Origin of the sequence: Escherichia sp. KTE52, assembly GCF_000408325.1 — a bacterium.
Lineage (GTDB): Bacteria > Pseudomonadota > Gammaproteobacteria > Enterobacterales > Enterobacteriaceae > Escherichia > Escherichia marmotae.
The window spans coordinates 400,820-516,162 of record NZ_KE138677.1 but is presented as its reverse complement, the minus strand read 5'-3'; the positions used below and the strand labels follow the sequence as shown (position 1 = coordinate 516,162).

Genomic DNA, 115,343 nt, shown 5'->3' with positions numbered 1-115,343 from the left:
ATTAGCGCTTTGCTATCAACATTGTAGTGGTTAAAACCGGGTGAAAACTCAAGCACCAGACGATACTCACCTAAGCCATAGATAAATTCGTCTTCATCCCCTGATGCCCAGCCCTTGTAACGCATCCCCATCAGTTGCCCAACGGTAGCGGATTTACCTTCCCAGCGAGTCAGGCTGTTACTGGTTGACTCGTCAGGTGTGAGCAGCACCGTGCGCCGCGCCAACTGGCGAAAAGGCGGCATAATTTCGTAATCGGCAAAAAGTTGTGCAAATTCACAACGCATTTCTGTTGGCATTTCTAACGGGTGCGCAATGCCAATCAGGCAATCTGGAGGTAGATCAATAACATCGTCCTGGGCATTACAGAATTCCCCCTCTACGGCCACGCGAAATGCATTAAGTAAACGACGCGGTTCATTTGCCGGATAAACGCCCCATATTAATCGCTGGGTAACCAGGCGGGTAAAGGGATGATTAACAAACAGAGTATGAAAATCTGCCAGCGACCAGCGTCGGGTGGTGCGCAGGGCAGTTTCAAGACGCGGGAGCAGGTTTTTGCTCACCTGAGTGGCATCTTTTTTTAGCCCTTTTAGTCGGGCCAGTGCCTCGGGCGCTTTCAGTTGATCGTCATCGGCTCGCAAACGGGGAACGCTTTTCTGGCGAACGTTTTGCTGATCATAGATAACCGGGTTGAGGTTTTCATCGAAGCGAACGGTAAACTGCCGTGGACCAAAATCAAAAATCAACGCCTGTGGATCATCAAGGCCCAGTGTTGGGACTAATCTGTCCGCTAACTCTTCCTGGCTTAGCCCGCGATTTTCTGCGACCACCTGAAGAAATTCCGCCGCGTTATCACGTAAGGGGCGGGATTTCGCCCGTTGCGATATATGATGCAGTTGTATCAGCGCCATATCATTATTCATCAGGGTAAGTATATTCAGACCACTGACAGCACGGGCAGATTTGCCCTCTTGTGGCCAGGCGAGGATCTGTGTCGTCAGAGCCCGTGCCGTGCTTTCGTCGCCAAAGAGACTTAACGCCAGAAATGCCCAGTTGTCTTTTGCGGGGGCACCAGCTTGTTGCCATGCGGTGAAGAGATCCCAGGCAAAAGCGGCCAGCGTTTGCGGCTGGCAGAACGCTTTCAGTTGTTCCAGCCCGCTATAAAAACGTCCACCCCGGGTAAAGCGCAGCATTTCGCCGATAATTTCCAGAGCGTCATTAGTAACAGGCTGATTATTCGTGATAAGTCGCGGCCTGGACCACATTGCCGGATGCCAGAAATCCGGGGCTTTCGGAATGCGCGGAGGGTAAATTTCCAGTGGGTTCTGTATAAGCAATTGCTCCAGGGCAGGCCACACATCAACACGCTGCCAGCGGTTTGCCACGGTTTGCAGCAACTCGCCATGTCCCTGTTCGTACAGTAAACGCAGGGCAAGTAATGCGGCTTCGCTATTATCGCTGGGTTTAGTGAAGACGAGAGGAATAAGTGCGGTAGCCGTATGTTCTGGCCATTGTAAAATCCACTGGCGTGCCAGATTACGCTGAGTGGTAAAACGGTGCCAGACGCGAGCAACGGGTAGCGCCAGTTCGGTAGCGCCGAAATTTAAAATTAACGGAAATGTTTCTTTTGGACGATGTGAAAAAGCCAACAACAGGCCGGGTAATGCATCCAAACCGAGGATGCTGAGAAAATAGTTTTCACCCGCGAACAGATGCTTTTTCTCATTGATACGCAGCCAGAAAGTCACTGCCATCTCACGCGGAAGCAGTGCCAATAAATACAGATTCCAGACACTCTTTTCCTGATGATAAGGCGAATGATTGTCCTTTTCCCAGATGTCAATTAACGTTTCAACGTCGCCGCTGCGAAGCGCCTGTTCTGCTGATTTTGCTTCCGGAGAATGCCAGCCATTGTAGATTTCCTCGACTCTGCCCTGGTAGTAATGCCACTGAAGCACTAATGATTCGCGCGCCGCATCCAGTTTGCCGGGCAGTATATAATTCAGGAACAGCCATACATCATCCCCAAAACCCAGCTCCTGTAGTACAACCCGACTACTTTTTCGTTCCATGCGTTCCGCAAGTGATTCCGTGCTGAAATAACGGGCAGACTCTGTGGTGGCAAGCCTCTCTTGCTCGCCCGGTTGCCAGTAGACTTGTGACGTTAATTCGAGCGGAACCAAATCAAGACGTGGTTGCGGCGATTTTTTCTTACTACGCCACGGAGGTGAAACCAAAATTTCAGGCAGAGCACTGCTATCAGGGCTATCAATGGCAGATTTCGGCGGCACGGATAAAAAACTATTCAGCACGGTTTGTGCTTTTGTACTTAGCCTGGGCTTCACTTCATCTGCCAGTTGTGGCTGCGATGTAATCAATGTTTGCAACAGATTACGCCAGTATTGATCACGTGCTTTTTGCTGTGCGGGCAGTTTTTTGTCTTCAATAATCGGATAACCGGGGCGAGCAGGTGGTGCTTCCAGCGCGATAAGTTCTGCCAGTGCAGTGAGCGTTGCATGGGGGAAATTTTTACTGTATTTGGCAACACGCTGCAGGCTGGGTTTATTTTTATCAGCCACCAGTAGCAAGATGCGGATGACCAGCGGGTGGTTTATTTGTACCAGCAGGCTGCCACAGTCTTCTTTATGAGCATACATCGCCAGGCGGGGAACGGCTGCAATTCCCTGTTCGCGTAAAAGGGCCGCGCAGGCAGCGTAACCGAAGTGGTTTTCATGCGACATATAATTGGCTTCACGATCGCTAAATACGTCCAGGCTCCAGTATCGTTCGAGTTTTTTTACCGCCGTATTATCAGTAGCAACGACCTTTAACCACTCCTTTGAGTAAAAACTCGTTGATGGGCTTTCAAGGCTGGCAAGCTCATTCGCTATATCTGGTTTTTCCGGAAGCAGCAGCGCAATAAAAGGGCGGCGAACTATGGGGATCTCTGGCAGTGCGGCAATGAGTTTGTCGGCACAACGCTGCCAGCAATTTTCCTCTGCCAGTGAAAGATGTTTACGCAGACGAAAATCGAAATTGCTATAAGTCTCTGAGCGATAGCCATAGCCCGTATTCTCGTTCGGTGTCATTAAACACACTGTTGATGGATCAGCATGATAACTCTGTACAATGAACTGACGCGCTATCACCACATCCGTCGCATATTCCAGCCCATATTTTTGCACGATTTCATCAAGTAACTGCTGGCTATCATTTTTCTCGATACAGATCAGAGCCGCCATTGTAAAGGCTGGGATTGACGGTTTATGCTCACCAATCAAATTGATCGCCTGCTGGATGGCGGACTGCCACTCCAGTGAACATTTATCGTAATGCCAGGTGATATTTTGCTTCTTGCCTGCTTGTTGTAGTAATTCATCTCCTAATGTCTGAATGAGACTTTCAGTGACAGCGGGCACCGGTTCGCCCGGCCAGCGGCGATGGCTTAGCGGCGTTTTGCCTTTTTTAAATTTCAGTTCCAGTTGCGCGTCGTCCGCCAGCCACAGTAATTCCTTGTTCATGTTCTTTCCTTATTCAAACAGTGCTTCGATGTCGTTAATCAACTCGCTGGCGGTGATGGCATCGAGCACGGAGAACAGTGCTTCCTGTGCAGAATTTCTTCCCCAGCCATAACTCTCTGCTTTTCCATCCCATAACCATAATTTGCTTAAGAGTTGCTCAGCGCTGAGTTCGACTGGCGACATGCCTACAGCAAAACCTTCATCGATTTCCATGATTAACGACCAGCGGCCCAGAGGTTTGATCATCCAGCCGATCCAGCCTGCATCCTGCGGTTCGCCACGCAACCAGCCTTTATTTGCCAGCCCCATCACCCGACCGCTCGGGCATTTTCTGCCTGTCCAGCGGGTCAGTTCGCTGGCATTGCGTTCGGCTTCTGTCAGGGTGTAACTGTTACGATCAAGCTGGCGGAATGGCGGTAACAGTTCGTAGTCGGCAAAAAGCTGACCAAAAGCGGCGACATCCGTCGGTGATATTTCCAGAACGTGAGGGATACCAATCGCTATATCACCTTCTGGGAGAGTGAAGAGATCATCGTCAGCGGTGCTGTAGCTGTTATCTTCCGCCACGCGGAAACAGGCCTGCAACTGGTTGTCGGTGTTATACGCGCCCCAAATCAGGCGACGGGTTAGGTGGCGAACCAGCGGATGCTCAACCAGGAAGAGTTGAAAGTTTTCCGCTGCCCAGCGGCGGCGCAGGCACATGGCTGATTCCAGCCTTGCTACCTGTTGAGCGGCGACGGTACGGGCATCTTTTTTCAGCAGTTTAAAGCGGTTAACGGCATCGGCAGCCAGCGTTTTATCATCGCTTTTGTTCGGTTTGGGCAGGTCTTTCAGGCGACTGCCGGACGCATCGCGCACAAACGGTTTTAGGGTTTCATCAAAGCTGACGGTGAACTGGCGCGAGCCGAAATCCAGCAGCAGGGAGCCGTTATCATCCAGCCCCAAATCCGGGGCTAACCGGTCTTCAAGTTCTGCTACCGTCAGTTCGCGGCTTTCGGCAATGCTGGCAATTTTTTCTTTTGCCCGCTCCTGCAATGCTTTGAATTTCAGCTTCTGGGCGATACCGTTAAGTTGCATCAGGGCAATGTCACTGCCGATAGCGGCGAGAATATCCAGCCCGACGGTGGCGCGTTTATGCTGGGATTCGCCAGGCCAGACGCGAATAAGCGGCGTTAGTTTGCGGGCGGTGTCATCGTTACCGAGAACACCTAACGCACTGAATGCCCAACTCTCTTTCGACGGTGCGCCAGCAGTCTGCCAGGCGATAAACAGATCCCAGGCAAATTCAGCCAGTGAGTCTGGGGTACAGGCATCTTTCACCTGTAATAATCCCGGATACAGTGCTTCTTCCTGAGGGAAGCGAAGCATTTCACCGAGGTGGAGGAGGGCGTTATCTGGTAATATCTTGCTACTATTTTTTAGTACCGGGCGTGTCCATAACGAAGGTTGATAAAATAGCGGTAAAGAGGGAATTTTCGCCGGGTATTTAGCCAAAGGACTGTTGTCGTCATTTTTATTTCGAACCACCCACGGCGGCGAGACTAACACCGTTGGCAGAATTTCTGAGTTTGCGAAATCTTCATCGCGACTATTCAGCAATTGTTGGCATTGATGTACTAATTTCGCAGCTTGTGACGATAGCCATTGGCCTAATTTTTCGACCAATAAAGGATTTGCATTAAGTAGTGAAACCAGCAAAGTATGTTTACGTTGATCGTCATTTTTTATTAATGCTTCGGCTAATGCCGCTATTGTGGCAGAAGGAAAACTTTCGGCACTTTTTATCAGTCGGTCATAACAACGTTTATTATAATCTGCGGCGTCTATGAGTCCCGTAACAGCCAGCGGATGATTGATACATTTCAGTACGTCACCGCAATTATCTTCTCCAGCATAGGGAAGCAGGCGAGTAAGAGCCTTGATGCCTTGTTCTCGCAGTACAGTGGCAGACCAACTTCTTCCAAATACATTAGTATCCTGATATGGCTCTAATATTTCCAGTATTTGTGGATCTGTCGCTACAAGTTTTAACATTTCCAGTTGTGGAATGTTCATCACTTGATGCAACTGGCGTGCGATATCATGGGCCACTTCGGGTATTTCAGGTATTAAAATGGCAATTAACGGCTGGCGATAGAGTGATATATGCGGCAACGCAACGAGTAATTTGGCAATGCAATTTTGCCAGATTTCCTCTTCAGTCAGCGATAAATGTTTACGCAGACGTAAACTAAAGTTGTCTCTATTCCTTCTATAGTTATTCTGGCTGTAATCTGAATTATTAATAAAGAAGGTCAAATGTTCCTTTTTATAATCAAAATCGAAATCAATTTGCCACCAGTAGATGACAGTTTCAGTTGCGTATTCAATACCGAAGGTGCTTACAATTTCATCCAACAACTCGGATGAGGTTTCATCATTCCAGCTTTGACAAAAACAAATTTCCAGTAAGGTAAGTACAGCCATAGTACGTGCAGACATCTCAGGCTTTCGTGCATTAATTAAGCTGATTGCCTGACTGATGGCATTACTCCATTCATCGGAGCATGAGCTGTAATCGAAAGTCAGATTCTTATAATAGTTGTAGGTTCGATTTGCCAGCCGAGAAATTAAATTTTGTTTCTCAGGTTGGGTTGGTTTTTTTACCGGATCTCCCGGCCAAAGGCGGTGGCTGAGAGCATAGCGAGCAATATTTGGGGGAAGAATAATGGGATCGTTGTCTGCTAACCAGGGAAAATTGTTCGCCGCTACCTGATGATCATTTATGGTGTCTTCCTGTTTTTTCGCTGCGACAGATTCTTTTTTCACTGACACCGCTGTTAATTTAGCATTTGTCTCCGCTTGTTCCACATATCCCTTTTTTGTTTTCTCCGCGATCAGTTTCAGCTCTGCCTTTTCCGCCGCCGCAGCGTCCGCAAAGTTTTTGACCTGGCTTTGCCCGTTGGTGCCGACCTTACCCCAACTGATATGCAACTCGTTGCCTTGTTGCTCAACCGCCCAGAATTTATGTGATTTTTCGTCCTGATAAATATAGGTTTTCATTGCAAAGTCCTTTTAATCAAACAGTGATTCAATATCGTTAATCAGTTCGCTGGCGGTGATGGCATCAAGCGCGGAGAACGTGAGCGAGGGCTGTGTACTGTAGCGTTCCCCTGGTGAAGTCATTTTTACGCTTTCAACAGGTAGCAGGTCGCCATATCCCGTTTCGCCGTAAATCAATGAAAAAGGTTCTGTTTCAAGTTCGAGATCGCCATAAGGAGTAGATTTGCGCATCGCATAAACGCTGCCGCTTTCTTCCAGACGTTGCCAGCCTCGGCGCTCCAGTCCGACAATGCGACCGGCCTGGCAAAGACGTCCTTGCCAGCGCGTCAGTTCGTGGGCGCTACGTTCATTATCAGCAAGACGATAACTACCACGATCGAGCTGTTGGAAGGGGGGAAGTAGTTCGTAATCAGCGTAAATTTGCCTGAATGCAGCGGCGGATTCAGCGGGAATTTCCAGCACATGCGGAATACCGATGTTTCCTGCTGGCAGCGTGAATAGCTCATCTTGTGCATCGCTGTAGGTGCTGTCTTCTGCCACGCGGAAACAGGCTATAAGGGTGTTTTCATCGTTATATACTCCCCATAATAGCCGTCGGGTTAAGTGACACATCAGCGGATGTTCCACCAGAAAGAGACGGAACTGCTCTGCCGTCCAGCGTCTGCGCTGGCACATGGCTTGTTCCAGACGGGTAATTTGCTGGTTGGCGATAGCACGAACATCTTTTTTCAACTGTTTGAAGAGGATAACTGCGTCAGTTGACAGTGTTTTATCATCACTCTGGTTGGGTTTAGGTAAATCTTTCAGAACTTTGCCGTTTTCGTCGCGCACGACGGGTTTTAAGGTTTCATCAAAACCAACGGTGAATTGGCGTGAGCCGAAATCCAGTGTCAGCGAGCCGTTGATATCAAGCCCTAAATCCGGTGCCAGGCGGTCTTCCAGTTCGGCCATTGTCAGTCCGCGATTTTCAGCGACCATGTTGATTTTGTCGCTGGCATGTTCTTGTAATGCAACGAATTTAACCTTTTGCGCAATACCATTAAGCAACATCAGCGCAATATCGCTACCGATATTGGCTAGCACATCCAAACCATAAACAGCTCTTTTATGCTGGGATTCACCAGGCCAGGCGCGGATGAGCGGGGTTAGTTTACGCGCGGTGTCGTCATTGCCTAAAATCCCCAGCGAGGTAAATGCCCAATTTTCTTTTGCGGGTGCGCCAGCTTCCGTCCATGCGGTATACAGATCCCAACCAAAGTCAGCCAGTGATTCGCGGGTGAAGGTTTCTTTGATGATCGCCAGCCCAGCGTAGGGGGTAATGTCGCGAGGAAAGCTCAACATTGTGCCGAGGTGGCGCATAGCGTCATCTGGCAGAGGCAGGTTGTTACTTTTAAGCCGTGGTCTGCGCCATAAGCTGAACTGATAAAAGCCGGGCAGTGGGGCGATTTTAGCGGGATATTCTTCCAGCGGGTCGCTATCAAATAATGTTGCCAGCGCAGCTAAAACATCAGGTTGATTATACCCTTGGGCGATTTCCTCAATCGTTTCTCGCTGGTTTAATTTCACCAGCAGGCGGAGTGCCTGGCGGGCACAATCACGATCTTTTCCTTGTTTGCCCAGTGCCACAGGAAGTAGCCCGGCGGTTGCATGGCGTGGGAAGTTAACCAGCCATTTTCGGGCATCTTCAGCAGACATTTTTTTCTGTAATCGCTGCGCCATCGGTAATGCTAATTCGCTGACGCCCAGGAAAAGGGTGAATATCCACAACTGTTGTGGCTTACGTTGCAGACATTTCATAAACGCAGGAATGGCCGCGTCACCAAAAATCGCCAGAATTTCTCTCTCGCCGGAGAATTGCTCTTCATTAATTATTTGATTGAGAAAATAAATAGCATGCTGAGTGGGTAGGAAGCAGAGCGCGTACAACTGCCAGTGTCTGCTTCCTTTGTTATGGTATTGCGCAAACTCTGCTTTCAGCGCGGGGAAATCGAAACGTAACAGGGCATCAACTGCGCTTTGTGGCATTATTTTTTTTTCGTATTGTTCTTCTCCGGTTCTGCGCCATTCCTTAAACCCCAGTCGCCAAAGGATTTGCTGTTCTGGCGTTAAAGGGATGAAAGACGTTTCCCAGCTTTCCTTTTCAATTAGTGGCAGATCGGTAAATAATGTTTGCTGTGATGCCTGAAATTTCGCGATTTCACTGAATCTGGATATGTCAGTATGACTGATTAACTCTGTAATTCCTGGTGTGATATCAGTGACGGCAGGAACTGGAAGCACCGGTAAATCAAATACGGGTATTGCATTCTTTTTCTTATTTATTACCCACGGTGGAGCGGTAAACAGCTCCGGCAACATATCCGCAGTGGCATATTCACATTCATCAGTCACAGGTTGCGGACGACATTCAGATAATATGCCTGCCGCTTTAGCATTAACCCAGGGAATAACGTCACATACCAACTCTGGCGTGGCGGTAATCAGTTTGACAAGTGCGTTACGCCACTGTGCATCTTCATGTATTGCCAGTAAAGTTGCATAAGCGGCAATAGCCGCAGCGGGATGTTTTTGGCAGGCTTTGCTTAAGTATTCCAGGTGCTTTTTCTTGCCAATTACACCAAGGATCAGAATTTGAATCGCATCCGGGTGATTCGTTTTCCATAACCATTTGACAAGATTTTCAGTCTCGCTGATGCGCTCGAAGAGATAAGTGGGATTGTCAGAATGGTCTTCCGTTAACTCAAGAAGTATCCGGCTTACACCGCATATCCCATGATTTGCCAGCAACATTGCCAGGTAAGCGCGAAAATCACGATACAACGGTGGGAAGTCGTATTTTTCCGCTGTGCTCAGAGCTGCATTATCGGTTACCACCAGTCTTAACCAGGTCATTGCCGGAACGTTTTGATCTACATAACGTAGCGCCATGGCATTGGCAATATCCGGGCGTTCAGGGATCAGTAACGCCGCAAAAGGTTGCCGTGCCGGGGAGAGCGAGGGAATGGCGGTAAGTACTTTATCTACACAGCGTTGCCACTCATCTTCTGAAGCGAGTGAAAGATAATGGCATAGACGCTGATGCCAGTCTGGTCGAGATTCAATTTCGAGATCAGGAGCAATATCTGTTGTCACATTTACTTCATACTCTCTTGATAATTCATTAGATATTGCAATTAGTTGCAAAGACAGGATGGCGATCTCAACAGTAGTTTCCAGACCACGGTGAACGACTAAGTCATCAACAAGTTCATCTGCAAAATAAGAGTGCCAGAAGCGCCAGAGCAATGCGGCATCGGATTGCAAGCTCCCTGAGTTTTGGTTTTGCTGGATTCGCATTTGTAACTCAGCAAATGCCTGCTGCCAGTTTTCAGGATAAGAAGTGTACCGTTTATAGGGAAGATACATATTGGTGTTATCTGCGATGCGCTTCCATATTTCACCATCTTTATACAGGTAACCGATTTCTCTCGGCCTGCGGCGATGAGGAAAAGCAAATCGATTAATATCGTCAGTTACCGGAATCGTCGCATCATCAGCAAGCCAGGGGCATTTATTCTTATTTACAGGAGGAGTTTCAACTTCAGGAGTGACTCTGGCTTTGGTGGCTGGCGGGAGATTCACATTTGCCGAAGCGTCTTCCACATAGCCTTTTTTCGTTTTCTCCGCAATCAGCTTCAGCTCCGCTTTTTCCGCTGCTGCAGCGTCCGCAAAGTTTTTTACCTGGCTTTGTCCGTTGGTGCCAACTTTGCCCCAACTGATATGCAGCTCGTTGCCATGCGGCTCCACCATCCAGAATTTATGTGATTTTTCGTCCTGATAGATAAACTGTCTCATTCTGCATTCCTGTGCTTTTATCCAGTTGAATACAGATGCTAACAGTATTTATGCAGGTTAGAGAGAGACGAAATCGCAAGAAAACAACTTTAGGAATTTATAAAGAAAAGGCGCTGTCGATGCAGCGCCTTGAAGGGGAATTATTTCACCTGATGACCCGGTTTAGCACCGGCATCCGGGCTTAACAGGAAGATATCTTTCCCGCCAGGACCGGCAGCCATCACCATGCCTTCGGAGATACCGAAGCGCATCTTACGCGGCGCCAGGTTAGCCACCATAATGGTGTGACGACCAATCAACGCTTGTGGGTCTGGATAAGCAGAACGAATGCCGGAGAAGACATTGCGTTTTTCACCGCCGAGATCCAGCGTCAGGCGCAGCAGCTTGTCAGAACCTTCAACAAACTCTGCGTTTTCGATCAGCGCCACGCGCAGGTCAACTTTGGCGAAGTCATCAAAGGTGATGGTTTCCTGAATCGGATCGTCTGCCAGCGGGCCAGTAACTGGCGCGGCGGTGGCTTTCACTTCTTCTTTGGATGCTTCCACCAGTGCTTCAACCTGCTTCATGTCGATGCGGTTATACAGTGCTTTGAACGGATTCACTTTATGCGCCAGCAGCGGTTGCTGGATACCATCCCAGGTCAGTTCCGTATTCAGGAATGCTTCCGCACGCTCGGTCAGTTTTGGCAGAACCGGCTTCAGATACGTCATCAGCACACGGAACAGGTTAATACCCATCGAGCAAATCGCCTGCAGGTCAGCATCGCGGCCTTCCTGTTTCGCCACCACCCACGGAGCCTGCTCGTCAACATAGCGGTTAGCCAGGTCAGCCAGCGCCATGATTTCGCGCACAGCTTTACCAAATTCGCGGCTTTCCCACGCTTCGCCAATCACTTCAGCGGCATCGGTAAAGGTTTTGTACAGCTCAGGGTCAGCCAGCTCGCTTGCCAGCACACCGTCAAAACGCTTGTTAATGAAGCCCGCGTTACGGGAGGCCAGGTTAACCACTTTGTTAACGATATCGGCATTCACACGCTGAACAAAATCTTCCAGGTTCAGGTCGATATCATCGATGCGTGAAGAGAGCTTCGCGGTGTAGTAGTAGCGCAGGCTGTCAGCGTCAAAGTGATTCAGCCAGGTGCTGGCTTTAATGAACGTGCCGCGAGATTTGGACATCTTCGCGCCGTTCACCGTCACATAGCCGTGAACAAACAGGTTGGTCGGCTTGCGGAAGTTGCTGCCTTCCAGCATGGCTGGCCAGAACAGGCTGTGGAAGTAAACGATATCTTTACCGATGAAGTGGTACAGCTCGGCGGTGGAATCTTTCTTCCAGTATTCATCGAAGCTGGTGGTATCGCCGCGCTTGTCGCACAGATTCTTGAAGGAACCCATGTAGCCAATCGGCGCATCCAGCCAGACATAGAAGTATTTACCCGGCGCGTTCGGAATTTCAAAACCGAAGTAAGGCGCGTCGCGGGAGATATCCCACTGTTGCAGACCGGATTCAAACCACTCCTGCATTTTGTTTGCCACCTGTTCCTGCAACGCGCCGCTGCGGGTCCATGCCTGCAACATTTCGCTGAAAGAGGGCAGATCAAAGAAGAAGTGTTCGGAATCACGCATTACCGGCGTAGCGCCAGAAACCACCGATTTCGGTTCAATCAGTTCAGTCGGGCTGTAAGTCGCACCGCATACTTCACAGTTATCGCCGTATTGATCTGGCGCTTTACATTTCGGGCAGGTGCCTTTCACAAAACGATCCGGCAGGAACATGCCTTTTTCCGGGTCGTACAACTGAGAGATAGTGCGGTTTTTAATAAAACCGTTCTCTTTCAGGCGAGTGTAAATAAGCTCCGACAACTGGCGGTTCTCTTCGCTGTGCGTTGAGTGATAGTTGTCATAGCTGATATTAAAGCCTGCGAAATCAGTCTGATGCTCCTGACTCATTTCGCCAATCATCTGCTCCGGGGAGATACCGAGTTGCTGAGCTTTCAGCATGATCGGCGTACCGTGCGCATCGTCGGCACAGATGAAGTTGACTTCGTGGCCGCGCATTCGCTGGTAACGGACCCAGACATCAGCCTGGATGTGCTCCAGCATATGGCCGAGGTGGATTGAGCCGTTAGCGTACGGCAGTGCGCACGTCACCAGAATTTTCTTCGCGACTTGAGTCATAGTAGGCATTACTTCTTAGTAGTGAAAAGGGGTTAGATAGTACCAAATGGGAAAATGTTAAGTAAGTACTTATCTATTTTCTTCAGGTAAACTATTTAGCTGATGGTTTATCTATATAAATAAGGAGTCGGGATGAACGAACAATCCCAGGCCAAATCACCAGAAGCCTTGCGCGCAATGGTCGCCGGGACACTGGCTAATTTTCAGCACCCAACCCTGAAGCATAACCTCACCACGCTGAAAGCATTGCATCATGTCGCCTGGATGGACGACACGCTGCATGTGGAACTGGTTATGCCGTTCGTCTGGCATAGCGCGTTCGAAGAGTTAAAAGAGCAATGTAGCGCCGAATTGCTGCGTATCACCGGGGCAAAAGCTATCGACTGGAAACTGTCGCATAGCATTGCCACGCTGAAACGCGTTAAAAATCAGCCGGGAATTAACGGCGTGAAGAACATTATCGCGGTCAGTTCCGGCAAAGGCGGCGTGGGTAAATCCTCCACGGCAGTAAACCTGGCGCTGGCGCTGGCGGCGGAAGGAGCGAAAGTCGGCATTCTGGATGCCGACATTTATGGCCCGTCGATCCCAACCATGCTGGGGGCAGAAAATCAGCGTCCGACCTCGCCGGACGGCACTCACATGGCGCCGATTATGTCTCATGGTCTGGCAACCAACTCGATTGGTTATCTGGTCACTGACGACAACGCGATGGTGTGGCGCGGCCCGATGGCCAGCAAGGCGCTGATGCAAATGTTGCAAGAAACCTTATGGCCCGATCTGGACTATCTGGTGCTTGATATGCCGCCAGGCACCGGTGATATTCAATTGACACTGGCGCAGAATATTCCAGTGACCGGTGCTGTAGTGGTCACTACGCCGCAAGACATCGCATTGATTGATGCGAAAAAAGGCATTGTAATGTTCGAGAAAGTCGAAGTGCCGGTACTGGGCATTGTCGAGAACATGAGCGTGCATATCTGCAGTAATTGTGGTCATCACGAGCCGATTTTTGGCACCGGTGGTGCAGAGAAACTGGCTGAGAAATATCACACGCAGTTGCTGGGTCAGATGCCGTTGCACATTAGCCTGCGTGAAGACCTCGACAAAGGCACACCGACCGTTATCAGCCGTCCAGAGAGCGAATTTACCGCTATCTATCGTCAACTGGCTGACCGCGTTGCTGCCCAGCTCTACTGGCAGGGAGAAGTTATTCCTGGCGAGATCTCCTTCCGCGCAGTCTAACGCGTATTAACCTTTCTGGGTACACTTCATACACCGCAGCAATGTTACATTGATGCGGTGTATTTATTTTTGCAGCTATAATGAACAGCTTTTTTAATGCTGCGAATATTCTGCGGATCTTCGTCCGAAACTGAACAAAGTAGATTGATCGTGCAGGCAATGCCCATTTACCATCCTTCGTGGCTGTGTAGTGGATGTACAGCTATAGTTTGTTATGCACTCAATCTATCCAGGCATAACCTTTACTACAGGGATAACGTTCAATGAATAAGTATTGGCTGTCAGGAATTATTTTTCTCGCCTATGGATTGGCGTCTCCCGCGTTTTCATCAGATACCGCCACATTAACTATCAATGGCAGGATCAGCCCCCCGACATGCAGTATGGATATTGTTAATAGCCAGCCCCAACAGCATTGCGGTCAGGTATTGCAAAGCGTTGATTCCCGCCATCGGATTTCTTCACCGGTAAAAGGCGTCACGACAGAGCTGGTTGCTGCGGGTAATGGGAACAAACGGCAAATCGTTTTAAATCGCTACGATTAAATCTGGCAATATCGGGGTTAAAGAGTTTAGAAAGCTGAAATCATTCATGTGAATGATTTCAGCTTTTTTATTGATATTAAAAATGACAGCTACAGTAATTCGTATTAATTAATAGATTTGATAAATATTTAATATCATTAGCTATTTGTTGCGTTTATATTGCAATAGTTAATTTGCTTTAAATCAATAAAACAATGTGTTTACATTGCGGTAACTTTTGAAGCGTGAGAAATTTGTTCCCAGGAGATACAGACTCTTAACAACCAAAAATAAATTCTATTAAGGAACATGTTATGAAACGTTCAATTATTGCTGCCGCTGTCTTTTCTTCTTTTTTCATGAGTGCTGAGGTATTTGCTGCTGATGTTGATACCGGGACTTTAACCATTAAAGGGAATATTGCAGAGTCCCCATGTAAATTCGAAGCAGGTGGTGATTCAGTAAGTATTAATATGCCGACTGTACCAACTACTGTCTTTGATGGTAAATCTAAATATTCTACCTATGATGATGCGGTCGGTGTAACCAGTAGCATGTTAAAAATTAGCTGTCCGAAAGAGGTTGCTGGTGTAAAACTTTCGTTGATTACCAACGATAAAATAACCGGCAACGATAAAGCTATAGCCAGTAGTAACGATACCGTGGGCTACTATCTCTATTTAGGTGATAACAGCGATGTCCTGGATGTTTCTGCACCTTTTAATATTGAAAATTATAAAACAGCGGATGGTCAATATGCGATCCCGTTTAAAGCGAAATATCTGAAACTGACAGAAAACTCAGTGCAATCAGGTGATGTAGTATCTTCTTTAGTTATGCGTGTAGCCCAGGATTAATAATTAAATAAATTTGCAAGTTTCTCCAGGTAATAGACATGGCCGCTATCCCCATGGCGGCCTTTTAATTTAAAGAGGAATTAAGATGAAAGGATTATTACCCTTGCTCATCTCTTCGATGGTTTTTCCTGCACATGCCGGAGTTGTTATCTACGGGACACGTATTATTTACCCGGCAGAAAAAAAAGAAGTGATGGTACAGTTGATGAATCAGGGTGATCGCTCTTCGCTGCTTCAGGCGTGGATTGATGATGGTGATACTTCACTCCCACCAGAAAAAATCCAGGTTCCTTTTATGTTAACGCCACCAGTGGCAAAAATAGGGGCAAATTCCGGGCAGCAAGTAAAAATTAAAATCATGCCGAATAAACTGCCCACTAATAAAGAGAGTATTTTTTATCTGAATATTCTGGATATTCCACCAAATAGTCCAGAACAAGAAGGCAAGAATGTACTGAAGTTTGCGATGCAAAACAGAATTAAATTGTTTTATCGACCGGCGGGTATCCCACCGGTAAACAAAGCAATATTTAAAAAATTGCTGGTGAATCGCAGTGGTAATCATTTGGTGATAAAAAATGACTCAGCGAATTGGGTAACGATTTCTGATGTAAAAGCCAATAATGTCAAAGTTAATTATGAAACTATCATGATTGCACCATTAGAAAGTCAGAGTGTTAACGTAAAAAATAATAATGCAAATAGCTGGCATCTGACCATTATTGATGATCATGGCAACTATATTAGTGACAAAATTTAATTGCAGGAGCTGCCTATGTTGAGAATGACCCCACTTGCATCAGCAATCGTTGCGTTATTGCTCGGCATTGAAGCTTATGCGGCTGAAGAAACCTTTGATACCCATTTTATGATGGGGGGAATGAAAGACCAACAGGTTGCTCATATTCGTCTGGATGATAATCAACCTTTGCCTGGCCAATATGAAATCGATATTTATGTTAATAAACAATGGCGCGGTAAATATGAAATTAGCGTTAAAGATAATCCGCAAGAAACGTGTTTATCGAGGGATATTATCAAACGGTTAGGTATTAATACCGATAACTTTGCCAGCGACAAGCAATGTTTAACATTAGAGCAACTTGTTCAGGGGGGGAGTTATGCCTGGGATATCGGCGTTTTTCGTCTCGATTTCAGTGTTCCGCAAGCCTGGGTGGAAGAGCTGGAAAGTGGCTATGTTCCACCGGAAAACTGGGAACGGGGAATTAATGCGGTTTACACCTCTTATTATGTGAGTCAGTATTACAGCGACTATAAAGCGTCGGGAAATAGCAAAAGTACCTATGTACGTTTTAACAGCGGGTTAAATTTTCTGGGGTGGCAACTGCATTCTGATGCCAGTTTTAGCAAAACAGATAACAATACAGGGGAGTGGAAAAGCAATACACTGTATCTGGAACGTGGATTTTCTCAAATTCTCGGCACGCTGCGTATTGGTGATATGTACACGTCAGCCGATATATTTGATTCCGTTCGCTTCAGCGGAGTTCGGTTATTTCGTGATATGCAGATGTTGCCAAACTCGAAACAAAATTTTACCCCGCGGGTACAGGGGATTGCCCAGAGTAACGCGCTGGTAACTATTGAACAGAACGGTTTTGTCGTTTATCAGAAAGAGGTTCCACCAGGCCCGTTTTCGATTAGTGATTTGCAGTTAGCGGGCGGAGGTGCGGATCTTGATGTGAGTGTTAAGGAAGCCGATGGTTCAGTTACTACATATCTGGTGCCTTATGCGGCAGTACCTAATATGCTGCAACCCGGCGTGTCGAAATATGATTTTGCAGCGGGCCGTAGTCATATTGAAGGTGCGAGCAAGCAAAGTGATTTTGTCCAGGCAGGTTATCAGTATGGTTTTAATAACTTATTGACGCTGTATGGCGGCACGATGATTGCTAATAATTACTACGCGTTTACCCTGGGAACAGGTTGGAACACGCGCATTGGCGCAATTTCAGTCGACGCAACTAAATCGCACAGTAAGCAAGACAATGGTGATGTGTTTGACGGGCAAAGTTATCAAATTGCTTATAACAAATTTTTGAGCCAAACATCGACACGTTTTGGTCTGGCGGCCTGGCGTTATTCGTCGCGTGATTACCGGACGTTTAACGATTATGTGTGGGCAAATAATAAAGATAATTATCGTCGTGATAAAAACGATGTCTATGACATTGCCGATTATTACCAGAATGATTTTGGTCGCAAAAATAGCTTTTCCGCCAATATGAGTCAGTCAATGCCAGAAGGCTGGGGATCTGTGTCATTAAGTACTTTATGGCGGGATTACTGGGGGCGTAGCGGCAGCAGTAAAGATTATCAGTTGAGTTATTCCAATAATTTGCAACGGATAAGCTATACCCTCGCGGCAAGTCAGGCATATGACGAGAATCATCATGAAGAGAAACGCTTTAATATTTTTATATCGATACCCTTTGACTGGGGAGATGACGTTACGACGCCTCGTCGGCAAATATATATGTCTAACTCAACGACGTTTGATGATCAGGGTTTTGCCTCAAATAATACGGGATTATCAGGAACAGTAGGGAGTCGAGATCAGTTCAATTATGGTGTCAACCTGAGTCATCAACATCAGGGAAATGAAACGACAGCAGGGGCGAATTTAACCTGGAACGCGCCTGTGGCGACAGTGAATGGCAGTTATAGTCAGTCGAGTAATTATCGGCAGGCTGGAGCCAGTGTTTCAGGGGGCATTGTCGCCTGGTCGGGTGGCGTTAATCTGGCGAATCGTCTTTCTGAAACTTTTGCCGTGATGCATGCGCCGGGAATTAAAGATGCTTATGTGAATGGGCAAAAATATCGCACCACGAACCGTAATGGTGTCGTGATATACGACGGAATAACTCCTCATCGGGAAAATCACCTGATGCTGGATGTATCGCAAAGTGACAGTGAAACAGAATTACGCGGTAACCGTAAAATTGCCGCCCCTTATCGCGGCGCGGTCGTTCTGGTCAATTTCGACACCGATCAACGCAAACCCTGGTTTATAAAAGCATTAAGAGTGGGTGGGCAACCGTTAACATTTGGCTACGAAGTCAATGATATCCACGGTCATAATATTGGCGTTGTCGGCCAGGGAAGTCAGCTTTTTATTCGCACCAATGAAATACCACCAGCGGTTAATGTGGCAATTGATAAGCAACAAGGGCTTTCATGCACAATCACCTTCGGTAAAGAGATTGATGAAAGTAAAAATTATATCTGTCGGTGAGAGGTGGAATATGATTTTCAGAAATGGAATGTTACTAATTTTTATTTTATGGGCTAATTTTACCTGGGCTGGATGTCGTACCACTGCATCATTAAATATTACTGATAGTATTAATGTGGGGGAGATTTTAGCGAATGAGGTTTCCTTTAGTAAAAGTGTCGTGTTTACGGGGATATCTTGTGATACGAGCACGGATAAAATAGTCTATAAAAATATCCAAAGTGATTGGGTTGAAGTTGGACCTTTTGGTAATGGCGAAAAGTTAAAGGTTAAAATAGAGTCTTTAGGTAAAACCAGTGACACGATTGGGAAATCCAGCAATGCGCAGGCAGTATTACCCTATGTGGTTAAAATATCCAAAGGTACACCTGATTTTACTGGAGAAAGAAAACCTACCTGGTTTATTTCAGATACTGTGATTGCAAATATTGGCGGTGAGTCATCTTCATCCATTGACTTTTGGTTGGGCATTTGTAAGACATTGAAGATTAACTGGTGTGTAAGTTATCTCACCAGTAAACTGGCGGGGGATACATTTACGCTTGGGTTAAGTATTTCCTATTATCCTAAAAATACGACCTGTAAGCCTGAAAACACAATAATAAAAGTAGATGATATTGCCTTGTCCCAACTCAGAAGTCAGGGAAAGATTACGGCGAACAGTAAGGAAGGAATAATTACGTTGAAGTGTGATAATCTTTTCGGCGGCACAAAACAAGCATCGCGGAATATGGTCGTATATCTTTCCAGCAGTGACTTAGTTACAGGAAGCAATACAATTTTGCGTGGCAACATAGATAATGGTGTAGGATTTGTTTTGGATCTAAAAGAACCACCAAAAGGGACTGAAGCAGCCATCAAAATTTCTGCTAGCGGCGATCAGGGCGCGGCGACATCATTATGGAAAACAGATAAACCCGGAGCTCCTTTAAATAGTAATATTATTAATATACCTGTCCTGGCCAGTTACTATGTATACGATAAAAATAAAGTTAAATCGGGTGCACTTGAGGCAACTGCACTGATCAACGTGAAATACGACTAATAACAAACAAGACGAGCAAGTGGCTAATAATAAAAAATAATAAGGTGTCTGCATTTCCCCCTCTCTCCGAGGGGGCCTTTTTTAGCGATGATAAAAAATCTCACCGTCGTAGGCTTTAATGATTTTTCCGTCGGTATCATTGATCAGCACATATGCACCGCCCATATAGGTCCAGTGGGTTCCAGCGTCAGGTGCGGGCAAGTTACGCAACTGCCACTGCTTAATGTTGTACTCATCGGTACGGTACATTTCTGGTACGGTGTCACCTGGTTTGAAATGCTTGAAGTCAGCAATGAAACTGCTTAACTCATACTTCGAAATTCCCGAGGCATTGGTCGAACCCGCGGTGGCTGGTGCGGCCCATGCTGCGCTGGTTACCAGCAAAAGCGCACCCAGCAACATCTTATTTTTTATGGTCATATACTCTCCACTTTGGGGATCAGTAAAATCAGTCGCATATCTTTCCTGCCATACAATATAACCGACAAGAGATATTTTGTTAGTGATCCCATGATTTCGTAAAAAGTGTAAATGAAAGGATGCAGCAAAAGCATCCTCATTGAGCGAGAAGTGAGCGGAATAAGCTGATTTAAGAATCATCCTGGGCTAAAGGGATAACGAAGCCCAGGTGATTGTTTTATCTCATAATACCCATAAAGCCATGCACTCCCATATACAATCCGACTAAACCAATTAACAGACTGGAAAAATAGGGGGCGCGTTTAGCGAGAGTGTTAAATCCGCTCCAGCGTTTTGCAACCTGCTGAACACTGATTGCTGCGCCAACGCCTACGGTGACCAGCGTTAATGCCAGGCCGATGCTGAAACTGACGACCAGAGTTGCACCCAATGTGAGGGCTTTCAACTGAATGCAAATCAACAACACTGTTATTGCCACAGGGCAGGGGATAAGCCCGCCGGTTAAGCCAAACAGCAAAATTTGCCAGTTGGTGACCTCTCTACCATCAAAGCGTCGTTTAATGTCACTGGCATGGGCCAGCGCATGAGCATCCTGATACTCGTCGCTCTGACCATGCTCGTGATGGTGATGATGTTCGTGATCATGGTCGTGATGATGTTCATGGTCATGATGGTGATGCTCGTGCATATTCTCAAGCCAGTTTCTTTCACCGCGCCAGGTACGCCAGAACATCCAGAATGCGGTGCCAAGAATGATCACCGCGGAAATCAACTGAAGCCACGGCTCCGCTGACTGCGCAGTAAAGCGTTTGCTGATCACCATCCCGCCAAAGGCAATCAACCAGACCACCGCCGTATGTGAAATAGTTGCCGCCAGTCCAAGCATCACCGCCTGTTTAATGGTGCCTTTAATGGCGATGATAAACGCTGCCATCATCGTTTTTGAGTGCCCTGGCTCCAGCCCATGAAGCGCACCAAGTAAGATGGCGCTGGGGATGAAAAACCAGGCGTTTCCTTGCTGAAGAAGAGTGGTAAATTCGGTCATGATAATAATTCTTAGTATTAAATCGACGCCCTGATTCTACTCCCCCCCAGTACATGATACTACCCCCCAGTAGATTAATAGTGCTATGATTTTTCATTATCTTGTTACCCAGGTGTTGCCATGTCTCATACCATCCGTGACAAACAGAAACTGAAAGCGCGCGCCAGTAAGATTCAGGGACAGGTTGTTGCGCTCAAGAAAATGCTCGACGAGCCGCACGAATGTGCTGCCGTACTACAACAGATTGCCGCCATTCGTGGTGCGGTAAACGGCTTGATGCGAGAAGTGATTAAAGGCCATCTGACGGAACACATTGTTCATCAGGGCGATGAATTAAAGCGTGAAGAAGATCTGGATGTCGTTCTGAAGGTGCTGGATTCTTATATAAAATAATTTCACAACGTTATTGTAATATCGCCGTTTTTCCTCGTTTACAACGTGTGCGCGGGGCCTTACCATCCTTATCTGCGATCCATCATCGCAACCAAACGACTCGGGGTGCCCTTCTGCGTGAAGGCTGAGAAATACCCGTATCACCTGATCTGGATAATGCCAGCGTAGGGAAGTCACAGACCATCAGGTCATTGCTTCTTCACGTTATGGCAGGAGCAAACTATGCAAGTCGACCTGCTGAGTTCCGCGCAATCTGCGCGCATGTTACACCTCTTTCACCAACACTCTCCCCTTGTGCATTGCATGACCAATGATGTGGTGCAAACCTTTACTGCCAATACCTTACTGGCGCTCGGTGCATCGCCAGCGATGGTTATCGAAACCGAAGAGGCCAGTCAGTTTGCGGCCATCGCCAGTGCCTTGTTGATTAACGTAGGCACACTGACGCAGCTACGAGCACAAGCGATGCGTGCTGCCGTAGAACAGGCAACACGCTCCCAAACCCCCTGGACGCTTGATCCGGTCGCGGTTGGCGCACTCGAATATCGCCGTCATTTTTGCCACGAACTTTTATCGTTAAAGCCAGCGGCGATACGCGGTAATGCCTCTGAAATTATGGCATTAGCTGGTATCGCCAATGGTGGTCGCGGTGTGGATTCCACCGACGCCGCAGCCAACGCGTTACCCGCAGCACAAACACTGGCGAATGAAACCGGGGCTGTCGTCGTGGTCACGGGCGAGGTAGATTATGTTACCGATGGTCGTCGCATCGTTGGCATTCACGGCGGCGATCCGTTAATGACCAAAGTGGTAGGAACTGGTTGTGCATTATCGGCAGTTGTCGCTGCCAGTTGTGCATTACCGGGCGATACGCTGGAAAATGTTGCATCTGCCTGCCACTGGATGAAACAAGCCGGAGAACGTGCGGTCGCCAGAAGCGAAGGGCCGGGCAGTTTTATCCCCCATTTCCTTGATGCGCTCTGGCAACTGACGCAGGAGGTGCAGGCATGAAACGGGTTAACGCTCTGACGATTGCCGGTACTGATCCGAGTGGTGGTGCGGGGATTCAGGCCGATCTTAAAACCTTCTCGGCACTTGGCGCTTATGGTTGTTCGGTAATCACCGCACTGGTGGCGCAAAATACCTGCGGTGTACAGTCGGTGTATCGCATTGAGCCTGACTTTGTTGCCGCACAACTCGACTCAGTGTTCAGCGATGTGCGAATCGATACCACCAAAATCGGCATGCTGGCAGAGACGGATATTGTTGAAGCGGTGGCAGAACGGCTGCAACGTTACCAGATCCAAAACGTGGTGCTGGATACCGTTATGCTGGCTAAAAGCGGTGATCCGCTGCTTTCACCTTCGGCGGTTGCCACGCTACGCAGTCAATTATTGCCGCAGGTTTCATTAATCACCCCAAATTTGCCGGAGGCTGCTGCTTTACTCGATTCTCCACACGCGCGTAATGAACAGGAAATGCTGGAGCAGGGGCGTGAATTATTGGCGATGGGCTGTGGTGCCGTGTTGATGAAAGGTGGTCATCTGGATGATGAGCAAAGCCCGGACTGGTTGTTTACCCGCGACGGCGAACAACGGTTTACCGCACCGCGTATTATGACCAAAAACACGCATGGCACTGGTTGTACATTATCTGCGGCGCTGGCAGCGCTGCGTCCGCGTCACACGAATTGGGCTGACACCGTACAGGAAGCAAAAAGCTGGCTATCAGCGGCGTTAGCCCAGGCCGACACGCTGGAAGTTGGCCACGGGAATGGTCCGGTTCACCACTTTCACGCCTGGTGGTGAGCATCATACTATAGCTGCTTTGGCATTTTTCAGCGTGTTCGCGCTGAAATTCAGGGATGAAACCAATGCAGCTAAAAATAGCCAGTCGAAAAAAATTCACCGCCTTGTTCTGCGCTCTGGGGCTAATTTCCATCGTGGCGATTTATCCTCGTCAGACGGTGAATTTTTTCTGGTCGACAGCAATTCAGATTAAAGACTACATCCACTTTTATGGTTATCGCCCGGTCAAATCTTTTGCTATTCGAATCCCTGCCAATTACACCATTCATGGTATTGATGTTTCACGCTGGCAGGCGCGGATCGACTGGCAACGTGTCGCAAAAATGCGCGACAACGGTATCCGCTTACAGTTTGCTTTTATTAAGGCTACGGAAGGCGAAAATCTGGTAGACCCGTATTTCTCGCGTAACTGGCGTCAAAGCCACAAAAATGGCTTATTGCGCGGGGCATATCACTATTTTTCTCCGTCGGTCTCAGCTTCCGTTCAGGCGCGATTATTTCTGCAAACGGTGGATTTCTCACAAGGCGATCTGCCAGCGGTGCTGGACGTAGAAGAACGTGGGAAATTATCGGCAAAAGAATTACGCAAGCGGGTAAGTCAGTGGCTAAAAATGGTTGAAAAGAGCACGGGCAAAAAGCCGATTATTTATGCGGGGGCGACGTTTTATCACACGAATCTGGCGGGATATTTCAATGAATACCCGTGGTGGGTGGCCCATTATTATCAACGACGCCCGGACAATGACGGCCAGGCCTGGCATTTCTGGCAGCATTCCGACCGTGGACAGGTGGATGGCGTAAATGGTCCGGTGGATTTTAATGTGTTTAATGGCACGGTGGAGGAGCTGCAGGCATTTGTTGATGGCATTAAAGAAACGCCTTAAATAACCAGCAGTGATATACTTCCTCCAGACTCATCGCCTGGAAAAAGACAAATGGAACAAGCGCATACCCAGCTTATCGCTCAACTGAACGAACGTATTTTAGCGGCGGACAACACGCCGCTTTATATTAAGTTTGCCGAAACGGTAAAAAATGCCGTGCGCAGTGGGGTGCTGGAGCATGGAAATATTTTGCCCGGCGAGCGTGATTTAAGTCAGTTAACCGGCGTTTCGCGCATTACGGTGCGCAAGGCGATGCAGGCGCTGGAAGAAGAGGGAGTGGTGACGCGTTCGCGTGGCTACGGAACGCAGATCAACAACATCTTCGAATACTCGTTGAAAGAAGCGCGAGGTTTTTCTCAGCAGGTGGTGTTGCGTGGGAAAAAACCCGATACGTTGTGGGTTAATAAGCGAGTGGTAAAGTGTCCCGAAGAAGTTGCGCAGCAACTGGCGATTGCCGCGGGCAGCGATGTCTTCTTGCTTAAGCGTATTCGCTATGTGGATGAAGAAGCGGTATCGATAGAAGAGTCGTGGGTTCCAGTGCATTTAATTCATGATGTTGATGCCATCGGTATTTCTCTCTATGACTATTTCCGCAGTCAGCGTATCTTTCCCCTGCGCACCCGTTCCCGCGTTAGCGCCCGAATGCCGGATGCCGAGTTTCAGTCACATATTCAGTTAGATAGCAAAATACCGGTGCTGGTGATCAAGCAAGTGGCGCTTGACCAACAGCAACGGCCTATTGAGTACAGCATCAGCCACTGTCGCAGCGATCTATACGTTTTTGTGTGTGAGGAGTAGTTCTTCGCGCGTTGGCGCGCAATCACCGCCGCGATGTCCGACAACCCACGACGCTACCGCATTGCCCAGCAATACGGCGTCTGCCAGTGGGAGACCGGAGGCCAGTCCGGCAAGCACGCCACCAGCATGGCTATCACCTGCGCCAATAGTGTCCACGACTTGCGTTGGAAATGCCGGAACGCAATCAGAAGCGTTGTTGCTGAAATACCACGCGCCTTCTTTATCGAGACGAACGATCAGCGGCGCGGCAAATTTCTCCTGCCATTGCGTGCCAAGCATTGTGATATTTGCGGATAAAGCAAAACGTTCGGCGGCAATCTCAGCTTCCTGGCGATTGAGCGACACCAGTGGCCGACAGGCCATGATGCGCGCAAGCAATGCATCCGGGATATCGTCAATCCGCGGGCCGAAATCAATAAACGGCGTCACGTCTTGCAGTCCTTCCAGCCATTCCACTAACAATTCGCCACAGGGCGAGGCCAGTTGATAACCGGAAAAATAGAGCAGGCTATCTGGTGCAACGGTTAATCGCGTCAGCCACTGGCTATTCCACTGATTTTCCACACCGCTGAACGACATAAAGGTACGTTCACCATCAGGTTCAACCAGCGCCAGACACCAGCCGTTATCGCCTTCGGCGTTATCGAGCAGGCTGAGCAATCCCTCTTTTGCCATCCGGTTACGAATAATCTCCGACCACACCCCCTGACCGAGCGGCAGGGCGTTATCCGCTTCTATACCGAGGCGCTTTAACGTCACGGCAATGTTCAGCGCACAGCCGCCAACATTTACGCTCTGCTGTTTCAGTTCGATATCGCACCCGCGCCAGGGCAGGGCGTAAGCGTCAGCGATCACATCAATGACAGCCGCACCGACAACCATCACCGGTTGACGCGTAGTTAATTGCGACAGCAGCGTGTGTAACCTGGTGCCGCTCATACCGCCTCCCGTTGTTGGCGATACTTCGCCAGCGCCGTGGCATAGCGGTTGAAATCAAGCTGATTAACCGCATCCAGCTCAGCCTTTAATGCCGGATCGATAGCATTTACGCCATGCAATGCGCCACAAATCGCCGTCGCCATAGCGCCGATGGTGTCAGTGTCACCACCAAGATTGGCGCACAGAATAGCGCAGCGGTTCGGATCGGTTTGTGCCAGTTCAACCAGCGCAATGGCGCACGGAACGGACTCAATAGTGCTGGTGCCTGCGCCAATCACTTGATATAGCTGTTCGCTGGCAGATTCGGTGCCGTCGGCGTGACGAACGATTTTTAGTGCAATCTCCAGACGTGCCGCCAGTGAGGCGCTGAAGGTAGTGATGCGTTTTTGTTGAGCATGTCGCGCAATCGAGGGTAGAGAATCAACAATCGCTGACCAGCTTTCGCCGTCAATGGCACGAGAAATCGCCCATGCAATAACCACCGCCCCCGCAATCGCCAGATCGGATTTATGGGTCGGGCTGGACGCCAGCGCCACATCATCAATAAAGGAATCAACATCACGCGCCGGGAGTAAACACCCCAATGGTGAGACGCGCATCGCCGCACCGTTAGTCACGCCGTTGTTTTCCAGTTCAGCGACGGGTTTACCGTCGCGAATGGCGTTAAGCGCAATTTTTGAGGTCGGGCCAAGCACGTTTTTGTTGAAGGCGTCGAAACGCAGTGCCCAGTCGAGGATTTTACGCCCAATCAGATCCGGGTCGATCTCGCCTTCGCGTTCCAGCAACGCATCCGCCAGGCACAGCGCCATCGAGGTGTCGTCGGTAAATTCGGCGCGGTTAAAATAACAGGCCGCGTTATTCTCCTTTGGGCCGGGCAGAAAACGGTCAATCCAGCCAAAATGCGCTTTGACGCGGCTGCGCGGCCAAAGCTCGGAGGGCATCCCCATCGCATCCCCTAACGCCTGCCCGTAAAGAGCACCGAGAATACGTTCTGTTTTCATTTTGCTTCCCCTTGTGTCAACGCAATATCGCGATCATCGACCCTAATAGCCGTAATTTCGTTGTCGGATTCGCGGAAAAAAATCATGAACAGCACGGCGATAATGGCAATCATCACCGCACCGAAAGTCCATATCCCGGCCCAGTTGAAGGTCAGCCCGTTGACTGGTTCCTGATAAGCGAACATCATTTCCATCATGACGCCGCCAAGACGATAGCCGAGCAAACTACCGAAACCCTGGCAGCAGAGCGTAATCAACCCCTGCGCGGCAGTACGCATGTGCACGGGGGCTTTTTTGTCGACATAGATGTATGCGGTAACGTAGTAAAAATCGTAACTTACGCCGTGCAGCAAAATGCCGAGGAACAATAGTGCGTAGGTGAAATATTCATCCGCGCTGCCGTAAATAAAGAAGCCATAACGAATCGCAGCGGTGACCAGACCAAGTAATAATACCTTTTTGATACCAAATCGTTTGGTGAAAAACGGCAATGCCAGCATAAAGAAGATTTCAGAGAACTGGCCGAGCGTCATCCAGCCGGTCGCGTTTTTCATACCGACTTCGGTCAGATAACCGTTGGCAAAGATGTAATAGAACGCCAGCGGCATAGCAAACAGGAATGAACAGAAGAAAAAGACGAGGAAGTTTTTATCGCGCAGCAGGATCAGTGCATCCAGGCCAAGCATGACTTTAATATCCATTTTGCCAGTGCTTTTTGGTGGTGTGTCGGGCAGGAAACATGCAAACACACCGAGTAGAGCAGAACTTCCGGCGGTAATCAGCAGCGGAATATTAGTCGGTGAGATATCGGCATAACCCAGCATTTGCGGCAAGAATCCACATGCCAGACCAGAGGCAATCCAGCCGATAGTACCCATCACACGAATGCGTGGGAAATCACGTTCCACATCCGGCACGTTGGCAAAGGCGATGCTATTAGTCAGTGCAATGGTCGGCATATAGGTTAGCGAGTAGGCCAGCAGTAACGGGAAGAATCCGGCAAAAGTGGTCTGTTGCGCAGAGAAATACATCAGCACTGCACCAGCGAACATCAATACAGCCAGCACTTTCTGCGCCGAGAAAAAGCGGTCAGTGATGGAGCCAACCAGAATAGGGGACAGGATCGCCGCGATGGCGGTACAGGCATACGACCAGCTAATTTCTCCGGCACTAAACCCGCTTTTACTTAACCACAGCCACAATGGTACAAACCACGCGCCCCAGATAAACCATTCAACAAACATCATGAACGACAGCTTTGCTGTTGTTTTCATCTTTTGATTCCTTCATGACAGGTAATGTAAGGTACGCGCTGACAATACCATTTGATGATACCTTTTAAATACCTTTATGGTGAAATCTTGACCGCGATAACACTTTTTCTGATGAGTCGTGCCAACAGGAAACGCTGAAAAAACAGCCGAAAGATGGAAAAAATAGCTCATAACGACCAGGATTATAATTGCCCGCAAAAGGTGGGCCAGGACAATCCATAGCCGATATCCAATCGGAATTTACGGGAGCATAGTAATGACAGATATTGCGCAGTTGCTTGGCAAAGATGCCGACAACCTTTTACAGCATCGTTGTATGACTATTCCTTCTGACCAGCTTTATCTCCCCGGACATGACTACGTAGACCGCGTGATGATTGACAATAATCGTCCGCCAGCGGTGCTGCGTAATATGCAGACGCTGTATAACACCGGGCGTCTGGCCGGAACCGGGTATCTTTCTATTCTGCCGGTTGACCAGGGGGTCGAGCACTCCGCGGGGGCTTCATTTGCTGCTAACCCGCTCTATTTCGACCCGAAAAACATTGTTGAACTGGCGATAGAAGCGGGCTGTAACTGTGTGGCGTCAACTTATGGCGTGCTGGCATCGGTATCGCGGCGTTACGCTCACCGCATTCCATTCCTCGTCAAACTCAACCACAACGAGACGCTAAGTTACCCAAACACCTACGATCAAACGCTGTATGCCAGTGTAGAGCAGGCGTTCAACATGGGAGCAGTGGCAGTTGGCGCGACCATCTATTTTGGCTCGCAAGAGTCACGTCGGCAGATTGAAGAAATTTCTGCGGCCTTTGAACGTGCACATGAGCTGGGCATGGTGACCGTGCTGTGGGCTTATTTGCGCAACTCCGCCTTTAAGAAAGAGGGCATCGATTACCATGTTTCCGCTGACCTGACCGGTCAGGCGAACCATCTGGCGGCGACCATTGGCGCGGATATTGTCAAACAAAAAATGGCGGAGAATAACGGCGGCTATAAAGCGATTAATTACGGTTATACCGACGATCGCGTTTACAGCAAGTTAACCAGCGAAAACCCGATTGACCTGGTGCGTTATCAGTTAGCTAACTGTTATATGGGCCGCGCAGGGCTGATTAACTCCGGCGGTGCCGCGGGCGGTGAAACCGACCTTAGCGATGCGGTGCGTACTGCGGTTATCAACAAACGAGCGGGCGGAATGGGGCTAATTCTCGGGCGTAAAGCGTTCAAGAAATCGATGGCCGACGGCGTGAAACTGATTAACGCCGTGCAGGACGTTTATCTCGATAGCAAAATTACGATTGCCTGATACGCTTCATTTATCTGGCCTGCGAACAACACACCTCCCGTAGGCCGGATAAGGCGTTCGCACCGCATCCGGCAAAAATTGATGTACCCCTGTTCAGGAGAGAATAAATTTTTGACTAGCGCAATAACGGGCAGTCCGGCGGTAATCGACAACGCAACGCCGCCGGAAGTATTTCTATATGAAAACGTTGGCCACTTAATGGTTCGCCATCAAGGTTAAAGGTGATTTCATGCGGCGCTTGTATCTCGAACCATGCCGAAGCGCCTTCAACAATATTCGGGTTTTCTTCATCAGGTTTTAAGGTTGAGAAGAGAGCGGGAAGAATTTCGTCACCGGTGAAAATACGCAGTTGCAATAACCCATCGTTAATCAGCGCATTCGGGCACAGTTGCTGACCGCCACCGGCCTGACGCCCGTTGCCAATACCAATAACCAGCGCATCGCCTTGCCAGTGAAAATTTTCACCACGGATTTCGCAGCGGTCCGGTTGCAACGTATCCATGCGCATTAAGCCGTGAATGATGTAAGAGACGCCACCCAGCGCGGCTTTTAATTTCTCCGGTGTTTCGGTGGTAATGCGCGTACCAAATCCGCCCGTCGCCATGTTGATAAAACAGGTTTGTTTGTTGACCTGCGCCATATCAATCGCAATGGCGTTACCGGCAATTGCCAGTTTAAGTGCCTTATCCAGCGCTTCAGGAATACCCACACTGGTGGCAAAATCGTTCGCTGTACCTAGCGGCAATATTCCCAAAGCAGGAATGTCATCACCTTCGCACTGAATCAATGCCGTGGAGACTTCATTAATAGTGCCATCTCCACCTCCGGCAATTACCGTTGCAACGCCAAGCTGACGGGCTTCAGCAACATAACGCGCGGCATCATCTTTCTCCCAGGTGGTTCGTACATGGATCGTCATTCCTTCCTCACGCAACAGCATAATCGCTTCGCGCAATATCTCATTGCCAGCACTTTTGCCGTTAAGAATCAGTAAGCTGGCGGGAAAATCTGCCATGGTCGTCTGCCTTTATGATTGGTCTGTAGATAGTGTAGAGCAGAAAAGAAAAGGCGGAGTCAGAACAGGATGAAAGCGTGGTACAAAAAAATAAGCCCGTGTAAGGGAGATTACACAGGCTAAGGAGGTGGTTCCTGGTACAGCTAGCATTTTATGGGTTATGTTTTTCAGCGAAACAGATAATAACCTTAATAAATGCAGCCGTATGTGATCGGTTTCTAAGAATTTTCTATCCGGGAAAAATAATCGAAATGAATCACTTACCGTGCGGGTTACGCGTGGTTTCCCCGGAGAAATTACGCATCAGCAGTGCGTAATTCAGCTCGAGATCCTGCGGAACCGGGAGCCACACGGTATAGCCATCGCCAGGCGCGACCGGCATCGCTTCACCTTTGGCGTTTTCCATGTGCTCAAGGGTAAAGTTGATATTGCCCTGTGGCGTCATCAGTTCCAGGCTGTCGCCAACGGAGAATTTATTTTTCACCGCTACGGCTGCCAGAGAGCCTTTACGCTCACCGGTAAACTCTCCAACAAACTGCTGGCGGTCAGAAACGGAATAACCGTATTCGTAGTTCTGGTAATCGTCGTGAGTATGACGACGCAGGAAACCTTCGGTGTAACCACGATGCGCCAGGCCTTCCAGTGTTTCCAGCAGGCTGGTGTCGAACGGTTTGCCCGCAGCGGCGTCATCGATAGCTTTACGATAAACCTGCGCGGTACGTGCACAATAGTAGAAAGATTTAGTGCGGCCTTCGATTTTCAGCGAATGCACGCCCATTTTGGTCAGGCGTTCAACATGGGCGATGGCGCGCAGATCTTTCGAGTTCATGATGTAAGTGCCGTGCTCATCTTCAAACGCGGTCATATACTCGCCCGGGCGCTGGGCTTCTTCGATCATAAACACTTTGTCGGTTGGCGCACCGATACCCAGCGTCGGCTCGACGTTTTGCACCGGAATCGGCTCGTATTTGTGTACGATGTTGCCAACGTCATCTTCTTTCCCTTCCTGCACGTTGTACTCCCAACGGCAGGCGTTGGTGCAGGTGCCCTGGTTTGGATCGCGTTTGTTGATGTAGCCAGAGAGCAGGCAGCGGCCGGAGTAGGCCATGCACAGCGCGCCGTGAACGAAGATTTCAAGCTCCATATCCGGAACCTGATTGCGGATCTCTTCAATCTCTTCCAGCGACAGCTCGCGGGAGAGGATCACGCGGGTCAACCCCATTTGCTGCCAGAATTTCACCGTCGCCCAGTTTACGGCGTTGGCCTGCACGGAAAGGTGGATCGGCATTTCAGGGAAGTGTTCACGCACCAGCATAATCAGCCCCGGATCGGACATAATCAGTGCGTCCGGCCCCATTTCCACCACCGGTTTCAGATCACGGATAAAGGTTTTTAGCTTGGCATTGTGTGGCGCAATGTTGACCACGACATAAAACTTTTTCCCCAGCGCGTGGGCTTCATTGATGCCGAGCTGGAGATTTTCGTGGTTAAATTCGTTGTTGCGCACACGCAGGGAGTAACGCGGTTGCCCCGCATAAACAGCATCTGCGCCATAAGCGAAAGCGTAACGCATATTTTTCAGCGTTCCCGCCGGGGAAAGGAGTTCCGGTTTAAACATAATTCTCTCGTTCTGATGACAGGTCAGATCCGCTTCACCTGATGAAGCGGTTAGGGGAGTGTCCCCACTTTAAGGGCGGGCATTGTAGCGCAATCGGTGGGGTTGGCTCCAGTGCAAATGTCTGGTCGCGTCCTGGTTTTGGTAAGGATACGAATAACGATAATTTCTTCGGCACTTGCAGGAAATAAATAACGTGGCGTTCAAAAAGAAGAACAAAAATTCTTTCACCTGATATGAAACTTATCCTCCCATTATTTTAATGGCGCGGCTTGATCCTTAGCATCAATAAGTAAGTGTTTATTAGAAATAAAGCCGGGCGCGTTATCCGCGCCCGGCATAACAATTAAGTCTTATCTTTCACAGTCTGGCTTACGCCATTGTTTTTTACTGAGGCAATTCCGATTTCGCGTGATTGAGCGGTGGCGTACATTTGACTGGAGCCGATTATCTGATGATTAGCGGCTTTCAGATTGAAATAAAATTTGCCGTTGCTCGCTGTTTTTTTCTCATAGCGTTCATCCTGCGGGCTGTTGCTTTGCACAGAGGCAATGCCCTTTTCCGCAGCGGCTTTTGAGGTATACAGTTCGCTGGTGAGAATAGTCTCACCGTTACCCGCTTTTAACACAAACCGGAACTGATTATCACTGCTCTTATTGAGTTCAAACCAACCAGCCATAATGACTCCTTGATTGAAATTGCGTATTGAAAACAGTATGTAACGATTTAAGTATGGGTGATATTCATAAGGTTGCCAATCAGGGGAATACCCCCCTAAAGGAGCTGTCTCTTGATCAGATCTCCTGATCAAGAGACAGCTCCTTTCAGAGAGGGGCATGACGGATTAATAAACAAGGAATTCAGCCCTCGCGAGGGCAAAGATACGTTAAACAATGCGGCAGGCGTCGGCTTCCCAGCGATAACCGACACCGTAAACGGCGCGGATAAATGACTGCTCTTCGTCCAGTGCTTCCAGCTTGCGGCGCAGGTTTTTAATGTGGCTATCGATGGTACGGTCGGTCACTACGCGGTAGTCGTCATAAAGATGATTGAGTAACTGCTCGCGGGAGAACACTTTTCCCGGTTCATGGGAGAGTGTTTTCAGCAGGCGAAATTCCGCAGGGGTCAGATCAAGCATTTTGCCGCGCCACGAAGCCTGAAAACGACCTTCGTCGATAATTAACGGGCTTTCTGCATCTTGCTGTTGCAACTCACGCTGCGGTTTGCAACGACGCAATATAGTTTTGACGCGCGCTACCACTTCCCGCGGGCTATACGGTTTACAGATGTAATCATCAGCACCGATTTCCAGCCCCAGCAGGCGGTCGATCTCTTCGATTTTCGCTGTCACCATAACAATGGGAATATCAGAAAAACGACGAATCTCCCGACACAGTGTCAGACCATCGGTGCCTGGTAGCATCAGATCTAACAGGATCAGATCCGGTGGCGTCTGGCGCACATACGGCAGTACCTGATCGCCGTGGCTAATCAACGTCGGCGCATAGCTTGCGGCACGCAGATAATCAATGAGCAACTGCCCCAGTTTGGGTTCATCTTCCACGATCAAAATACGCGGCGTGTTTTCGTCGATAGGTAACTCGGTCATACTTCTCTCTGTAAATCCCGTTCCAGCGGTAACTCTACTGTAATGCTAACCCCGCCAAAAGGCGAATGGGCGGCAACAATGCGACCATTATGTGCTTCAACAATGTTCAGGCAAATTGCCAACCCCAGCCCGGAGCCGCCGCTGGCACGGTTGCGGGAACCTTCCGTGCGATAAAAACGCTCAAACAATTTTTGTAACTGATCGTCGCTGACTCCCGGTGCGCTGTCGGCAAAGGTCAGATGCACCATTTTGTCGTGCTGTTCGGCGGAAATATGCAGGCCACCGCCACTGTCGGTGTAGCGCAGGCTGTTTTCCAGTAAGTTATTAAACAACTGCATTAAACGATCGCGATCGCCAAATACGGTAATGCTGTCCGGCAAGGAGAATTGCAGAGTCAACCCACGACTGGCGAAACGTTCGCGAAATGCGCCGCCCGCGACTTCAAGTAGTGGAACGAGATCCACCGTTGCTTTCTGGTAGGCGAGAGCGCCTTCATCAGACATCGACAACTGATGGAGATCGTCGACCAGTTTAGTCAACGTTCCGACCTCCGCCTGTAAAGAAGCCACTGTCTCTGGCGTGAATTTACGTACACCATCCTGGATGGCTTCCAGTTCGCCGCGCAGTACCGCTAAAGGCGTGCGCAGTTCGTGAGAAATGTCGGCCATAAAATCGCGGCGCATCTGCTGGTTTTTCTCCAGCGTACTGGCGAGCTGGTTGAAGTCCTGTGCCAGTTTGCCCAGTTCGTCTTCGCTGGTGGGCGTCACGCGAGTGGTGAAATCACCTGCTGCCAGTTTGTGCGTGCCGTCAACTAACCGTTTTACCGGTGCCAGCAAGCCGCGTGCCAGTGGGAACGTCGCCAGCGCTGCCAGTAAAGTAGATAAAGCCACAATCAGCCAACTGGTTTGCCGTTGTTGCTTATCAAAATTGATATCGGTATTGCGGGTCAGCCGCTCGACAGGGGAGGCGATCACCGCGCCGACTTCCAGACCATTGACCAGAATAGGCCGCCGTGTGCCGTCAGGTGGAATAGGTGAGCGAGGGCCAACCAGCACTTTGTTATTTTGATCGACCACCCAGAACTGGGTGCGCCAGCCGTGCGGCGGCATACCGGGGCCGGGCTTATCGTCGTTGCTATCATGTTCAAGTGAACGCAGGATCTGAAACACAAAACGATCGTTGTTACGCAGGAAGCGCCAGTTGCCATGCTGGGCGTACTGCTCGCCAAGTGCGTCGCCAAGCATTTGCAGCCGTTGCTCATTGCCATGCTTAATGTAATCGATAAAGCCGCGCTCAAAACTGATACGCACCGCCCAGTGCATCGTGATCAGCAAGACGATGCAGGTGGCGAAGATCGCCAGAAACAGTTTGCCGGTAATGCCGGGCCGCCAGAACTTCATTCAGTGCTCCTTTTGCGCCGCGAAATAGCCACATTTTGATGTGTATCGTTCGGAACTCTGGCAAAGATGAACGCCGGAAGGGCGATAAGAAACGCCATGCTTAGCCAGGTGTACATAAAGACGGTTTGTGTGGCACCGCTGTCGACGCTGACATGCTGCGAACCAAAAAGCCCAAGCAACAGCCCGGCGATGGTCACGCCGATACTCATCGACAATTGCATAATCATCGACAGCAGGCTGTTGCCACTGCTTGCCAGTTTGTCCGGCAGATCTTTCAGTGTCAGCGTGTTCATGGAGGAAAAACGCGTTGAGTTGACCATCCCTTGTAAAAACAGAACGAATGGTAAAACGTAGTACCAGCCAAGCAGCGCGGTGGCCATAAACAGCAGTGTGACCAGCGACAGGCCCAGCGTAGTCGCCACTAGTACCCGACGATAACCAAAGCGGTTCACTACCTGCACGACTATCCGCTTCATCCCCATGCTGCCGAGCACCATTGGGATCATCATCAATCCGGCATGAAAGGGTGAGAAGCCGAGACCAATCTGCAAGAAAACCGGCGTCATAAAGGGCAACATACCGCTGCCGATACGTCCGGCGAAGCTCCCCGCCAGGCCCAACGAAAAGGTACGGGTGCGGAACAGTTTCAGGCTGAACAGGGCGCGGGCGTTATTTCTGGCATGTATGAGATAAAGCATAAGCGCCACCACGCCAACAGCAACCAGGCCAGCAATCGCCAGCGGCGATAAGCCCGTACCTTTACTGCCATCCAGCGCCAGCGTTAATACCGCCATGCCAACCGCCAGCAACAGAAAGCCGGAGAGATCAAAGCGCCGCGTCTGCATGGTGTAGTTCGGCATTAACATTAGTGTGGCGATCGCGCCGATAATTCCAACCGGAATGTTGATCAAAAAGATCCAGTGCCATGACGCGTACTCCACCAGCAGGCCGCCCAGCGCCGGGCCAAGCAGTGGGCCAACCTGGCCAGGCAGCGTCACAAAGGTCATCGCCGCCATATATTGCTCGCGCGGAACAATTTTCATCACCGTCAACCTGCCAACCGGCACCATCATCGCACCGCCCACGCCCTGCAATGCGCGCGCCAGCAACAGTTCATTAAGGGTGCCGGAAAGCGCGCAAAACAGTGAACCAAGGGTAAACAGGACAATAGCGGTAAAGAAAATATTGCGCACGCCGACTTTGTCCGCCAGCCAGCCGCTGGCAGGCAGCATCACCGCCACGGTCAGCACATAAGAGACAATGACCATGTGCATATGCAGCGGGCTTTCCCCCAGGCTTTGCGCCATTGAGGGAAGGGCAGTGTTAACGATGGTGGTGTCCAGCGACTGCATAAAGAAGCCGAAAGCCACAATCCACAATTGCCAGCGGGTGCTGTCGGGAAGATCTGTCATTTACTCGGTTACCGTTTCTTTAGATTTTCGCGAAAAACGCAGTCGCAGACGGTCGAAAAAGAGATACACCACCGGCGTGGTATACAGCGTCAGGAGCTGACTCATCACCAGGCCGCCGACAATGGTGATCCCCAATGGTTGCCGCAGTTCCGAGCCATCGCCGCCCGACAATACCAGCGGCAGCGCGCCAAACAGCGCCGCCAGGGTCGTCATCATTATCGGGCGAAAACGCAGCAGGCAGGCCTGGAAAATGGCCTCCTGCGGCGTCAGATTAGCGTGGCGTTGGGCTTCAAGCGCAAAATCGACCATCATGATGGCGTTTTTCTTCACGATGCCGATTAATAGCATAATCCCTATCAGGGCGACCAGGCTGAACGGAGCATTAAACAGCTCCAGCGCCAGTAGCGCTCCAACGCCCGCCGAGGGCAGGGTGGAGAGAATGGTCAGCGGATGCACGTAACTCTCGTACAACATCCCCAGCACGATATACACCGTGGCGATGGCCGCGATAATCAGGATCACCTGCGAATTCATCGTCTCCTGGAACACCTGCGCCGTTCCGGCAAAACTGCCGCGCACCGTGGAAGGTACGCCAAGCTGCGTCATTGCGCGGTCGATTGCCGCACTGGCGTCCGAGAGTGATTTCCCGGTCGGCAGGTTGAACGAGATGGTTGAGGCTGCGGACAGTCCCTGATGATTCACTGACAGCGGCGCATTCGCCGGTTGCCATTTAGCGAAATATGACAGCGGGATCGCTTTGCCTTCGTTATTAATGACGAACATTTTTTCCAGCGCGCTGATGTCCTGGGTATAGCGCGGATCAACTTCCATCACCACTTTATACTGGTTCATTGGCTGGTAAATGGTCGAGATTTGCCGCTGACCGAAGGCGTTATTCAGCAGGCTGTTAGCGGCCTGCACGTCGATTCCCAATCGCGCCATCGTGTCGCGGTCGTAAACCAGGTTCATCTCCGCGCCGTTGTCTTGCTGGTCAGAGTTAACGTCCGCCAGTTCCGGCAACGTCGCCAGTTTTTTGCGGATTTTCGGCTCCCATTCGCGCAGTGCTGCCAGATCGTCAGACAATAACGTGTACTGGTAGCTGGCGTTCGACTGACGTCCGCCAACGCGAATATCCTGTACCGCCATCAGGAACAGATTCGCCCCTGGCTCTTTCGCCAGCTTCACGCGCAGACGGTCGATAATTTGCTGGGCGGTTTCGCTGCGTTCATCGCGCGGTTTCAGCGTGATAAACATCATTCCGCTGTTAACTCGCGAGCCACCGGTAAAGCCAGTGACATTATCCACCGCCGGGTCATCACGGATAATTTTCATGAAGTCCTGCAACTTACCGCGCATCGCCTGAAACGAAATACTCTGATCGGCCTGTATCCCGCCCATCAGTACGCCGGTGTCCTGCTCCGGGAAGAAAGTTTTCGGGATCGAGATATACAGCCAGATATTCAGCGCAATGGTGCCAAGCAGCACTACGCCTACCAGACGGGTGTGATTGAGAACCCATTTCAGCGACTTGCCGTAGCCTTGTTGCAGTGCAACCAGCATCCGGCCAAAACCGCGTAACCGTGTTTGCTCACGCGGCTTGCTGGCTTTCAGCATCCAGCCGCACATCATCGGCGTCAGCGTCAGGGAAACCAGCAGTGAAATACCTATCGCCACCGAAAGCGTCACGGCAAACTCGCGTAACAAGCGCCCCGGCAAGCCGCCCATCAACAACAGCGGCAGGAACACAGCTACCAGTGACAGGCTCATCGACAGAACTGTAAAACCGACTTCGCGGGTGCCTTGCAGTGCGGCCTGTAGCGGTTTCATTCCCGCTTCCAGATGACGGGCAATGTTTTCCAGCACCACAATGGCGTCATCGACTACAAAGCCAGTAGCGATGGTGAGTGCCATCAGCGACAGGTTATTGAGACTGAAACCGCAAAGATACATCGCTGCAAAGGTGCCAATCAGCGAAACCGGCACTGCAACCGCAGGAATGATCGTCGCCCGACCTGAACGCAGGAACAAAAAGACCACTAAAATCACCAGCGCCACCGAAATAATCAGCGTCTGCTCGACTTCTTCCAGCGAGGCGCGAATGGTGGGGGAGCGATCCTGAGCTATTTGCAGATCAATCGCCGCCGGGATTGTCTCCTGTAACTCCGGTAATTTCGCCCGGATGCTGTCTACCGTCTGGATGATATTGGCTTCCGGCAGTTTGCGGATCATCAACAAAATAGCCGGTTTGGCGTTGGTCATCCCGGCGTTGCGCACATCCTGTACTGAGTCGGTTACCGTTGCCACATCACCCAGACGAACCGCGCCGCCGTTGTTGTAATGAATAATCAACGGCTGGTATTCGGCGGCAGTTTTCAGCTCATCGTTGGTCTGGATCTGCCAGCGGTGAGTGTCATCTTCCAGCGCCCCCTGCGGTTTACGCACGTTGGCATTGCTGATGGCGGTGCGCACATCGTCCAGCGACACGCCCTGATTAAACAGCGCCTGTGGATTCAGCCCGACGCGCACCGCAGGCAGCGAGCTGCCGCCGACATCGACATCACCGACGCCGTCGATTTGTGCAATTGTCGGAGCCAGTTGCGTCGAGGCAAAATCGTACAGTTCCCCCTGCGAATAAGTATCGGACGTCAGCGTCAGGATCATAATTGGTGCATCCGACGGGTTCGCTTTGCGATAAGTCGGACGGCTTGGCATCCCACTGGGCAGCAGACTTTGGGCGGCGTTGATCGCCGCCTGTACATCGCGCGCCGCGCCGTTGATATCCCGGTCAAAATCAAACTGCAAAATGATACGCGTGCTGCCGAGCGAACTGCTGGAGGTCATTTCACTGACCCCGGCAATGCGTCCAAGCGAGCGTTCCAGCGGTGTGGCAACGGAAGACGCAATCGTTTCTGGCGACGCACCGGGCAGCGAGGCGCTGACCATAATTACCGGAAAATCGACCTGCGGCAGCGGGGCGACCGGCAGCATACGGAAGCCCAGTATGCCGCAAAGGGTAATGGCAACCGACAGTAAAATCGTCGCCACCGGGCGGTAAATGAAGAGGGCAAAAAACTTCACTTACGCCTCCTCTTCATGGCGGGCAAAGCGGCTTTTGGTCCACAATGCCAGGCGGTCGAACAGCAGATAAATCACCGGCGTGGTGAACAGCGTCAGCACCTGACTGACAACCAGACCGCCGACCATGCCGATACCTAACGGACGACGCAGTTCCGCGCCGACTCCGGTACTCAACATCAGCGGCAATGCACCGAGCAGCGCTGCCAGCGTGGTCATCAGGATCGGACGAAAACGCAGCAGGCAGGCCTGGTAGATGGCATCTCGCGGCGACATGCCTTGCTCGCGCTCAGCGGCCAGCGCGAAGTCGATCATCATGATGGCGTTTTTCTTCACAATACCGATCAGCAAAATAATGCCGATAATGGCGATCACATCCAGCTCACTACCGGCAATCAGCAACGCCAGCAATGCGCCGACACCTGCCGTTGGCAACGTCGAGAGAATAGTGATCGGGTGAATAAAGCTTTCGTACAGAATACCGAGCACGATATACATCGCCACCACTGCCGCGACAATCAGCCAGACAGTGCTACCCAATGCCGACTGGAAGGCGAGGGTACTACCCTGGAATTGCGTGGTGATATCCACTGGCAGATTTAGCGTCTTCTCGGTATCCATAATCGCCTGCACCGCATCGCCCAGTGAATAGTTATCCGGCACGTTAAAGGAGATGGTCGTTACCGGGAACTGATCCAGATGGTTGATGGAGAGCGGCGCAAAACGCTGCTCAATTTTAGCTATCGAGCTGAGTGGCACTACGCCGCCGTCGCTGCTGGTCAGGCGAATGGTATCCAGCGCCGCCAGCCCTGGTGTGTTTTCAGTGTTGTGCTCCAGCACCACGCGATACTGGTTGGCCTGAGTATAAATCGTCGAAATTAGCCGCTGACCAAAGGCGTTGTACAGGGCGTTATCAACATCCGCCATGCTGATCCCCAGACGGCTGGCGCTGTCGCGATCAACGTTAACATACGCCACCAGTCCTTTGTCCTGCCAGTCGCTGGAGACATCAGAAAGCTGCGGCAGTTGCTGGAGTTTTTCCATTAGCTGCGGCACCCAGGTACTGAGCGCATCCAAATACGTGGCCTGCAATGTAAACTGGTACTGCGTGCGGCTGACCTGAGTATCGATGGTCAGATCCTGCGTTGGCTGCAGGAAGAGATCGACGCCCGGCACTTTATCTACCGCCGTTTGCAAACGGGCGATAACTTTTTGTACCCGATCATCACGCTCATCCAGCGGTTTCAGATTGATCTGCAAACGCGCACTGTTCAGCGACGGGTTAGTGCCATCAACGCCCACAAATGAGGTCAGGCTTTGCACTGCCGGGTCCTGCAAAATCACCTCCGCGACCTGGCGTTGCCGCTGGGCCATATTGGCAAAGGAGCTGGATTGCGGTGCCTGCAAGGTGCCCTGAATAATGCCGTTATCCTGCACCGGGAAGAAGCCTTTTGGAATAAACACCCACAGCAGCACGCTAAGCAGCAGCGTACTGAGCGCCACGCTTAAGGTCAGCCACGGATGATTCAGCACCTTCGTAAGTCCGCGACCATAGGCGGCGATTATCCGCTCGAACATTTTTTCCGAGGCGCGGGAGAAGCGGTTCTGTTTACGCAGCGACTCCTGGCTAAGCATCCGCGCGCACATCATCGGCGTCAGGGTCAGCGACACGACGGCTGAGATCAAAATCGCTACTGCCAGAGTAATGGCAAATTCGCGGAACAGTCGCCCGACGATATCGCCCATAAACAGCAATGGGATCAGCACTGCAATCAGCGAGAAGGTCAGCGAGATAATGGTAAAGCCGATTTCGCCTGCACCCTTGAGCGCCGCTGCCAGCGGTTTTTCACCTTTTTCGATATAGCGCGAAATGTTTTCGATCACCACGATGGCATCATCGACCACAAACCCGGTGGCGATGGTTAACGCCATCAGGGTCAGGTTATTGATCGAGAAATCGAGAAATACCATGACCGCGAAGGTGCCGATTAACGACAGCGGCACCGCGACGCCAGGAATGATGGTTGCCGGAATATTTCGTAGAAACAGGTAGATAATCATCACCACCAGCGCGATAGCCATCATCAGCTCAAACTGGGTATCGTCGACCGATGCGCGGATATTGGTGGTGCGGTCAGAAAGCACCGTCACTTTTACCGATTTCGGCAGACTCTCAGTGAGCTGCGGCAGCATCTGACGAATGCTGTCAGCGGTGGAGATAATGTTAGCGCCAGGCTGGCGCTGAACATTCATGACGATGGCTTGTTCTTTATTCGCCCACGCACCAAGCCAGGTGTTTTCCGCCCCTTGTTCTACGGTAGCGACATCGCCAAGACGAATCGGCGCGCCGTTCTGGTACGCGATAATTAACTGACGGTACTCTTCCGCAGACTGCATTTGATCGTTTGCGGAAAGCGTGACTGCGCGGGAGGGGCCGTCGAGGCTACCTTTAGCTGAGTTAACGTTCGCGCCGGTAATAGCTGTGCGTACAGTTTCGCTGGTCAGGCCGAGGGCGGCAATCGCCTGAGCGTTAAGTTTGACGCGAACGGCCGGACGCTGACCGCCGGAAAGCGTTACCAGCCCGACGCCGGAAATCTGCGAGATTTTCTGCGCCACGCGGGTTTCTACCATATCTTCCACCTGCGTCATCGGCATGGCGGTTGAGGTAACGGCAAGCGTCATGATCGGCGGATCTGCCGGATTCACTTTGCTGTAAACCGGTGGGTTAGGCAGATCGCCTGGTAACAGGTTAGTGGCGGCGTTAATTGCGGCCTGCACTTCCTGCTCGGCAACGTCCAGCGGTAATGTTAGCTGGAACTGTAAAGTGATGACCGACGCGCCGCCGGAACTTTGCGACGACATCTGTTTCAGTCCGGACATTTGCCCGAACTGGCGTTCAAGTGGCGCGGTAACGGCAGAGGTCATCACATCCGGGCTGGCACCGGGGTAAAGCGTAACCACCTGAATCGTCGGATAATCCACTTCCGGCAACGCCGAAACGGGCAGGGTGCGGTAGCCAATAATCCCGGCGAGTAAGATCGCTACCATCAGCAGCGTGGTGGCGACAGGACGCATAATAAACAGGCGCGACGGGCCGCCTGTGCTGCTCGGAGGTAACACCTGCATCAGGAGCGCGCTCCTTTTTTCGCATATTCGCGGCTGGTGGCTTTCTCTTCTGGTGTGCTTGTGCCTTGCGCTTCAACCACTTCCACTTTCGCCCCTTCGGTCAGGCGGTCAATGCCGTCCGTCACTACCCGATCGCCTGCGGAAATACCTGCGCGGATCACCACTTTCTGGCTGTCCTGAATGCCCGGTGTCACCAGATGCTTGCTGACTTTGTTTTCGCTATTCAGCACCCAGACAAAGTGACCTTCGTTACCCATTTGCAGTGCAGCGGTTGGGATCACCACGGCGTTTTGTTCAGTGTCCACTAACATGCGGGCGTTAACAAACTGGTTGGGGAACAGCGCATCATCCTGATTATTAAAGCGTGCTTTTACTTTGATGGTGCCAGTGGTGGCGTCGATTTGGTTATCGAGACTTAACAGCGTACCTTCACTTAATTTCTTCGAGTTGGTGCGATCCCAGGCTTCAACAACCAGCGGTTTTCCGGATTTTTGTGCCTGCACAACGGTGGCGATATCGCTTTCCGGTAGAGTAAATACCAGATCGATAGGATGCGTCTGGGTGATCACCACAATGCCAGTGGTATCGCCGCTGGAGATTTGGTTACCGACATCAACCTGTTTCAGGCCAACCCGACCATCGACTGGTGCGGTGATGCGACTCCAGTCGAGTTGCAGTTGTGCGCTGGCAACGCTGGCTTCATCCGCCTTAATGGTGCCTTCGGTTTCACTGACCAGTGCCTGTTGGGCATCCAGTTCCTGACGGGAAACGAGGTTGGTTTTTGCCAGTTGTTGATAACGCGCCAAATCACGGCGGGCATTGGCAAGTGTGGCTTTATCTTTTGCCAGTTGTCCTTGTGCCTGGGCCAGTGCAACTTTGAACTGGCTGGGATCAATCTCAGCCAGTAAATCCCCCGCTTTTACCTGCTGACCTTCCTGAAAATGCAACGCCATCAACTGGCCGTCAACGCGACTGCGCACTGTGACGGTGTTTGCAGCGGTAATGGTGCCAAGCCCGGTGAGATAACGCGGAACTGCCTGTTCAACGGCAGTTGCTGCCTGCACGGGAGCCAGCGGTCCGGAGCGCATACCACGACGGCCACCGGCTGGCGGCTGCTGCACTTGCTTCGTCGCACCTGGCGCTGCGCTCTGGGATTCATTGCGGCCTTGCCAGAACCAGAATGCGGCGATGGCGGCGATAACCACCACGATTACGATTACCCAACGGGATTTATAACTGCCTTTCATCGTTAAGAGTTTCTCTTCCTGAAACGTTTCGCGGAATGATACTAGTGTAGCCAGCTAATCAGGGAGAAAAATGGAGGAATTATGAAACAGTTTCGCGAATCGTCTGAATGGTTGTGCACTTTGCGAGCGCGCATCCAGTAATAACATGTAAAACTATTTTATCTGCAGGTTAGCGATAGACTACGTGCGTGGCGATAAGGAGGTAAGCCGACGATTTCAGCGGGATGCTGAAACGGGAAAGCCCCTCCCGAAGAAGGGGCCTTAAAGAAGGAAAGGGTCATGATGAAATGGATCATCATCGTGGTGCTCTTAGTCATTAGCTTACCGGCTTACTAAGACTACCAGGGCGGGGGAAACCCCGCTCAACCCTCACTCCTGAAAGTATGTCACTCCCCCCTTACTGTCAATCTATAAGACCTCGTTCTTGCGAGGCGAATAGCAAAATTATCTACGCAGTTGGACTGAATTCTGAAAGTTGTTTCACCTGCTCTTAATTCATTATTGCAGTCGGTATGATACCGAACCTTAATAATTCTCTAAGAAAGGATCTCTTATGAGCGAACAAATCACCTTTGCCACCAGCGATTTTGCCAGTAATCCGGAACCACGTTGCCCCTGCATTTTGCTGCTGGATGTTTCTGGTTCGATGAACGGCAAACCCATTAATGAACTTAACGCCGGATTGGTTACCTTTCGCGATGAACTGCTTGCCGATCCGCTGGCATTAAAAAGAGTCGAACTGGGTATTGTGACTTTCGGCCCGGTGTATGTGGAACAACCATTTACCAGCGCCGCTAACTTTTTCCCGCCCATCCTGTTTGCTCAGGGCGATACACCCATGGGCGCAGCCATTACCAAAGCCTTGAATATGGTTGAGGAACGTAAGCGGGAGTATCGTGCCAATGGTATCTCCTATTATCGTCCGTGGATTTTCCTGATCACCGATGGCGCGCCAACCGATGAGTGGCAGACTGCCGCCCACAAAGTGTTTCAGGGGGAAGACGCTAAGAAGTTTGCTTTTTTCACCATTGGTGTTCAGGGGGCTGATATGAAGACCCTGGCACAAATCAGCGTCCGCCAGCCTTTGACACTGCAAGGATTACAATTCCGCGAATTGTTTAGTTGGTTATCCAGTTCGCTACGTTCGGTTTCCCGTTCCACGCCGGGAACGGAAGTTGTACTGGAAGCACCGAAAGGTTGGACGTCAGTGTGAGTTGGCGCCTGGTTTATGCATCTGCCGTCGGAACGTCGCACATCAGCTCTGGCTTGCCTTGCCAGGATGCCTGCCAGATGCAGGTTGTCTGGCTAAAAGACCAGCAGCCATTACTGGTGGTGTTTCTTGCTGATGGCGCAGGTAGCGTGTCGCTGGGTGGTGAAGGCGCGATGCTTGCTGTCAATGAAGCGATGGCTTATATGTTGCAGAAAGTGCAGGGCGGGGAATTGGGGCTTAATGACGTCCTCGCCACGGATATTGTGCTGTCTATTCGTCAGCGACTTTTTGCCGAGGCTGAAGCCAAAGAATTAGCGGTTCGCGATTTTGCCTGCACGTTTCTGGGATTGATTTCATCGGCTAACGGCACCTTGATTATGCAGATTGGCGATGGTGGCGTGGTGGTGGATTTTGGTCACGGCCTGCAACTGCCGCTCATGCCGATGGTGGGTGAATATGCCAATATGACGCACTTCGTTACCGATGAAGATGCCGTTTCCAGACTGGAAACTTACACCTGCACTGAACGGGCGGTAAAAGTGGCAACATTTACGGATGGCATTCAACGGCTGGCATTAAATATGCTGGATAACGTGCCCCATGGGCCTTTCTTTGCGCCATTTTTCAATGGACTCAAATCAGCTACGCCTGAACAATACGATTTACTGCCAGATTTATTGAAGCAATTTTTGTTCAGTGAGGCAGTAAATGAACGCACGAACGATGATAAAACGCTGGCGCTGGCTATTTGGTTACCATGAAATCAACCTTGTATACCGCTACTGGCGAGTGCGTTACGCCAGACCGTGAACTGGGCAAAGGTGGCGAAGGTGCGGTTTATGATATTGAGGAGTTTGTCGATAGCGTCGCCAAGATTTATCACACGCCGCCACCCGCCTTAAAACAGGACAAACTTGCCTTTATGGCGGCGACAGTTGATGCGCAGTTGCTGAATTATGTCGCCTGGCCGCAGGCAACGCTTCACGCCGGGCGCGGCGGAAAAACCATCGGTTTTATGATGCCAAAGGTTTCAGGTAAAGAACCGATTCATATGATCTATAGCCCGGCACATCGTCGCCAGAGTTACCCTCATTGTGCGTGGGATTTTCTACTCTATGTTGCGCGTAATATAGCTTCATCTTTTGCTACGATTCACGAGCACGGGCATGTCGTGGGTGACGTAAACCAGAATAGCTTTATGGTAGGCCGCGATAGCAAAGTTGTATTGATCGACAGTGATTCCTTTCAGATTAACGCCAATGGCACGCTGCATTTATGCGAAGTCGGCGTGTCGCATTTTACGCCGCCAGAACTGCAAAGCTTGCCGTCATTTGTTGGCTTTGAACGCACAGTGAATCACGATAATTTTGGCCTTGCGTTGCTGATTTTTCACGTCTTATTTGGTGGGCGTCATCCTTATTCCGGTGTGCCGCTTATACCTGAAGCGGGTAATGCGCTGGAGACGGATATTGCCCATTTCCGTTATGCCTACGCGTCGGACAGTCAGCAACGAGGATTAAAACCGCCGCCACGATCTATTCCGTTATCGATTCTACCAACCCATATTGAAGCGCTGTTTCAGCAGGCGTTCACCGAAAGTGGCGTGGCAACCGCGCGTCCGACGGCAAAAACATGGGTAGCGGCACTTGATTCTCTACGCCAACAGTTAAAGAAATGTACCGTTTCAGCAATGCATATTTACCCGGATCATTTAACTGACTGCCCGTGGTGTGCGCTCGATAATCAAGGCGTTATCTATTTTATTGATCCCGGTGAAGAGGTCATTACCACCGGCGGAAATTTTGTGCTGGCGAAAGTCTGGGCGATGGTAATGGCATCAGTGCCACCGCCAGCATTACAGTTACCATTACCGGGACATTTCCAACTTACTGGCAGGCTGCTTCCTGTTGGGGTACTAAGGAGTAAATACATCATTCTGATTGAGATCGCGTTGTCAGCGTTATCGCTGTTACTTTGCGGTCTTCAGGCGGAACCGCGCTATATCATTTTGGTTCCCGTGCTGGCGGCTATCTGGATTATTGGCAGTCTGGCAAGCAAAGCGTACAAAGCAGAAGTCCAACGACGCCGTGAGGCGTTTAATAGCGCAAAAATGGACTATGACCATTTAGTTAACCAGATCCAGCAGGCAGGTGGGCTGGAAGGTTTTATCGCTAAACGGACGATGCTCGAAAAAATGAAGAGCGAGCTTCTCGGTCTGCCGGAAGAAGAAACGCAAGCGTTGGCAGCACTCCATGACACAGCACGGGAACGCCAGAAGCACAAATTCCTCGAAGGATTTTTTATTGATACCGCGTCGATTCCAGGCGTTGGCACGGCTCGTAAAGCGGCGTTACGTTCCTTTGGTATTGAAACGGCGGCGGATGTTACCCGACGCGGCGTTAAGCAAGTGAAAGGGTTTGGCGACCATCTGACCCAGGCTGTCATTGACTGGAAAGCGAGCTGCGAACGCCGATTTGTGTTCAGGCCGAATGAAGCGGTAACGCCAGCAGACAGGCAGGCGGTAATGGCGAAAATTGCCGCCAAACGACATCGACTGGAATCGGCGTTGACTGTCGGCGCGACAGAATTGCAGCGTTTCCGTCTTCATGCTTCTGCACGGACTATGCCGTTGCTGGAACCGTTACGTCAGGCGGCGGAGAAACTGGCTCAGGTGCAGGCAGATTTAAGCCGTTGCTGAGCCATCCTTCATTTAACGAAATACCACTTCCGCCCAGCGTGCCAGTCCGGCGGTGACGGAGCCAAAGTCATCGCCGCCAGCAATCGGAATCCCCGGCAACTGTTCCGCCAGTGCCTTTTTAATCAGCGGCGAGCGGGCGCTACCACCAGTCAGATAGATGACGTCCGGTTTTTCCTGGGCGTTATCCAGCGCCAGTTGCACCTGTTCCAGAATCCGCGCCAACGGCTGGTTGAGGGCGCTCTCCAACCCTTGCTGGCTAATCAGCGTAGCCAGTTCGTCGCGGATAAATGGCAGCGACGCGCGAGTTTCAACTTCACTGGAAAGCGCAATTTTGCTCTCTTCTGCGCAGCGTACCAGGCGATAACTTAAACGTTGCCGCCAGACTTTCTGCAACAGGGCAACTTTTTCCGGTTCGCGGGCATCTCGTACTAAATCATTAAGCAGACGACCATTGGCGCTACTGTAGAAATCGCTTTGCGCAGGTACGTCGTTGATGGCGACCGCATTCCACCACGGCAGAATCGGCAGGGCGATACCTTTTTCTGTATCGCCACCCATGCCCAGCAGTGGCATCAGGTGTTTAAACGCCAGTGCGATATCCAGATCGTTACCGCCAATACGGCAGCCACTGTGACCAAGCAGACTGGCTTCACGATCCAGGCGCGAACGCCACTGGGGGCCCATAAGCAACAATGAACAGTCAGTCGTACCGCCACCGATATCCACCACCAGTACACGTTTTTCTTCCTGCAAGGTCGCTTCGTAATCCAGCCCGGCTGCCACCGGTTCGTACTGGAATACCACATCCTTGAACCCGGCACGCTTCGCCGCACGTTCGAGGATCCCCTGCGCCTGGGCGTTAGCTTCATCGCCACCCAGCCCCTGGAAGTTAATCGGACGGCCAATCACCGCTTGGGTAATCGCTTCAGGTAACTGCGCTTGTGCCTGTTGGCGAATGTGTAACATCATTGCGCAGACCAGATCTTCAAACAGCGCCACCTGCTGCGGTTTTAAACCGCTGGCTCCGAGGAACGATTTCGGTGATTTCACAAACCACACTTCTTCCGGATCATCAATGTACTGCGCCAGTGAGGAAAGACCGAACTGCACGCTTTTCGCCGTAACATCGATATCTTCTTCGCGGTTGTAACGAATCGCCCGACGCAGCAGCGCCTGCGTTTCATCGTCGTTTGCCGGAACATCATGATGGCGGTACAGCCATTCGCTTACAGCTTCACGCGTTGGTGCGCAAAGCATTGAAGGCAGCAGCGAGCTGTCATTTTCCATTTTCAGCAACTGTGGTTTACCGTCACGCATCACCGCTACTGAACAGTTTGCTGTACCGTAATCAAAACCAATAAACACGAAATAATCCCCATGCCGGTGAAGAAGGGGCGTGACTTTAGCGAAATGTTGTCGCCGCGACAACCGGAATATGAAAGCAAAGCGCTGCGTCTGAATAACGTTTATGCTGAAAGCGGATAAAAAAGGAGATGCGATGTATACCCTGAACTGGCAACCGCCGTATGACTGGTCGTGGATGTTGGGATTTCTTGCCACTCGTGCGGTGAGCGGTGTGGAAACGGTCGCTGACAATTATTATGCCCGCAGTCTGGCAGTGGGCGAACATCGGGGCATGATAACGGTGGTTCCTGATGTCGAAAATAATACGTTGCAAGTGAACTTAAGTTCGGGATTAGAACCGGTGGCGACCGGGTGCCTGGCGAAAATAAGCCGCCTGTTTGATCTGCAATGTAATCCGCAGATTGTTAATGGGGCGTTAGGTGAGTTAGGCGCGGCGCGGCCGGGATTGCGTTTACCTGGCTGTGTTGATGCTTTTGAACAGGGCGTGCGCGCCATTTTAGGCCAACTGGTGAGCGTGGCGATGGCGGCGAAATTGACCGCCAAAGTGGTGCAGCTTTATGGCGAACGTCTGGATGATTTCCCGGATTATATCTGCTTTCCCACGCCTCAACGGCTGGCAGCAGCCGACTCGCAGGCGCTAAAAGCGTTGGGGATGCCGCTGAAACGGGCAGAGGCGTTGATCCATCTGGCAAATGCGGTACTGGATGGCTCCTTACCGATAACAATGCCCGGTGATGTTGAGCAGGCGATGAAAACGCTGCAAACCTTTCCTGGAATCGGGCGCTGGACGGCGAATTATTTCGCCTTGCGCGGCTGGCAAGCGAAAGATGTTTTTCTACCGGATGATTATTTAATTAAACAGCGATTTCCGGGAATGACGCCGGCACAAATCCGCCGTTATGCCGAACGCTGGAAACCCTGGCGTTCTTATGCGCTGTTGCATATCTGGTATACGGAAGGCTGGCAACCAGATGAAGCATGATGCTGGTCGCCAGGCGGCCGACGAAATGGATGAATTGTAGACGCATCAGGCGATGGGGGCGGCAAAATACTCAGTTAATTGCGAAATAACTGCTATTAACCAGCAAATCCAGCGGTTGGGCATCGGCAATCACCTCGCCATAAATCAGATCGACGCCGATGCCAGAAAGCGTATCCATTACCAGCGGCAGCGTTACTGGCCCGGCGATGGTTTTCAATCCCAGCCGCCGGGCGTGACCCTGAATGATCGAAATCAGCATTTCATCCATCAAATTGCCTTGTACGCTGGCGCATAACTCGTCGTCGAGTAGCAGATAATCTGCCATATTCGCGTTCAGTGCGTTGAAGATTTGCAGGTCGCGTCCCACCTGACTGAGCACGATCCGGCAGCCCGCCAGCCGCAGTTTGTGCATATTTTCTGCGTGGTCGAAAATGGTTTCTGCCGGAATAATCAGATGTAATAACCGTGGTTGTAGTGGGCTATTTTCCAGTTGTTCAAGCAGTTCATCCACCAGCGTGGTGTTGCTTAAACCGGTAACGGAAAGGGGAAGGGCGATGCTTAAGCCTTTACTGGCAACTGCGTTTGCTGCCTGTTGGAAAAATTCATGCAATACCCGGCGATCAAGGGCGAGATTGAGCATCGGATCACTGAAGCTACGGCGAAATGTCAGTTCGTTAATAACCTCGCCGTTACGACTCCAGAGCTTAAGCGAAATCAGCCACAGATTACGCGTTTCCGGAATTCGCGGAGAAGCGACGCCGTGGGCGATCAGCAGCAGATGATTCTCTTTAATCATCATCCACGGATCATCGAGTGACATCGCTGCCTGTGCGCTATGTGCGGTAACTTGCTGTGGTTCGTAAACCGTCACCTGGCCGCGGCCCGCATTTTTTGAAGCATAACAGGCGATATCGGCCTGCGACATCACATCTGCCGCCTGATGATTGCTGTTATCGAACAGTGTAATTCCTGCGCTGGCTCCAACCCGATGCACACGGCCTTCCCACATAAAGTGGTAGTCATTAATCGTGCTGATAATGCGTGTCGCGATAAAGCGGGCACTTTCAACATTACAGTCAGGTAGTAAAAGACCAAATTCATCACCGCCGAGCCGCGCCAGCACGTCACTGGAGCGCAACAGGTTTAACATCAGTGATGCCAGTTCTCGCAGCAGGGCATCACCTGCCGCGTGCCCGGCGCTGTCATTTACGGCTTTAAAGCGATCAAGATCGATAAACACCAGAGCATGTCGTTGATGCGTACTGCTTACCGTCTGCAAAAGTATCCGCAACTGCTTCTCAAAACTGGCACGGTTGGCGAGATGTGTCAGGGTATCATGGGAGGCGCTGTAGCTAAGCTGGCGCAGCATTTTGCGTGATTCGGTGACGTCCTGAATTACCAGCACCGAACCAATATTGCTGCCATCAAGGGTACTTAGCGGCGTAATGCTGTAATGGACGTCGTAGCTGCCGCCGCTACGGCAGTGGAGAACGACATCTTGTTCGATAGCGGAACGCGACGTGTCGGCACTGTAAATGTTCTCCATTAAGGGACCATTATCACCAAATGTAATTTGCAACACCGTGAGTAGCGGAACACCCAACGCCTCTTCTTGCGTCCAGCCGCTCATCTTCTCGGCAACCGGATTCATAAAGGTGATTTTCATCGCCATATCAATACAGACCACGGCTTCACCGATGGAATCCAGCGTAATGTGCAGGCGCTCTTTTTCCTGAAACAGCGCCTCATTGAGCTGTTTCACTTCGGTCATATCAATATTAATGCCGAGCAGGCGCTCGACTTCGCCCTCTTTATTCAGCACACGATTGGCGAGGGCGCGAATATGGCGGATGCCATCTTTTACGGTAATGCGAAATTCCAGTTTAAAAGGCAAACGAGCCTGCAATGAATCGCGAATCACTTTCTCGGCGTGCCCGCGATCTTCTGGCAGCACACAGTCGTACCACACCTGCCAGTTCGGTTTGACATGTGACGGAATTTCATACAGCTCGAACATCCGCTTATCCCAACTGAAGATGTTAGGCTTCAGCTCCCACTCCCAGATGCCAATGCCACCGGCTTCGTTAGCCAGTGTTATCCGTTCCATCAGACGTTTGTTGATCTGTTCGGTGCGTTTGAGATCGTTTATGTCTTCAATCTGGGCAATAAAATAGAGTGGTGTGCCATCGGTGTGGCGTACCAGTGAGACGGCAAGCAACGCCCAGACAACGTCGCCATTACGGTTGTAGTAGCGTTTTTCCATTGAATAGGTGTTTATTTCACCGCTGATCAACTTCTCAACGTGTTGCAGATCTTTATTGAGATCTTCCGGCCAGGTAAGTTGTTGAAAGGTAATGGCACGCAGCTCTTCCTGGCTGTAACCAAGAAACTGGCATAGCGATTTGTTGGATTGCAGCCATTGCCCTTCGATACCCACTAACGCCATGCCGATGGCGGAATACTCCATCGCATTCCGAAAGCGGGTTTCGCTTTCGGAAATATGCTTGCGTTCAGCGCGAAAGGCATACATCACCATGGTCATGATATTGGCGGGCAGCAGGATCAGCAAAAATGGCAGCCACGGCATATGGCTCATCAGGTAGGTTCGCGGCGTGGCGAGTAAAGCCGGATCGACTGCCAACATCAGCGACACCATCATCACCGTGGCAAGAAAAATCAAAAAGGCTTCCATCCGTGGCAAACGCACGGCGCTCCACATCAGCAGCACAATAATGAAAGTAAAAGGCCACGGCAGATACTGCATCGAGAGCCAGCTTAACGCCAGCGTGATGGATAACGTTAACAGCGTCTCAAACAGCAACCGCGGGTCGCGATGGCGCAATAGATAGTGTGGCTTAAACAACAATCCCAGCGGGACTAGCGCCAGTGCGCCGATTGATTCGGAGAGCACCCAGATCAGAAATGCTTTAAGTGGATCGTCGTCTGGAACCAGCAAGACAACCAGCACGCCGCCCAATACAGGTGGCACGATAGCGCTGCCAAATGCCAGACGTAGCCAGTCAGCCAGATTTTGTAGTGGGTTATACCACGGTAATAATTTACGCAGCAGCATTGCGCCCACGACGGCCTCAATAATGTTGATGGCCGTCCAGGTCATATTGAGCGAACTGGTAGAAAAAAGCAGTACAGATGCGGCGACATTTCCCAGCGAGCAGGCCAATGCGATTCCCGGCCACATCCGCCCGGCATGGCGGTAAAACGCCACCATCATAATGGACGTCGGAAACCACAACGGCGCAAGCTGGCTACCAAACTGCGAAAGTTCAAGTGAGAAGAGGGTAAAGATAAACGAGACTAAACCTAAACTGACGAGGTGAAGCAGTGGATGAGGCAGGGTAATTAAAACACGTTGTGATCGTTTACTCATTACCGCTCTATCCATATGGCCAGGTCGCCAGCATTAGTATCTGTGTTTATGCTAGTACAAAAGTTTTACATTTTATATGCGGTTTGTTCATAAAGTGACGTAATTGGCGGCAATTTGCACAACCGGACATAACATTTTTCACATTGCGTTAAAAGCAAACAATTAAATTTGCGTCAGGGAATGGATCGTCAACAATTAACTCTAAATGTGCGGCAACGCTATTCGACTGGTATCAGGCGGATGAAATCCCTATAATTGCCGCGTTTGGTGCTTCGGCACCCCCTTCCTAACATCCAGGTTAATCAGGTCGCTAAATTTATGACTGATCAGTCTCATCAGTGCGTCATTATCGGTATCGCTGGCGCATCGGCTTCCGGCAAGAGTCTCATTGCCAGTACCCTTTATCGTGAATTACGTGAACAAGTGGGTGATGAACACATCGGCGTTATTCCGGAAGACTGCTACTACAAAGATCAAAGCCATCTGTCGATGGAAGAACGCGTTAAGACCAACTACGACCATCCGAGTGCGATGGATCACAGTCTGCTGCTTGAGCATTTACAAGCGCTGAAACGTGGTTCGGCTATTGACCTGCCGGTTTACAGCTATGTTGAACATACGCGTATGAAAGAAACGGTGAAGGTTGAACCGAAGAAAGTCATCATTCTCGAAGGCATTTTGCTGCTGACGGATGCGCGTTTACGTGACGAACTCAACTTCTCCATTTTTGTTGATACCCCGCTGGATATCTGCCTGATGCGCCGCATCAAGCGCGATGTTAACGAGCGCGGGCGTTCGATGGATTCGGTGATGGCGCAATATCAAAAAACCGTGCGCCCAATGTTCCTGCAATTCATTGAACCTTCCAAACAATATGCTGACATTATCGTGCCGCGCGGCGGTAAAAACCGCATCGCGATCGATATATTGAAAGCGAAAATAAGTCAGTTCTTTGAATAAGCCTGGTAAATTGTGTACCGTTCAGTGATAACCTGGTATGCCCTTGACGTAAAAGGCGTTAAGGGAGTGATGCGCGAAAGGAGAAAATGCCATGCGTCTGTGTGACCGAGATATTGAAGCCTGGCTTGATGAAGGCCGTTTGTCGATCAACCCACGTCCGCCGGTGGAACGTATTAATGGCGCGACGGTGGATGTGCGCCTGGGCAATAAATTTCGTACCTTCCGGGGCCACACGGCAGCGTTTATCGATCTGAGCGGTCCTAAAGACGAAGTGAGCGCGGCCCTTGATCGCGTGATGAGTGATGAGATCGTGCTCGATGAAAACGAGGCGTTTTTTCTTCATCCAGGTGAGCTGGCGCTGGCGGTGACGCTGGAGTCGGTAACCTTGCCTGCTGATTTAGTGGGCTGGCTGGACGGGCGTTCTTCACTGGCGCGTTTAGGGCTGATGGTGCACGTCACCGCACACCGTATCGATCCGGGCTGGTCTGGCTGCATTGTGCTGGAGTTTTACAACTCCGGTAAACTGCCGTTGGCGCTGCGCCCGGGGATGTTAATTGGCGCGCTGAGCTTTGAGCCGCTTTCCGGCCCGGCAGCGCGTCCATACAACCGCCGTGAAGATGCGAAATATCGCAACCAGCAGGGCGCGGTCGCCAGTCGAATCGATAAAGACTAATTCAGGCCCATTGAGGATTCCATGAGACGATTTCTGACGACGCTGATGATACTCCTGGTCGTGCTGGTGGCTGGGTTATCTGCGCTAGTGTTGCTGGTGAATCCGAATGATTTCCGCGACTATATGGTCAAGCAGGTTGCTGCGCGTAGCGGCTATCAATTGCAGTTGGACGGGCCACTGCGTTGGCACGTTTGGCCGCAACTTAGTATTCTCTCCGGGCGCATGTCCCTTACCGCCCAGGGTGCCAGCCAGCCGCTGGTACGAGCCGATAATATGCGCCTTGATGTGGCGCTTTTACCGCTACTGAGCCATCAACTGAGCGTTAAGCAGGTGATGCTGAAAGGCGCAGTCATTCAACTGACGCCGCAGACAGAAGCGGTGCGGAGTGAAGATGCCCCCGTTGCGCCGCGCGATAATACGTTGCCGGAGCTGTCAGAAGGTCGCGGCTGGTCGTTTGATATCTCCAGCCTGAAGGTAGCTGACAGTGTGCTGGTGTTCCAGCATGAAAATGACGAGCAGGTGACGATTCGCAATATCCGTCTGCAAATGGAGCAAGATCCCCAACATCGTGGCTCGTTTGAGTTCTCCGGGCGGGTTAATCGCGACCAGCGCGATCTCACGTTATCTCTCAAAGGCACGGTGGATGCCTCTGATTATCCGCAAGATTTAACGGCGGCTATTGAACAAATTAACTGGCAGTTGCAGGGCGCAGACTTGCCAAAACAAGGTATTCAGGGGCAGGGGAGTTTCCAGGCCCAGTGGCAAGAGCCACATAAACGTCTGTCATTTCATCAAATCAATTTGACCGCTAACGACAGTACGCTCAGTGGGCAAGCGCAGGTCACGCTGACAGAGAAGCCGGAATGGTTGTTAAGACTGCAATTCCCGCAGCTTAATCTCGATAACTTAATCCCGCTTAATGAAACAGTTAACGGTGAAATCGGTGCTGCGCAGCAGGGGCAGAATCAACCAACGTTACCACGTCCCGTTATTTCCTCGCGTATTGATGAGCCAGCCTACCAGGGGTTAAAAGGTTTTGCCGCCGATATATTGTTGCAGGCTGATAACGTGCGTTGGCGCGGAATGAATTTTACCGATGTCGCCACGCAAATGACCAACAAGTCGGGCTTGTTGGAGATTATCCAACTGCAAGGCAAACTCAACGGTGGGCAAGTTTCGCTGCCGGGCACGCTGGACTCGACGGTAAAAAATCCGCGGATATCCTTTCAACCCCGGCTAGAGAACGTTGAGATTGGCACTATTCTGAAGGCGTTTAACTATCCGATTTCGTTGACCGGCAAAATGTCGCTGGCCGGTGATTTCTCCGGTGCTGACATTGATGCGGAAGATTTCCGCCATAATTGGCAAGGGAAGGCGCATGTTGAAATGGCCGACACGCGCATGGAAGGGATGAACTTCCAGCAGATGATCCAGCAGGCGGTAGAACGTAACGGCGGTGATGTGAAGGCTGCTGAAAACTTCGATAATGTGACACGGCTTGACCGTTTTACGACGGATTTGACGCTAAATAATGGCGTCGTGACGTTAAACGACATGCAGGGTGAATCGCCAGTGCTGGCGCTGACAGGGGCTGGTACGTTGAATCTGGCAGAGCAAACCTGTGACACCCAGTTTGATATTCGTGTCGTTGGCGGCTGGAACGGAGAAAGCAAGCTGGTTGAATTCTTCAAAGAAACACCGGTTCCGCTGCGGGTTTATGGTAACTGGCAGCAACTCAATTACAGTCTGCAAGTGGATCAGTTGCTGCGTAAACAGCTACAGGACGAAGCCAAACGTCGCCTGAACGACTGGGCTGAGCGCAATAAAGACTCCCGCAATGGTAAAGATGTGAAGAAGTTGCTGGAGAAGATGTAAGTTTCCAGATGACATAATTTGTAGGCCTGATAAGACGCGTAAAGCGTCGCATCAGGCAATCACGTAGATTACTTTCAGCAAAGATGAATCATCAGTAAAAGTAAGGTATTTCAGCGAGGGTGTTGGTCCGGCTGTAAATCGCCGAATCGTTTCCTGTAGGCCGGGGCAGCCCACATGGATGTGGGCTGAGGGCGCGTTTTACAGGGATGTTACCTCGCGCCCGTACCCGATAGCCGAAAGGAATAAGATGAGGGGACCGCGCCAGCGGCGATTTACCGCCGGGAGCCCGGGTTGCCAGGGTGGTGGCGATTGAGCCACCCTGGCACGTTCACCGGCTTGAGCGTTCCAAAGTAGCGAGGAACATAAAGTGAACGGAACAGCCTTCAATGTCACATACTCTCCCGGTTGAATGAAACGCCTGATGCGACGCTTTACGCGTCTTATCAGGCCTACATGCCCTCACACCTCATACTCCAAATTATCTTCCTTATGCAGCGGAATAATCTGCACCTTCTGTACGCGATGACTCTCCACCTGCAACGTTTTGAGCAAATAATCCCCTACCTGTACTTCTTCGCCAGGTTGTGGAATGCGCTGCAAATATTCCATCAGCAGCCCGGCAATGGTGTGATATTCACGCTTCTCGTCCAGCGGCAGCGGCACATATTGCACCAGATCTTCCAGCGGCATATGGCCATTTGCCGTCCAGGAACCGTCGGCGTTTTTCTGAATATCATGACGGGCGTCGATCTCTTCCACTTCGTTCGGCAGGTTCCCGGCGATGGTTTCGGTGACGTCACTTAATGTCACAATCCCTTCCACTGAGCCAAACTCATCCACCACAAAAGCAAAGTGCGTGCGAGCGTTACGGAACTGCTCGAGGGCAGGTAACAATGGCAAGGTTTCCGGAAATACCAGCGGCTGGCGAATTAACACCCGCAGGTTGAGCGGTTCACCGCGCAGCGACTGTTGCAGCAGGTCGATAACGTGAACAACACCGAGCAAATCTTCGGCGTCGTCACCGTCGGTAACGACCAGACGCGTGTGCTGATTCCGCTCCAGTAACCGGCGGATCTCTTCTTCCGGGGCGTTGAGATCAATATGCTCAATATCGTGACGTGAGGTCATAATGCTGCTGACGGTACGCTGGTTCAGATTGAGTACCCGCTCGATCATCCGCCGCTCCTGCGGATTAAAGATTTGCTGATTATCATGATCCACCAGCATTGACGCGGTTTCGGCATCCAGTTCTGCATCTTCTTTTTGCCCGCTTAACAGGCGCATCACTGCTTCGGTTGTGCGCTGACGCAGCGTCTGGTTGGCGGAAAGAAAACGGCGTCGGTTAAAGATGGCTAACTGGTTGAGCGCCTCGATCATCACTGAGAAACCAATAGCAGCGTACAAATACCCCTTCGGAATGGCGAATCCGAAACCTTCCGCGACCAGGCTAAAGCCAATCATCAACAGGAAACTTAAGCACAGTATAACGATGGTTGGGTGGCTATTAACGAACTGAGTTAACGGCTTGCTGGCCATCAGCATCAGACTGATAGCGATAACGACGGCGGCCATCATTACCAGTAAATGATCGACCATCCCAACGGCGGTAATCACCGAGTCGAGAGAGAAGATGGCGTCCAGCACGACTATCTGCGTCACCACGCCCCAGAACTTCGCTCCTTTGCGTTGTGTGGGGTTATTGCTGTCTTTCCCTTCCAGCCGCTCGTTCAGCTCCATCGTAGCTTTGAACAGCAGGAAGAAACCACCGAACAGCATGATTAAGTCGCGGGCGCTAAAGGTAAACGAGCGGAAGCTAAACAGCGGTTGGGTCAGAGTGACCAGCCAGGAGATTGACGCCAGCAGTAACAGGCGCATTAACATTGCCAGCAGTAGTCCGGTAACTCGTGCGCGGTCGCGCTGCTTCGGCGGTAGTTTTTCTGCGAGGATGGCAATAAAGACCAGGTTATCAATACCGAGGACCAGTTCGATCACTATCAGCGTGATTAACCCGGCCCAGATAGACGGATCGGCAATCCATTCCATAGTAAGTGCAATACCTATTCGTTGTATGACAAATGTCACAATTCGATCATGGATAATGATGCGCCAAATTGCAATGCTCAGGCATGACTTATCAGATTTTTATTCACAATGAATCCGGTAATCAATCCCCTTTATTTTGTGTTGAAAATAACTCTCTTATCGCAAATATATTTAAGAAATATCGCATATGGAGGTGGTATATTAAATATTGTCAACATAAAGAAACTCCTAAAAGATACAAAAAATAGCCTTCATATAATTCTTAAAAATAGTCAATTACCGATTTGTTACCTTGCCTGCTATTCCTTTAGCTGTAACACTTCTTCCTGAATTATTGGAGAGCAAATATTTAATTACCATAATGCTATCTTATAGTCGGGGAAATAATTTCCGGAATAATGCTTTCACATAGACTGTTGCATGGTGAAGGGGTTAGAAAATTTGAACCAAATCAGTGTATTGGTAGCTAAAAAGCCAGGGGCGGTAGCGTGTCTGGATGCCTGAACGATGAGTCTGAATTATTCTGTCAATAGCCTGCGGATGAAATCAATTTTTTTAGGACTGATGCCAGTTAAATTTTTATTCAATTAACTGCAAGGTAAATGTGCATAGTGATATTGCGACGAATAATGCACAGGATAATGACTCTGCCAAAGTGATAAATAAACAATGATGAAATCCAAAATGAAATTGATGCCATTATTGGTGTCAGTAACCTTGATAAGCGGTTGCACAGTACTTCCGGGCAGCAATATGTCTACGATGGGTAAAGACGTCATCAAACAGCAGGACGCTGATTTCGATCTCGACAAAATGGTGAATGTTTATCCGCTTACCCCGCGTCTGGTTGATCAATTACGCCCACGCCCCAACGTGGCGCGCCCTAATATGACGCTGGAAAGTGAGATTGCTAATTACCAGTATCGTGTTGGACCCGGCGATGTTCTTAACGTCACTGTCTGGGATCACCCTGAACTCACCACGCCTGCCGGTCAGTACCGCAGCTCCAGCGATGCCGGTAACTGGGTACAGCCTGACGGCACCATGTTCTATCCGTATATTGGCAAGGTTCACGTGGTGGGCAAAACTCTCGCTGAAATTCGCAGTGATATTACCCGCCGCTTAGCGACATACATCGCTGACCCGCAGGTGGACGTTAATATCGCCGCCTTCCGTTCGCAAAAAGCCTATATCTCCGGCCAGGTGAATAAATCCGGTCAGCAGGCCATTACCAACGTGCCGCTGACCATTCTCGATGCCATTAACGCCGCTGGTGGCCTGACCGACACCGCCGACTGGCGCAACGTCGTTCTGACACACAATGGCCGCGAAGAACGTATTTCTTTGCAGGCGCTGATGCAAAACGGCGATCTCAACCAGAACCGACTGCTTTATCCGGGCGATATTCTTTACGTGCCGCGTAATGACGATCTGAAAGTGTTCGTGATGGGCGAAGTGAAGAAACAGAGCACCCTGAAAATGGACTTTAGCGGCATGACCCTGACTGAAGCCCTGGGCAATGCCGAAGGTATTGATATGACCACCTCTAACGCCAGCGGCATCTTTGTCATTCGTCCGCTGAAAGGCGAGGGCGGGCGCGGCGGCAAGATTGCCAATATCTACCAGTTGGATATGTCCGATGCCACTTCGCTGGTGATGGCGACGGAATTCCGCCTCCAGCCTTACGATGTGGTGTATGTCACCACCGCCCCGGTTTCCCGCTGGAACCGCCTGATCAATCAGTTGCTGCCAACTATTAGCGGTGTCCGTTACATGACGGATACAGCCAGCGACATTCATAACTGGTAATCGTCATGTTTAACAACATCTTAGTTGTCTGCGTCGGCAATATTTGCCGCTCCCCGACGGCGGAGCGCTTACTGCAACGTTATCACCCTGAGCTGAAAGTGGAGTCCGCTGGGCTCGGTGCGTTGGTAGGTAAAGGCGCTGATCCTACCGCCATCAGCGTCGCCGCAGAACATCAACTGTCTCTGGAAGGTCACTGCGCCCGGCAAATCAGCCGCCGCCTGTGTCGCAACTACGACCTGATTTTGACCATGGAAAAGCGCCATATCGCCCGTTTATGCGAGATAGCGCCGGAGATGCGCGGCAAAGTGATGCTGTTTGGTCACTGGGATAACGAATGTGAAATCCCCGACCCCTATCGCAAAAGTCGGGAAACGTTTGCAGCGGTGTACACATTACTTGAACGGTCTGCCCGCCAGTGGGCGCAGGCATTGAACGCAGAGCAGGTATAAGAATGACAGAAAAAGTAAAACAACATGCCGCTCCGGTAACGGGCAGTGATGAAATCGATATTGGTCGTCTGGTCGGCACCGTCATTGAAGCGCGCTGGTGGGTGCTTGGCATCACTGCCGTATTCGCCCTCTGTGCCGTGATTTACACCTTCTTCGCCACGCCGATTTACAGCGCCGATGCACTGGTTCAAATCGAACAAAGTGGCGGTAATTCGCTGGTGCAGGACATCGGTTCGGCGTTAGCCAACAAACCGCCAGCATCGGACGCCGAGATCCAGTTGATTCGATCGCGTCTGGTGCTCGGCAAAACGGTTGACGATCTCGACCTTGATATTGCGGTGAGCAAAAACACGTTCCCGATTTTCGGTGCGGGTTGGGATCGTCTGATGGGACGCCAGAACGAGACGGTGAAAGTGACCACCTTTAACCGTCCAAAAGAGATGGCGGATCAGGTATTTACGCTTAACGTTCTGGACAACAAAAACTACACCCTGATCAGTGATGGTGGCTTTAGCGCCCGTGGGCAAGCAGGCCAGATGCTGAAAAAAGAGGGCGTCGCGCTGATGGTCGAAGCCATTCACGCCAGTCCGGGCAGTGCGTTTACGGTTACGAAATACTCCACGCTCGGGATGATTAATCAACTGCAAAATAGCCTGACGGTAACGGAGAACGGCAAAGACGCTGGTGTACTTAGCCTGACTTATACCGGTGAAGATCGCGAACAGATCCGCGACATTCTTAACAGCATCGCCCGTAACTATCAGGAACAAAATATTGAACGTAAGTCGGCAGAAGCGTCGAAAAGCCTCGCCTTCCTCGCACAGCAGTTGCCGGAAGTGCGCAGCCGCCTTGATGTCGCTGAAAACAAACTGAATGCCTTCCGTCAGGATAAAGATTCCGTCGATTTACCGCTGGAAGCAAAAGCAGTGCTCGATTCGATGGTCAACATCGACGCACAGCTTAACGAACTGACCTTTAAAGAGGCGGAAATCTCCAAACTGTATACCAAAGTCCACCCGGCCTACCGTACCTTGCTGGAGAAACGTCAGGCACTGGAAGACGAAAAAGCCAAACTTAACGGCCGGGTGACGGCGATGCCGAAAACTCAGCAAGAGATTGTGCGCCTGACCCGCGATGTGGAATCTGGTCAACAGGTCTATATGCAACTGCTGAATAAAGAGCAGGAGCTGAAAATTACTGAAGCCAGTACCGTCGGTGATGTACGTATTGTTGACCCGGCAATCACCCAGCCTGGTGTACTGAAACCGAAGAAAGGGTTGATTATTCTTGGTGCGATTATCCTCGGCCTGATGCTCTCCATTGTTGGCGTGTTGCTGCGCTCACTGTTTAATCGCGGTATTGAAAGCCCGCAGGTGCTGGAAGAACATGGCATCAGCGTTTACGCCAGCATTCCACTGTCGGAATGGCAGAAAGCACGCGATAGTGTCAAAACGATTAAAGGTATTAAACGCTACAAACAGAGCCAGTTGTTGGCGGTGGGGAATCCAACCGATCTGGCGATTGAAGCCGTCCGCAGTCTGCGTACCAGCCTGCACTTCGCGATGATGCAGGCGCAAAATAATGTGCTGATGCTGACCGGGGTTAGCCCGTCAATTGGTAAAACCTTTGTCTGTGCCAACCTTGCCGCGGTGATCAGTCAGACCAATAAACGGGTGTTGTTGATCGACTGCGATATGCGCAAAGGCTATACCCACGAGTTACTCGGCACCAATAACGTCAATGGCCTGTCGGAGCTACTGATTGGCAAGGGTGATATTGCGGCCAGTGCCAAACCCACTTCGATTCCTAATTTTGACCTGATCCCGCGCGGTCAGGTGCCGCCGAATCCGTCTGAACTTCTGATGAGCGAACGCTTTGCCGAACTGGTGAGCTGGGCGAGTAAAAACTACGACCTGGTGTTGATTGATACGCCGCCGATTCTGGCGGTGACCGATGCGGCAATTGTCGGGCGTCATGTCGGAACCACCTTGATGGTGGCACGTTATGCGGTCAACACCTTGAAAGAAGTGGAAACCAGCCTCAGCCGTTTTGAGCAAAACGGGATTACGGTGAAAGGGGTGATTCTGAACTCCATCTTCCGCCGCGCCAGTGCGTATCAGGATTATGGCTACTACGAATATGAATATAAGTCGGATGCAAAATAACGAGGTCGGTTTCCCGATACCTGCATTCGCACCGCCCCGTAGGCCGGATAAGGCGTTCACGCCGCATCCGGCAAGCAAACCAGCTCATAAGCCGGGAGAACAAACTATGAAAGAAAATCCGCTGATCTCAATCTATATGCCGACCTGGAACCGCCAACAACTGGCGATTCGGGCGATCAAATCGGTCCTGCGCCAGGACTACAGCAACTGGGAGATGATCATCGTTGATGATTGCTCTACGTCCTGGGAACAGTTGCAACAATACGTCACAGCCCTCAATGACCCACGCATCACCTACATTCACAACGATATTAACAGTGGAGCCTGCGCGGTACGCAACCAGGCGATTATGCTGGCTCAAGGGGAATACATCACCGGGATCGATGACGATGACGAGTGGACACCCAACCGCCTGAGTGTCTTCCTCGCCCATAAACAGCAACTGGTCACTCACGCCTTTTTGTACGCTAACGACTACGTTTGCCAGGGCGAAGTCTATTCCCAACCGGCAAGCCTGCCGCTGTATCCCAAATCGCCGTATTCACGCCGCCTGTTCTACAAGCGCAACATCATCGGCAACCAGGTTTTTACCTGGGCGTGGCGTTTCAAAGAGTGCTTGTTCGATACCGAACTGAAAGCGGCACAGGATTACGACATCTTCCTGCGGATGGTGGTGGAGTATGGCGAACCGTGGAAAGTGGAAGAGGCGACGCAGATCCTGCATATCAATCACGGCGAAATGCAGATCACCTCGTCACCGAAAAAATTCTCCGGATACTTCCATTTTTACCGCAAGCACAAAGACAAATTCGACCGCGCCAGCAAAAAGTATCAACTGTTTACCCTCTATCAAATCCGCAATAAGCACATGACCTGGCGCACTTTGCTGACACTGTTGTCAGTGCGCAATGGTAAACGTCTGGCGGACGGGCTGCGGGGGCGCTAAGGATGCTGGAAGATCTGCGCGCCAATAGCTGGAGTCTCCGCCCGTGCTGCATGGTTCTCGCCTATCGCGTTGCCCATTTTTGCTCGGTGTGGCGCAAAAAGAACGTCCTCAACAATCTGTGGGCGGTTCCGCTGCTGGTGCTGTATCGCATTATCACTGAATGCTTTTTCGGTTATGAAATCCAGGCTGCCGCGACCATCGGACGTCGTTTTACCATCCATCACGGCTACGCGGTGGTGATCAATAAAAACGTGGTGGCGGGGGATGATTTCACCATTCGCCACGGCGTCACTATTGGCAATCGAGGAGCCGACAACATGGCGTGCCCCCAAATTGGCAACGGCGTCGAACTCGGTGCCAATGTCATTATTCTTGGCGATATCACCATTGGTCACAACGTGACTGTCGGCGCGGGCAGCGTGGTGCTCGATGCTGTCCCGGACAACGCGCTGGTGGTGGGAGAAAAAGCGCGAGTGAAGGTAATTAAATGAATATTTTGCAATTTAATGTGCGGCTGGCGGAGGGTGGGGCGGCAGGCGTGGCGTTAGATCTCCACCAGCGCGCACTGCAACAGGGGCTGGCGTCACATTTTGTCTACGGCTACGGCAAGGGCGGCAAAGAGAGTGTCAGCCATCAAAACTATCCGCAGGTGATTAAACACACCCCACGCCTGACGGCGATGGCGAATATCGCACTGTTTCCACTGTTTAACCGCGACGTGTTCGGCAATTTTAATGCGTTATATCGCACCATTACCCGCACGCAGGGGCCAGTGGTGCTGCATTTTCATGTCCTGCACAGTTACTGGTTGAATCTCAACAACGTGGTGAGATTTTGCGAAAAAGTGAAAAACCACAAGCCAGATGTCACTCTGCTCTGGACGCTGCACGACCACTGGAGTGTCACCGGACGCTGCGCCTTTACCGACGGTTGTGAAGGCTGGAAAACGGGCTGTCAGAAATGCCCGACTCTAAATAACTATCCGCCGGTGAAGGTTGATCGCGCGCACCAGCGAGTTACAGGCAAACGCCAGTTGTTCCGTGAGATGCTGGCGCTGGGCTGTCAGTTTATTTCCCCCAGCCAGCATGTGGCTGACGCTTTCAATAGTCTGTACGGGCCTGGACGTTGCCGGATTATCAATAACGGGATTGACGTGGCAACCGAGGCAATTCTGGCGGAACTGCCACCGGTGCGCGAAACCCAGGGCAAGCCGAAAATCGCTGTGGTGGCGCATGACCTGCGTTATGACGGCAAAACTAGCCAGCGACTGGTACGCGAAATGATGGCGCTGGGCGATAAAATCGAACTTCATACCTTCGGTAAGTTCTCGCCGTTTAGCGCAGGCAACGTGGTCAATCACGGTTTTGAAACCGACAAACGTAAGCTGATGAGTGCGCTTAATCAAATGGATGCGCTGGTATTTAGCTCTCGCGTCGATAACTACCCGCTGATTTTGTGTGAAGCGTTATCCATCGGTGTGCCGGTGATTGCCACTCACAGCGACGCGGCGTGGGAAGTGCTGCAAAAGTCTGGCGGTAAAACCGTCAGCGAAGAAGAAGTGCTGCAACTGGTGCAGTTAAGTAAACCAGAAATCGCGCAGGCGATATTTGGCACCACACTTACCGGGTTCAGCCAGCGCAGTCGCACCGCCTACAGTGGACAACAGATGCTGGAGGAGTATGTCAAGTTCTATCAGGATCTGTAGCTACCTGCTGTTGCCGCTGATTTACCTGCTGGTTAACGTCAAAATCGCCCAGCTTGGCGAAAGTTTTCCCATCACCATCGTCACCTTTTTGCCTGTCTTGTTGTTGCTGTTTTTAGAGCGCATCAGCGTTAAAAAATTGATGATAGCGTTAGGGATTGGTGCGGGACTCACGGCGTTTAACTACCTGTTTGGTCAGTCTTTGGATGCCAGCAAATACGTTACCTCGACGATGCTGTTTGTCTATATCGTGATCATTATTGGCATGGTGTGGAGCATTCGCTTTAAAACCATTTCGCCACACAACCACCGCAAGATATTACGCTTCTTTTATTTGGTGGTTGGGCTGGTGGTGGCGCTGGCGGCGGTGGAGATGGCGCAAATTATCCTTACTGGCGGCAGCAGTATTATGGAGTCGATTTCGAAATACCTGATTTACAGTAACAGCTATGTACTGAATTTCATTAAATTCGGTGGCAAGCGTACTACGGCACTTTATTTCGAACCGGCATTTTTCGCTCTGGCATTAATCTCAATTTGGCTCAGTATCAAACAGTTTGGTATCAAAACCCCTAAAACCGATGCTATGATTCTCGCAGGGATAATATTATCCGGATCGTTTTCAGGGGTTATGACCTTTATCCTGTTTTATTTGCTGGAGTGGGCATTTCAGTATCTGAATAAAGAGGCGATTAAGAAAAAATTACCGCTGGCATTGATTTCTTTGGCTGTATTCCTGGTTGGTGTGGTCATTGCGTTTCCTTATATTTCCACCCGTCTGGGAGATTTAGGTACGGAAGGATCGTCATCGTATTATCGTATTGTTGGTCCGCTGGTGATGGTCGGTTATTCTTTGACCCATATTGACGGTGTGGTCAGATTTGGCTCACTTTATGAATATGTCGCATCATTCGGAATATTTAACGGTGCGGATGTCGGAAAAACCATAGACAATGGTTTATATCTGCTGATTATTTATTTTTCCTGGTTCGCGGTGTTTTTATCGCTGTGGTACATGGGGAAAGTGATAAAAATGATGCTCAACGCTTTTGGTGATAACCGCAATTTTCGCGTGCAATTATATCTTTTTACTCCGGTGTCGCTGTTTTTTACCGGTTCAATATTTAGCCCGGAATATGCATTTTTAATCGTCTGTCCGTTTATTTTGCGAAAAGCGTTAAATATACACCCTAAATAATTCGAGTTGCAGGAAGTTGGTGACACAGCGAATCCCAGGAGCGTACACGAGTACGTGACTGGGGGGAGCGAGGAAAACCAACGCACATGCAGCTTGAAGTATGACGGGTATTACGAGGTAAGAAAGAACATGTTGCTTAGCATAATCACCGTCGCGTTTCGTAATCTCGAAGGGATAGTTAAAACACACGCCTCCCTGACGCATCTGGCGCAGGCGGAGGATATCAGCTTCGAATGGATTGTTGTCGATGGCGGTTCGAACGACGGCAGCCGTGAGTATCTGGAAAATCTCAATGGTGTTCATAACTTACGCTTTGTCAGTGAGCCAGATAACGGCATCTACGACGCCATGAACAAAGGCATTGCGATGGCGCAAGGCAAATTTGCTTTGTTTCTTAACTCGGGCGATATCTTTCACCCGAATGCCGCGAATTTTGTGCGTAAGTTAAAAACACAACAAGATAACGTGATGGTCACTGGCGATGCGCTGCTGGATTTTGGCGATGGCCATAAAATTAAACGTAGCGCCAAACCTGGCTGGTATATTTATCACAGTCTGCCCGCCAGTCATCAGGCGATATTTTTCCCGGTTTCTGGTCTGAAAAAATGGCGTTATGATCTGGAATATAAAGTTTCTTCCGATTACGCGCTGGCGGCCAAAATGTATAAGGCCGGTTACGCATTTAAAAAACTCAATGGCCTGGTGTCTGAATTTTCCATGGGCGGAATTTCTACCACCAATAATATGGAATTGTGTGCAGACGCCAAAAAAGTACAACGACAAATATTACATGTGCCTGGCTTCTGGGCTGAATTATCCTGGCATTTACGCCAGCGTACTACCTCAAAGACGAAAGCCTTATATAACAAAAGCTGAATATAAGGGAAAACGATGCAGGATTTAAGTGGGTTTTCGGTGCCGAAAGGGTTCCGGGGCGGCAACGCGATTAAAGTGCAATTATGGTGGACGGTACAGGCAACATTATTTGCCTGGTCACCGCAAGTATTGTATCGCTGGCGGGCATTTTTGTTACGTTTATTCGGCGCAAAAATAGGAAAAAACGTAGTTATTCGCCCGTCAGTAAAAATTACTTATCCGTGGAAATTAACTTTAGGTGATTACGCGTGGATCGGTGATGAGGTTAATTTATATACCCTTGGCGAAATTACCATTGGCGCTCATTCGGTAATTTCACAAAAAAGTTATTTGTGTACCGGCAGTCATGATCATGCAAGTGACTATTTCACTATTAACGCCTTGCCAATTGTGATTGGCGAGAAATGCTGGCTGGCGACGGATGTTTTTGTCGCGCCCGGCGTCACTATTGCCGACGGCACCGTCGTAGGTGCGCGAAGCAGTGTTTTTAAATCGCTTCCGGCAAATGTGGTTTGCCGGGGGAACCCCGCAGTGGTGATACGCAAACGCGTTGAAACTGAATAAATTCAAAAAATACAGAGGAATAAGACATGTCAAAAGTCGCTCTCATCACCGGCGTAACCGGACAAGATGGTTCTTACCTGGCAGAACTGCTGCTGGAGAAAGGTTACGAGGTGCATGGTATTAAGCGCCGCGCATCGTCATTCAATACCGAGCGCGTGGATCATATTTATCAGGATCCACACACCTGCAACCCGAAATTCCATCTGCATTATGGCGACCTGAGTGATACCTCCAACCTGACGCGCATTTTGCGTGAAGTACAGCCGGACGAAGTGTACAACCTGGGCGCGATGAGCCACGTTGCGGTTTCTTTTGAATCACCGGAATATACCGCAGACGTTGACGCGATGGGCACGCTGCGTCTGCTGGAGGCGATCCGCTTCCTCGGTCTGGAAAAGAAAACCCGTTTCTATCAGGCTTCCACCTCTGAACTGTACGGTCTGGTGCAGGAAATTCCACAGAAAGAGACTACGCCGTTCTACCCGCGCTCTCCGTATGCGGTCGCCAAACTGTACGCCTACTGGATAACCGTCAACTACCGCGAATCCTATGGCATGTACGCCTGCAACGGCATTCTGTTTAATCATGAATCGCCGCGCCGTGGCGAAACCTTCGTCACCCGCAAAATTACCCGCGCAATCGCCAACATCGCTCAGGGGCTGGAGTCCTGCCTGTACCTCGGCAATATGGATTCCCTGCGTGACTGGGGTCATGCCAAAGATTACGTAAAAATGCAGTGGATGATGCTGCAACAGGAACAGCCAGAAGATTTCGTTATCGCTACCGGCGTTCAGTACTCCGTGCGCCAGTTTGTGGAAATGGCGGCGGCACAACTGGGTATCAAACTGCGCTTTGAAGGCACGGGCGTTGAAGAGAAGGGCATAGTGGTTTCCGTCACCGGGCATGACGCACCAGGCGTAAAACCGGGTGATGTAATTATCGCCGTTGACCCACGTTACTTCCGTCCGGCTGAAGTTGAAACGCTGCTCGGTGATCCGACCAAAGCGCACGAAAAACTGGGCTGGAAACCGGAAATCACTCTCAAAGAGATGGTCTCTGAAATGGTGGCTAACGACCTTGAGGCAGCGAAAAAACACTCTCTGCTGAAATCTCACGGCTACGACGTGGCGATCGCGCTGGAGTCTTAAGCATGAGTAAACAACGTATTTTTATCGCTGGCCATCGCGGGATGGTCGGTTCCGCCATCAAGCGCCAGCTCGAACAGCGCGGCGATGTGGAACTGGTATTGCGTACCCGCGACGAACTGAACCTGCTGGACAGCCGCGCGGTGGATGATTTCTTTGCCAGTGAGCGCATTGACCAGGTGTATCTGGCGGCGGCGAAAGTGGGCGGCATTGTTGCCAACAATACTTATCCGGCGGATTTCATCTACCAGAACATGATGATTGAGAGCAACATCATTCACGCCGCGCATCAGAACGACGTGAACAAACTGCTCTTTCTCGGTTCGTCCTGCATCTACCCAAAACTGGCAAAACAGCCGATGGCAGAAAGCGAGTTGTTACAGGGGACGCTGGAGCCGACCAATGAGCCCTACGCGATTGCCAAAATCGCCGGGATCAAACTGTGCGAATCATACAACCGCCAATATGGACGCGATTACCGCTCGGTCATGCCGACCAACCTGTACGGGCCACACGACAACTTCCACCCGAGTCACTCGCACGTGATCCCTGCATTGCTGCGCCGCTTCCACGAGGCGACAGCACAGAATGCGCCGGACGTGGTGGTGTGGGGCAGCGGCACACCGATGCGCGAATTTCTGCATGTCGATGATATGGCGGCGGCGAGCATTCATGTGATGGAGCTGGCGCACGAAGTCTGGTTGGAGAACACCCAGCCGATGCTGTCGCACATTAATGTCGGCACCGGCGTTGACTGCACCATCCGCGAGCTGGCGCAAACTATCGCTAAAGTGGTGGGCTACAAAGGTCGGGTAGTTTTCGACGCCAGCAAACCGGACGGCACGCCGCGCAAACTGTTGGATGTGACACGCCTGCATCAACTTGGCTGGTATCACGAAATCTCACTGGAGGCGGGGCTTGCCAGCACCTACCAGTGGTTTCTTGAGAATCAAGTGCGTTTTCGGGGGTAATGATGTTTTTACGTCAGGAAGACTTTGCCACAGTAGTGCGCTCGACCCCGCTTGTCTCTCTCGACTTTATTGTCGAGAACAGCCGCGGCGAGTTCCTGCTTGGCAAAAGAACCAACCGCCCGGCGCAGGGTTACTGGTTTGTGCCGGGAGGGCGCGTGCAGAAGGATGAAACGCTGGAAGCCGCATTTGAGCGGCTGACGCTGGCGGAACTGGGGCTGCGACTGCCGATGAAAGCAGGCCAGTTTTACGGCGTCTGGCAGCATTTTTATGACGATAACTTCTCCGGTACAGATTTCACCACCCACTATGTGGTGCTCGGTTTTCGCTTCAGGGTAGCGGAAGAAGAGCTGTTGCTGCCGGACGAACAGCATGACGATTACCGCTGGTTGACGGCGGACGCGCTGCTGGCCAGTGACGATGTTCATGCGAACAGTCGCGCCTATTTTCTCGCTGAGAAGCGTGCCGGAGTGCCTGGCTTATGAAAATTCTGGTCTACGGCATTAACTACTCGCCAGAGCTAACCGGTATCGGCAAATACACTGGCGAGATGGTGGAATGGCTGGCAGCACAAGGTCATGAAGTGCGGGTCATTACCGCGCCACCTTACTATCCGCAGTGGCAGGTGGGCGAGAACTATTCCGCCTGGCGGTACAAACGGGAAGAGGGCGCAGCCACGGTGTGGCGCTGCCCGCTGTATGTGCCAGAACAGCCCAGTACCCTGAAACGCCTTTTGCATCTTGGCAGTTTTGCCGTCAGCAGTTTCTTCCCGCTGATGGCGCAACGCCGCTGGAGGCCGGATCGCATTATCGGCGTGGTGCCAACGCTGTTTTGCACGCCAGGAATGCGCCTGCTGGCAAAACTCTCTGGCGCGCGTACCGTGCTGCATATTCAGGATTACGAAGTGGACGCCATGCTGGGGCTGGGTCTTGCCGGAAAAGGCAACGGCGGCAAAGTGGCCCGCCTGGCAACAGCGTTCGAACGTAGCGGGCTGCACAACGTTGATAATGTCTCCACGATTTCACGCTCGATGATGAATAAAGCCATCGAAAAAGGCGTGGCGGCGGAAAAAGTCATCTTCTTCCCCAACTGGTCGGAAATCGCTCGTTTTCAGCACGTTGCACAGGCCGATGTCGACGCCCTTCGTAACCAGCTTGGTCTGCCGGATAACAAAAAAATCATTCTTTACTCCGGCAATATTGGCGAAAAGCAGGGGCTGGAAAACGTTATTGAAGCCGCCGATCGCCTGCGCGATGAACCGTTGATTTTTGCCATTGTCGGGCAGGGCGGCGGCAAAGCGCGGCTGGAAAAAATGGCGCAGCAGCGTGGACTGCGCAACATGCAATTTTTCCCGCTGCAATCGTATAAAGCCTTGCCCGCGCTGCTGAAGATGGGCGATTGCCATCTGGTAGTGCAAAAACGCGGCGCGGCAGATGCCGTATTGCCGTCGAAACTGACCAATATTCTGGCGGCAGGCGGTAACGCGGTGATTACCGCAGAAGCCCACACAGAACTGGGGCAGCTTTGCGCCACCTTTCCAGGTATTGCGGTTTGCGTAGAACCGGAATCGGTAGAGGCGCTGGTGGCGGGGATCCGCCAGGCGCTCCTGCTGCCCAGACACAACACGGTGGCACGTGAATATGCCGAACTCACGCTCGATAAAGAGAACGTGTTACGTCAATTTATAAATGATATTCGGGGATAATTATGGCGCAGTCGAAACTCTATCCTGTGGTGATGGCAGGTGGCTCCGGTAGCCGCTTATGGCCACTTTCCCGCGTACTTTACCCCAAGCAGTTTTTATGCCTGAAAGGTGATCTCACCATGCTGCAAACCACCATCTGCCGCCTGAATGGCGTGGAGTGCGAAAGCCCGGTGGTGATTTGCAATGAACAACATCGTTTTATTGTCGCGGAGCAATTGCGTCAACTAAACAAACTCACCGAGAACATTATTCTCGAACCGGTAGGGCGCAACACCGCACCTGCTATTGCGCTGGCGGCACTGGCGACAAAACGCCATAGCCCCGAGAGCGACCCGTTAATGCTGGTGCTGGCGGCGGATCATGTGATTGCCGATGAGGACGCTTTTCGCAGCGCCGTGCGTAATGCCATGCCGTATGCCGAAGCGGGCAAGCTGGTGACCTTCGGCATTGTGCCGGATCTACCTGAAACCGGTTATGGCTATATTCGTCGCGGCGACGTTTCCCCCGGCGAGCAGGATATGGTGGCCTTTGAAGTGGCGCAGTTTGTCGAAAAACCGAATCTGGAAACCGCGCAGGGCTATGTGGCAAACGGTGATTATTACTGGAACAGCGGCATGTTCCTGTTCCGCGCCGGACGCTATCTCGAAGAACTGAAAAAATATCGTCCGGATATTCTCGACGCCTGTGAAAAAGCGATGAGCGCCATCGATCCGGATCTCGATTTTATTCGTGTGGATGAAGAAGCGTTTCTCGCCTGCCCGGAAGAGTCGGTGGATTACGCGGTCATGGAACGCACGGCAGATGCCGTTGTGGTGCCGATGGATGCGGGCTGGAGCGATGTCGGTTCCTGGTCCTCATTATGGGAGATCAGCGCACACACCGCCGAGGGCAATGTTTGCCACGGCGACGTGATTAATCACAAAACCGAAAACAGCTATGTGTATGCCGAATCTGGCCTGGTGACCACCGTTGGGGTGAAAGATCTGGTCGTGGTGCAGACCAAAGACGCGGTGTTGATTGCCGATCGGAACGCGGTGCAGGATGTGAAAAAAGTGGTCGAGCAGATCAAAGCTGATGGTCGTCATGAGCATCGGGTGCATCGCGAAGTGTACCGCCCGTGGGGCAAATATGACTCTATCGACGCAGGCGACCGCTACCAGGTGAAACGCATCACCGTGAAACCGGGCGAGGGGTTGTCGGTACAGATGCACCATCACCGGGCAGAACACTGGGTGGTGGTGGCGGGAACGGCAAAAGTCACCATTGACGGTGATATCAAACTGCTTGGTGAAAACGAGTCCATTTATATTCCGCTGGGGGCGACGCATTGCCTGGAAAATCCGGGGAAAATTCCGCTCGATTTAATTGAAGTGCGCTCCGGCTCTTATCTCGAAGAGGATGATGTGGTGCGTTTTTCGGATCGCTACGGACGGGTGTAAACGCCTTATCCGACCTGTGGTTCGGGTTTTGTAGGCCTGATAAGGCGCGGTAGTGTCGCATCAGGCAATGAATGCCGAATCGCGATGTAAATAACGACAAAAACAAAATTGGCCGCTTCGGTCAGGGCCAACTATTGCCTGAAAAAGGGTATCGACATGAAAAAATTAACCTGCTTTAAAGCCTACGATATTCGCGGAAAATTAGGCGAAGAACTGAATGAAGATATTGCCTGGCGTATTGGTCGCGCCTATGGCGAATTTCTTAAACCGAAAACCATTGTATTAGGTGGTGATGTCCGCCTCACCAGTGAAACCTTAAAACTGGCGCTGGCAAAAGGTTTACAGGACGCGGGCGTCGATGTGCTGGATATCGGCATGTCAGGCACCGAAGAGATCTATTTTGCCACGTTCCATCTCGGCGTAGATGGCGGTATCGAAGTCACCGCCAGCCATAATCCGATGGATTACAACGGCATGAAACTGGTGCGCGAAGGGGCTCGCCCGATCAGCGGCGATACCGGACTGCGCGACGTCCAGCGTCTGGCGGAAGCCAATGACTTCCCGCCTGTCGATGAAACAACACGTGGTCGCTATCAGCAAATCAACCTGCGTGACGCTTACGTTGATCACCTGTTCGGTTATATCAACCACAAAAACCTCACGCCGCTCAAGCTGGTGATCAACGCCGGTAACGGCGCTGCGGGGCCGGTGGTGGATGCTATCGAAGCCCGTCTGAAAGCACTCGACGCCCCCGTGGAATTAATCAAGGTGCACAACACGCCAGACGGCAATTTCCCCAACGGTATTCCTAATCCGCTGCTGCCGGAATGCCGCGACGATACGCGTAATGCGGTTATCAAACACGGTGCGGACATGGGTATTGCCTTTGATGGCGATTTCGACCGCTGCTTCCTGTTCGACGAAAAAGGGCAGTTTATCGAGGGCTACTACATCGTCGGCCTGCTGGCAGAAGCGTTCCTCGAAAAAAATCCTGGCGCGAAGATCATCCACGATCCGCGTCTCTCCTGGAACACTGTCGATGTGGTGACCGCTGCAGGCGGTACGCCGGTGATGTCGAAAACCGGACACGCCTTTATTAAAGAACGTATGCGCAAGGAAGACGCTATCTACGGTGGCGAAATGAGCGCCCATCACTATTTCCGTGATTTTGCTTATTGCGACAGCGGCATGATCCCGTGGCTGTTGGTAGCCGAACTGGTGTGCCTGAAAGGGAAAACACTGGGTGAACTGGTGCGTGACCGCATGACGGCATTTCCGGCAAGTGGGGAGATCAACAGCAAGCTGGCGCAACCCGCTGAGGCAATTAACCGCGTCGAACAGCACTTTAGGCGCGAGGCGCTGGCGGTGGATCGCACCGACGGTATCAGCATGACCTTTGCCGACTGGCGTTTCAATCTGCGCTCCTCCAACACTGAACCGGTGGTGCGGCTGAATGTGGAATCGCGCGGCGATGTGCCGCTGATGGAAGCGCGAACGCGCACTCTGCTGACGTTGCTGAACGAGTAATGTCTGTTTTTCCCTTACCCCATTGCGGGTAAGGGGCTAATAACAGGAACAACGATGACAAATCTAAAAAAGCGCGAGCGAGCGAAAACCAATGCATCGTTAATCTCTATGGTGCAACGCTTTTCAGATATCACCATCATGTTTGCCGGGCTATGGCTGGTTTGCGAAGTGAGCGGGCGGTCATTCTTCTACATGCATCTGTTGGTGGCGCTGATTACGCTGGTGGTGTTCCAGATGTTGGGCGGCATCACCGATTTTTATCGCTCCTGGCGCGGTGTTCGGGCAACGACAGAATTTGCCCTGCTGCTACAAAACTGGACGCTAAGCGTGATTTTTAGCGCCGGACTGGTGGCGTTTAATAATGATTTCGATACGCAACTGAAGGTCTGGCTGGCGTGGTATCTGCTGACCAGCATCGGACTGGTGGTTTGCCGTTCATGCATTCGTATCGGTGCGGGATGGTTGCGTAATCATGGCTATAACAAACGCATGGTCGCGGTGGCGGGGGACTTAGCCGCCGGACAAATGCTGATCGAGAGCTTCCGTAATCAGCCGTGGCTGGGGTTTGAAGTGGTGGGCGTATACCACGATCCGAAGCCGGGCGGCGTTTCTAATGACTGGGCAGGCAACCTGCAACAACTGGTTGAGGACGCTAAAGCGGGCAAGATTCATAACGTCTATATCGCCATGCAGATGTGCGACGGCGCGCGAGTGAAAAAGCTGGTACATGCGTTGGCAGACACCACCTGTTCGGTGCTGCTGATCCCCGATGTATTTACTTTCAACATTCTCCATTCACGTATCGAAGAGATGAACGGCGTACCGGTGGTGCCGCTGTACGACACGCCGCTTTCTGGGGTTAACCGCCTGATCAAACGCGCTGAAGATATTGTGCTGGCTACCTTGATCTTACTGCTGATCTCCCCGGTGCTGTGCTGCATTGCCCTGGCAGTGAAACTGAGTTCTCCTGGGCCAATAATTTTCCGCCAGACCCGCTATGGCATGGATGGCAAGCCGATCAAAGTGTGGAAGTTTCGCTCTATGAAAGTGATGGAAAATGACAACGTCGTGACCCAGGCGACACAAAACGATCCGCGTGTGACCAGAGTGGGGAACTTTCTACGTCGAACCTCGCTGGATGAACTGCCGCAATTTATCAATGTGCTGACGGGAGGAATGTCGATTGTTGGTCCGCGCCCGCACGCGGTGGCGCATAACGAACAATATCGCCAGCTCATTGAAGGCTACATGCTGCGCCATAAAGTGAAACCAGGCATTACCGGTTGGGCGCAGATTAACGGCTGGCGCGGCGAGACCGACACGCTGGAGAAAATGGAAAAACGCGTCGAGTTTGACCTTGAGTATATCCGCGAATGGAGCGTCTGGTTCGATATCCGGATCGTTTTCCTGACGGTGTTCAAGGGCTTCGTTAACAAAGCGGCATATTGATATGAGCTTACGTGAAAAAACCATCAGTGGCGCGAAGTGGTCAGCGATTGCCACGGTGATCATCATCGGCCTGGGACTGGTACAGATGACCGTGTTGGCGCGGATTATCGATAACCATCAGTTCGGCCTGCTTACCGTGTCGCTGGTGATCATTACGCTGGCAGATACGCTTTCTGACTTCGGCATCGCCAACTCCATTATTCAGCGGAAAGAAATCAGTCACCTTGAACTCACCACACTGTACTGGCTGAACGTTGGGCTGGGGATCGTGGTGTGCGCGGCGGTGTTTTTGTTGAGTGACGCCATTGGTGGCGTGCTGAATAACCCGGATTTGGTGCCGTTGATTAAAACATTGTCGCTGGCGTTTGTGGTGATCCCCCACGGGCAACAGTTCCGCGCGTTGATGCAGAAGGAACTGGAGTTCAACAAGATCGGCATGATCGAAACCAGCGCCGTGCTGGCGGGCTTTACCTTTACGGTGGTTAGCGCTCATTTCTGGCCACTGGCGATGACCGCAATCCTTGGTTATCTGGTCAATAGTGCGGTGAGAACGCTGCTGTTTGGCTACTTTGGCCGTAAAATTTATCGTCCCGGCCTGCATTTTTCGCTGGCGTCGGTGGCACCAAACTTACGCTTTGGTGCCTGGCTGACGGCAGACAGCATCATCAACTATCTCAATACCAACCTTTCAACGCTGGTGCTGGCACGTATTCTCGGCGCGGGCGTGGCGGGGGGCTACAACCTGGCGTACAACGTGGCTGTTGTACCGCCGATGAAGTTGAACCCGATAATCACCCGCGTGCTGTTTCCAGCGTTCGCCAAAATTCAGGACGACACCGGAAAGCTGCGCGTCAACTTCTACAAGCTGCTGTCGGTGGTGGGGATTATCAACTTTCCAGCGCTGTTGGGATTGATGGTGGTAGCCAATAATTTTGTGCCGCTGGTATTTGGTGAGAAATGGAACAGCATCATTCCGGTGCTGCAATTGCTGTGCGTGGTGGGGCTACTGCGTTCAGTGGGTAACCCGATTGGTTCGCTGCTGATGGCGAAAGCGCGGGTCGATATCAGCTTTAAATTCAATGTATTCAAAACATTTCTGTTTATTCCGGCGATTGTTATTGGTGGGCAGACGGCGGGCGCAATCGGCGTCACGCTGGGCTTCCTGCTGGTGCAGATTATCAACACTGTGCTGAGTTATTTCGTGATGATTAAACCGGTGCTCGGCTCCAGTTATCGGCAGTACATCCTGAGCTTGTGGCTACCGTTTTATCTCTCATTACCGACGCTGGTGATCAGTTATGTGCTGGGCGTGGTGCTGAAAGGGCAACTGGCACTGGGGACGCTGCTGGCGGTGCAAATTACCGCAGGCGCACTGGCGTTTGTGGTGATGATTGTGCTGTCGCGCCATCCGCTGGTGGTGGAAGTGAAGCGTCAGTTTTGTCGCAGCGAAAAAATGAAAATGCTTTTACGGGCGGGGTGAGTTGTTGTTTTCGGTTCCGGCAACGGTTGCCGGATGCGGCGTAAAACGCCTTATCCGGCCTACGGTTCAGTGCCCGGATTTTGTAGGCCTGATAAGACGCGTCAGCGTCGCATCAGGCGTTGAATGCCGGATGCGGCGTAAAACGCCTTATCCGGCCTACGGTTCAGTGCTCGGATTTTGTAGGCCTGATAAGACGCGTCAGCGTCGCATCAGGCAAAAAGCGGCAACGAACACAACCTCACCTGGCATCAAATTTATGAGGAAAAAATGAAATTACTTATTCTGGGCAACCACACTTGCGGCAACCGCGGCGACAGCGCCATTTTGCGTGGCTTACTTGATGCCATCAACATCCTCAATCCACACGCCGAAGTGGACGTGATGAGCCGCTATCCGGTCAGTTCTTCCTGGCTGCTTAATCGCCCGGTAATGGGCGATCCGCTGTTCCTGCAAATGAAACGACACAACAGCGCGGCTGGCGTTGTCGGGCGCGTAAAAAAAGTCCTCCGTCGCCGCTACCAACACCAGGTATTGCTCTCTCGCGTCACCGACACCGGCAAGCTGCGTAATATTGCCATCGCCCAGGGATTTACCGACTTCGTGCGCTTGCTTTCAGGTTACGACGCCATTATTCAGGTCGGCGGTTCGTTTTTTGTCGATCTCTACGGCGTACCGCAATTTGAACACGCTCTGTGCACCTTTATGGCGAAAAAGCCGCTGTTTATGATTGGTCACAGCGTCGGCCCGTTCCAGGATGAGCAATTTAACCAACTGGCTAACTACGTTTTTGGTCACTGCGATGCATTGATCCTGCGCGAATCGGTCAGCCTTGAGCTGATGAAACGCAGCAATATCACTACCGCAAAAGTCGAACACGGCGTCGATACCGCCTGGCTGGTCGATCATCACACTGAAGATTACACCGCCAGCTACGCCGTCCAACACTGGCTGGGCGTCGCATCCCAACAGAAAACCGTGGCAATTACTCTGCGCGAACTGGCACCGTTTGATAAACGCCTCGGCACTACTCAACAAGCGTATGAACAAGCCTTTGCCGGGGTGGTCAATCGCATTCTCGACGAAGGGTATCAGGTCATTGCGCTTTCCACCTGTACGGGCATCGACAGCTACAACAAAGATGACCGCATGGTGGCGCTCAACCTGCGCCAGCACATCAGCGATCCTTCCCGTTACCACGTGGTGATGGATGAACTTAACGATCTGGAAATGGGCAAAATTCTCGCTGCCTGTGAGCTCACTGTCGGTACGCGCCTGCACTCCGCCATTATCTCTATGAACTTTGCCACTCCGGCAATTGCTATCAACTACGAACATAAATCCGCCGGGATTATGCAACAACTGGGGCTTCCGGAGATGGCGATGGATATTCGTCATTTATTAGACGGCAGCCTGCAAGCGATGGTTGCGGATACCTTAGGCCAGCTTCCGGCGCTGAACGCGCGACTTAGCGAAGCCGTCAGTCGCGAACGTCAGGCGGGAATGCAGATGGTGCAGTCTGTACTGGAACGCATCGGGGAGGCGAAATGAAGGTCGGCTTCTTTTTACTGAAATTCCCGCTGTCGTCGGAAACCTTCGTCCTCAACCAAATTACTGCGTTTATTGATATGGGCTTTGAGGTGGAGATTGTCGCGCTGCAAAAAGGCGATACGCAAAACACCCATGCGGCATGGACGCAATACAACCTTGCCGCTAAAACTCGCTGGTTACAGGACGAACCTCAGGGCAAAGTAGCGAAACTACGCCATCGTGCCAGCCAGACTTTACGCGGCATTCATCGTAAAAACACCTGGCAGGCGCTTAACATCAAACGCTATGGCGCTGAGTCACGAAACCTGATTTTGTCTGCCATTTGCGGCCGGGTTGCAACACCGTTTCACGCCGATGTGTTCATCGCTCATTTTGGCCCTGCGGGGGTAACCGCAGCCAAATTGCGTGAACTGGGGGTGATTCGCGGCAAAATCGCTACTATCTTCCACGGCATTGATATCTCCAGTCGGGAAGTGCTCAACCACTACACTCCCGAATATCAACAACTGTTTCGCCGTGGCGACCTGATGTTACCGATAAGCGATCTGTGGGCCGGAAGGCTGCAAAAAATGGGCTGCCCCAGAGAAAAAATCGCCGTATCGCGCATGGGCGTGGACATGACGCGCTTTAGCCCGCGTCCGGTGAAAGCGCCCGCAACGCCGCTGGAAATCATTTCCGTCGCACGCTTAACCGAGAAAAAAGGCCTGCATGTGGCAATCGAAGCCTGCCGTCAGTTGAAAGAACAGGGCGTGGCATTTCGCTATCGCATCCTTGGCATCGGCCCGTGGGAACGGCGTTTACGCACGCTCATCGAACAGTATCAACTGGAAGATATGGTGGAGATGCCGGGGTTTAAACCGAGCCACGAAGTGAAGGCGATGCTCGACGACGCGGATGTCTTCCTGCTGCCATCGGTTACGGGCGCGGACGGCGATATGGAAGGTATTCCGGTGGCGCTAATGGAAGCGATGGCGGTTGGCATTCCGGTGGTTTCTACTCTGCATAGCGGAATACCGGAACTGGTGGAGGCCGATAAATCCGGCTGGCTGGTGCCTGAGAACGATGCTCGCGCACTGGCGCAACGACTGGCGGCGTTTAGCCAACTGGACGCCGACAAACTGGCTCCGGTTATCAAACGTGCGCGCGAAAAAGTCGAACATGATTTTAACCAGCAGGTGATTAACCGAGAACTCGCCAGCTTGTTGCAGGCTTTATAGAGGAGAACGTATGCCATTTAAAAAACTCTCCCGACGTACCTTCCTGACGGCAGGCTCCGCGCTTGCTTTCCTCCATACTCCTTTTGCCCGTGCAATTCCCGCCCGACAAAGCGTTAACATCAATGACTACAATTCCAAAGACTGGATAGCCTCGTTTAAACAGGCTTTCAGCGAAGGGCAAACGGTCGTTGTGCCTGGCGGATTTGTTTGCGACAACATCAACACCGGCATCTTCATCCCTCCCGGTAAAACGTTACACATCCTCGGTAGCCTGCGCGGCAACGGCAGAGGGCGATTTGTCTTACAGGACGGCAGCAAGGTGACAGGGGGGAAGGGCGGTAGTATGCATAACATCACCCTGGATGTGCGCGGTTCTGATTGCGTCATTAAAGACCTGGCGATGAGCGGTTTTGGCCCGGTGACGCAGATCTATATTGGCGGCAAAAACAAGCGGGTCATGCGCAATCTGGTCATTGACAACCTCACGGTCAGCCACGCCAACTACGCCATCTTACGCCAGGGATTTCATAACCAGATTATCGGTGCCAACATCACCCATTGTAAGTTCAGCGATTTACAGGGCGACGCCATCGAATGGAATGTGGCGATTAACGATCGCGATATTTTAATTTCCGACCACGTAATAGAACGCATCAACTGTACTAATGGCAAAATCAACTGGGGTATTGGCATAGGCCTTGCGGGAAGTACTTACGATAACAACTATCCGGAAGACCAGGCAGTGAAAAACTTTGTCGTAGCGAATATCACTGGCTCTGATTGTCGGCAACTAATTCATGTTGAAAATGGCAAGCATTTCATTATCCGTAATATCAAAGCGCGTAATATTACGCCGGATTTCAGTAAGAAAGCGGGTATTGATAATGCCACAGTTGCGATATATGGATGTGATAACTTTGTTATTGACCAGATAGAAATGGTTAATAGTGCCGGAATGTTAATCGGCTACGGTGTCATTAAAGGCAGGTATCTCTCCATACCGCAAAATTTCAAACTGAATAATATTCACCTTGATAATACTCACCTTGCCTGGAAATTGCGCGGAATACAAATTTCGGCAGGCAATGCAACTTCTTTTGTGGCGCTGACCAACATTGAAATGAAGTGTGCGTCGCTGGAACTGCACAACAAACCGCAACATCTTTTTATGCGAAATATCAAAGTGATGCAGGAATCCTCTGTGGGGCCAGCATTGACCATGAACTTCGACTTGCGTAAAGACGTTCGTGGCACATTTATGGCAAAGAGCGAGACCTTACTGTCACTGGCAAATGTTCATTCGGTGAATGAAAAAGGACAAAGTTCAGTCGATATCGACAGGATTAATTACCACATTGTTAATGTGGAAAAGATTAACTTTCGATTGCCGGAACGGGGGAAGTAGAATTGCGACCATTCCTGGAAAAATGGAGCCATACTTAAGAATAACGCTACTGCAATCCTGAGCGAAGCGGCGTAACATCGGAAGTAAATCAGTCATCAGTTCAGGGTAATTGATGCTGGCGAAAAAAATCGAACAAGCTATAATTCAGCAACCATTTTACAGGTGGATGAAATAATGACGAATTTAAAAGCAGTTATTCCTGTAGCGGGTCTTGGGATGCATATGTTGCCTGCCACTAAGGCGATTCCTAAAGAGATGCTACCGATCGTCGACAAGCCAATGATTCAGTACATTGTTGACGAGATTGTGGCTGCAGGGATCAAAGAAATCCTCCTGGTAACTCATGCGTCCAAGAACGCGGTCGAAAACCACTTCGACACCTCATATGAATTAGAATCTCTCCTTGAGCTGCGCGTGAAGCGTCAACTGCTGGCGGAAGTGCAGTCCATCTGTCCGCCGGGCGTGACCATTATGAACGTGCGTCAGGGTGAACCTTTAGGTTTAGGCCACTCCATTTTGTGCGCGCGACCTGCCATTGGCGACAATCCGTTTGTCGTGGTGTTGCCAGACGTTGTTATTGACGACGCCAGCGCCGATCCGCTGCGTTACAACCTTGCTGCCATGATTGCGCGCTTTAACGAAACGGGCCGCAGCCAGGTACTGGCAAAACGTATGCCGGGCGACCTCTCTGAATACTCCGTCATCCAGACCAAAGAGCCGCTGGACCGTGAAGGCAAAGTTAGCCGTATTGTTGAATTTATTGAAAAACCGGATCAGCCGCAGACGCTGGACTCAGACATAATGGCTGTTGGTCGTTATGTCCTTTCTGCCGATATTTGGCCTGAACTGGAACGCACTCAGCCAGGTGCATGGGGACGTATACAGTTGACAGATGCCATTGCTGAACTGGCTAAAAAACAAGCCGTTGATGCCATGTTAATGACCGGTGACAGCTACGACTGCGGTAAAAAAATGGGCTATATGCAGGCGTTTGTGAAGTATGGGCTGCGTAACCTGAAAGAAGGGGCGAAGTTCCGCAAAGGTATTGAGAAGCTGTTAAGCGAATAATGAAAATCTGACCGGATGTAACGGTTAATAAGAAAATCATAACGGCAGTGAAGATTCGTGGCGAAAGTAATTTGTTGCGAATCTTCCTGCCGTTATTGCTTTATAAACTTTCAGAATAACAACGAGTTAGCAATAGGATTTTAGTCAAACTTTTCCAGGATTTTCCTTGTTTCCTGGGCTGATTGGTAAGACAATTAGCGTTTGAATTTTTCGGGTTTAGCGCGAGTGGGTAACGCTCGTCACATCGTAGGCATGTATGCAGTGCTCTGGTAGCTGTAAAGCCAGGGGCGGTAGCGTGCATTAATACCTCTATTAATCAAACTGAGAGCCGCTTATTTCACAGTATGCTCTGAAGTAATATGGAATAAAAAAGTGAAGATACTCGTTACTGGTGGCGCAGGATTTATTGGTTCTGCTGTAGTTCGTCACATTATAAATAATACGCAGGACAGTGTTGTTAATGTCGATAAATTAACATACGCCGGAAACCTGGAATCACTCGCTGAAGTTTCTGATTCTGAACGTTATTCATTTGAGCATGCAGACATCTGCGATGCTGTAGCAATGGCACGTATTTTTTCACAGCACCAGCCAGACGCGGTGATGCACCTGGCGGCAGAGAGCCACGTTGACCGTTCAATAACTGGCCCGGCAGCCTTTATTGAAACCAATATTGTGGGGACTTACGTCCTTTTAGAAGCAGCTCGTAATTACTGGTCTGCATTGGATGATGAAAAGAAAAACAATTTCCGCTTCCATCATATTTCTACTGATGAAGTCTATGGTGATTTACCTCATCCTGATGAAGTAAATAATACAGAAGAATTACCCTTATTTACTGAGACGACAGCTTACGCGCCAAGCAGTCCTTATTCCGCATCCAAAGCATCCAGCGATCATTTAGTCCGCGCGTGGAAACGCACCTATGGTTTGCCGACCATTGTGACTAACTGCTCGAATAACTACGGTCCTTATCACTTTCCAGAAAAATTGATTCCGTTGGTCATTCTTAATGCGCTGGAAGGTAAGGCATTACCTATTTATGGTAAAGGGGATCAAATTCGCGACTGGTTGTATGTAGAGGATCATGCTCGTGCGTTATATACCGTCGTAACCGAAGGTAAAGCGGGTGAAACTTATAACATTGGTGGACACAACGAAAAGAAAAATATCGATGTAGTGCTCACGATTTGTGATTTGTTGGATGAAATTGTACCGAAAGAAAAATCTTATCGTGAGCAAATTACTTATGTCGCTGACCGCCCGGGACATGATCGCCGTTATGCCATTGATGCCGATAAAATTAGCCGCGAATTGGGCTGGAAACCGCAAGAAACGTTTGAGAGTGGGATTCGTAAAACGGTGGAATGGTATCTGGCTAATACAAATTGGGTTGAGAATGTGAAAAGCGGTGCTTATCAGTCATGGATTGAACAGAACTATGAGGGGCGTCAGTAATGAATATCCTTCTTTTCGGCAAAACAGGGCAGGTGGGTTGGGAACTGCAGCGTTCTCTGGCTCCCCTGGGTAATTTGATTGCTCTTGATGTTCACTCCACTGATTATTGTGGCGATTTCAGCAACCCCGAAGGTGTGGCTGAGACTGTCAAAAAAATTCGCCCTGATGTTATTGTTAATGCTGCTGCTCACACTGCAGTAGACAAAGCGGAATCAGAACCGGATTTCGCACAATTACTTAACGCGACAAGCGTCGAAGCGATAGCAAAGGCAGCTAATGAAGTTGGAGCCTGGGTTATACACTACTCCACTGATTACGTTTTCCCTGGCAGCGGTGGCACGCCATGGCTGGAAACGGATGCAACAGCACCGCTAAATGTTTACGGTGAAACAAAATTAGCCGGAGAAAAAGCATTACAAGAACATTGCGCGAAGCACCTTATTTTCCGTACCAGTTGGGTCTATGCAGGTAAGGGAAATAACTTCGCTAAAACGATGTTGCGTCTGGCAAAAGAACGCGAAGAGTTGGCTGTGATAAACGATCAATTTGGTGCACCAACGGGAGCTGAATTGCTGGCCGATTGCACCGCTCATGCCATTCGCGTGGCAGTAAACAAACCAGAAGTTGCTGGTTTGTACCATCTGGTTGCTGGCGGTACAACAACCTGGCACGATTATGCCGCTCTTGTATTTGAAGAGGCGCGCAAAGCGGGGATTAACCTTGCTCTTAACAAACTTAACGCCGTGCCGACATCGGCTTATCCTACTCCAGCCCGCCGCCCTCATAATTCTCGTCTTAATACAGAAAAATTTCAGCAGAACTTTGCTCTTGTCTTGCCTGAATGGCAGGTAGGCGTGAAACGTATGCTCAATGAATTATTTACAACTACAGCAATTTAAAAATTTATTGTATCTCGCCAATGATATTGGGCGTGATAAATTAAAAGGAATGGTGAAATGAAAACGCGTAAAGGTATTATTTTAGCTGGCGGATCAGGTACTCGTCTTTATCCTGTGACTATGGCAGTGAGTAAACAACTCCTGCCTATTTATGATAAGCCGATGATCTATTACCCGCTCTCTACACTGATGTTAGCGGGTATTCGCGATATTCTGATTATCAGTACGCCACAGGATACACCGCGTTTCCAACAATTGTTGGGGGACGGGAGCCAGTGGGGGCTTAATCTACAGTATAAAGTACAACCGAGCCCGGATGGCCTGGCGCAAGCGTTTATCATTGGTGAAGATTTTATTGGTGGTGATGATTGTGCACTCGTACTTGGCGATAATATCTTCTATGGACATGACTTGCCGAAGTTAATGGAAACTGCTGTTAATAAAGAAAGCGGTGCAACGGTATTTGCCTATCACGTAAATGATCCAGAACGCTATGGTGTTGTGGAATTTGATAATAACGGTACGGCAATTAGCCTGGAAGAAAAACCTCTGGAACCAAAAAGTAACTATGCGGTTACTGGGCTTTATTTCTATGACAACGATGTTGTTGAAATGGCGAAAAACCTTAAGCCTTCTGCCCGTGGCGAACTGGAAATTACCGATATTAACCGTATTTATATGGAACAAGGACGCTTGTCTGTCGCTATGATGGGGCGTGGCTATGCATGGCTGGACACGGGGACACATCAAAGCCTTATTGAAGCAAGTAACTTCATTGCTACAATTGAAGAGCGTCAGGGATTAAAAGTATCTTGCCCGGAAGAGATTGCTTATCGTAAAGGATTTATTGATGCTGAGCAGGTGAAAGTGTTAGCTGAACCGCTGAAAAAAAATGCTTATGGTCAGTATCTGCTGAAAATGATTAAAGGTTATTAATAAAATGAACGTAATTAAAACAGAAATTCCTGATGTGCTGATTTTTGAACCAAAAGTTTTTGGCGATGAGCGTGGCTTCTTTTTTGAGAGCTTTAACCAGAAAGTATTTGAAGAAGCTGTAGGCCGTAAGGTTGAATTTGTTCAGGATAACCATTCGAAGTCTAGTAAAGGTGTTTTACGCGGGCTACATTATCAATTAGAACCTTATGCACAAGGAAAATTGGTGCGCTGCGTTGTTGGTGAAGTTTTTGATGTAGCTGTTGATATTCGTAAATCTTCACCTACTTTTGGTAAGTGGGTTGGGGTGAATTTATCTGCTGAGAATAAGCGTCAGTTGTGGATACCTGAAGGATTTGCACATGGTTTTTTGGTGCTGAGTGAGACGGCGGAGTTTGTTTATAAGACGACGAATTATTATCATCCTGAGAGTGATAGGGGGATTATTTGGAATGATGAGAATCTATCTATTATTTGGCCTAGAAAAAATGAATTAAACTTGTCAAATAAAGATCAGCAACATCCTATTTTTCAAAACTGTCAATGTTTTGAATAAGTATTCAAAGAAAATATTTCACATCATAAAATATCTCTTTATAATAATTGGTTAGGTATTTATAAATATAATGTCTCACAAAAATAATTCTGTTGACATAGTGCTTGCAACTTATAATGGCGAAAAATATATTTCAGAGCAAATAAAATCAATACTTAACATGTCAGGCTTTGATATATATGTTAATAGTATTATTGTTTGCGATGATAATTCAACGGATCGTACATTGGAAATAATAAAAGCCATTGTTCCAAGAGAAAAACTATGCATACTTAAAAATGCAACAGATAGAAATTTGGGGCCGGTCAAAAATTTCGAACGTGGTATATTAGCATCTAAATCAGAATATGTGATGCTTTCAGACCAAGATGATGTATGGAATAATGAAAAATTATTGGCTTGTATGGATGCAAGAAAAAAGTGTAATGAAGAAAAATCTTTTCTGATTTTTAGTGATCTTGAGGTGGTTGATAGAGATTTAAATCTTATTGCAGAGTCATTTCAAGAGTATCAATCAATACCATATGATTGGCATAAAAACATTAACAATCTTTTAATTCAAAATGTGGCACCTGGCTGTACTATGTTTTTCAATAAAAAATTAATTTCAATGGCATTACCTCTCCCAGATGAATGCATTATGCATGATTGGTGGCTTTTGTTGGTTGCAACATTGCATGGGGAAGTTTATTTTTTAAAAGATAAATTAATAAAATATAGGCAACATGGAAATAACCAGGTAGGTGCAAAAAAAAATGGATTCATTGAAATCGCAAAGGATTTTTATAAGTTAAAACAAAAAGCAGAAAAAAATCTAAAAGAAACAATATTGCAAATGAATGCATTCTCTGAAAAGTTTGATGAGAATTTACCACAAAATACAAAATACAAAAGATAAAATAAAAGCGTGGAATAAGTGTTTTTTTGGTAGTGATAATTTATTCGTTATATTTTCTTTGATGCGCAAGTATGACTTAAGAAAATCGACATTAATTAAAACAGTCGGCCTTTATTATCTAATGCTCCAGCACCAAGGATCAAAATGATATATATATCAATAGTATCACATAATCATGCCAATGTTATATTGCAACTGGGCAGTGTGGAAAAATTAAGTAAAAAATACAATATCATCATTACAGATAATACAGGAGAGGTTCTTCTTGAAAATTTCTGTAAGAGTAATGGTATTTGGTATTTGAAGAATGATGAAAAAAAAGGATTCGGTGAAAATAATAATCAAAACTTTCAATTTGCCAAAAATAAGCTTTCGATGAGGGATGATGAATATTTTTTAGTTTTAAATCCTGATGTGTATATAGAGGATAAAGAATTAGAACAAGCTATATCTCTAATAAAGAAAAAAAGAGTTAAGGTATCAACAATAAATTTGATGAAAGAGGGAAATACCTATGATAATAACATTCGTTTTTATCCTGGTTTTTTCGATTTTATTGAATCTTATATATTCGGTAAAAACCGGACTATTATTGATAAGTCGAATATAAATGATAACCAATATGTGGATTGGGCTTCAGGTTCGTTCTTAATGATTTTAGTTGAAGTCTATGAACGGATAGGCGGATTTGATGAACATTATTTTATGTATTGTGAAGACTTGGATTTATGTCGTCGTATTCATTCAGTTACAGGTGAAAAGGTTTTTTATATTAATGAGGTGAAAGCACTGCACTTTGCTGCGCATAATAACCGACGTTTGTTTTCAAAACATTTCTTGTGGCACCTTCAAAGCATTATACGATATTGTCTCATTTCAAAATATTAAATAAGTGAATAATATATGTTTTATTGGTTAATGCTTTTTTATGTATCTACATCTGCTTTTATTGCAAAAGGGAAAATAGGTAATAGTATTATTGTATTGGCTGCTATTATCATTGCTGGATTCATAGCGCCGGGTGTAAGTCAGGATTATTTTAATTATTTGAATGGATATTATCTGACAACGTCTTCATTATATACTGAGCCGTTATCCAAGATAATATTCAGATTGTCTTTTCTATTAAACCAGCCAATAACATTAAGTTTTTTGATTTTTGCAATTATCTCTGTACTGGTTAAATACAATGCGTTAATTAAATTAAACATCCCGATTTCGGTATTTTTTCTTGTGTATTGTTCTAAACTTTATTTGCTATTGGATTTAACACAAATTAGAGCCGGTGTTGCAATTGCATTTTGCCTAATAGCATTGTTCTATCGAATTAACGAGAAAAACAAATTAAGTTTATTTTACATTTTTGTAGGTTTTTTGTTTCATTATAGCGCTATCATGTTTTTGATAGTTTTTATCTTCAATAAGAGATATGCAAATAGTGCTATATGGCTTGGGACTGTTGTTTTATCAATTCTATTTTCTGCACTAGATATTAAAAGCATTCTTACATCATTATTTATTACATTACATGTACCCGCTAATTATTTGGTTTATTTGAGTGTAAATTCAGATTTTAAAGTAAATCCATATAGTATTCTTTCTATTATAAATTTAATCATATTTGTTATTTTTAGTTTCTCTAAAGGGCTGAATGATGATGGATTATTTAACCTTTGTTATAAACTTTATGGAGTGTCAATAATATCATTCTATATATTCCTTCATTTTCCAGTGCTATCTTTTAGAATTAGTGAGTTTTTTTTAATATACCAAATTTTGTTAATAGGAAGGGTGTATAATAAAATTATAAAAAACCAAAGATGGGTCTATCTTATTTGCGTGACATTTTTTTCAGCATTGCAATTATATATGACATATAATATTGCTCAAGTGATTATGCCATATAAATTTATTTAACTTGGTTGGGGGTTGTATTTTTATAGTATCTGAATAATATAAATGTTCTTGCATTGTGTTTTTTTATAATTGGTTGTTTATATCTTAAAATATGAGTGAATAGTGAGAATTTCTATGAACATTGATAATATAACAATAGGCATCATTGGTCTTGGATATGTTGGTCTGCCTTTGGCGGTAGAATTCGGGAAAAAATATAATACGGTTGGTTTTGATATTAAACAAAACAGAATTGACGAATTGAAAAAACAAATAGATAGTACGCTGGAGTGTGCTGCTGATGAGCTTGCCAGCGCGAAATTTCTTCGCTATTCATGTGAAATTGAGACACTCAAGGCTTGTAATATATTTATTGTTACTGTGCCTACTCCAATTGATAAATATAAACGGCCGGACTTAAGTCCCTTGGTTAGTGCTTCGAAAATGTTAAGCAAGGTTATCAAGAATGGCGATATAATTATATTTGAATCGACAGTCTATCCTGGTGCAACAGAGGAAATTTGTGTTCCTCAGATTGAAGATGGTTCTGGATTAGTTTACAATAAGGATTTTTTTATAGGTTATAGTCCTGAGCGAATCAATCCCGGAGATAAACATCATAGAGTAACAACCATTAAGAAAGTGACTTCTGGTTCAACACCAGAAGTAGCAACGTTTGTGGATGAACTTTACTCCTCAATTATAACAGCTGGAACATACAAAGCATCATCTATTAAGGTGGCTGAGGCTGCTAAGGTAATTGAAAATACGCAGCGAGATCTTAATATTGCGTTAATAAACGAATTGGCCATCATCTTCAATAAATTAGGTATTGATACTGAAGATGTTTTAAAAGCTGCTGGTACTAAATGGAATTTTCTACCTTTTCGTCCTGGTTTGGTTGGTGGCCATTGTATCGGGGTTGACCCATATTATTTAACTCATAAAGCTCAAGAAATTGGTTATCATCCAGAAGTTATTTTAGCTGGTAGACGTATTAATGATGATATGGCACGTTATGTTGCATCACAGCTTATAAAGGAAATGATTAAGGCAGGTATTCTGATAGATAATGCAAATATTTTAATTATGGGGTTATCTTTTAAAGAAAATTGTCCTGATATTCGCAACACGAAAATTATCGATATAGTATCAGAATTAAAAGACTATAATGTAAATGTTGATGTTTATGACCCTTGGGTAAGTGAAGATGAGGCATCGCAGGAATATGGTATAAAAATTTATACCACTAAACCTTCTAAGAAATATGATGGCATAATTTTTGCTGTCGCCCATGAGCAATTTAAAAAAATGCATAAAAATGAAATCAGGGAACTTCAAGCCACAAAAAGTGTGATATATGATTTAAAATATATTCTTAATAAATCAGATACAACAATTAGACTTTAACTAGGTGAATATCTATGACTAGATATGAAAAAATTATAGAGAAATTAAAAGTTAAGCCTAAAACTTGGTTAATAACAGGGGTTGCGGGTTTCATTGGTTCTAATTTACTTGAAACGCTTTTAAATTTAAACCAGACAGTGGTTGGGTTGGATAATTTTGCTACAGGACATCAGCGAAATCTCGACGAAGTTGAGCGGATCGTTACACCTGAAGCATGGAAAAAATTTACGATGATCGAAGGTGACATACGTGATTTTGAGACATGTATGAGGGCCGTCGATAATGTTGACTATGTATTGCATCAGGCTGCACTTGGGTCTGTGCCACGTTCAATTAATGATCCTATAACAACTAATGAAGTTAATATCTCTGGCTTCTTGAATATGTTACAAGCTGCCAAGAGCAGAAATGTAGAAAGTTTTATTTTTGCCGCATCAAGTTCAACATACGGCGATCATACCGGACTACCTAAAATAGAACATACAATTGGTAAACCATTATCTCCCTATGCAATTACAAAATATGTAAATGAATTATATGCGGAAGTTTTCGCAAAAACTTATGGTTTTAAAAGCATTGGATTGAGATATTTTAATGTGTTTGGTAAAAGGCAAGATCCAAATGGCGCTTATGCCGCAGTAATACCCAAATGGGTATCTGCAATGCTCATGGATGAAGACATTTATATCAATGGTGATGGGGAAACTAGTAGAGATTTTTCATTTATTGAAAATACTGTTCAAATGAACATTCTCGCAGCTACAGCAGATGAAAGTGCAAAAGGAGAAATTTATAACGTTGCTTACGGTGAGAGAACATCATTAAACGAATTAGTAGAATTGATAAAAAGTCATCTAGGAAGAAATGGAATATGTTATGCCGGGAATGTTATATATCGGGATTTCCGCAAAGGTGATGTTAGACATTCGCTAGCTGATATTAGCAAAGCTAAAGAAATGCTCGGTTATCAACCTCAGTTTGATATTATAGCTGGCTTAAGAAAGGCCATGCCTTGGTATATAAACTTATTCAAAAATGCAGAATGACATATAATTCTAATTTGTTATTTTATATTTTGGCAGATTATCTGCCAAAATATATTGCATTTATTACTTATTGCTCTCATATATGTTAAGTATATAAAATGAAAAAAATAGCAATCTATAAAGTTTTAATTGGAGATTATGATCCAATAACATTGGATAGCCTTAAGATAGCAGAAAGTACAGATTCTTTATGTTTTGACCATTTTCTCATTTCTGACCAGAATATAGATGTACCAAATACATGGACACTAATACAAATTTCAAGAAAATTTGATTCTCCGGCTGTGGAAAATCGGTATTATAAAATGGGTGTGCCAACTATATTTGACGATTATGACTATAGTATATACCTTGATGGTAATATTATGATCAATGGTTATTTAGCTAATTTAATAAAAAAAATCATTATTGATGATCATTATTTATATGCTTATCCACATTTTAAAAATTCAACTATCAGAGAGGAAATTGAAAATTGTTTTGTTTTTTCTCGTATAGGTTTGTATGACATGTATAAGATAAAGCATAAACTAAAAGATTATCTAAATGAAAAAGTTGGTTTTGAATGTGGTATTCTGATAAGGAAAAAAAGAAATAAAAAGCTAGATGATTTATTTAAAACATGGTTTGACCTGTATTTTAAAAATATAAGGCGAGATCAATTTTATTTTTCAATTGCTCTTAAAGAAAATGGGTTGTGTTGTAGGGAAATTGGTGTTAATGATATTAGAACGGGGAAAGGAATTTTTGTTCTTTATCCACACAAAAATAAAATATCAATTATGAGTAAGATCTATATTGCTCTTAAAATGAAAATATACTCGAAATTGCATAGTATGAAAGGAATATAATGCGTTCTTTATATTTATTTATTTTTTCTGTTTCTAACTTATTATTTATTGTTCTTATTCAGTTAATAACACTGATTAAAATAGGGCCTTCTAGCGATACAGATGCTTTATTTGCCGGTATGACTATACCTTCTGTTATCTTGTCTGTATTAGTCAGTTCTCTAACGAATGTATTGGTTCCATTATTTGTATCTTCAAAATGTGTTTTAAAAGATCTTTGGGAGCAGGTATACTTATTTTCAATAGGCTCAGCATTTATAGTTTTACCATTAGCACTCTTCAGTCCATTATGGTTAGGATATGTATTTTCTGGTTTTGATGGAAAAACATTATCTCTAGCGCAACATATCATTTCGGTTCAATTTATCGTAATTCCCTTTTCAATTGCATCAGCAATATTTACTGCCTTTTTCAATGCAAACTCAAAATTTATATCTGCGGAAGCTATACCCGCAATATGTTCTTTAATTGTATTTCCGTTTGTTTTTCCTGCTATAACTTCTTATGGCGTGTTGGCTGTTACGTATATTTATGCAGCAAAAATATTTTTGACATTTGTTATACAAATTCTGAAAATAGGAGGGCCAGTTAAACTATCTTTTAACGATATAGATATCAAAGGATCTTTTTCTCGCATTAAATATTTAATTTTAGGCTCTGTCTATTATAAATCAGGCCCCATTATTGATAGACATATACTTTCTTATTCAGTTGCCGGGGCGCTCTCTCTTTTTGTTTTAGTCCAGCAATTACTTTCAATGGCAAACTTGATTTTCACTAAAACAATAATTATTCCTGATATAACAATGATGAATAAGCTTGCCGTTCGGGAGAATAAAATTTTTAAATACTGGTTAATGAAAAAGGTTTTTATTTTAATTGCCTTGACTCTATTTCTATATTTTTTATTCTTCATATCAGGAAAACAGATAATAACTTTTGTTTTGCAAATGGTTAACCTTCAGAAATTTGATCCCCATACTATTTGGTGGTTAACTATGGCATTATTCGGTGGGTTCATTGGTGATTTCATTGCAACGCTCGTATCTTCAAGTTTTTATTCTAAAGGTGACACCAAAACGCCTTCTTGTTTATCAATTGTAACATTTACTATTTTTATTCCATTCAAATTCATATCTTATCATTATGCCGGGATTTATGGGCTAGCCTTCGCTAGTAGTGCATATTCTTTGATAAATATGTCGGCTATGTTTTTAATTATCATATTGAGGCTTAAATGATAGTTTTTTTTGGCTGGACGGCAGATTATGACCGTATGATGATACAGCAACTCAGAAATCATTTCGAAATAAAAAACATTACCTATCCAGAAGGACGATTGTTTTTTCGATTAAACAAAATCACAAGATTTAATCTTATAAGATCATTTTTAAAGTTACATAGTTCAGCGTTACCATCTGATGCTATTCTGATTTTTAAAGATTCAGATGGCTATGGCTACCATAGGCATTTAGATTTATTTCAGCAAAAAAAAATCTTGGTTATTAGAAATATAATTACATCTGAAACAGCCTTGGCTTTTAAGGAGAGTTTTGATGAAGTATATTCCTTTGATAAAATTCAGTGCGATAAGTATAAATTTAAGCATATGCGGCAAATATTTCCATTATCTCAGGTTCATAAAAGTAGCTCACTCACAAATAATAGTTGTTATTTTGTTGGGCTAGATAAAAACAGATTATCAATAATTGATTCTATTAGTCAAGCTCTTAGTTATCATGGCATTAAATCATCTTTCTTTGTTATTAGAGATGAAACTTCTCATAAGCATTCGGATTTTTATAGTAATCGTGTTATAAGTTATCAAGAGAATATAAATAAAGTACAAGAGAATAAGTATATTCTTGAAGTAAATAAAACCGGACAAGTTGGATTAACATTGCGTGCTTTGGAATCTATTTTTTATTCAAGAAAATTAATATCGAACAATATTGATTTGATGAATTGTGATTTTTATGATAAATCTAGGATTTTCATTTTTGAAAATCCGAATGACCTGTACACATCTGATTTTGAGGAATTTATGCGTTTACCATACAAACATGTGGAGAATGTTATATTAGAAAAATACAAAGCCTCTAATATCTTTAAAAAACTAACTTAGTACGCATTGCATCAAATTAACTTGGATCGTTGCGCGAATCTCTTTTAATAATATAAAACATATCTCGACTAATATTGACGCACTCTTATAAATTAAATATAAATTATTCGCAGTTGAAATTATAAACTATTGCTACTTAGAAATTTTAATTAATTATTATTATTTTTCATTTATTAATGGGGGATGTGAGCGACCAGTATAAGTGAGTTGGTTTATCTGTAAAATAATTATAATTTAAATGAGACATCTAATTTAATATCAGATGTTTCATTTGAATTATGGCTTTTATTCACGAAATCTACGATCTAATACATAGATCTATTTGGACTATTATTGACGATAGTTTCTCACCCTGACAGGAGTACACAATGTCAAAGCAACAGATCGGCGTAGTCGGTATGGCAGTGATGGGACGCAACCTTGCGCTCAACATCGAAAGCCGTGGTTATACCGTCTCTATTTTCAACCGTTCCCGTGAAAAGACGGAAGAAGTGATTGCTGAAAATCCAGGCAAGAAACTGGTTCCTTACTATACGGTGAAAGAGTTTGTTGAATCTCTTGAAACGCCTCGTCGCATCCTGTTAATGGTGAAAGCAGGTGCAGGCACGGATGCTGCTATTGATTCCCTCAAGCCATACCTCGATAAAGGTGACATCATTATTGATGGTGGTAACACCTTCTTCCAGGACACCATTCGTCGCAACCGTGAGCTTTCCGCAGAAGGATTTAACTTCATCGGTACGGGTGTTTCCGGTGGTGAAGAGGGCGCGTTGAAAGGTCCTTCCATTATGCCGGGTGGGCAGAAGGAAGCCTATGAACTGGTTGCGCCAATCCTTACCAAAATCGCCGCCGTGGCTGAAGATGGTGAACCGTGCGTTACCTATATTGGTGCCGATGGCGCAGGTCACTATGTGAAGATGGTTCACAACGGTATTGAATACGGTGATATGCAACTTATTGCTGAAGCCTATTCTCTGCTGAAAGGTGGCCTGAATCTCTCCAACGAAGAACTGGCGCAGACCTTTACCGAGTGGAATAACGGTGAACTGAGCAGCTACCTGATCGACATCACTAAAGACATCTTCACCAAAAAAGATGAAGACGGTAACTACCTGGTTGATGTGATCCTGGATGAAGCAGCAAACAAAGGTACTGGTAAGTGGACCAGCCAGAGTGCACTGGATCTCGGTGAGCCTCTGTCGCTGATCACTGAATCAGTGTTTGCACGTTATATCTCTTCTCTGAAAGAGCAGCGCGTTGCCGCGTCTAAAGTACTGTCTGGCCCACAAGCACAGCCAGCAGGTAACAAAGCTGAATTCATCGAGAAAGTTCGCCGTGCGCTGTATCTGGGCAAAATTGTTTCTTACGCTCAGGGCTTCTCTCAACTGCGTGCCGCGTCTGAAGAGTACAACTGGGATCTGAACTACGGCGAAATCGCGAAGATTTTCCGTGCTGGCTGCATCATCCGTGCGCAGTTCCTGCAGAAAATCACCGATGCATATGCCGAAAATCCGCAGATCGCTAACCTGCTGTTAGCCCCGTATTTTAAGAAAATTGCCGACGACTACCAGCAAGCCCTGCGTGATGTTGTTGCTTATGCAGTGCAGAACGGCATTCCAGTACCAACCTTCTCTGCAGCGGTTGCTTACTATGACAGCTATCGTGCCGCAGTGCTGCCAGCGAACCTGATCCAGGCACAGCGTGACTATTTCGGTGCGCATACTTATAAGCGCATTGATAAAGAAGGTGTGTTCCATACCGAATGGCTGGATTAATCTGATTTAATTATCAATATACTAAGACCCGGCATCTATGAACTGCCCCCCGAAAGTTGGACAGTTATTTGTTAGACGGCTAGCAGTGCCTGAGCCCGGTATTCTACCGGGCTCAGGCCCTTTAACCTTGAGCTAATCCGCTCATTGTTGTAGTAATCGATATACTCCTCGACTGCTCTTCGAAGCTCTTTTGTACTTTTAAATTCATTCAGGTAATAACATTCTGACTTGAGCATTCCGAAGAATCCCTCCATCACGGCATTATCCAGACAGTTTCCTTTACGAGACATGCTTTGAACTACCCCATTTGACTCCAAAATATTCTGATATGGTTTCATCTGGTACTGCCACCCCTGGTCTGAGTGCAGAATAGGCTTATCATTTTGCCCAAGCTTCGACATGGCCTGTTCAAGCATCGCATTAATCATCTGCATTCTGGGCCTCTCGGACAGGTTGTAGGCGATTATCTCTCTGTTATAAAGATCCAGTACAGGCGAAAGATAAAGCTTCTTCCCTTCAACTGCGAACTCCGTTACGTCGGTAACCCATTTTTCGTTAGCTTTTTCAGCGTTAAAGTCACGCTGGAGAAGGTTTGGTGCAGTTTTACCCACATTTCCTTTCCATGAGCGATATTTTTTCACTCTGATAAGGGCCTCAAGGTTTAGCTCTTCCATCAGTCTTTGCACGACTTTATGATTAATCCTGAGGCCTGTTCTTCGCAGTGACACCGTGATCCGGCGATAGCCATACCGGCCTTTGTGATACTGATAAATCTCACTAATTTGTTTTTTTAAGTCAGCATAGGGATCAGGGCACTTAAGCCTGTTGAAATTATGATACCAGGTACTACGCGGCATTTTTGCTACACGTAGCAAATCGCCCAGACAATGCTCTTGCCTTAGTTCATTGATTATTTGCGCTTTTTCTCTGGCTTTTTGCTTTGAACTAAGACTTTCAGCTTTTTTAGATAGGCGTTCTCAGCCCGGAGATAACGTAGCTCTTTACGTAATTCCTCCGGAGTAAGCTCTTCCAAAGACCGAACCGTCACTTCCTGTGATTCCTGAGAATCTTTCTGTTTATTCAAGGATTTCTCACGACCTCGTTTTAGTTTCAATAAGCCTTCAGCGCCTGAGGCGTTATACACCCGGAGCCAGCGCCTTACTACGCTTTTATCGGAGATATTGAAACGAGCAGTGGCTTCACGAACGGTGAGGCCTTCCTTAAGCATGAGCTGGACGATGGAGAGCTTAAATTCAGGGGGATGGTTGTCACTTTTCCAAGTTATACCATCGATTCCATGCTGCTCATAGGAAGCAACCCATTGGCTGACGGTATCCCGGCAAACGTCAAATTTCTTGCCAGTTTTTCTGGTTCCATTTCCTTCAAGATAAAACTTGACGACCGAATGACGAAATTTAAGTGAATACTTCGGCTTCATAAACTGCACCTTACTCAGTTGGGTGTCCAACTTTTGGGGTGTAGTTCACTAATCGCCGGTTTTTTTTTGCTATCAATCTCATTGATTTAATTTCATTGCTTAATACTAACTTAATAAATGGCAGCTATTCTCATAAAGAAAATCTGAATTGTTTTTCGTTGCGTTGACCAGTCATCATCGTAGCGTTAAAACTTTTAACTCTTATCAGGATGCTAAAAACATCATGATTCACAGTTAAGTTAATTCTGAGAGCATGAAATGAAAATCACCATTTCCGGTACTGGCTATGTAGGCTTGTCAAACGGGCTTCTAATCGCACAAAATCATGAGGTTGTGGCATTAGATATTTTACCGTCACGCGTTGCTATGCTGAATGATAAGATATCTCCTATTGTTGATAAAGAAATTCAGCAATTTTTGCAATCAGACAAAATACGTTTTAATGCCACATTAGATAAAAAAGAAGCCTACCGGAATGCTGATTACGTAATCATCGCAACCCCGACTGATTATGATCCTAAAACCAATTATTTCAATACATCTAGCGTAGAATCTGTCATTAAAGATGTTACAGAAATACACCCTTGTGCAGTAATGGTTATCAAGTCCACGGTTCCGGTAGGTTTTACGGTCACGATGCAAAAAAAATTCAATACTGAGAACATCATTTTCTCCCCAGAATTCCTCCGGGAAGGTAAAGCCCTTTACGATAATCTTCATCCGTCACGTATTGTCATCGGTGAGCGTTCAGAACGTGCAGAACGTTTTGCTGAGTTATTACAGGAAGGCGCGATTAAGCAAAATATCCCGACTCTGTTTACTGACTCCACTGAAGCAGAAGCGATTAAACTTTTCGCTAATACCTACCTGGCAATGCGTGTGGCGTACTTTAACGAGCTGGATAGCTATGCAGAAAGTTTAGGTCTGAATACGCGTCAGATTATCGAAGGCGTTTGTCTCGACCCGCGCATAGGTAATCACTATAACAATCCGTCATTTGGTTATGGTGGTTATTGTCTGCCGAAAGATACTAAACAGTTACTGGCGAACTACCAGTCTGTGCCGAATAACCTGATCTCGGCAATTGTTGATGCTAACCGCACGCGTAAAGATTTTATTGCTGATGCTATCTTGTCGCGTAAACCTAAAGTAGTAGGAATATATCGTCTGATTATGAAGAGCGGTTCAGATAACTTCCGCGCGTCTTCCATTCAGGGGATTATGAAGCGTATCAAGGCGAAAGGTGTGGAGGTGATCATTTATGAGCCGGTGATGAAAGAAGACTCATTCTTCAACTCTCGCCTGGAACGTGATCTCGCCACCTTCAAACAACAAGCCGACGTTATTATTTCCAACCGAATGGCAGAAGAGCTTAAGGATGTGGCAGACAAGGTCTACACCCGCGATTTGTTTGGCAGCGACTAACCTTCTGTAATCAGGGCGATTTTCGCCCTGATTGTCTTTTGTTACCCACGTAATAATTCATTATTTTTATCACTTATCCTATAGCATTCATGAAGATTATCGCTACACTATGCGAACCTGAAATTTTCCGTCAGTTAGGGTAATGATGAGAGTTGAAAATAATAATATTCCTGGGCAAAACCATGACCCGGAACAGATTGATTTGATTGATTTACTGGTGCAGTTGTGGCGTGGCAAGATGACTATCATCATCTCTGTCATTGTAGCGATTGCCCTGGCAATAGGGTATCTGGCCGTTGCCAAAGAAAAATGGACTTCCACAGCTATCGTTACTCAACCTGATGTGGGACAAATCGCAGGTTATAACAATGCCATGAATGTGATTTATGGTACGGCTGCGCCGAAAGTGTCTGATATCCAGGCGACGTTAGTTGGTCGTTTCAGTACGACATTTTCTGCATTAGCAGAAACGCTGGATAATCAGGAAGAACCCGAAAAACTGACTATCGAACCTTCTGTTAAAAACCAGCCATTACCCCTGGTTGTTTCTTATGTCGGGCAAACGCCTGAAGGTGCGCAGAAACAGCTAGCTCAATATATTCAGCAAGTTGATGAACAGGTGAATGAAGAGCTGGAAAAAGACCTGAAAGACAACATCGCACTGCGTGTGAAAAACTTGCAGGATTCTTTGAAGACGCAGGAAGTGGTGGCACAGGAGCAGAAAGATCTGCGTATCCGTCAGATTCAGGAAGCGTTGCAGTATGCGAATCAGGCGCAGGTCGCAAAGCCGCAGATTCAACAGACGCAGGACGTGACGCAAGATACGATGTTCCTGTTGGGGAGCGAAGCGCTGGAGTCGATGATTAAGCACGAGGCGACCCGTCCGTTGGTGTTCTCGCCAAACTATTATCAGACTCGTCAAAACCTGCTGGATATTGAAAGTCTGAAGGTTGATGATCTTGATATTCATGCCTACCGTTACGTTATGAAACCCACACTGCCAGTGCGTCGCGATAGCCCGAAAAAGGCTATCACTCTGATTCTGGCTGTGCTGCTGGGCGGTATGGTTGGCGCGGGGATTGTGCTGGGGCGTAATGCGCTGCGTAATTACAACGCGAAGTAATCTTTTCGGTTTTAAACAAAATGGGCAGGGTGGTGACACCTTGCCCATTTTTTTGCCGAATGTGATGCTGGCGCATCTTATCCAGCCTGCGTGTGCAGAGAGAATGTGTAGGCACGATAAGCTTGCGCATCGGGCAATGGCTCCGGATGCGACAACAATATCGCATCCGCTTACCCCGTAACTCACTGATGCCGTTTGCGCAGGTTTTCAATCACCGTCGTTAAATCCAGATCCTGATCCTGCAACAACACCAGCAGGTGATACATCAAGTCAGACGCCTCGTTAGTCAGCTCAAAGCGGTCATGTACTGTCGCGGCCAGTGCGGTTTCCACGCCTTCTTCTCCTACTTTCTGCGCGATGCGTTTGGTGCCACTGGCATACAGTTTGGCGGTGTAGGAGGTTTCCGGATCGGCAGATTTGCGTTCAGCGAGCAGTTGTTCAAGCTGGTAGAGAAACAACCACTGGTGAGCGGTATCGCCAAAACAACTGCTGGTGCCTTTGTGGCAGGTTGGGCCGATGGGATTCGCCAGCACCAGCAGGGTGTCGTTGTCGCAGTCCGGTGCAATGCTGACTACGTTGAGGAAGTTCCCCGACGTTTCACCTTTAGTCCACAGTCGCTGTTTGGTGCGTGAGAAAAAAGTGACTTTGCCGCTTTCGATGGTTTTATCCAGCGCTTGCGGGTTCATGTAGCCCAGCATTAACACTTCGCCAGATACCGCGTGTTGCACAATCACTGGCATCAGTCCGTCGGTTTTTTCCCAGTCCAGTTCGCGGCGTTGTTGTTCTGTTAACATATCCTGATCTCCACGCCCTGTGTTGCCAGGTACGCTTTTAATTCACCAATATTGATTATTTGTTTGTGGAATACGGAAGCTGCCAGCGCGCCGTCAACGTCGGCATCGCGGAAGGCTTCAAGGAAGTGTTCCATAGTGCCTGCGCCACCGGAGGCAATCAGCGGGACGTGGCAAATTTCACGCACTTTTTTCAGTTGTTCGAGGTCGTAACCGTTACGCACGCCATCCTGATTCATCATGTTGAGGACGATTTCTCCGGCACCGCGTTTTTGCACTTCCTGTACCCAGTCGAGCGTTTCCCACTGCGTAACGCGGGTACGGCTTTCATCGCCGGTATATTGATTAACGTGATATTTGCCGGTTTCGGCGTCGTACCAGGTATCAATACCGACCACAATACACTGCACGCCAAAACGATCTGCCAGACGGGTGATCAATGTCGGATCGGCCAGTGCAGGGGAGTTGATGGAGATTTTATCCGCACCAAAGGAAAGAATTTTCGCGGCGTCATCCAGCGACTTAATCCCACCCGCCACGCAGAACGGAATATCGATCACTTCCGCGACGCGAGATACCCAGCTTTTATCTACCACGCGGCCATCGCTGGAAGCGGTGATATCGTAGAACACCAGTTCGTCTGCACCTTCTTCGGCGTAGCGTTTTGCCAGCGGCACAATATCGCCAATGATTTCATGGTTGCGAAACTGTACGCCTTTCACCACCTGACCATCACGAACGTCAAGACACGGAATTATGCGTTTTGCCAGCATGCGATGGCCTCCTTCACGGTGAATTTACCTTCCAGTAATGCCCGGCCAACTATTACGCCGCGCACGCCAGTGCCACGCAGAGCCGCGACATCTTCAATGTTGCCAATACCGCCGGAGGACTGAAACGCCACCTGTGGATATCTGGCGCACACTTCTTCATATAAAGAGACGTTAGAACCTGCCAGCGTGCCGTCGCGCGAGATATCAGTACACAGCACATGTTTCAGGCCGACGGGCAGATAGGTTTCCACCAGTTGTTCCAGCGAAACGCCTGAGTTCTCTTGCCAGCCGCTGACCGCCACCTGTTTGTTGCCTTGCTCGTCAATACGGACATCCAGCGCCAGCACTAACGCATCGGCTCCGAAGCGTTCAAACCAGCCTTTCACCACATCAGGTGATTTCACCGCGGTGGAGCCAACCACCACGCGCGCAACGCCTGCTTCCAGTAACGCCGCCACGTCTTCTTCGCTACGCACGCCGCCGCCAACCTGCACCGGAACGTTAACGCCCGCGACCAGGGTTTTAATCAGCGGGATTTGACGTTTAGCCGGATCTTTTGCCCCGGTCAGATCCACCAGGTGCAGCACTTCAGCACCTTGGGCGGCGTAATCCTGTAAGCGCGGCAGCGGGTTGTTGCCATAATCACGCTGCTTGCCGTAATCGCCCTGATGGAGACGCACCACGGTGCCGTCGATTAAATCTAATGCCGGAATAATCATCACATCTCCAGGAAGTTTTTCAGCAACTTAGCGCCAGCGGCACCGGAGCGTTCCGGGTGGAACTGCACGCCATAGAAGTTATCTTTTTGTACCGCCGCGGTGAACGGTTCGCCGTAGTTGCACTGAGCGATGGTCCACGGATTGACCGGCATGGCGTAGCTGTGAACAAAGTAAAAGTACGCGCCGTCTTCAATCCCCTGAAACAGGCGGTTGCCAGCCTGTGGGTAAACGCGGTTCCAGCCCATATGCGGCAATGGCAGACCAAAGTCGGTCATTTTCGGTACATCCTCGTCGATGATGCCCAGCAAATCGACGCCGTTGCTCTCTTCGCTGCGTCGCCCCAGCAGTTGCATTCCTAAACAGATGCCCAGCACCGGTTGAGTACAGGCTTTGATGAGATCAAACAGTTCGCGCTCACGCACCTGGTCCATCGCCGCTTGCGCGGTGCCAACGCCGGGTAAAAACAGTTTATCGGCCAGCAACACGACGTCCGGGTCACGGCTGACCTTTGGTTCATAGCCGTGACGCGCAATGGCAGACTTCACCGAGTTCAGGTTGGCGCAGCCGGTATCAAGGATCACCACGTTCATTACAGCACTCCTTTCGACGAGGGCAGGGTGTCACCTTCCACGCGGATGGCCTGGCGCAGGGTGCGACCAAAGGCTTTGAACAGGCTCTCTACACGGTGGTGATCGTTTTTACCTTTGGTTTTCAGGTGCAGGGTCACGCCCATGGTGTATGAGAGCGAACGGAAGAAGTGTTCGATCATTTCGGTGCTGAGATCGCCCACGCGCTGGTAGGTAAACTCAGCTTTATATTCCAGGTGCGGGCGACCAGAGATATCCAGCGCGCAGCGTGCGAGGCATTCATCCATCGGCAAGACAAAACCAAACCGGCAGATGCCGCGTTTGTCGCCAAGGGCAATTTTTAACGCTTCGCCCAGCGCCAGTCCGGTATCTTCGACGGTGTGGTGATCGTCAATATAGAGATCGCCTTTAACGTTGATTTCCATACGGAAACCGCCGTGGGTGGCAATCTGATCCAGCATGTGATCAAAGAAACCAACACCAGTGTTAATCTTGCTGCCACCTTCGCGATCCAGCCATACCTGAACGTCAATCTGTGTCTCTTTAGTGTTGCGCACTACGTGGGCATAACGATCGCGTTTAGTGAGTTGCTCACCAATCATCGGCCAGTTCAGGGTTTCGCGGTTGTAGCGTAAACCATTAATACCCATGTTTTCAGCAAGTTGAATATCGGTCGCACGATCGCCAATCACGTAACTGCTGGCGCGATCCATCGCCTGCTCAGCGAGATAACGCTCCACCAGTTTTACCTTCGGCTTGCGGCAGTCACATTCATCGTCGGGCAGGTGCGGGCAAATCAGCACTTCATCAAACTGCACGCCTTGCGAGGTAAAGATCTGCATCATCAGATTGTGCGGGCCATCGAAATCCGCCTGCGGGAAACTTTGTGTTCCAAGACCATCCTGGTTGGTGATCATCACCAGCTTATAGCCTGCTTTTTGCAGCTTCAGCAGTTCCGGGATCACGCCCGGTTCAAAGGCGAGTTTGTCAAAACGGTCCACCTGAAAATCACTCGGCGGCTCGCTAATCAGGGTTCCATCGCGATCGATAAAAAGATACTTCTGACTCATCAAACTTGCTCCGCACGTAAGGCGTCAATGACGCGCTGGCTTTCTTCACGGGTTCCGACGGTAATTCGCAGACAGCCGCTTAAAGAGGGTTGTTTATTCTGATCACGTAAGATAATGCCCTGATCCCACAAAGATTTAAACACTGCGCTGGAGGCTTTAAAGCGTGCCAGAATGTAGTTGGTTTCGGAGTCGAAAACCTGCTCCACGCAGGGGATCTCTTTCAGTGCGGCAATCAGGTATTCGCGTTCTGCAATAATTTGCGCCACCCGTTCGCGCATGGCGACGATCCCCTGCGGGCTTAACGCCTGTGCCGCAATGTCGGCAACCGGCGTTGAGAGTGGGTAGGGGGCGATCACTTTCATCAGCAGGTTGATGACTTCTTCGTTTGCCAGCGTAAACCCACAACGGAGACCCGCCAGAGCAAAAGCTTTCGAAAGGGTGCGCAAAATAGCCAGGTGCGGATATTCCGCCAGCCAGCCCGCCAGCGATGCCTGCGGGCAAAACTCAATATAGGCTTCATCGGCAACCACAATGGCTTTTCCGCGGGTTAACTCCAGCAGAGTGCGAAAATCTTGCGGATTGATCAGTTGCCCGGTCGGGTTGTTAGGGCTGCAAACATAAACCACTTTCACGCCGTCCAGCTTGTCGGAAATCCCCTGCAAGTCCAGTTGCCAGTTTTCCAGCGTCGGCACCGTGCGACACTCGACGCCAATGGTTTCGGCGCTGACGCTGTACATGCCGTACGTTGGCGGGCAATAGAGGATGGCATCTTTACCCGGTTCACAAAAGGCGCGAATCAGTAGTTCAATGCCTTCGTCTGCGCCGCGGCTGACCAGCACTTGTTCCGGTTTTACGCCAGCATATTGCGCGTAATTTTCAATAACCGCTTTTGGCTGACATTCCGGATAGCGGTTGAGCGTTTGCTGAGTGAGCTGAAACTCCACGGCTGTAGGATATTCGTTGGCGTTCAGCCAGACATCGCCGTTACCGCCCAGTCGACGCGCTGACTGATATGGCGTCAGGTTGCGGACGTTTTCACGCGCTAAATCGGTAATAGTCACGGTGCTCATGCTTGCTCCTTAAGGGCGTTGACACGTAAAGTCACGGCATTTTTGTGGGCTGTCAGGCGTTCGGCGGTAGCCAGCGTTTCAATGGTCGAAGCCAACGCAGAGAAACCCTCTTTCGACAATTCCTGCACGGTCATGCGCTTCTGGAAATCCGCCAGTCCGAGGCTGGAACAGGTGGCGGTGTAACCGTAAGTCGGTAGAACGTGGTTGGTGCCGGAGGCGTAGTCACCTGCCGATTCCGGTGACCAGTCACCAAGAAATACCGAACCGGCGCTGGTGATGCTATCGACCAGTTCGCGGGCGTTGCGGGTTTGAATAATCAGGTGTTCCGGGCCGTACTGATTGGAGATTGTCACGCACTGCGTTAAATCGTTGGTCACAATCAGGCGGCTGGTGAGCAGTGCCTGGCGTGCAGTTTCAGCACGCGGTAACTCTGCAAGTTGACGTTCTACAGCTTCGGCAACGCGGCGTGCCATATCGGCGTCGGGCGTCAGTAAGATCACCTGTGAATCCGGGCCGTGCTCAGCCTGAGAGAGCAAATCTGAAGCCACGAAGTCCGGCGTTGCGCCACTATCGGCAATCACCAGCACTTCCGACGGGCCTGCGGGCATATCGATTGCTGCACCGTCCAGACGCTGGCTCACCTGACGTTTCGCTTCAGTCACAAAGGCGTTACCCGGTCCGAAAATTTTGTCCACTTTTGGTACGGATTCAGTACCAAAGGCCAGTGCGGCAATGGCTTGTGCGCCGCCGACGTTAAATACATCCTGCACGCCGCACAGTTGCGCCGCGTAGAGGATCTCATCGGCAATCGGCGGCGGTGAGCACAGCACCACTTTATTACAACCGGCAATACGCGCTGGAGTCGCCAGCATTAATACGGTTGAGAAGAGTGGGGCAGAGCCGCCAGGAATATACAAACCCACTGAAGCTACCGGGCGCGTGACTTGCTGGCAACGTACGCCTGGCTGGGTTTCGACATCTACCGTCGGCAGTTTTTGCGCATTGTGGAAGGTTTCAATGTTCTTTACTGCTACCGCCATCGCCTGTTTCAGGTCGTCGCTCAGGCGTTCGCAGGCTGCGGCGATTTCTTCAGCAGACACTTTCAGCGCGGTAACCTTGGTTTTATCAAACTTCGCGCTGTATTCCCGTAAGGCGTCATCGCCGCGTGCTTTCACGTTATCTAAAATTTCACGGACGATACGGGTGATGCTTTCTGAGGCGGAGATCGCCGGGCGCATTAACAGTTGGCGTTGTTGCTCCGCAGTACAGCTATTCCAGTCAATGATTGTGTTAAAGCTCATGGCTATTACTCCATCATCTTCTCAATTGGCAGGACCAGAATCGAACTCGCGCCCAGTTCCTTCAGTTTTTCCATCGTTTCCCAGAACAGGGTTTCGCTACTCACCATGTGCATGGCGACGCGCTGTTGATCACCCGCCAGCGGCAGAATGGTTGGTCGTTCGGCACCTGGCAGCAGGGCGATGACATCATCCAGACGCTCGGTTGGTGCATGCATCATGATGTATTTCGATTCACGCGCCTGAATTACGCCCTGAATACGGGTCAGTAGCTTGTCGATTAGTTGCTGTTTGGATTCTTCCATTTCGCCATCGCGCTGGATCAGGCAGGCTTTCGAGCGGTAGATAACTTCCACTTCGCGCAGGCCGTTGGCTTCCAGCGTGGCACCGGTGGAAACCAGATCGCAAATCGCATCCGCCAGTCCGGCGCGCGGGGCAACTTCGACAGAACCGTTCAATAAGCAGGATTTGAAAGAGATACCTTTCTGGTCGAGATAACGCTTGAGCAAGTGAGGATAAGAGGTGGCGATACGTTTACCGTTTAAGGAGAGCGGGCCGTTCCAGGCTTCATCAACGGGCGTTGCCAGTGAAAGGCGACAGCCACCGAAATCAAGACGGCGCAGGGTAAAGTAGCGCGGATCTTCACCCTGGGCGCGGCGGTTGAGCAACTCTTCTTCCAGTACGTTCTCACCGATGATCCCGAGGTCTACCACGCCATCCATTACCAGACCGGGAATGTCGTCGTCACGCACGCGCAGAATATCAATCGGCATGTTTTCTGCCATCGCGATCAGGCGCTGGGTGTGAAGATTAATTTTAATGCCGCAGCGCGCCAGCAATTCGCGAGAATCATCACTTAAACGGCCGGATTTTTGCATAGCTATGCGTAAACGAGTGTTGTCTGTCATTTTCTTATTCCTCTTTTAACCTGTCTGAATCGTTATCAACCGCGCAATAAAAAAGCCCCCGGAAGGTGATCTTCCGGGGGCTTTCTCATGCGTTCATGCACCACTGGAAGATCTGAATGTCTTCCAGCACACATCGCCTGAAAGACTAGTCAGGATGATGGTGATGATGGTGGTGTTTAAATTGAACGCGTGTCATAAAAATCTCTGTGAATGTTTATTCAACGGATGCCTTTTAACCTAAACCACTTTCACGATAGAAAGCAAGGGCTTTTTTATATATTTTGCGGTGATAGATTTGTTTAATGAATGAGCAGGGAAAGAAGGGCGCTAAGAGTGACTACGTTAAAAAAAGTAATCGTGAAAACATGTTTTAAAACCCTCAAGAACATTGTGTTCTGTAACTAAAGTGGCCTTTGTTCATGCCGGATGCGGCGTGAACGCCTTATCTGGCCTACAAATGTTGCCTAAATTCAATATATTGGTGTTTTTGTAGGCCTGATAAGCGGAGCGCATCAGGCAATTGTACATTTGCTAACAGTTTCGATTCATTCATAGAATGAATTGTCAGTTTTGATACGCTGGCGTAGCCTTATAGATCTAAGGTGTATCAGGAGAAAACGGATGAAAAAGGTCGCAATTGTCGGGTTAGGGTGGTTAGGTATGCCGCTGGCGATGTCACTTTCAGCGCGGGGCTGGCAAGTCACCGGGAGTAAAACCACACAAGATGGCGTCGAAGCGGCCCGAATGAGTGGGATTGATAGCTATACGCTTCGCATGGATCCCGAGTTAGTTTGCGATTCTGACGATCTGGATGCCCTGATGGATGCTGATGCGTTGGTCATTACGCTTCCGGCGCGACGCAGCGGTCCTGGCGACGAGTTCTATTTGCAGGCAGTGCAAGAGCTGGTAGACAGCGCGCTGGCTCACCATATTCCCCGCATTATTTTCACCAGTTCAACCTCTGTCTATGGCGATGCGCAAGGCATAGTAAAAGAAACCACACCACGCAATCCCGTGACCAACAGTGGACGAGTGTTAAAAGAACTCGAAGACTGGCTGCACAATTTACCTGGTACTTCGGTCGATATTTTGCGTCTTGCTGGCCTGGTGGGGCCGGGGCGTCATCCAGGGCGCTTCTTTGCCGGAAAAACTGCGCCAGACGGTGAACACGGCGTCAATTTAGTTCACCTGGAAGATGTTATTGGCGCTATCACTCTGTTGTTACAGGCACCTAAAGGCGGACACATCTATAATATATGTGCGCCAGCTCACCCTGCGCGTAATGTTTTCTATCCGCAGATGGCCCGTTTACTGGGGCTGGAACCTCCGCAGTTCAGAAACAGCCTGGACAGCGGCAAAGGTAAAATTATTGATGGCAGCCGGATCTGTAATGAATTGGGATTTGAATACCAGTATCCCGATCCACTGGTAATGCCGCTGGAGTAAAGCATCACGCCAGCAGAATGCCGCATACACCGCAAGGGGGCGTGTATGAAACCACTGCTGGATGTGTTGATGATCCTCGATGCCTTAGAAAAAGAGGGCAGTTTTGCGGCGGCGTCAGCCAAACTGTACAAGACGCCGTCTGCGCTGAGTTACACCGTTCATAAGCTGGAAAGTGATCTTAATATTCAATTGCTTGATCGCAGCGGTCACCGCGCTAAATTCACCCGCACCGGAAAAATGTTATTAGAGAAAGGGCGGGAAATTCTTCACACTGTTCATGAGCTGGAAAAACAGGCAATAAAACTTCACGAAGGCTGGGAGAACGAGCTGATTATCGGGGTTGATGACACCTTTCCTTTTTCTCTGCTTGCGCCGCTTATTGAACTCTTTTATCAACATCACAGTGTAACGCGGTTGAAATTTATCAATGGCGTGCTCGGTGGTTCCTGGGAGGCGCTGACCCAGGGCCGGGCAGATATTATTGTCGGCGCTATGCACGAGCCGCCATCTTCCAGCGAATTTGGTTTTTCTCGTCTGGGTGATCTGGAGCAAGTGTTCGTTGTGGCACCCCATCATCCGTTAGCGCTGGAAGAAGAACCGTTAAATCGACGAATCATTAAACGATATCGGGCGATAGTCGTCGGTGACACTGCGCAGGCAGCCGCGTCTACAGCTTCACAAATACTTGATGAACAAGAAGCCATTACCGTATTTGATTTTAAAACCAAGCTGGAGCTGCAAATCAGTGGTCTTGGTTGTGGTTATTTACCCCGTTATCTGGCGCAACGCTTTCTTGATAGTGGTGCATTAATCGAGAAGAAAGTGGTCGCGCAAACCCTCTTTGAACCTGTCTGGATTGGCTGGAACGAACAAACCGCAGGGCTTGCCAGTGCGTGGTGGCGAGACGAGATTTTAGCAAATAGTGCTATCGCCGGTGTTTATGCAAAATCTGGTGACGGAAAATCAGCCATTTAAATAAAAAATCATCTGTCAAGCCCCTCATTCTCTTGTCATTTACCCCCCATTTAGGCACAATGCGCCGCTGTCAAAAAATGACTAAAAACCGACGTTTTATCCGCGTCGGTTATTTTTTGCTTCAAACCAATCATTCATACCAAGAGGCCGGGCTTCGTACCGGATAGATATTTACTAAAAATCGACAGTTGTTGTCGCTGAGGAATCCAAAAAAATGGGGCAATTTTTTGCTTACGCGACGGTTATCACCGTAAAGGAGAATAACCATGTCGCATAACGTTACTCCAAACACCTCTCGCGTGGAATTGCGTAAAACGCTTACGTTAGTTCCGGTTGTAATGATGGGTCTTGCCTATATGCAGCCGATGACGCTGTTTGATACTTTTGGTATCGTTTCAGGCCTCACGGATGGTCATGTGCCGACAGCCTATGCGTTCGCATTGATTGCGATCCTGTTCACGGCTCTGAGCTACGGGAAGTTGGTTCGCCGCTATCCTTCTGCTGGCTCTGCGTACACTTACGCCCAGAAATCTATTAGCCCGACCGTTGGCTTTATGGTGGGTTGGTCTTCTCTGCTCGACTATCTGTTCGCGCCGATGATCAACATCCTGTTGGCGAAAATCTATTTTGAAGCTCTGGTGCCTTCCATCCCATCGTGGATGTTTGTGGTGGCGCTGGTGGCCTTTATGACTGCCTTTAACCTGCGTAGCCTGAAATCCGTAGCGAACTTCAACACCGTCATTGTGGTGTTGCAGATTGTGCTGATCGCGGTGATTCTGGGCATGGTGGTCTACGGCGTATTTGAAGGTGAAGGCGCTGGTACGCTGGCGAGCACCCGTCCGTTCTGGTCTGGCGATGCGCATGTCATCCCGATGATTACCGGTGCGACGATCCTGTGCTTCTCCTTTACCGGTTTTGACGGCATCAGCAACCTGTCGGAAGAAACCAAAGATGCAGAGCGCGTGATCCCGCGTGCGATTTTCCTGACCGCGCTGATCGGCGGTATGATCTTCATCTTTGCGACTTACTTCCTGCAACTGTACTTCCCGGATATCTCTCGCTTTAAAGATCCGGATGCGTCACAGCCTGAAATCATGCTGTATGTTGCGGGTAAAGCGTTCCAGGTTGGCGCGCTGATCTTCTCCACCATTACCGTACTGGCGTCTGGTATGGCGGCGCACGCAGGCGTAGCGCGTCTGATGTACGTGATGGGGCGTGACGGCGTGTTCCCGAAAAGTTTCTTCGGTTATGTACACCCGAAATGGCGTACTCCGGCGATGAACATCATCCTGGTTGGTGCGATTGCTCTGCTGGCAATCAACTTTGACCTGGTAATGGCAACGGCGCTGATTAACTTTGGTGCGCTGGTGGCGTTCACCTTCGTTAACCTGTCGGTTATCTCGCAGTTCTGGATCCGTGAGAAGCGTAACAAGACGCTGAAAGATCACTTCCAGTATCTGTTCCTGCCGATGTGTGGTGCGCTGACCGTTGGTGCGCTGTGGGTTAACCTGGAAGAAAGCTCGATGGTTCTGGGGCTGATCTGGGCGGCTATCGGTCTGATTTACCTGGCTTGCGTAACTAAGAGCTTCCGCAACCCGGTTCCGCAGTACGAAGACGTTGCATAATTTTATAAAACCGGATGGTGTCATCATCCGGTAAGTCTCAAAAAGCCGGAGTTTAACGCTCCGGCTTTTTTGTATCAGACGATCTCTTCCGCGTACTGCCAAAGCGCCTTTAACAGTGCCACTTTCTCTTTATCATCGGCATATTGCTGCGCCAGCATCTGCAGTTCATCAGCATAGCCTTGCAAAAACTCAGGAGTGAAGACCTGACGGCGATGCTCCAGCCAGCGTTGCTGTTCGGCGTAATCTAACGTGCCGGGGAAGTTACGCGCCCGATAATTGAACAACAGCTTCTCTATGCGTTTATCGACAAAGGTGATATCCAGTGCCGGTAAGTTACGTGGCTCGGTTTCCAGCACAATTTTCATTGCCGCGCGATCGGCGTCACTGAAAAAGCCATTATAAAGCTGGGCATCCACGTTATCTGAAGGCATAAACGGTTCGGCTTCAGCAAATATTGCCACCACTTTTTCGCGCACTTGCGGGTTTTCACGCAAAATTTTCAGGTTATCAAGGCAATGCTGACGATTAATTCCCAGACGGTCGGCATCCTCCGGGCGAAGTGTATTCGCCTGTGCCAGCACCGGACATTTATTAATATGCACCAGCTTAACCGGGACTGCGGCGTTATTGCCCAGATCGACTTTTGCGGTATACAGACGCTCGCGCAGCATGTCGCTATCCAGTTCCAGTAATGGCGAAATATCTCCAGCTAAATCCACCATAATCACGGCATTGCGATTTTCAGGATGCCACGCCAGCGGCGCAACCCAACTGGTATTGCCGCGCCACGCACCAAACATGCCGGAAACGTGCACCAGTGGTTTCATCTGTGGCACATCAATCAATGCCATCAGTTTGTGCTTATTACGATGGGTAAAGAGATAATCAAACAGGCGTGGCTGACGCGTTTTCACCAGCTTCGCCATCGCGATAGTGGCGTATACATCGGCCATCGCATCGTGGGCGTTGCTATGCTCTATACCATTCGCTTTGGTTAAATGTTCAAGACGAAAACTCGGCAGACCGTCATCATTTTCAGGCCAGTTGATCCCCTCCGGACGTAGGGCATAACAGGCACGCATGACGTCCAGCAGATCCCAGCGAGAGTTATCATGCTGCCAGCTCCAGGCATAGGGATCGTAGAAATTACGATAAAAAACATTGCGCGTGACTTCGTCGTCGAAACGCACATTGTTGTAACCAAGAATGCAGGTTTTCGGTACGGTAAAAAGCGAGTGGATGCGGGCGGCAAAGGCGGCTTCGTTTTCTCCTTTCGCCCGTGCTTCCTGCGGTGTGATGCCGGTGATTAACACCGCCCCTGGTTGAGGTAAATAATCATCAGCAGGTTTGCAGTAAAAGACTTCTGGTTCGCCAATGATATTGAATTCGCTATCGGTGCGAATGGCGGCAAACTGCGCAGGGCGATCTAACGCGGGGTGCGTGCCAAAGGTTTCGTAATCGTGAAACAAAAAGGTAGATTGTTGCTTACCGTCATTCATCATTAGGTTAAATCCGTTATTTCTGCTGTATGCCAGAGTACCAAATATCACAACGCTAATCAGCTTTAGAGCGACAATTTGGCAGCGTGTGGAAACAGATAATGTCAGATTAAAATGAGATAAATGTCACATTTTCTTGCACTTTATTCCAGCCAGTTCATCAGGATTTCCGTAAAAAGAACAGCTATTTGAAACTCCTGAGGATTTGCTGTTGAAACGCCGTCTTGTTATTGCTGCTTCTTTGTTCGTTTTTAATTTATCGTCTGCTTTTGCAGCAGAAAATATTCCTTTTTCACCCCAGCCTCCAGAAATTCATGCGGGGTCATGGGTATTGATGGATTACACAACCGGACAGATCCTCACGGCGGGTAATGAGCATCAACAACGTAATCCTGCCAGCCTGACTAAGCTGATGACTGGCTATGTCGTTGATCGTGCTATCGATAGTCATCGCATTACACCAGACGATATTGTCACTGTGGGGCGTGATGCGTGGGCAAAAGATAACCCGGTATTTGTCGGTTCTTCACTGATGTTTTTGAAAGAGGGGGATCGCGTATCGGTACGTGATTTAAGCCGTGGATTAATTGTCGACTCCGGCAATGATGCTTGTGTTGCGCTGGCTGATTATATTGCTGGTGGGCAACGGCAGTTTGTTGAAATGATGAACAATTACGCCGAGAAGTTGCATCTAAAGGATACGCATTTTGAAACGGTACATGGTCTGGATGCGCCGGGTCAGCATAGTTCAGCCTACGATTTAGCCGTACTTTCGCGCGCCATCATTCATGGTGAACCTGAGTTTTATCATATGTACAGTGAGAAAAGCCTCACCTGGAACGGCATCACCCAGCAAAACCGTAACGGCTTATTATGGGATAAAACCATGAATGTCGATGGCCTGAAAACCGGACATACTTCCGGGGCCGGGTTTAATCTCATTGCTTCGGCTGTGGATGGTCAGCGTCGACTCATTGCGGTGGTGATGGGGGCTGAAAGCGCAAAAGGTCGTGAAGAAGAGGCGAGAAAG

92 protein-coding genes, 2 pseudogenes, 1 riboswitch and 1 other annotated feature (2 of these 96 running past the window's edge) are annotated in these 115,343 nt (G+C 49.0%); of the genes and pseudogenes, 61 read left to right on the top strand and 33 right to left on the bottom strand.

The features are described from left to right. From yehI to metG, 5 genes and pseudogenes are all read right to left on the bottom strand, one after another. Nucleotides 1-3,521, bottom strand: partial view of a DUF4132 domain-containing protein YehI gene (gene yehI / locus A1SC_RS14635; protein ID WP_016262139.1) — the 5' portion only. Its footprint begins 112 nt before the window's first position; only the first 3,521 of its 3,633 coding nucleotides appear in the window; it begins with the start codon at nt 3,519-3,521; its stop codon lies beyond the left edge, outside the window. A gap of 9 nt (nt 3,522-3,530) precedes the next feature. Next, nucleotides 3,531-5,018 (bottom strand): annotated as a pseudogene (locus A1SC_RS26200) (DUF4132 domain-containing protein); the annotation flags it as partial. A 1,328-nt stretch (nt 5,019-6,346) separates the two neighbouring features. Further along, nucleotides 6,347-6,563: pseudogene (locus A1SC_RS26195) on the bottom strand (WGR domain-containing protein); the annotation flags it as partial. A gap of 12 nt (nt 6,564-6,575) precedes the next feature. Beyond that, entirely contained in the window at nt 6,576-10,397 is a 3,822-nt protein-coding gene (locus A1SC_RS14645) for a WGR and DUF4132 domain-containing protein (protein ID WP_016262137.1), read from the bottom strand. A 140-nt stretch (nt 10,398-10,537) separates the two neighbouring features. Then, a complete protein-coding gene (metG, locus tag A1SC_RS14650) occupies nt 10,538-12,571 on the bottom strand; it encodes a methionine--tRNA ligase (protein WP_016262136.1) in 2,034 nt (677 codons plus the stop codon). 132 nt (nt 12,572-12,703) lie between these two features. Here metG and apbC point away from each other — a divergent pair, with 132 nt between their 5' ends. From apbC to A1SC_RS14680, 6 genes are all read left to right on the top strand, one after another. Beyond that, nucleotides 12,704-13,813 (top strand): iron-sulfur cluster carrier protein ApbC, encoded by a 1,110-nt coding sequence (gene apbC / locus A1SC_RS14655; protein WP_001005460.1) that lies wholly within the window; start codon nt 12,704-12,706, stop codon nt 13,811-13,813. Nucleotides 13,814-14,076: 263 nt separating this feature from the next. Then, nucleotides 14,077-14,358 carry a DUF2574 family protein gene (locus A1SC_RS14660; protein WP_001516679.1) on the top strand — a complete coding sequence of 94 codons (282 nt, stop codon included), beginning with the start codon at nt 14,077-14,079 and terminating at the stop codon, nt 14,356-14,358. A 293-nt stretch (nt 14,359-14,651) separates the two neighbouring features. Further along, nucleotides 14,652-15,194, top strand: coding sequence for a fimbrial protein (locus tag A1SC_RS14665; protein WP_016248949.1), 543 nt, complete (start codon nt 14,652-14,654; stop codon nt 15,192-15,194). 85 nt (nt 15,195-15,279) lie between these two features. Then, nucleotides 15,280-15,954, top strand: coding sequence for a fimbria/pilus periplasmic chaperone (locus A1SC_RS14670; protein WP_016262135.1), 675 nt, complete (start codon nt 15,280-15,282; stop codon nt 15,952-15,954). Between the two features lie 15 nt (nt 15,955-15,969). Then, a complete protein-coding gene (locus A1SC_RS14675) occupies nt 15,970-18,450 on the top strand; it encodes a fimbrial biogenesis outer membrane usher protein (protein ID WP_016262134.1) in 2,481 nt (826 codons plus the stop codon). A 10-nt stretch (nt 18,451-18,460) separates the two neighbouring features. Continuing rightward, nucleotides 18,461-19,495, top strand: a complete 1,035-nt coding sequence (locus A1SC_RS14680; RefSeq protein WP_001516675.1) for a fimbrial protein — start codon at nt 18,461-18,463, stop codon at nt 19,493-19,495. Nucleotides 19,496-19,576: 81 nt separating this feature from the next. On the opposite strand, the gene rcnB is transcribed toward A1SC_RS14680, so the two are convergent. Together rcnB and rcnA are read right to left on the bottom strand one after the other, a co-directional pair. Then, nucleotides 19,577-19,915: a Ni(II)/Co(II) efflux transporter accessory subunit RcnB gene (rcnB, locus tag A1SC_RS14685; protein ID WP_000153060.1), complete on the bottom strand. Its 339-nt coding sequence runs from the start codon at nt 19,913-19,915 to the stop codon at nt 19,577-19,579. A gap of 217 nt (nt 19,916-20,132) precedes the next feature. Continuing rightward, nucleotides 20,133-20,960 carry a nickel/cobalt efflux protein RcnA gene (gene rcnA / locus A1SC_RS14690; RefSeq protein WP_016262133.1) on the bottom strand — a complete coding sequence of 276 codons (828 nt, stop codon included), beginning with the start codon at nt 20,958-20,960 and terminating at the stop codon, nt 20,133-20,135. A gap of 120 nt (nt 20,961-21,080) precedes the next feature. Between rcnA and rcnR the strand changes: the two genes are divergently transcribed. The 5 genes from rcnR (at nt 21,081) to A1SC_RS14715 (ending at nt 24,843) form a co-directional block, all read left to right on the top strand. Continuing rightward, nucleotides 21,081-21,353, top strand: a complete 273-nt coding sequence (rcnR, locus tag A1SC_RS14695; protein WP_000019944.1) for a Ni(II)/Co(II)-binding transcriptional repressor RcnR — start codon at nt 21,081-21,083, stop codon at nt 21,351-21,353. A 91-nt stretch (nt 21,354-21,444) separates the two neighbouring features. Then, nucleotides 21,445-21,541, top strand: a riboswitch (TPP riboswitch). Between the two features lie 34 nt (nt 21,542-21,575). Then, nucleotides 21,576-22,364, top strand: a complete 789-nt coding sequence (gene thiM / locus A1SC_RS14700; protein ID WP_001195641.1) for a hydroxyethylthiazole kinase — start codon at nt 21,576-21,578, stop codon at nt 22,362-22,364. After that, nucleotides 22,361-23,161, top strand: coding sequence for a bifunctional hydroxymethylpyrimidine kinase/phosphomethylpyrimidine kinase (thiD, locus tag A1SC_RS14705; protein ID WP_016262132.1), 801 nt, complete (start codon nt 22,361-22,363; stop codon nt 23,159-23,161). The genes thiM and thiD overlap by 4 nt, the downstream gene beginning before the upstream one ends. A 65-nt stretch (nt 23,162-23,226) precedes the next feature. After that, on the top strand, nt 23,227-24,045 hold the full coding sequence (locus A1SC_RS14710) for a glycoside hydrolase family 25 protein (RefSeq protein ID WP_016262131.1): 819 nt from the start codon (nt 23,227-23,229) through the stop codon (nt 24,043-24,045). 51 nt (nt 24,046-24,096) lie between these two features. Continuing rightward, the gene (locus A1SC_RS14715) at nt 24,097-24,843 is read left to right on the top strand and encodes a GntR family transcriptional regulator (RefSeq protein ID WP_000434029.1); all 747 of its coding nucleotides are present in this window, start codon (nt 24,097-24,099) and stop codon (nt 24,841-24,843) included. Here A1SC_RS14715 and A1SC_RS14720 read toward each other — a convergent pair. Genes A1SC_RS14720 through A1SC_RS14730 form a run of 3 tightly spaced genes read right to left on the bottom strand, consistent with a single transcriptional unit; the run spans nt 24,817 to nt 28,057 of the window. Continuing rightward, entirely contained in the window at nt 24,817-25,782 is a 966-nt protein-coding gene (locus A1SC_RS14720; protein WP_001516672.1) for a carbohydrate kinase family protein, read from the bottom strand. The genes A1SC_RS14715 and A1SC_RS14720 overlap by 27 nt on opposite strands. Further along, nucleotides 25,779-26,783 carry an ADP-ribosylglycohydrolase family protein gene (locus tag A1SC_RS14725; RefSeq protein WP_000846195.1) on the bottom strand — a complete coding sequence of 335 codons (1,005 nt, stop codon included), beginning with the start codon at nt 26,781-26,783 and terminating at the stop codon, nt 25,779-25,781. Before A1SC_RS14725 ends, A1SC_RS14720 begins: the two co-directional genes overlap by 4 nt. Beyond that, nucleotides 26,780-28,057, bottom strand: coding sequence for a nucleoside permease (locus A1SC_RS14730; RefSeq protein WP_016262130.1), 1,278 nt, complete (start codon nt 28,055-28,057; stop codon nt 26,780-26,782). The genes A1SC_RS14725 and A1SC_RS14730 overlap by 4 nt, the downstream gene beginning before the upstream one ends. Before the next feature lie 256 nt (nt 28,058-28,313). Between A1SC_RS14730 and fbaB the strand changes: the two genes are divergently transcribed. Next, nucleotides 28,314-29,366, top strand: coding sequence for a class I fructose-bisphosphate aldolase (gene fbaB, locus A1SC_RS14735; RefSeq protein ID WP_000129564.1), 1,053 nt, complete (start codon nt 28,314-28,316; stop codon nt 29,364-29,366). A 115-nt stretch (nt 29,367-29,481) separates the two neighbouring features. On the opposite strand, the gene yegS is transcribed toward fbaB, so the two are convergent. From yegS to mdtA, 9 genes are all read right to left on the bottom strand, one after another. Then, the gene (yegS, locus tag A1SC_RS14740) at nt 29,482-30,381 is read right to left on the bottom strand and encodes a lipid kinase YegS (protein ID WP_000753102.1); all 900 of its coding nucleotides are present in this window, start codon (nt 30,379-30,381) and stop codon (nt 29,482-29,484) included. 256 nt (nt 30,382-30,637) lie between these two features. After that, complete coding sequence (yegQ, locus tag A1SC_RS14745; protein WP_000476033.1) at nt 30,638-31,999, bottom strand: prephenate-dependent tRNA uridine(34) hydroxylase TrhP; 1,362 nt, start codon at nt 31,997-31,999, stop codon at nt 30,638-30,640. A gap of 343 nt (nt 32,000-32,342) precedes the next feature. Then, nucleotides 32,343-32,675, bottom strand: coding sequence for a YegP family protein (locus tag A1SC_RS14750; protein ID WP_001516646.1), 333 nt, complete (start codon nt 32,673-32,675; stop codon nt 32,343-32,345). A gap of 207 nt (nt 32,676-32,882) precedes the next feature. Next, nucleotides 32,883-33,605 (bottom strand): envelope stress response regulator BaeR, encoded by a 723-nt coding sequence (gene baeR, locus A1SC_RS14755; RefSeq protein ID WP_000137876.1) that lies wholly within the window; start codon nt 33,603-33,605, stop codon nt 32,883-32,885. Then, entirely contained in the window at nt 33,602-35,005 is a 1,404-nt protein-coding gene (baeS, locus tag A1SC_RS14760; protein WP_000675181.1) for an envelope stress sensor histidine kinase BaeS, read from the bottom strand. Before baeS ends, baeR begins: the two co-directional genes overlap by 4 nt. After that, on the bottom strand, nt 35,002-36,417 hold the full coding sequence (locus A1SC_RS14765; RefSeq protein ID WP_000130868.1) for an MFS transporter: 1,416 nt from the start codon (nt 36,415-36,417) through the stop codon (nt 35,002-35,004). The genes baeS and A1SC_RS14765 overlap by 4 nt, the downstream gene beginning before the upstream one ends. Beyond that, nucleotides 36,418-39,495 (bottom strand): multidrug efflux RND transporter permease subunit MdtC, encoded by a 3,078-nt coding sequence (gene mdtC / locus A1SC_RS14770; protein ID WP_016262129.1) that lies wholly within the window; start codon nt 39,493-39,495, stop codon nt 36,418-36,420. Continuing rightward, nucleotides 39,496-42,618 (bottom strand): multidrug efflux RND transporter permease subunit MdtB, encoded by a 3,123-nt coding sequence (mdtB, locus tag A1SC_RS14775; RefSeq protein ID WP_016262128.1) that lies wholly within the window; start codon nt 42,616-42,618, stop codon nt 39,496-39,498. It abuts the gene before it with no gap. Beyond that, nucleotides 42,618-43,865: a multidrug efflux RND transporter subunit MdtA gene (gene mdtA, locus A1SC_RS14780; RefSeq protein ID WP_016262127.1), complete on the bottom strand. Its 1,248-nt coding sequence runs from the start codon at nt 43,863-43,865 to the stop codon at nt 42,618-42,620. Before mdtA ends, mdtB begins: the two co-directional genes overlap by 1 nt. 279 nt (nt 43,866-44,144) lie before the next feature. Between mdtA and A1SC_RS25030 the strand changes: the two genes are divergently transcribed. From A1SC_RS25030 to A1SC_RS14795, 4 genes are all read left to right on the top strand, one after another. Next, a complete protein-coding gene (locus A1SC_RS25030) occupies nt 44,145-44,201 on the top strand; it encodes a type I toxin-antitoxin system Ibs family toxin (RefSeq protein ID WP_106907789.1) in 57 nt (18 codons plus the stop codon). 217 nt (nt 44,202-44,418) lie between these two features. Next, nucleotides 44,419-45,078, top strand: a complete 660-nt coding sequence (locus A1SC_RS14785; RefSeq protein WP_000003146.1) for a vWA domain-containing protein — start codon at nt 44,419-44,421, stop codon at nt 45,076-45,078. After that, on the top strand, nt 45,075-45,836 hold the full coding sequence (locus A1SC_RS14790) for a PP2C family serine/threonine-protein phosphatase (RefSeq protein WP_064767429.1): 762 nt from the start codon (nt 45,075-45,077) through the stop codon (nt 45,834-45,836). The genes A1SC_RS14785 and A1SC_RS14790 overlap by 4 nt, the downstream gene beginning before the upstream one ends. After that, on the top strand, nt 45,833-47,773 hold the full coding sequence (locus A1SC_RS14795) for a helix-hairpin-helix domain-containing protein (RefSeq protein ID WP_016248905.1): 1,941 nt from the start codon (nt 45,833-45,835) through the stop codon (nt 47,771-47,773). Before A1SC_RS14790 ends, A1SC_RS14795 begins: the two co-directional genes overlap by 4 nt. A gap of 12 nt (nt 47,774-47,785) precedes the next feature. Here the strand turns inward: A1SC_RS14795 and yegD are convergent, their stop codons facing one another. Further along, nucleotides 47,786-49,138: a molecular chaperone gene (yegD, locus tag A1SC_RS14800; RefSeq protein ID WP_000469721.1), complete on the bottom strand. Its 1,353-nt coding sequence runs from the start codon at nt 49,136-49,138 to the stop codon at nt 47,786-47,788. Nucleotides 49,139-49,271: 133 nt separating this feature from the next. Between yegD and alkA the strand changes: the two genes are divergently transcribed. After that, nucleotides 49,272-50,120 (top strand): DNA-3-methyladenine glycosylase 2, encoded by an 849-nt coding sequence (alkA, locus tag A1SC_RS14805; RefSeq protein WP_016262125.1) that lies wholly within the window; start codon nt 49,272-49,274, stop codon nt 50,118-50,120. Between the two features lie 70 nt (nt 50,121-50,190). Here the strand turns inward: alkA and A1SC_RS14810 are convergent, their stop codons facing one another. Next, a complete protein-coding gene (locus A1SC_RS14810; RefSeq protein WP_016262124.1) occupies nt 50,191-53,508 on the bottom strand; it encodes a diguanylate cyclase in 3,318 nt (1,105 codons plus the stop codon). Nucleotides 53,509-53,826: 318 nt separating this feature from the next. On the opposite strand from A1SC_RS14810, the gene udk reads away from it, so the two are divergent. The 3 genes from udk (at nt 53,827) to asmA (ending at nt 57,016) form a co-directional block, all read left to right on the top strand. Further along, the gene (udk, locus tag A1SC_RS14815) at nt 53,827-54,468 is read left to right on the top strand and encodes a uridine kinase (protein WP_000132077.1); all 642 of its coding nucleotides are present in this window, start codon (nt 53,827-53,829) and stop codon (nt 54,466-54,468) included. A 91-nt stretch (nt 54,469-54,559) separates the two neighbouring features. Further along, nucleotides 54,560-55,141 carry a dCTP deaminase gene (dcd, locus tag A1SC_RS14820; RefSeq protein ID WP_001234771.1) on the top strand — a complete coding sequence of 194 codons (582 nt, stop codon included), beginning with the start codon at nt 54,560-54,562 and terminating at the stop codon, nt 55,139-55,141. Nucleotides 55,142-55,162: 21 nt separating this feature from the next. Beyond that, nucleotides 55,163-57,016: an outer membrane assembly protein AsmA gene (asmA, locus tag A1SC_RS14825; protein WP_001252379.1), complete on the top strand. Its 1,854-nt coding sequence runs from the start codon at nt 55,163-55,165 to the stop codon at nt 57,014-57,016. Between the two features lie 459 nt (nt 57,017-57,475). Here asmA and A1SC_RS14830 read toward each other — a convergent pair whose 3' ends face one another. Next, entirely contained in the window at nt 57,476-59,059 is a 1,584-nt protein-coding gene (locus tag A1SC_RS14830) for a TerC family protein (protein ID WP_000454698.1), read from the bottom strand. A gap of 669 nt (nt 59,060-59,728) precedes the next feature. Between A1SC_RS14830 and wza the strand changes: the two genes are divergently transcribed. From wza to gndA, 34 genes are all read left to right on the top strand, one after another. After that, nucleotides 59,729-60,868: a polysaccharide export protein Wza gene (gene wza / locus A1SC_RS14835; RefSeq protein WP_000978108.1), complete on the top strand. Its 1,140-nt coding sequence runs from the start codon at nt 59,729-59,731 to the stop codon at nt 60,866-60,868. 5 nt (nt 60,869-60,873) lie between these two features. Next, nucleotides 60,874-61,317 (top strand): low molecular weight protein-tyrosine-phosphatase Wzb, encoded by a 444-nt coding sequence (wzb, locus tag A1SC_RS14840; protein ID WP_000482894.1) that lies wholly within the window; start codon nt 60,874-60,876, stop codon nt 61,315-61,317. A 2-nt stretch (nt 61,318-61,319) separates the two neighbouring features. Next, complete coding sequence (wzc, locus tag A1SC_RS14845; protein ID WP_000137202.1) at nt 61,320-63,482, top strand: tyrosine-protein kinase Wzc; 2,163 nt, start codon at nt 61,320-61,322, stop codon at nt 63,480-63,482. Nucleotides 63,483-63,588: 106 nt separating this feature from the next. Beyond that, nucleotides 63,589-64,428, top strand: a complete 840-nt coding sequence (gene wcaA, locus A1SC_RS14850) for a colanic acid biosynthesis glycosyltransferase WcaA (protein ID WP_016262123.1) — start codon at nt 63,589-63,591, stop codon at nt 64,426-64,428. Nucleotides 64,429-64,430: 2 nt separating this feature from the next. Further along, nucleotides 64,431-64,919, top strand: a complete 489-nt coding sequence (wcaB, locus tag A1SC_RS14855; protein WP_000888754.1) for a colanic acid biosynthesis acetyltransferase WcaB — start codon at nt 64,431-64,433, stop codon at nt 64,917-64,919. Further along, nucleotides 64,916-66,133 carry a colanic acid biosynthesis glycosyltransferase WcaC gene (gene wcaC, locus A1SC_RS14860; protein ID WP_016262122.1) on the top strand — a complete coding sequence of 406 codons (1,218 nt, stop codon included), beginning with the start codon at nt 64,916-64,918 and terminating at the stop codon, nt 66,131-66,133. The genes wcaB and wcaC overlap by 4 nt, the downstream gene beginning before the upstream one ends. After that, complete coding sequence (wcaD, locus tag A1SC_RS14865; RefSeq protein ID WP_000099000.1) at nt 66,108-67,328, top strand: colanic acid polymerase WcaD; 1,221 nt, start codon at nt 66,108-66,110, stop codon at nt 67,326-67,328. Before wcaC ends, wcaD begins: the two co-directional genes overlap by 26 nt. A gap of 129 nt (nt 67,329-67,457) precedes the next feature. After that, the gene (wcaE, locus tag A1SC_RS14870) at nt 67,458-68,204 is read left to right on the top strand and encodes a colanic acid biosynthesis glycosyltransferase WcaE (protein ID WP_001516635.1); all 747 of its coding nucleotides are present in this window, start codon (nt 67,458-67,460) and stop codon (nt 68,202-68,204) included. Between the two features lie 15 nt (nt 68,205-68,219). Then, entirely contained in the window at nt 68,220-68,768 is a 549-nt protein-coding gene (gene wcaF, locus A1SC_RS14875; RefSeq protein ID WP_001516634.1) for a colanic acid biosynthesis acetyltransferase WcaF, read from the top strand. A 26-nt stretch (nt 68,769-68,794) separates the two neighbouring features. Beyond that, nucleotides 68,795-69,916, top strand: coding sequence for a GDP-mannose 4,6-dehydratase (gmd, locus tag A1SC_RS14880; RefSeq protein ID WP_000048206.1), 1,122 nt, complete (start codon nt 68,795-68,797; stop codon nt 69,914-69,916). A gap of 2 nt (nt 69,917-69,918) precedes the next feature. Next, the gene (fcl, locus tag A1SC_RS14885; protein WP_016262121.1) at nt 69,919-70,884 is read left to right on the top strand and encodes a GDP-L-fucose synthase; all 966 of its coding nucleotides are present in this window, start codon (nt 69,919-69,921) and stop codon (nt 70,882-70,884) included. A gap of 2 nt (nt 70,885-70,886) precedes the next feature. Beyond that, the gene (gmm, locus tag A1SC_RS14890) at nt 70,887-71,366 is read left to right on the top strand and encodes a GDP-mannose mannosyl hydrolase (protein ID WP_000479830.1); all 480 of its coding nucleotides are present in this window, start codon (nt 70,887-70,889) and stop codon (nt 71,364-71,366) included. Beyond that, nucleotides 71,363-72,586: a colanic acid biosynthesis fucosyltransferase WcaI gene (gene wcaI, locus A1SC_RS14895; protein WP_016262120.1), complete on the top strand. Its 1,224-nt coding sequence runs from the start codon at nt 71,363-71,365 to the stop codon at nt 72,584-72,586. The genes gmm and wcaI overlap by 4 nt, the downstream gene beginning before the upstream one ends. 2 nt (nt 72,587-72,588) lie before the next feature. Continuing rightward, on the top strand, nt 72,589-74,025 hold the full coding sequence (gene cpsB / locus A1SC_RS14900; protein ID WP_000079312.1) for a mannose-1-phosphate guanyltransferase: 1,437 nt from the start codon (nt 72,589-72,591) through the stop codon (nt 74,023-74,025). Between the two features lie 156 nt (nt 74,026-74,181). Continuing rightward, on the top strand, nt 74,182-75,552 hold the full coding sequence (gene cpsG, locus A1SC_RS14905; RefSeq protein WP_016262119.1) for a colanic acid biosynthesis phosphomannomutase CpsG: 1,371 nt from the start codon (nt 74,182-74,184) through the stop codon (nt 75,550-75,552). A 54-nt stretch (nt 75,553-75,606) separates the two neighbouring features. After that, the gene (gene wcaJ, locus A1SC_RS14910) at nt 75,607-77,001 is read left to right on the top strand and encodes an undecaprenyl-phosphate glucose phosphotransferase (protein ID WP_000183151.1); all 1,395 of its coding nucleotides are present in this window, start codon (nt 75,607-75,609) and stop codon (nt 76,999-77,001) included. A gap of 1 nt (nt 77,002) precedes the next feature. Further along, nucleotides 77,003-78,481, top strand: coding sequence for a colanic acid undecaprenyl disphosphate flippase WzxC (wzxC, locus tag A1SC_RS14915; RefSeq protein ID WP_016262118.1), 1,479 nt, complete (start codon nt 77,003-77,005; stop codon nt 78,479-78,481). 267 nt (nt 78,482-78,748) lie between these two features. Then, nucleotides 78,749-80,029: a colanic acid biosynthesis pyruvyl transferase WcaK gene (gene wcaK, locus A1SC_RS14920; protein WP_016262117.1), complete on the top strand. Its 1,281-nt coding sequence runs from the start codon at nt 78,749-78,751 to the stop codon at nt 80,027-80,029. After that, a complete protein-coding gene (gene wcaL, locus A1SC_RS14925; RefSeq protein ID WP_016262116.1) occupies nt 80,026-81,246 on the top strand; it encodes a colanic acid biosynthesis glycosyltransferase WcaL in 1,221 nt (406 codons plus the stop codon). Before wcaK ends, wcaL begins: the two co-directional genes overlap by 4 nt. A 10-nt stretch (nt 81,247-81,256) precedes the next feature. Next, nucleotides 81,257-82,651, top strand: a complete 1,395-nt coding sequence (wcaM, locus tag A1SC_RS14930) for a colanic acid biosynthesis protein WcaM (RefSeq protein ID WP_016262115.1) — start codon at nt 81,257-81,259, stop codon at nt 82,649-82,651. A gap of 174 nt (nt 82,652-82,825) precedes the next feature. Then, entirely contained in the window at nt 82,826-83,719 is an 894-nt protein-coding gene (gene galF, locus A1SC_RS14935) for a UTP--glucose-1-phosphate uridylyltransferase GalF (RefSeq protein WP_016248888.1), read from the top strand. A gap of 372 nt (nt 83,720-84,091) precedes the next feature. Next, the gene (gene rfbB / locus A1SC_RS14940) at nt 84,092-85,177 is read left to right on the top strand and encodes a dTDP-glucose 4,6-dehydratase (protein WP_000699457.1); all 1,086 of its coding nucleotides are present in this window, start codon (nt 84,092-84,094) and stop codon (nt 85,175-85,177) included. Then, a complete protein-coding gene (gene rfbD, locus A1SC_RS14945) occupies nt 85,177-86,076 on the top strand; it encodes a dTDP-4-dehydrorhamnose reductase (RefSeq protein WP_016262114.1) in 900 nt (299 codons plus the stop codon). Before rfbB ends, rfbD begins: the two co-directional genes overlap by 1 nt. Before the next feature lie 57 nt (nt 86,077-86,133). Further along, on the top strand, nt 86,134-87,012 hold the full coding sequence (gene rfbA, locus A1SC_RS14950; RefSeq protein WP_016262113.1) for a glucose-1-phosphate thymidylyltransferase RfbA: 879 nt from the start codon (nt 86,134-86,136) through the stop codon (nt 87,010-87,012). Nucleotides 87,013-87,016: 4 nt separating this feature from the next. Next, the gene (rfbC, locus tag A1SC_RS14955; RefSeq protein WP_001100790.1) at nt 87,017-87,565 is read left to right on the top strand and encodes a dTDP-4-dehydrorhamnose 3,5-epimerase; all 549 of its coding nucleotides are present in this window, start codon (nt 87,017-87,019) and stop codon (nt 87,563-87,565) included. A 70-nt stretch (nt 87,566-87,635) separates the two neighbouring features. Next, on the top strand, nt 87,636-88,463 hold the full coding sequence (locus tag A1SC_RS14960) for a glycosyltransferase family 2 protein (protein ID WP_016262112.1): 828 nt from the start codon (nt 87,636-87,638) through the stop codon (nt 88,461-88,463). Between the two features lie 144 nt (nt 88,464-88,607). Next, nucleotides 88,608-89,351, top strand: a complete 744-nt coding sequence (locus A1SC_RS14965; RefSeq protein ID WP_016262111.1) for a glycosyltransferase — start codon at nt 88,608-88,610, stop codon at nt 89,349-89,351. Nucleotides 89,352-89,366: 15 nt separating this feature from the next. Then, nucleotides 89,367-90,380, top strand: a complete 1,014-nt coding sequence (locus A1SC_RS14970; RefSeq protein WP_016262110.1) for an EpsG family protein — start codon at nt 89,367-89,369, stop codon at nt 90,378-90,380. A gap of 114 nt (nt 90,381-90,494) precedes the next feature. Then, nucleotides 90,495-91,769 carry a Vi polysaccharide biosynthesis UDP-N-acetylglucosamine C-6 dehydrogenase TviB gene (gene tviB / locus A1SC_RS14975; RefSeq protein ID WP_001017961.1) on the top strand — a complete coding sequence of 425 codons (1,275 nt, stop codon included), beginning with the start codon at nt 90,495-90,497 and terminating at the stop codon, nt 91,767-91,769. Between the two features lie 14 nt (nt 91,770-91,783). Further along, nucleotides 91,784-92,815, top strand: a complete 1,032-nt coding sequence (locus A1SC_RS14980) for an NAD-dependent epimerase/dehydratase family protein (protein WP_000199140.1) — start codon at nt 91,784-91,786, stop codon at nt 92,813-92,815. Nucleotides 92,816-92,913: 98 nt separating this feature from the next. Then, the gene (locus A1SC_RS14985) at nt 92,914-93,666 is read left to right on the top strand and encodes a hypothetical protein (RefSeq protein WP_016262109.1); all 753 of its coding nucleotides are present in this window, start codon (nt 92,914-92,916) and stop codon (nt 93,664-93,666) included. Further along, nucleotides 93,666-94,907 carry a lipid II flippase MurJ gene (locus A1SC_RS14990; protein ID WP_016262108.1) on the top strand — a complete coding sequence of 414 codons (1,242 nt, stop codon included), beginning with the start codon at nt 93,666-93,668 and terminating at the stop codon, nt 94,905-94,907. Before A1SC_RS14985 ends, A1SC_RS14990 begins: the two co-directional genes overlap by 1 nt. Next, complete coding sequence (locus A1SC_RS14995) at nt 94,904-95,791, top strand: WaaS/CpsH family glycosyltransferase (protein WP_000634713.1); 888 nt, start codon at nt 94,904-94,906, stop codon at nt 95,789-95,791. Before A1SC_RS14990 ends, A1SC_RS14995 begins: the two co-directional genes overlap by 4 nt. A 368-nt stretch (nt 95,792-96,159) precedes the next feature. Continuing rightward, nucleotides 96,160-97,566, top strand: a complete 1,407-nt coding sequence (gene gndA, locus A1SC_RS15000; protein ID WP_016262107.1) for an NADP-dependent phosphogluconate dehydrogenase — start codon at nt 96,160-96,162, stop codon at nt 97,564-97,566. Between the two features lie 71 nt (nt 97,567-97,637). Here the strand turns inward: gndA and A1SC_RS24505 are convergent. After that, nucleotides 97,638-99,004, bottom strand: a protein-coding gene (locus A1SC_RS24505) for an IS3 family transposase (RefSeq protein ID WP_410054396.1) whose coding sequence is annotated in 2 segments (ribosomal slippage) — nt 97,638-98,518 and nt 98,518-99,004 — 1,368 coding nt in all. Because the reading frame shifts where the segments join, the coding sequence is not laid out codon by codon here. 258 nt (nt 99,005-99,262) lie between these two features. Between A1SC_RS24505 and ugd the strand changes: the two genes are divergently transcribed. Next, nucleotides 99,263-100,429: a UDP-glucose 6-dehydrogenase gene (gene ugd / locus A1SC_RS15010; protein ID WP_016262104.1), complete on the top strand. Its 1,167-nt coding sequence runs from the start codon at nt 99,263-99,265 to the stop codon at nt 100,427-100,429. 145 nt (nt 100,430-100,574) lie between these two features. Then, a complete protein-coding gene (gene wzzB / locus A1SC_RS15015; protein WP_016262103.1) occupies nt 100,575-101,552 on the top strand; it encodes an LPS O-antigen chain length determinant protein WzzB in 978 nt (325 codons plus the stop codon). 182 nt (nt 101,553-101,734) lie between these two features. Here the strand turns inward: wzzB and hisIE are convergent, their stop codons facing one another. The 9 genes from hisIE to hisL form a co-directional block, all read right to left on the bottom strand. Further along, nucleotides 101,735-102,346 carry a bifunctional phosphoribosyl-AMP cyclohydrolase/phosphoribosyl-ATP diphosphatase HisIE gene (gene hisIE / locus A1SC_RS15020; RefSeq protein ID WP_000954922.1) on the bottom strand — a complete coding sequence of 204 codons (612 nt, stop codon included), beginning with the start codon at nt 102,344-102,346 and terminating at the stop codon, nt 101,735-101,737. After that, complete coding sequence (gene hisF, locus A1SC_RS15025) at nt 102,340-103,116, bottom strand: imidazole glycerol phosphate synthase subunit HisF (protein ID WP_016262102.1); 777 nt, start codon at nt 103,114-103,116, stop codon at nt 102,340-102,342. The genes hisIE and hisF overlap by 7 nt, the downstream gene beginning before the upstream one ends. Continuing rightward, the gene (gene hisA, locus A1SC_RS15030; protein WP_016262101.1) at nt 103,098-103,835 is read right to left on the bottom strand and encodes a 1-(5-phosphoribosyl)-5-[(5-phosphoribosylamino)methylideneamino]imidazole-4-carboxamide isomerase; all 738 of its coding nucleotides are present in this window, start codon (nt 103,833-103,835) and stop codon (nt 103,098-103,100) included. The genes hisF and hisA overlap by 19 nt, the downstream gene beginning before the upstream one ends. Continuing rightward, the gene (gene hisH, locus A1SC_RS15035) at nt 103,835-104,425 is read right to left on the bottom strand and encodes an imidazole glycerol phosphate synthase subunit HisH (RefSeq protein ID WP_001103560.1); all 591 of its coding nucleotides are present in this window, start codon (nt 104,423-104,425) and stop codon (nt 103,835-103,837) included. Before hisH ends, hisA begins: the two co-directional genes overlap by 1 nt. Further along, nucleotides 104,425-105,492 (bottom strand): bifunctional histidinol-phosphatase/imidazoleglycerol-phosphate dehydratase HisB, encoded by a 1,068-nt coding sequence (gene hisB, locus A1SC_RS15040; protein WP_000080113.1) that lies wholly within the window; start codon nt 105,490-105,492, stop codon nt 104,425-104,427. The genes hisH and hisB overlap by 1 nt, the downstream gene beginning before the upstream one ends. After that, nucleotides 105,492-106,562 (bottom strand): histidinol-phosphate transaminase, encoded by a 1,071-nt coding sequence (hisC, locus tag A1SC_RS15045; RefSeq protein ID WP_000108967.1) that lies wholly within the window; start codon nt 106,560-106,562, stop codon nt 105,492-105,494. Before hisC ends, hisB begins: the two co-directional genes overlap by 1 nt. Then, nucleotides 106,559-107,863, bottom strand: a complete 1,305-nt coding sequence (gene hisD / locus A1SC_RS15050; RefSeq protein WP_016262100.1) for a histidinol dehydrogenase — start codon at nt 107,861-107,863, stop codon at nt 106,559-106,561. The genes hisC and hisD overlap by 4 nt, the downstream gene beginning before the upstream one ends. A gap of 5 nt (nt 107,864-107,868) precedes the next feature. After that, nucleotides 107,869-108,768 (bottom strand): ATP phosphoribosyltransferase, encoded by a 900-nt coding sequence (gene hisG, locus A1SC_RS15055; RefSeq protein WP_016262099.1) that lies wholly within the window; start codon nt 108,766-108,768, stop codon nt 107,869-107,871. A 46-nt stretch (nt 108,769-108,814) separates the two neighbouring features. Next, nucleotides 108,815-108,938, bottom strand: a sequence feature (His leader region). Next, nucleotides 108,914-108,964, bottom strand: a complete 51-nt coding sequence (hisL, locus tag A1SC_RS23315) for a his operon leader peptide (protein WP_001364200.1) — start codon at nt 108,962-108,964, stop codon at nt 108,914-108,916. (Overlaps the previous feature by 25 nt.) Before the next feature lie 425 nt (nt 108,965-109,389). Here hisL and A1SC_RS15060 point away from each other — a divergent pair, with 425 nt between their 5' ends. From A1SC_RS15060 to plaP, 4 genes are all read left to right on the top strand, one after another. After that, nucleotides 109,390-110,214, top strand: coding sequence for an SDR family oxidoreductase (locus tag A1SC_RS15060; RefSeq protein WP_016248869.1), 825 nt, complete (start codon nt 109,390-109,392; stop codon nt 110,212-110,214). A 45-nt stretch (nt 110,215-110,259) separates the two neighbouring features. Then, nucleotides 110,260-111,189 (top strand): LysR substrate-binding domain-containing protein, encoded by a 930-nt coding sequence (locus A1SC_RS15065; protein WP_000803328.1) that lies wholly within the window; start codon nt 110,260-110,262, stop codon nt 111,187-111,189. A gap of 214 nt (nt 111,190-111,403) precedes the next feature. Further along, nucleotides 111,404-111,466, top strand: coding sequence for a membrane protein YoeI (yoeI, locus tag A1SC_RS25020; protein ID WP_097433929.1), 63 nt, complete (start codon nt 111,404-111,406; stop codon nt 111,464-111,466). Continuing rightward, on the top strand, nt 111,456-112,814 hold the full coding sequence (plaP, locus tag A1SC_RS15070; RefSeq protein WP_000019194.1) for a putrescine/proton symporter PlaP: 1,359 nt from the start codon (nt 111,456-111,458) through the stop codon (nt 112,812-112,814). Before yoeI ends, plaP begins: the two co-directional genes overlap by 11 nt. A gap of 74 nt (nt 112,815-112,888) precedes the next feature. On the opposite strand, the gene sbcB is transcribed toward plaP, so the two are convergent. Beyond that, nucleotides 112,889-114,316: an exodeoxyribonuclease I gene (gene sbcB / locus A1SC_RS15075; RefSeq protein WP_016248868.1), complete on the bottom strand. Its 1,428-nt coding sequence runs from the start codon at nt 114,314-114,316 to the stop codon at nt 112,889-112,891. A 208-nt stretch (nt 114,317-114,524) separates the two neighbouring features. Between sbcB and dacD the strand changes: the two genes are divergently transcribed. Next, nucleotides 114,525-115,343, top strand: partial view of a serine-type D-Ala-D-Ala carboxypeptidase DacD gene (gene dacD, locus A1SC_RS15080; protein ID WP_001516605.1) — the 5' portion only. It continues 348 nt past the right edge of the window; only the first 819 of its 1,167 coding nucleotides appear in the window; its start codon is at nt 114,525-114,527; the stop codon falls past the right edge of the window.

Coding starts and splice junctions, on each gene's coding strand:
- A1SC_RS14645 (WP_016262137.1), bottom strand. CDS start 10,397: ATGAGACAGTTTATCTATCAGGACGAAAAATCACATAAATTCTGGATG.
- metG (WP_016262136.1), bottom strand. CDS start 12,571: ATGACTCAAGTCGCGAAGAAAATTCTGGTGACGTGCGCACTGCCGTAC.
- apbC (WP_001005460.1), top strand. CDS start 12,704: ATGAACGAACAATCCCAGGCCAAATCACCAGAAGCCTTGCGCGCAATG.
- A1SC_RS14660 (WP_001516679.1), top strand. CDS start 14,077: ATGAATAAGTATTGGCTGTCAGGAATTATTTTTCTCGCCTATGGATTG.
- A1SC_RS14665 (WP_016248949.1), top strand. CDS start 14,652: ATGAAACGTTCAATTATTGCTGCCGCTGTCTTTTCTTCTTTTTTCATG.
- A1SC_RS14670 (WP_016262135.1), top strand. CDS start 15,280: ATGAAAGGATTATTACCCTTGCTCATCTCTTCGATGGTTTTTCCTGCA.
- A1SC_RS14675 (WP_016262134.1), top strand. CDS start 15,970: ATGTTGAGAATGACCCCACTTGCATCAGCAATCGTTGCGTTATTGCTC.
- A1SC_RS14680 (WP_001516675.1), top strand. CDS start 18,461: ATGATTTTCAGAAATGGAATGTTACTAATTTTTATTTTATGGGCTAAT.
- rcnB (WP_000153060.1), bottom strand. CDS start 19,915: ATGACCATAAAAAATAAGATGTTGCTGGGTGCGCTTTTGCTGGTAACC.
- rcnA (WP_016262133.1), bottom strand. CDS start 20,960: ATGACCGAATTTACCACTCTTCTTCAGCAAGGAAACGCCTGGTTTTTC.
- rcnR (WP_000019944.1), top strand. CDS start 21,081: ATGTCTCATACCATCCGTGACAAACAGAAACTGAAAGCGCGCGCCAGT.
- thiM (WP_001195641.1), top strand. CDS start 21,576: ATGCAAGTCGACCTGCTGAGTTCCGCGCAATCTGCGCGCATGTTACAC.
- thiD (WP_016262132.1), top strand. CDS start 22,361: ATGAAACGGGTTAACGCTCTGACGATTGCCGGTACTGATCCGAGTGGT.
- A1SC_RS14710 (WP_016262131.1), top strand. CDS start 23,227: ATGCAGCTAAAAATAGCCAGTCGAAAAAAATTCACCGCCTTGTTCTGC.
- A1SC_RS14715 (WP_000434029.1), top strand. CDS start 24,097: ATGGAACAAGCGCATACCCAGCTTATCGCTCAACTGAACGAACGTATT.
- A1SC_RS14720 (WP_001516672.1), bottom strand. CDS start 25,782: ATGAGCGGCACCAGGTTACACACGCTGCTGTCGCAATTAACTACGCGT.
- A1SC_RS14725 (WP_000846195.1), bottom strand. CDS start 26,783: ATGAAAACAGAACGTATTCTCGGTGCTCTTTACGGGCAGGCGTTAGGG.
- A1SC_RS14730 (WP_016262130.1), bottom strand. CDS start 28,057: ATGAAAACAACAGCAAAGCTGTCGTTCATGATGTTTGTTGAATGGTTT.
- fbaB (WP_000129564.1), top strand. CDS start 28,314: ATGACAGATATTGCGCAGTTGCTTGGCAAAGATGCCGACAACCTTTTA.
- yegS (WP_000753102.1), bottom strand. CDS start 30,381: ATGGCAGATTTTCCCGCCAGCTTACTGATTCTTAACGGCAAAAGTGCT.
- yegQ (WP_000476033.1), bottom strand. CDS start 31,999: ATGTTTAAACCGGAACTCCTTTCCCCGGCGGGAACGCTGAAAAATATG.
- A1SC_RS14750 (WP_001516646.1), bottom strand. CDS start 32,675: ATGGCTGGTTGGTTTGAACTCAATAAGAGCAGTGATAATCAGTTCCGG.
- baeR (WP_000137876.1), bottom strand. CDS start 33,605: ATGACCGAGTTACCTATCGACGAAAACACGCCGCGTATTTTGATCGTG.
- baeS (WP_000675181.1), bottom strand. CDS start 35,005: ATGAAGTTCTGGCGGCCCGGCATTACCGGCAAACTGTTTCTGGCGATC.
- A1SC_RS14765 (WP_000130868.1), bottom strand. CDS start 36,417: ATGACAGATCTTCCCGACAGCACCCGCTGGCAATTGTGGATTGTGGCT.
- mdtB (WP_016262128.1), bottom strand. CDS start 42,618: ATGCAGGTGTTACCTCCGAGCAGCACAGGCGGCCCGTCGCGCCTGTTT.
- mdtA (WP_016262127.1), bottom strand. CDS start 43,865: ATGAAAGGCAGTTATAAATCCCGTTGGGTAATCGTAATCGTGGTGGTT.
- A1SC_RS14785 (WP_000003146.1), top strand. CDS start 44,419: ATGAGCGAACAAATCACCTTTGCCACCAGCGATTTTGCCAGTAATCCG.
- A1SC_RS14795 (WP_016248905.1), top strand. CDS start 45,833: ATGAAATCAACCTTGTATACCGCTACTGGCGAGTGCGTTACGCCAGAC.
- alkA (WP_016262125.1), top strand. CDS start 49,272: ATGTATACCCTGAACTGGCAACCGCCGTATGACTGGTCGTGGATGTTG.
- A1SC_RS14810 (WP_016262124.1), bottom strand. CDS start 53,508: ATGAGTAAACGATCACAACGTGTTTTAATTACCCTGCCTCATCCACTG.
- udk (WP_000132077.1), top strand. CDS start 53,827: ATGACTGATCAGTCTCATCAGTGCGTCATTATCGGTATCGCTGGCGCA.
- dcd (WP_001234771.1), top strand. CDS start 54,560: ATGCGTCTGTGTGACCGAGATATTGAAGCCTGGCTTGATGAAGGCCGT.
- asmA (WP_001252379.1), top strand. CDS start 55,163: ATGAGACGATTTCTGACGACGCTGATGATACTCCTGGTCGTGCTGGTG.
- A1SC_RS14830 (WP_000454698.1), bottom strand. CDS start 59,059: ATGGAATGGATTGCCGATCCGTCTATCTGGGCCGGGTTAATCACGCTG.
- wza (WP_000978108.1), top strand. CDS start 59,729: ATGATGAAATCCAAAATGAAATTGATGCCATTATTGGTGTCAGTAACC.
- wzb (WP_000482894.1), top strand. CDS start 60,874: ATGTTTAACAACATCTTAGTTGTCTGCGTCGGCAATATTTGCCGCTCC.
- wzc (WP_000137202.1), top strand. CDS start 61,320: ATGACAGAAAAAGTAAAACAACATGCCGCTCCGGTAACGGGCAGTGAT.
- wcaA (WP_016262123.1), top strand. CDS start 63,589: ATGAAAGAAAATCCGCTGATCTCAATCTATATGCCGACCTGGAACCGC.
- wcaB (WP_000888754.1), top strand. CDS start 64,431: ATGCTGGAAGATCTGCGCGCCAATAGCTGGAGTCTCCGCCCGTGCTGC.
- wcaC (WP_016262122.1), top strand. CDS start 64,916: ATGAATATTTTGCAATTTAATGTGCGGCTGGCGGAGGGTGGGGCGGCA.
- wcaD (WP_000099000.1), top strand. CDS start 66,108: ATGTCAAGTTCTATCAGGATCTGTAGCTACCTGCTGTTGCCGCTGATT.
- wcaE (WP_001516635.1), top strand. CDS start 67,458: ATGTTGCTTAGCATAATCACCGTCGCGTTTCGTAATCTCGAAGGGATA.
- wcaF (WP_001516634.1), top strand. CDS start 68,220: ATGCAGGATTTAAGTGGGTTTTCGGTGCCGAAAGGGTTCCGGGGCGGC.
- gmd (WP_000048206.1), top strand. CDS start 68,795: ATGTCAAAAGTCGCTCTCATCACCGGCGTAACCGGACAAGATGGTTCT.
- fcl (WP_016262121.1), top strand. CDS start 69,919: ATGAGTAAACAACGTATTTTTATCGCTGGCCATCGCGGGATGGTCGGT.
- gmm (WP_000479830.1), top strand. CDS start 70,887: ATGTTTTTACGTCAGGAAGACTTTGCCACAGTAGTGCGCTCGACCCCG.
- wcaI (WP_016262120.1), top strand. CDS start 71,363: ATGAAAATTCTGGTCTACGGCATTAACTACTCGCCAGAGCTAACCGGT.
- cpsB (WP_000079312.1), top strand. CDS start 72,589: ATGGCGCAGTCGAAACTCTATCCTGTGGTGATGGCAGGTGGCTCCGGT.
- cpsG (WP_016262119.1), top strand. CDS start 74,182: ATGAAAAAATTAACCTGCTTTAAAGCCTACGATATTCGCGGAAAATTA.
- wcaJ (WP_000183151.1), top strand. CDS start 75,607: ATGACAAATCTAAAAAAGCGCGAGCGAGCGAAAACCAATGCATCGTTA.
- wzxC (WP_016262118.1), top strand. CDS start 77,003: ATGAGCTTACGTGAAAAAACCATCAGTGGCGCGAAGTGGTCAGCGATT.
- wcaK (WP_016262117.1), top strand. CDS start 78,749: ATGAAATTACTTATTCTGGGCAACCACACTTGCGGCAACCGCGGCGAC.
- wcaL (WP_016262116.1), top strand. CDS start 80,026: ATGAAGGTCGGCTTCTTTTTACTGAAATTCCCGCTGTCGTCGGAAACC.
- wcaM (WP_016262115.1), top strand. CDS start 81,257: ATGCCATTTAAAAAACTCTCCCGACGTACCTTCCTGACGGCAGGCTCC.
- galF (WP_016248888.1), top strand. CDS start 82,826: ATGACGAATTTAAAAGCAGTTATTCCTGTAGCGGGTCTTGGGATGCAT.
- rfbD (WP_016262114.1), top strand. CDS start 85,177: ATGAATATCCTTCTTTTCGGCAAAACAGGGCAGGTGGGTTGGGAACTG.
- rfbA (WP_016262113.1), top strand. CDS start 86,134: ATGAAAACGCGTAAAGGTATTATTTTAGCTGGCGGATCAGGTACTCGT.
- rfbC (WP_001100790.1), top strand. CDS start 87,017: ATGAACGTAATTAAAACAGAAATTCCTGATGTGCTGATTTTTGAACCA.
- A1SC_RS14960 (WP_016262112.1), top strand. CDS start 87,636: ATGTCTCACAAAAATAATTCTGTTGACATAGTGCTTGCAACTTATAAT.
- A1SC_RS14965 (WP_016262111.1), top strand. CDS start 88,608: ATGATATATATATCAATAGTATCACATAATCATGCCAATGTTATATTG.
- A1SC_RS14970 (WP_016262110.1), top strand. CDS start 89,367: ATGTTTTATTGGTTAATGCTTTTTTATGTATCTACATCTGCTTTTATT.
- tviB (WP_001017961.1), top strand. CDS start 90,495: ATGAACATTGATAATATAACAATAGGCATCATTGGTCTTGGATATGTT.
- A1SC_RS14980 (WP_000199140.1), top strand. CDS start 91,784: ATGACTAGATATGAAAAAATTATAGAGAAATTAAAAGTTAAGCCTAAA.
- A1SC_RS14985 (WP_016262109.1), top strand. CDS start 92,914: ATGAAAAAAATAGCAATCTATAAAGTTTTAATTGGAGATTATGATCCA.
- A1SC_RS14990 (WP_016262108.1), top strand. CDS start 93,666: ATGCGTTCTTTATATTTATTTATTTTTTCTGTTTCTAACTTATTATTT.
- A1SC_RS14995 (WP_000634713.1), top strand. CDS start 94,904: ATGATAGTTTTTTTTGGCTGGACGGCAGATTATGACCGTATGATGATA.
- gndA (WP_016262107.1), top strand. CDS start 96,160: ATGTCAAAGCAACAGATCGGCGTAGTCGGTATGGCAGTGATGGGACGC.
- ugd (WP_016262104.1), top strand. CDS start 99,263: ATGAAAATCACCATTTCCGGTACTGGCTATGTAGGCTTGTCAAACGGG.
- wzzB (WP_016262103.1), top strand. CDS start 100,575: ATGAGAGTTGAAAATAATAATATTCCTGGGCAAAACCATGACCCGGAA.
- hisIE (WP_000954922.1), bottom strand. CDS start 102,346: ATGTTAACAGAACAACAACGCCGCGAACTGGACTGGGAAAAAACCGAC.
- hisF (WP_016262102.1), bottom strand. CDS start 103,116: ATGCTGGCAAAACGCATAATTCCGTGTCTTGACGTTCGTGATGGTCAG.
- hisA (WP_016262101.1), bottom strand. CDS start 103,835: ATGATTATTCCGGCATTAGATTTAATCGACGGCACCGTGGTGCGTCTC.
- hisH (WP_001103560.1), bottom strand. CDS start 104,425: ATGAACGTGGTGATCCTTGATACCGGCTGCGCCAACCTGAACTCGGTG.
- hisB (WP_000080113.1), bottom strand. CDS start 105,492: ATGAGTCAGAAGTATCTTTTTATCGATCGCGATGGAACCCTGATTAGC.
- hisC (WP_000108967.1), bottom strand. CDS start 106,562: ATGAGCACCGTGACTATTACCGATTTAGCGCGTGAAAACGTCCGCAAC.
- hisD (WP_016262100.1), bottom strand. CDS start 107,863: ATGAGCTTTAACACAATCATTGACTGGAATAGCTGTACTGCGGAGCAA.
- hisG (WP_016262099.1), bottom strand. CDS start 108,768: ATGACAGACAACACTCGTTTACGCATAGCTATGCAAAAATCCGGCCGT.
- A1SC_RS15060 (WP_016248869.1), top strand. CDS start 109,390: ATGAAAAAGGTCGCAATTGTCGGGTTAGGGTGGTTAGGTATGCCGCTG.
- A1SC_RS15065 (WP_000803328.1), top strand. CDS start 110,260: ATGAAACCACTGCTGGATGTGTTGATGATCCTCGATGCCTTAGAAAAA.
- plaP (WP_000019194.1), top strand. CDS start 111,456: ATGTCGCATAACGTTACTCCAAACACCTCTCGCGTGGAATTGCGTAAA.
- sbcB (WP_016248868.1), bottom strand. CDS start 114,316: ATGATGAATGACGGTAAGCAACAATCTACCTTTTTGTTTCACGATTAC.